Consider the following 114,905-nt stretch of genomic DNA (forward strand, 5'->3'; position numbering starts at 1 on the left):
TCACCACGAAACGGGGCAAACCCCAGCTGCTACCGCACTAGCCGTGACGAAGTACGGCATGGGCGGCACCGAGGCGCCGGGCTTCGTCGCGTTCGGAGTGGTCGCCCGATACGTCGTCGGCCCATTCGAGTAGCCGACGCAGGTGGACGCCGGCCGTGGTCGTGACGATGCGGGGGCTGCCGAGGGCGACCTCGCCACCGGTCCCGTCGATGGTGACGAGGGTGCCCTCACCGATGGTGCGCCCACCGGCTCTCACTGAGGCGATGTCAACGGTGAGGTCGCCGATCCCCACGACGGCGGGTTTTCCCATCGCTCGTGCGACGACCGCGGCGTGGCTGGCCGGCCCGCCACGGGCGGTGACGATTCCGGCGGCGACCGCCAGGCCGCGCATGTCGTGCGGGGAGGTCTCCGGCCGTACCAGGATGACCGGGCCGTCCGCGGCCATGCGCACTGCTCCGTCGGCCGTGGTCGCCACCCTGCCCACCGCGACACCGGGACAGGCACCCAGCCCTCGGGCCAGGATGTCGACCTGCTCGGTTGTCGCTATCCGGGGTGTGCGGACGTGCTGGAGCTGCCGCGGTGAGATCCTGAGCAGCGCTTCGTGACGTCCGATCACACGCTCGTCGGCGAGGTCGGTCGCCACGCGGACAGCGGCCCCCCCGACGAACCGGCCAGGCCGGACCTGCAGAATCCACAGCTCCCCGGCCTGGAAGGTGAACTCGACGTAGCACGCGTCGCGGTAGTGCCCCTCGACCCGGCTCAGGGCATCGAGGAGGCCGGTCCACACCGCCGGTTCCCGGTCGGCGAGTTCGCGCAGGGGCCGGGTCAACGATCTGCCGGAGACGACGTCTTCGCCCTGGTGCCCGAACAGGACTTCGCCGAACGGGACGTTCTCCCCGGTGTTGGGGTCGCGGCTGAACGCGACTCCGGTGCCGCTGTGCTCATCGCGGTTCCCGAACACCATCGTCTGTACGATCGCGGCCGTGCCGAGATCGTGCGGGACGTCATGCAGCTCGCGGTAGGTTCGTGCACGCGGTGTGTCCCATGACGAGAACACGGCCTTGACCGCCAGCTCCAACTGCCGGGTCGCGTCGTCCGGAATCGGCCGGCCACATCGTTGCCGGATGAGGTCCTCGATCGCTCCGATCCGTGCCTCCTCGTCGCCGGTCCCTCGCCCTCGGGCTCCGCCGCCGTCCACGTCCTGGTTGGTGATCGCAGCGGCGAAGCTGGACAGGAACCGCAGCCGCGAGTTCAGCGCGAACCGCGAGTCGCCCGTCTCGGCCGCCAACCCGGCCGTGGCTCCGGTCGTGAGGCCGAGGTTGAGGATCGTGTTCATCATGCCGGGCATCGACACGCCGGCCCCGGAGCGAACGGACACCGCCAACGGCAGCCGTGCTCCCCCGAAGTGGCGCCCGGTGGCGGCTTCGAGGTCGGTGACGGCCGCCGCGAGCTCGTCGTCGAGCCCGTCGGGAAGACGCCCGTCACGCAGGAACGCGCGACATGCCTCCGTGGTGACCACGAACCCGGCGGGCACCGGCAACCCCAGACGGCGGAGGACCAGGAGGCCGTGTGCCTTGCCGCCCAGCAGCTCCGCCGTCTCCTCGACCCGCGTGGAGAGCGGGCGAATCCATCTCATCCCCATCGGGGGATCCCGAGTGTGGCGAGCAGGTCTTCGTGCAGCTCGGCCCACACGGTGTGGTACGACGCGGTGCTGTCGGCCACGTACTCCAACGCGCCGGAGCCAGCGCGATCTAGGGCTTCGGTGAGGCGGGCTCGGTAGCGGCCGAATCGAGGCAACGCCGCGGACAGCTCGGCGCCGACGACGGCGGCACGCTGGTCGAACTCGGCGAATCGGGCGAGGACCCGGGCGTCGTAGGAGGGATCGCCGTGGTCGTTGGCGGTCATGACACCGTCGACGGACCGGATCTGCCATGCCGTGCAGAGGTCGAGCAGTTCCGGGTTGAGCACGAGAAAGCCGTCGAACGCCGCCGTCACGGCGGCACGGGCACCGGCTGACTCCAACTCGGCGGTGATCCGTTCTGCATCTACGACACGGCCGGTGTCCGTAAGACTCCACCCGCCGAAGTCGCCACCCGTATACGTGACGAGACCGGCGACCGCGAGATCGATCAGCTCGGACTCGACGTCGGATTCACCGAGACCCGTGGCACCGGCCAGGCGGGCGAGGCCGGCGGTGCCGCCGCAGCGCAGGGCGTGGAGCACCGACAGGCCGGTGTCGGTCGCGGGGGACTCAGATCGGGTCATGACGTGGCACCCCGCGGCCGCGTGCCGTTCGACGCGTCGGCGGTCGATGCCGCGTACGCGGCGCCTCGCCCGTGGGCTCGGGCGACGATCGCGCCGCCCTGGACGCGTACGGCGGACTCCGTCTCGTCGTCGAGGTCCGTCAGGCCGATCGCCGACGCGGTCAGGGCTTCGTCATCGAGGACCAGCCGAACGCGCTGCCAGGCCTCGGGAGCGAACACCCGCCGCAGGCAGCCGACGAGGTCGGTGATCCTGAGCCGTACCAGGCGGCCCATCTCGGCGGAGTCATTCGTGACGACGACCACCGTCACCTGCTCGCCGGGCCGGGCGGAACGGACGGCTTCCTCGGCGGCGGCGAGACGACCGGCACCCAGCACCGCGATCAGACCATCGGCGCCGAAGTCGACCTGACCCCCGCTGATCTGATTCACGAGTCCGGTGGGCGGATCCCATGCGTCCCCACACGGTCGCGCCGGAGCGACATAGGGCAAGTACGACGGCGTCCAGGTGTCGGCGAGATCGATCCCGGACAGATGCTCACACGCACGTGCCAGGTCGAAGGGGTCACCGAATCCCGGTGCGCTCTCAGCCAGGTGACCCGAACCGTCCAGCAGCGTCAGCACCAGCTCGGCCAGCCGTACGCGCCGCACCGGCGTCGCCTGGGCCGGCTCGCACGATTCCAGCGCGATGGCGAGCAGTAGCGCCTCCAGCCGGACAACCTGCGCCAGCACCGTGCGCCCGTGCTCGTCATCGAGGACGCCGACCAGCGAGCGCAGGTGCAGCCGCCCTCCCGAAGCCGTGTCGCCGACCAGGGGCAGCCGTTCAAGCCAGGTCCGGGCGAACACGCCCAGCACCTCGGCCGGCGACGTCGGCGACGTCGCCGGCTCACCCATGGCGGCGTTCTCCACCATGTCGATCAGCACCGCCAGATACAGCGCGCGTTTGCTCGGGAAGTTCGAGTACACCGCCCCGCGGGTCAGCTCGGCCCGCTCGGCGATCCGGTCGACCTTGACCAAGGCGTAGCCGTGTTCGGTGAACTCCTCCCTCGCCGCCGCCAGCACCGAGGTCCGGGTGCGCTCCTGCTGTTGCACCCGAGTCAGTCGAACCATCGCAGTTCCTTTCCCTAGATCGCCGGTATTAGGATACTCTCAAAATCCAGATGTTAGAAACATCTGAATCGCGAAGTGGCTGAGACGAGGGATGGTGACGGTGAGCGATCATGGGTTCGAGACCGAGGGGCTGGCCAAGAGATTCGGCAAGGTCACCGCGCTCGACGGGGTCGGTCTGGCCGTCCCGCGCGGGCAGGTGCTCGGCCTGCTAGGACCCAACGGTGCCGGCAAGACCACCGTGATCCGCATCCTTGCGACCCTGTTGCGTCCCGACAGCGGACGCGCATCCGTGGCCGGGTTCGACGTGGCACGCCGGCCGGGGCAGGTACGTCGGCGGATCGCACTGTCGGGCCAGCACACCAGCGTGGACGAGGAACTGACCGGGCTGGCGAACCTGGTCATGATCGGCCGGCTCCTCGACCTGCCCCGGCCGCAGGCTCTCCGGCGCGCCGCGGAGCTGCTGGCCCGTTTCGGTCTGGAGGACGCGGCGAAGAGGCCGGTGGCCGGCTACTCCGGTGGCATGCGCCGCCGCCTCGACCTGGCCGCGAGCATGGTCGGACACCCCGAGGTGGTCTTCCTCGACGAGCCCTCGGTGGGATTGGATCCCGGCAAGCGCGACGAGCTGTGGCAGATGATCCGCGGCCTGAGCGCCGACGGCGTCACCGTCCTGCTGACCACCCAGTACCTCGAAGAGGCCGACGCCCTCGCCGACGCCATCGCCGTCATCGACCAGGGACGGGTCATCGCCTCCGGCACTCCCGCGGACCTGAAACGAGAAGTCGGCGGGCACACCATCGCCGTGCGGCTGAACGACCCCGCCGACACCGACGCGGCCGCCGCCATCCTGGCCGATGTCACCGGCCGGACCCCGGATCGCTCGACACGCCACGAGTTGGTCGTGCCCGTCGCCGGTGACGAGGACTTCTTCGAGATCACCGCCCGGCTGCGCGAACACCGCATCGGCGTCTCCGAACTGTCGCTGCGTCTGCCCAGCCTCGACGAGGTCTTCCTCGCCCTGACCGGAACACCTACCGCCACCACCAACGAACCAACGAAGGCCGCCTGATGACCGCCATCGAACAACCGCGTACCCGGCCGCTCGCCTGGCTCCGGCACAGCCTCGTGCTCGCCCGCCGCAGCCTCGCCAAGACCACCCGCAACCCCGGCCCGATCATCAACGGGGTCGTCACACCCGCCCTGTTCATGGTGCTCTTCCTCTACCTCTTCGGCGGATCGGTGGCCGGCTCCACCGCCGGCTACCTCCAGTACCTCTTCCCCGGCATCCTCGTCATGGGCGCCGGCCTCGCCGGGATGGTCTCGACCGGCACCAACATCAACCTCGACCTCAAGAACGGCGTCACCGACCGGTTCCGCAGCCTGCCCATCAGCCGCCTCGCCCCCCTGCTCGGCTCCGTGCTGGCCGACATCGTCCGCTACCTGCTCGCCGTCGCCATCCTCTTCGCCATCGGCGCACTTCTCGGCTTCCGCGTCCACGGCGACCTCGCGGCCGCCCTTGCCGCCGCCGGCCTGGCCATCGGTTTCGGCTTCTGCCTCAGCTGGGTCACCGTGTTCGTCGGCGTCCTGGTCAAGAACGCCGACACCGTCCTGGCGATCAGCTTCATCAGCTTCCTGCCGTTGCAGCTCGGCACCAGCCTTGCCGCTCCGGTCGAGACCCTGCCCGGCTGGCTGCGAACCTGGGCCGAGATCAACCCCGTCACCCACGTCATGAACGCCTGCCGTGCCCTTCTCAACGGCACCCCGGTCGGCGGCACCGTCACCACCACGCTCATCTGGTGCGCGGCCCTCTTCGTGGTGTTCTGCCCCCTGGCCATCCGCGCCTACAGCCGCCAACAATGACCCGGCCGGTTTTCCGCTCCACAACGCGGCACGCGTGTCAGACGGTCAGGAGGCGGTTTCGGCCTGCGGGATGGTCGGTTCCGGGTAGACCTGCTCGACGCGGTCGCGCCGGGTGTACATGTCCCAGTAGCACTCGGCGATGTCGTCCGGGTCGACGACCGGGAACTCGATGCCCTCGAACGCCGTGAAGTCATCCGCGGTGTCGTGCTTGGCCGGGGCGTTCTCGCTGCGGGCGATGGCCGCCGCGACGGCGAGCGTTCCGGCGTAGACGCCGGTGCCCGCCAGTTCGCCATTGAGCGAGTACAGGTAGTTGCGGGCCGCGGCCATCACCGGGCCCGGGCCGCTGAAGTGGGCACTCGGCAGCACCGCGGAGAGGCCCTGCGTCAGCAGGAACGCGCCCTCGCCGCGCTCGGTCATCTCCGGCAGCACGGCCTGGACCACCTCGACCGGGGTGAGCAGGAACAGCGGGATCAGTGCTTTGAGCGTGGCCGCGTCCAGCTTGGTGGCCGAGGTGAAGCTCTGACCGGCGGGGACCGGGCCGTACTCGACCACGTCGATTCTGCCGAACCGCTCCCGAATGGCGTTGACCACCGCGGGGACCTGAGCGGGCTCGGTCAGATCGGCGGAGAAGGCGGTGGCTTCGATGCCCTCGTCGGCAAGCTCCGCGACGAGGGCGTCCAGCCGGTCCTTACGGCGGGCCACCAGGGCCACGCGGAAGCCTTCGCGCCCGAAACGGCGGGCCATCGAGACGCCAAGCCCGGTACCGGCACCGAAGACGGCGATCACTTTGGACATGAGGTTGCTCCTTGTTGCCTGAATTAACTTGACCAGTGGGTCAACTTGGCTTTTCGACGGTAGCATGAAACTTGACCCAAAGGTCAAGTTGAGTTCCGGCGGGATGCGACAATGAAGGTCGCCAGCCAGGACCAGGAGGAAAAACCGGATGCGGGCCGACGCGGAACGAAACGCGGGCAAGCTGCGAGCAGCCGCGGCCGAGCTCTTCCAGGAGCGCGGCCTTCAGGTGCCGCTGAAGGAGATCGCCCGCCGGGCAGGCGTTAGCCACGGCACCCTCTACAACCTCTTCGGCAGCCGTGAGGCGCTCATCGACGAGGTGGTGGCCGACCTCGCGGCGGACCGGCTCGACGAGGTCGCCAAGTATGCCCTGGCCTGCGAGGACGCCTGGGACGGGTTCGCGTACTACATCGAGAGGATCTGTGAACTGCAGGCCACCGATCCCGCGCTCGCCGACGTGCTGAGCGGCCGCTACCCGGGCGCCGAACGCCTGATGACCCTGTGCGGCAGGGCGAGCGACGCCGCCACGCGGATCATCGAGCGAGCCCAGCGGGCCGGAACTCTGCGCCCGGATTTCACCGGCGAGGACCTCGCATTCACTTTCGGTGCCATCGCCCTGCTCGCCCGCGCCGGCGCCGATGCCGCCCCCGACGCCTGGCGTCGCAGCATCGCGTTCCTACTCGACGGCCTGCGCACCGAAGCCGCCCGCCACCCGCTCCCCGTCGGCCCGGCGACACCGCAACAGGTCTACGAGGTGTTGGGCAGGCTCACCGGCACGCCATAGGTGCCGGCCTCGGGCCGTCCGAGCAGGTCGACATCGGTTGGCACACCTTCCTGATGTACACCTGCGAGTACCAGGACTTCTGCGCGAGGGTCGCCGGCCGGTTCATCCACCACACCCCTCCGGTGGATGCGGTGCCGCGGGCCGCAGCCCCGACGGTCTCGGCGGCCTTGACCGTCTGTGAGTCGATGCACTCCGCCGTCGGCAGCTCGCTCCGTCCGGCCATGACCCGCAGCCTGCCGCGCAGCCGCCCAGCGAGCCGTTCGGGCAGGCCACGCCCAGACCAGCGCAGGAAGAACGTGTACACCGCCTCATACGGCGGGAAGTCGACCGGCAGGGCCCACCACTCGATCCCGTGCCGGGTCACGTAGCCGATCGCGTCCAGTACCGCTCGCAGATCATGCACCATCGGCCTGCCGGTGGCTACGACCAGCTCGGCCATCACCGCCCGCGCCTCGCCTTCGAGCACCGCCCATTCGGCGTTGGTTAAGTCCGATGGATATGCCGGTTTCCGGCCGTGACATCGGCACCCCGGTGAGGCGCGATCACTGGCGTTCAAGAACGCGGACGTGTAGACGGACAACCACGGGCTCCTGGCCGCTGAGCTGCTTAGACAACACCTCGGCTACCGGGAGCCCGCTCCCGTTCACGGGTCAACGACCCGGAAATGACCACACCCCGGCGGTCTCCTGACTCGAACCTCGACGCCAAATCCCTTTGTCAGCAGGCTCTTAGGCTCAAGCGAGCATCGCGTGTGGCTTCCTAAGCCCAGCACACCCGGGACGCAGCTCGCCACCTGACTCGCCAGGCGCGCCTCAAGCGGGGGTGATCTCGAGGACCAGGTCCCCGCCGTCGACCTGCTGCGTGCCGCTGAGGGCGATGCGCCGTACGGTGCCGGAGAATGGCGCGGTGATGGAGGCTTCCATCTTCATCGCCTCGATGGTGGCAACGGTGTCGCCGGCGGCCACGACGTCGCCGACCTTGACGACCGGGGTGACCACGCCACCGAACGGTGCGCCGACGTGCCCGGGGTCGGCCGGATTGACCTTCTCCTGGGCGGGTGCCTCGGTGGAGACGGCCCGGTCACGGACGTTGATCGGGCGGAGCTGGCCGTTGATCGTGCACATGACGGTGCGGATGCCGCGTTCGTCGGGGTCGCTGATCGACCGCAGGCCGAGGATGAGGGTCTTGCCCTCGTCGATGACGACCTCGTGCTCCTCGCCGGGCCGGAGTCCGTAGAGGTAGGCGAACGTGGGGAGGGTGGAGACGTCGCCGTACTTCTCGCGGGACTCGAGGAAGTCCCGGGTGGGGCCGGGGAAGAGCAGCGTGTTGAGGGTGAGCCTGGCATCCTTCTCCAGGCCGTGGCGTTCGTCGGGGGTCAGGCCGACGGTGGGGGCCTTGTGGGTGCGGCCGGCCAGTGCCTTGGTGCGGAACGGCTCGGGCCAGCCTCCGGGCGGGTCGCCGAGCTCCCCGGCCAGGAACCCGATGACGGAGTCGGGGATGTCGTACGCGCCGGGGTTGTCGGCGAAGGCGGCGGGGTCCGCTCCCACGGCGACCAGGTGAAGGGCGAGGTCGCCGACGACCTTGCTCGACGGGGTGACCTTGACGATGTTGCCGAGGATGCCGTTCGCGGCGGCGTACATGCTCTCGACCTGCTCGAACTTCTCGCCCAGACCGAGCGCGATGGCTTGCTGTCGAAGGTTGGACAGCTGGCCTCCGGGGATCTCGTGGGTGTACACGCGGCCGGTGGGGGACGGCAGTCCGGACTCGAAGGGGGCGTAGAGGCGGCGGGTGGCCTCCCAGTAGGGCTCGAGGTCGCAGACCGCGGCGAGGGAGAGCCCGGTCTCGCGATCGGTGTGGTCCGTCGCGGCGACCAGCGAGGAGAGCGCCGGCTGGCTGGTGGTCCCCGCCATGGCGGCGCAGGCGGCGTCGACGGCGTCGACCCCGGCGTCGATGGCCGCGAGGAGGGTGGCGAGCTGGCCGCCGGGGGTGTCGTGGGTGTGCAGGTGGACCGGCAGGTCGAAGCGCTCGCGGAGGGCGGTCACCAGTGTGCGGGCGGCCGGGGCGCGGAGCAGACCGGCCATGTCCTTGATCGACAGGATGTGGGCGCCGGCGCCGACGATGCGTTCGGCCAGGCGCAGGTAGTAGTCCAGTGTGTAGAGCGTCTCGCTGGGGTCGGACAGGTTGCCGGTGTAGCAGAGGGCGACCTCGGCGACAGCGGTTCCGGTGTCGCGGACGGCCTGGATCGCGGGGGCCATCTGGGACACGTCGTTGAGGGCGTCGAAGATCCGGAAGATGTCGATGCCGGTGGCGGCGGCCTCGTGGACGAAGGCCTCGGTCACCTCGGTCGGGTACGGCGTGTAGCCGACGGTGTTGCGGCCGCGCAGCAGCATCTGCAGACAGATGTTGGGGACCGCTGCGCGGAGCGCTTCCAGTCGCTCCCAGGGGTCCTCGGACAGGAACCGCAGCGCCACATCGTACGTCGCTCCGCCCCAGGCCTCCAGGGACAGCAGCTGGGGCGTGGTGCGGGCCACGTGTTCGGCGACGTTGAGCAGGTCCTTGGTCCGTACCCGGGTGGCGAGCAGCGACTGGTGGGCGTCGCGGAAGGTGGTGTCGGTGACCGCCACGGGGGTCTGCTGCCGCAGCGCCCGGGCGAACCCGACGGGGCCGAGTTCGAGGAGCCGCTGACGGGAGCCGTCGGAGAGGGCGCCCGGCCCGGTGGGCAGCTTGGCCAGGGGGTCGATGGTCGTCGGTGCCGGGCCGTGGGGCTGATTCACGGTCACGTCGGCGAGGAAGGTCAGCAGCTTGGTGCCGCGGTCGGCACTGGACCGGGCGGTCAGCAGCTGCGGGTGGGTCTCGATGAAGCTGGTGGTGAGCCGGCCGGCCCGGAAGTCGGGGTCGTCCAGGACCGCCTGGAGGAATGGGATGTTGGTCGCGACGCCGCGGATGCGGAACTCCGCGACCGCGCGGCGGGCCCGGGCGACGGCAGTGGCGAAGTCGTGGCCCCGGCAGGTCAGCTTGGTCAGCATCGAGTCGAAGTGCGCCGACACCTCCGCGCCGGTGTACGTCGTACCCCCGTCGAGGCGGACCCCGGCCCCACCCGGCGAGCGGTACGTCGTGATCGTGCCCGTGTCGGGACGGAACCCGTTGGCCGGGTCCTCCGTGGTGATCCGGCACTGGAGGGCCGCGCCCCGCAGCCGCACCGAGTCCTGGGAGAGCCCGAGGTCGGCCAGGGTCGCACCCGAGGCGATCCGCAGCTGCGCCTGCACCAGGTCGACGTCGGTGACCTCCTCGGTCACGGTGTGCTCGACCTGGATCCGCGGGTTCATCTCGATGAACACATACGTGCCCGCCCGGTCGAGGAGGAACTCCACCGTGCCCGCGTTGACGTACCCGATCGCGCGCGCGAACCGCACCGCGTCGGCGCACATCCGGTCCCTCAAGTCCGGGTCGAGGCTCGGTGCCGGCGCGATCTCGACCACCTTCTGGTGCCGCCGCTGCACCGAGCAGTCCCGCTCGAACAGATGGATAACCTCGCCCGTGGCATCCGCCAGGATCTGCACCTCGATATGGCGGGGGTCGACCACCGCCTGCTCGATGAACACGGTCGGGTCCCCGAACGCAGCCTCGGCCTCACGCATGCACGTCTCCACCGCATCACGTAGACCAGTGGGCGAATCGACCCGGCGCATTCCCCGGCCACCACCGCCGGCGACCGCCTTGACGAACAGCGGATAGGGCATCGCAGTGGCAGCCTCGACCAGACCGTCCACGTCGGTCGACGGTGCGATGCTCGCCAGCGTCGGAACCCCGGCAGCCTTCGCCGCGGCGATGGCGCGCGCCTTGTTGCCCGTCAGGGTGAGCACATCGGCCGACGGGCCCACGAACGTGATGCCCGCCGCGGCACACGCCTCGGCGAGCTCAGGGTTCTCCGACAGGAAGCCGTAGCCCGGATACACCGCGTCCGCACCCGCGGACCGCGCCGTCTCCACGATCAGCCGCGGGTTCAGGTACGCCCGCACCGGGTGCCCACGCTCTCCGATCTGGTACGCCTCGTCCGCCTTCAGCCGGTGCTCCGAACCTCGGTCCTCGAACGGGAACACCGCCACCGTCTCGGCCCCCAGCTCGTACGCTGCGCGTAAGGCACGGATGGCGATCTCACCTCGGTTGGCGACGAGGACTTTGCTGAACATGGGGGGACCTAGCCTTCCTTGCGCTGGGAGGTCTCGGCCGGACATGCCAGACCCTGCAACAGACCATCGCACAGCCCGGTGGCCCCGGACCATGGCGGGGCCAGGCCGTAGCGCCGCCCGTCGAGCCAGGCAAGCACCGGCGCATGGTCTTGATCGCCTTGTCGAGGCTTACCTTGTGTCTGCCCGTGCCGTTGATCGCGAGGCGGGCCGCGTTGATCGCCTTGACCGACGCGATCGCGTTGCGTTCGATGCAGGGGATCTGCACCAGGCCGCCGACGGGGGCGCAGGTGAGCCCGAGGTTGTGCTCGATCCCGACCTCGGCGGCGTTCTCCTCGTTGACCGCGAGCGCGAACAGGTTCACCCAGTCCATCACCCGCAGCGGGTCGTCGGACCCGGCTCCGGACGCGAGATCGCGATGCAGCGCGGGCGCTCGGCGCGGGACCTTCAGCCCGCCCGGTCGTAGTCATCCACGACAATCGCTACCGAATCGCGCACAGGACGGCGCGGGAGGGGGCGAGGGCCTCGCTCCGGTCGCGCGTTCAGACCGTTTCGGCGCCGGCCACCCCGACCTGCCGCCACAGGTCATCGTCGAGTTGCTCGCCGATGACGACTGGCAAGTGGTGGAGGCGGCGGCCGCCAATCCGTCACTGCCGCTCGCGGTGATGTCGAAGCTGATGCCTTGACCGGTGACAAGGCGGATCGCAGGCTCCGGGCAGAGCACGCTGCTCGGCACCGCCCCCAGGGGCCGTTACCGCTGCGGGCGAAGCGTGCGAGGACCGCTCACACTGCCCCGAGCGAACCATCGCGGGTAGGCGCCCGCCACCCAGGCTCAGACGGACGGAAGCCGTCTCCCTTTGAGATGCGGGCGCTTACTACAGTACGGCGCGTGCCAGGGCGTTACCCTTGCCCGGCGCGACCGGCGCGGTCAGGAACACCGGCGTCTGGGCCATGAAACGCGGTCGCGTCCCCCGGTGCTCGTCGGCCGCGTGCACGGTCAGCGGGTGAACCAAGTACATGTCGCCCGGCTGCCCGGTCGCGTACGCCGTCGGCCTGTCCTTGGAAGCCGCATCCAGTAGCGGCCCAGCCTCGAACGGGTCGAGCACCTGCTCACCCAGCAGCCCGGCGGCGTCCCGATGCGAGCCCACCCTGATGCGGGTCGGCGCGTCGTCGTCCCCTGCCTCTGACAGCAACACCAGCAGCAACATCGTCTCCGGCCGTCCCGACACGGCCCACGAGCCGTCGGGCCGGGCCACAGAGGCGTCGATGTGCCAGCCCCGATCGTCGACCGGCGCCACACCGGGGAAGCGGATCGGCATGTTGCCGATGGCCCCAGGCGGCACCCACCCACCGGGGCCGGCCACCTCGTCCAACGCCTCACGCAGCCGCGGACTGCCCGCGAGCTCCCCGAAGGGCCCGTGGCCGGTCAGGTCGGCGGCCCATACCACGGGCTGTTGCCAGCCAGAGGGGTCGTCAGGCGATAGGCCGATCTGCTGCCATACCAGCGCCCTGGCCGCATCCCCGATCTCCCGGGGTACGGCCGCCTCCAGCTTGACGAACCCTTCGGCAATAAACCGGTCAACATCCACCATCGCCATACGAGCACCATAACGACGCCGTCCACCGATTTTCCGGACGCTACTCCTACCGATATGCAGGCATCAATCACTCATGCACCCTCAAAACGCCCACTCGGTTCAACTGACCGCAACGCGGAGACGCCGATGATGCGTATTGGTGTTACCGGCCATATGAGGAGTCGGTCGGCGCAGTGATCGACCGCGCCGCCCCGACCGCGACCGCGGCGATGAACACGCACACCGCGGCGATAGCCGGGTCGTAGACGGGGCTCAGGGACCACGAAACGTTGTAGGCGGCGTGGGCGAGTGTCGGGCCCGTCACCCCGGTTCCGGCCGCGTAGAGGTGGACCAAGACGATGCGGAATCCGACCGTGAACACGCATTGACCGACGATCCAGTCAAGCCCGTGCCCCTGCTGGACGTACGGGAGGACATGCCAGAGCGCCCAGATCACACCGATCACCGCACCGGCCCGTAGCGTGCCCAGCCGACGCAGCAACGGGCCGGTGGCATAGGCGCTCCAGCCCAGTTCCTCGGCCACGGCACTGATCAGGTAGAGCACGGCCAAACCGAAAACGGCGTCCCAGGTGACCACCGCACCCGGCGGCCCGGCCCCGGCCGCCACTGCGGCAGCGGCGACGACGAGCGGCATGAGCACGACCGACACCGCGTACCACGGCGCATCGGAAAGGCGCGGACGAGGCCACACTCCCCGCAGCCACGCGCGAACGCCTTCGCGACCGCGCACCAGAACGGCTGCGGCGATCACTGGGCAGACGAACATCAACGCCGAGACCGGCAGCTCGGCCAGCACCGTGCGCGACGGATCGTCCAGCAGCGGGCCCAGGACGTAGAACACCGCGCCGAAGCTGAAGACGAGCATCACGAACGGTCCGATCGGCTGGTCCGTCTCGTCGACCGACGGTCGAGCAGCCATGGTGAACCGCCTTCCTGCGCAGGGTCACCCTACTGGCGCGGCCCGGCGCCATGATCGGACAGGTTGTACACGCCCTGAGAGGGGGTCGGTAAGGAGTTCAAGCTCGATTCGGGATGAGCGAGGGGAAGACAAGCCCCCGCGCCGCCGTCAGTCGACGTAGCGCGGGAAGGGGTGTCGTAAGACTCGTGTCACCAGATACAGGCGTTCGCGTTGCGCCTGGTCAGAGCACCACCGGAATACGGAGGCAAGGGCCGCGCCGGATGGTTCTGAGCTCGAACAAGGCCGGATAAGTCCGGCACGATAACGCGATCATCGGTGTTTCCCCAGGTCGCGGTACTCGATGTCTATCTTTATGTCGACCTCGGACGCCGCGCCCCGCCCGTTTGGGCCTGGTGGCACGAGTCTTACCGACACCTCAATTCAACGAAGGTGTTGACGTTCACATGGGCAATGGTTATGTTCGCTAACGAGGCGCGGGTAGCGGCACCGCGAAGGCCACGGAATACGATGAGGAGTCATCGATGACTGAAACTCACACGTTGGTCACTCGGGAGTTAACCCCGGTCGTCGGCGCAGAGGTCCTGGATGTCGATGTCGACCGGCTCCGAAACGACGAAGATCTACCGCGTGCCGTTGCGGCGGCGCTCGAGAAGTTCCATGTGCTCTTGTTCCGCGAGTTGCACATCGACGACGAGACGCAGGTGGCGTTCTGTAAGAAGTGGGGTCCGGTGCAATCGCAGGCGGACTTCAGTAGGAGGTTGACTCCGGGGCAATCGGTTCCTGAAGACCTGCATCCAGAGATCTTCGAGGTGAGTTGGAATCCCGACAACCCATACGGGGATCAGCTCCGGGGTAACGTCTTCTGGCACCTTGACGGCATTCTCAATTCAGACCGTCCAACGAAGGCGGCGATGATGAGCGCCAAGGTGGTCACGCCTGCCGGCCAGGGCGGCGAAACAGAGTTCGCCAGCAGTTATGGCGCCTACGATCTGCTGTCCGACGAGGAGAAAGAACGCTACGCCGACCTCCGGGCCGTCTACAGTTTTGAAGCGACTCAACGCCGGGTTTTCCCGGACCCGACAGATGAGCAGGTCGCCGAGTGGCGGAACCGGGAAATCAGCACGCGAGAACATCCGCTCGTGTGGACGCACGCCGACGGTCGACGGTCGCTCGTGCTGGGCGGGCACCAGGACCACGTGGTTGGGATGGAGGTCGAGGAGGGACGAGCTCTGCTCGACGATCTGCTCGATCGAGCGACGTCGCCGGACCGGGTCTACAGCCACACATGGTCGGTGGGCGATACCGTCATCTGGAACAACTATGGCGTCTACCATCGCGCGAGGCCCTTCGATCCGAGCACACGCCGTAGAATGCACCGCACAACCATTCTTGGCAACGAGCCGATCCGCTGAGCCGAGCCTCGGTCGCGGGAGTGATGGACGGGTCGAATGATTGAGGGTTGTTCACCCGGCCTCGCCCGTCAGGGAACTGAGATAATCGGTGTCATGCTGCGCGGCGTGCCAATTCGATCGCATGCTGAGCACCGCGTCGAGGTGTCGGTAAGAATCGTGCCATCAGGCCCAAACGGGCGGGGCACGGCGTCCGAGGCTGACATGAAGACAGATATCGAGTACCGCGATCTGGGGAAAGCCGGTGATCGCGTTATCGTGCCGGACTTATCCGGCCTTGTTCGAGCTCGGAACCATCTGGCGTGGCCCTTTCCTCCGTATTCCGGTGGTGCTCTGACCGGGCGCAACGCGAACGCCTATATCTGGTGACACGAGTCTTACCGACCCCGAATTGCTTGGATGCCCGCGTGGCCGAGTCATTTCCTCTGCCCATGTGAACATCAACATCTTCGTTGAATTTGGGTGTCGGTAAGACTCGTGCCACCAGGCCCAAACGAGCGGGGCGCGGCGTCCGAGGCTGACATAAAGCCAGATATCGAGTACCGCGACCTGGGAAAACACCGGTGATCGCGTTATCATGCCGGACTTATCCGGCCTTGTCTGAGCTCGGAACCATCCGGCACGGCCCTTTCCTCCGTATCCCGGTGGTGCTCTGACCAGGCGCAACGCCCAGCACCGGCCCTCCGGGGTCGGTGAGGATCGCGACACGTAGGTGGCCGGTGAGAGCCGGCTTGGCGCCTCAGCGGGCGGAGTCGGTGGGGGTGCCCTGTGTCGCGTCGCGGATGGCTCGGGCGGCGTTGATCAGACCGATGTGGCTGAAGGCTTGCGGGAAGTTTCCGATGGGCTCTCCGGTGACGGAGTCGACCTCCTCGGCCAGTAGGCCCACGTCGTTGGCGTAGGAGGCCGCGGTCTGGAACACCCGCTTGGCGAGGGCGCCCTCGCCGGTGAGGGCCAGGGCGTGGGCGAGCCAGAAGGTGCACAGCAGGAACGTGCCCTCCCGGCCGGGGAGCCCGTCGGCGACGTTGTAGCGGTGCACCAGGCCCCTGACGTCGGTCAGGCGCACGGCGATGGCGTCCACGGTGGCCCGCACCCGGGGGTCGTCGCCGGGCAGGAACCCGACCAGGGGCATCATCAGCGCGGAGGCGTCCAGCTCGGTGCCGGTGAACGTCTGGGTGAAGACGCCCATCTGCTGGTTCCAGCCGTGGGTCAGGATCGCGGCGCGGATCTGCTCGCGGGTACGTGTCCAGTCGGCGACGCGGCCGGTGGCCCCCAGCAGTGGGGCGAGGGCGATGGCCCGGTCCATGCCCACCCAGCACATGAGCTTGGAGTGCAGGAAGTGCCGGCTGGGGCCCCGTATCTCCCAGAGGCTCTGGTCCGGTTCCCGCCAGCGGCGGGCGGCCGTCTCGGCCACTCCGACCAGGAAGGAACGGACGAGTGGGTCGAGGTGGCCGGCGTCGCGGTAGATCTGGTGGGCCGCGTCGAGCAACTCCCCGTAGACGTCGGTCTGGCGTTGCAGCCATGCGTCGTTGCCGACGCGCACGGGGGCGCTGCCCCGCCAGCCGGTCAGGTGTGGCAGCGGCCGTTCACTCAGGTCGCGCTCGCCGCCTATGCCGTACATGATCTGCAGATCCATGCCGAGGCCGAGCCGGGTGGCCGAGGCGCGGGCGAGGAAGGCGAAGAACGCGGTCTCCTCCATCTCGCACGCGGCCGTGGCGAGGGCCTGCAGGGTGAAACTGGTGTCGCGGATCCAGGTGTAGCGGTAGTCCCAGTTCCGCTCTCCACCGATGTTCTCGGGTAGCGAGGTGGTGGCCGCGGCGACGATGGCTCCGGTGGGGGCGAACGTCAGCGCCCGCAGCACCCGCCCGCTCTGGCCGACCTGATCCTGCCATGGACCTTGGTAGCGCGCGTGCAACCGGGACCAGGAACGCCAGCCCGCGACGGTGTCCTTGAGGCGGTGGTGGACGTGCCGCGGAGGCCGACGCGGGGGTTCGGGGCCCCAGGCCCAGCCGGCCTGCAGCGCCAGGCCGAGGCGTTCTCCGGCTCGCAGGGTGACCGTGGTGTCCGCGACCGAACCGCTCACCCGCAGTTCGAGGGGGGTCGACAGGGTGAGGACCAGGGCGCCGCCGTGTGCCACCAGGCCGCCGCGGATCGGTTGCATCAGCGGCTGGACGAGCCCGAACTCGGGCCGCGGCGCGTACACCACCTCCACGGGCACGCGTCCTTCGACACAGGTCACCTCGCGCAGCAGGATCCCGGGCGAGGAGGCGCCCATCGAGTGACCTCGTTCCCTGTTGCCCAGGGCCAGCGCATCGAGGAGCACCACGGTTCCGTCCGTGCCGCGGAAGGTGGTCTCCAGCACCAGGGTGTCGTTCAGGTATCTACGGGTGACCTCCGCGGGCCGGGTGGGGCGGATGGACCAGTATCCGGCATTCTCGTCGAGCAGCCGGGCGAAGATCGACGGGCTGTCGAAGCGCGGCATGCAGAGCCAGTCCACCGAGCCGTCGGAGGTGACCAGGGCCGCGGATCGGCAGTCCCCCAGCAGGGCGTGGTCGCTGATCGGCCGCGTGCTCAAGGAGGCATCCTGGGTCGCGGCGGCCGGAGGCGGGTTCGCGATCCGGAGGAGGACCTGTCCCGGCGCAGTCGAATCGCGTAGGCGAGTGCCGATCCGGCGAAGAGCACGCCGGTCACCAGCAGCCATCGGCCCAGGTACGGGCTGGTGTCCAGCCCCGATGCCTTCCTATAGTTGTGCTCGGCGAACCGGAGGATGAGGGGAAACCAGACGAGCAGCAGCAGTCCGGACAGCGCGGCCGGTACGCGCAGGTAGTTGACCAACGGTGGCCACTGGACGGGGCCGGACGGCGGCCTGCGGCGATGCCACGGCCGGCGCTGCACGACGATGTCGGCGAGGGAGTAGAGCGGGTACAGCAGGAGGTCGTGGATGATCGCGGCGCCGACGAACCACACCAGGAAACCGGCCAGGATGCCGGCGGCGACGACGCGGCCGGCGGCGTACCCGGCCAGCGCGAAGCAGGCGATCAGTGTCAGCAGGTGCAGCGGGTCGGCCCCGTAGCGGGTCGAGACCCACCGGTACACGCCACGGATTCTGGAAGGCATGGCCCGTCCCCTACGCCGCCGGGTGGAAGCTGAGCTTGCGGACCCACTTGGTGTTGTGCACGCCGGGGATGTTCGGGCCGATGACCCTGGCGGGAAAACCGTGATCGAGGGAGAGATCGGCGCCGTTGACCCGCAACGCCAGCAGGGAACGGGGGTCGGCCACCTGCCGGGCGCTCAGCGACGCCTGGCCGAAGGCGCCCCCGCGTTCGAGGGACTCGACGAACACCTCCACCGTGCCGGGCGGCATCCCCGCCAGCCGGGCCAGATCGGCCAGCCGTACGCCGGTCCAGGTCTGCTCGGTCGACCACCCCTCCACGCACGCGATCGGCAGCGCGTAGGTGTGCTGCGGCATCGCCAGCAGCTGCGCGCGGTCCAGGCGGACCGGGTGCGCTCCGGCCAGTTCCAGCCGCCAGCGCGGGCCGGTGCCGGCCGGATCGATGTCCGCGGCGGCCGCGGTCCTGTTCACCTGGAAATCGTTGGGGCCCGGGCCGTAAACCCGTCCGCGCGGGGCCAGCAGCGCGGTGCGGCGCATCGGCCCGTCCATGGTCTGGCCGACCGACAGGCCGAACATCGTCAGCGAGGCGCCACCGACGAAGGCGAGCGCGCCCCGCCGCGAGATGGTGGGTGCCGCCGGGCGCACGGGGACCAGGCCATCGGGATCGGGCGGTTCCGGCCGGGTGTCCCGCAGGCCGGTACGCAGCTCGCGGCGGATGCTCCGCGACCGCAGCGACCGGATCATCTTCGGCAGCTTGAAGGCGACGTGGACGACGAACGCCGCGAGGAAGATCCACGCGCCGTACAGGTGCGCCGGGTAGAAGGAGAACGGGAAGACGTAGAAGACCTGGACATTCAAGATGCCGGTGACGAATTCGAACACCGCGCCGCCGACCAGGAGCAGCAGGCTGGCCCGCTCCACCGCCTCGGCGAGGGATCGGGCCGGCGGCCAGAGGAACAGTTTGGGGATGACCGACCACAGCTTGGCCAGCAGCACCGGTACCAGCGTCAGCCCGAGGATGACGTGAGTTCCCTGGGTGAGCCGGTAGAGCCAGGACGGGTGCGTCGGCCAGTCGAAGAGGTAGAAGCCGAGCAGCCCTCGCTCGGGAGTCGTGTCGTTGACCGGCAGCCGCGGGTTGTAGGCGGCGTAGGAGATCAGTCCGGTGATCGCGACGATCGTGATCCCGACCAGCAGGACGAGGCCGAGCACCGACGTCAGCCACGGGCCGCGCAGCGGGCTGCGCCAGAACTCCGGCCGGAACGGGCCGGGTGGTGGGTGTGCTGTCAGCCACGCTCTCGGGCTCGTGGCTTTCGTGCCCGCTCCCGTGGCGGGCTCGCGGTCGTTCTGAGCGCCTCCCGGCGGTGGCCGATCCGACACCGATCACCCCCGAATCCGTGCCCCCGCAGCGAGACAGGTGTTTCGACCTCGGGGCGCCTAATATCGGAAATGTACCTTTCGAGCATTGTAGCGTACCGCTGTCGAATGATCACGGAGCGCGGTCGAATGTCTGGGGCTCGCGTGGGCGACGGCGGTCAGCCGAGCCGGCGTGCGGCCTCCGCGCAGGATCCTCGCCCCAGGGGCAGCCACAGGGTCATGGGCCGCAACGGTGACCCGCCGATCGGACCGAACGCTCCGTCCGGAACGTCCGCCATCAGCCTCTCGGGACAGGGGCGGTAGTACCGTGTCAGGTCGGGGGGAAATCCATCGAGGTCGGCGGGGTGCTCGACCACGATGGCGGCGAATCGCCGTCCGGCCACCGCGCGGGCGATGCTGCGCTCCAGTTCTCCTCGGGCGGCGCGGTCGGTACCCCGTAGAACGCGGTCGGTACCCCGTAGAACGTCGTGCACGGCCGCTCGGTGGGCCACGGGCGGCAGCCCCGCGGCCATGATCAGGCCCGGATCGGAGAAGACCGCCACCGGCCCGTCGAAACCCGCTGCCCACGCTCGGAGCCGATCACCGACGCGGCGTTCGGCGGCGCTCGGAACCGCCTGGCCCACGGCGAAGGTGGTCGTCGCGAGGACGGCGATCTGCAGCAGAACCAGCGCCCCGGCCACCGCCCCGCCCGCCCTCGAACCGCCCATCCCGATCCCGGCGAGCAACGCCACCGCCGCGTAGACAGGGAGCATGTTGTTCACCGCGCCGCCGGTGTGCAGCAGCCCGGCGTACCCCTCCACGGCGAGCGCGAGACAGCCCATGGCGAGAACCGGCGGGGTCCGCCGTAGCGCGAGCAGGGCGGCCCCGAGCGCGATGCCGAGGGTGGGAAGCAGGTACCACGTCCAAAATCCCGTCACCGCGGAGTGCTCAAGGGGGTGCTGGGCCAGCAGTTCGACGACATAGAACACGTACCAGCCGTGGCTGGTCACCTCCCACAGGAGGGTGGTCAGCCCGGCCACTGCCGCGAAGGTCACCGCCAGCACCCCGCCCAAGCGGCGCCGGGGGCCGAACAGCAGCGCCGCCGTGATCGCCGCCGCCTCGGCGAGCGCGCTCTGTTTGGTGAGGAAGGCCGCGGCGAGCAGCAGTCCGGCGGCCATCGCGCCGCGTGGCCGTCGCATCCACCGGGCGGCGTACAGCCCGGCGAGGCTGAAGGCGAGGAACAGCGAGTCCACCCGGGCGAAGTCGAACCAGGTCCCGGCGGCGAAGTAGGTCGCGGCGTACAGTCCCGCCGCGGCGACCCCGGCGGCCAGGTCTCCGGTCTCGCGCTGGACCAGCCGGGCCAGCAGGACGAAGCAGCCGAGGGCGGCGAGGAGCGAGACCAGACGGAGCGGGAGATAGGAGACCCCCAGCACGCGGGCCAGGCCCGCCGAGGCGGCGAAATACAGCGGGGGGTAGGCATCGGGCACGTAGTCGACCGTCGGAGCGGCGTACAGCGGCCGGCCGCCGAGCAGCCGGTCCATCTCGACCAGGGAGTTGCCTTCCAGCCACTCCAGAGCGTACGGGTGGCCCACCCGGCTCACGGCGGCACCCAGGTATACGGCGATCGCGACGAGTCCCGCCGCGGCGGAGAGGAGGATCGGAACCCGCGCGGCGCCACCCCCGAGACCGGAGGGCAGACGGGGTGTCCAGCGCGGAAGGCGGAGGCGGGGAGCCGGCGGGCCGAAGGTCCCAGCACTCACGGCGGGGCTTCGGCGTCGCCCCGGCAAACTGGGAACACATCCACGGCCACACCGTCACGCTAACGGCGAAGCCCCGCGAAGGCTCTCTCCCACGCCGACGTGGCGCACGTCCGCGCCCGCTCCGTTCCTCAAAGGCCGTCAGGGCGGCCCTCCCGGCCTCCTGGGCCGATGAGGAACGTCGCACTAACGTTGATCTGGTGAAAGTGCTGGTCACCGGCATGGCCGGGTTCATCGGAAGTCATGTGGCCGAGGCGCTGGAGGCCGCCGGCCACGAGGTCACCGGCCTCGACCGCCGGCCCGCGGGCGGCTGCCAGGCCGGTGACGTGCGCGACGCGGAGCCGCTCACCCGGTCGCTGCGCGGGGTGGACGCGGTGGTCCACCAAGCCGCGAAGGTGGGTCTCGGGGCCGGCGTCTCCGACCTGCCGGACTACGCGTCGGTCAATGTGTACGGCACCGCCGTACTTCTGGCCGCCATGGCGGAGCACGATGTGCGGCACCTGGTCCTGGCCTCGTCGATGGTCGTGTACGGCGAGGGCGCCTACGACTGCCCCGCGCACGGCCGGGTCCGGCCGGGTCCCCGCGCACGGGAGGATCTCGCCCGTGGCGTGTTCGAACCCCGCTGCCCGCGGTGCGGAGCGGAGCTGACCCCCGCCGCGATCGACGAGGACGCGCCCGCCGATCCCCGCAACGCCTACGCCACCACCAAGCTCGCGCAGGAGCACCTGGCCGCCAACTGGGCACGAGAGACCGGCGGCACCGCGGTCGCGCTGCGCTACCACAACGTCTACGGATCGAGAATGCCCAGGGACACCCCCTACTCCGGGGTGGCGGCCGTTTTCAGGTCCGCCCTGGAAGCCGGCAGGACACCCCGGGTGTTCGAGGACGGCCGCCAGCGGCGTGACTTCGTCCACGTCCGGGACGTCGCCCGCGCCAACCTCGCGGCCCTCGAAACGGACACCTCTCCGGGATCGCTGACGGTCTGCAACGTGGCGAGCGGCGAACCGCACACGATCGGGGAGATGGCCGCCGCGCTCGCGGCCGAGTACGGCGGTCCCGAGCCGGTCACCACAGGTGAGTACCGTCTCGGTGACGTGCGGCACATCGTCGCGACCTCCGATCGCGCCGCGCGTGACCTCGGATTCCGCGCGGAGATCGGGTTCGCCGAGGGAATGCGTGACCTCGCCGTGGCACCACTCGGATGAGGCGATTCCCTGCTGGGCTTCCGAATCTTCTCACTACGGGCCCGAACTGGTCATTTCTCGGAAGGACATCACCCTCCCATAAGGGGTGAGCGCGCCCCACGGCTTTACCGTCAGACCATGGGGGTCGACGTGGTGCTGCCCTGCCTGGACGAGGAGGCGGCTTTGCCGTGGGTGCTCGGACGCATGCCGGAGGGCTACCACCCGATCGTGGTCGACAACGGCTCGACCGACGAATCCGCGCGGGTCGCCGGCGAGTTCGGCGCGACGGTGGTGTACGAACCCAGGATCGGGTTCGGTGCCGCCTGCCACGCCGGGCTGACGGCCGCGACGGCGGACATCGTGTGCTTCATGGACGCCGACGCGTCGCTGGACCCCGGGCAACTGCCGCGGGTCGCCTCCCCGGTCATGACCGGGGAGGCGGACCTGATCCTTGGCCGCCGTACCCCGCGTCCGGGCGCGTCGTGGCCGCTGCACGCCCGGCTCGGCAACGCCGTACTGGCCGGTCGTCTCCGCCACCGGACCGGCGCCGCCCTGCACGACCTCGGGCCGATGCGAGCGTGCAGGCGCGCCGACCTGCTCGCCCTGAAGCTGGCCGACCGGCGCTCCGGCTACCCGCTGGAGATGGTGCTGCGCGCGGCCACCGCAGGCTGGCGGATCGGTGAGGCCGAGGTGGACTACCTGCCCCGGACAGGCCGATCGAAGGTGACCGGTACCCTGCGCGGCACGCTGCGGGCCATCGGCGACATGCGCCGGGTCCTCACCGGCCGAGGGGACGGGGCGTGAGCCGGGCCAGGGCCGCGCGGTACGGCGCCGGGCCACTCGGTCCCGGGCGGATGGGGCCGTCCGAGGCCCAGATCGTGGTGATCGCCAAGGAGCCGGTACCCGGGAGGGTCAAGACCCGCCTCACCCCGCCCTTCACCCCGTGTGAAGCCGCGGCACTGGCGGCCGCCGCGCTGGAGGACACGCTGCGGACGGTCTCCCGCGTACCGGCGGCCCGCCGGGTGCTCGCGCTCGACGGTACCGCGGGAGCCTGGCTCCCCGAGGGGTTCACCCTGCTGCCGCAGCGCGGCTCCGGGCTGGACGAGCGGCTGGCGGCGGCCTTCGACGACGCCCACCGGCTCCTTCCCGCGCCCGTCGTGCTCATCGGCATGGACACCCCGCAGGTCACCGTGGCCATGCTGGCCACCGCCCTGTCCCTGCTCGGCCCGTACGACGCGGTGTTCGGCCCGGCGACCGACGGTGGGTTCTGGCTGCTCGGCCTGCGTGTCCCCAATCCCGCGCTGCTGCTCGGCGTCCCGATGTCGGAGCCGACCACGGGTGAGATCCAGTTGCGGAGACTGAACGAGGCCGGGCTGAGCATCGCCACGATGCCGCGCCTGACCGACGTGGACACCCCGGCGGACGTGTTCGCCGTGGCCGCGCTGACTCCGCGCTCCCTGTTCGCCGCCGCTCTGGCCGGAACGGGCACGCCGTAGTGATCGGCCTGCTCTATGCGGAATCCCTCAAGGGCGCCGCGGTGGAGATCGAGCACGCCGACGGCACCCGCCGGCCGCTGGACTCCGCCCGCTGGCTCCGGCCGGCTCCGGGTGACGAGGCGATCCTCTCCCAGTGCCTCGCCCCCGTCCTCGACATCGGGTGCGGGCCCGGCCGGTTCACCGTCGAGCTGGCCCGCCGTGCGGTGCCCACACTCGGCATCGACATCACCCCGTACGCCGTTCACCTCACCCGCCGCGCGGGCGGCCTCGTCCTGTGCTGCGACGTGTTCGGCCCCGTCGTCGGCAGCGGGCACTGGGCCACCGTGCTCCTCGCCGACGGCAACATCGGCATCGGCGGCGACCCGCACGCACTTCTCCGCCGCGTCCGCGAACTCGTCCGGCCGGGCGGGCAGATCCTCACCGAGGTCGAGCCCCCCGGCGTCGTCAGCCGCGTTGACCGGCTCCGCCTGCGCGGCCTCGGCCTCACCGGCGACTGGTTCACCTGGGCCAGGGTCTCCGTGACCGACTTTCCGAGCATGGCCCGGTCCGCCGGATTCACCGAGGTCGACTCATGGCAGGCCGACGACCGGTGGTTCGCCCGCCTGCACTGAGCTGAGACGGGAACCCCGGCAACGCGGCGGCTCGCCGACCCTCACCGACGAATACCGAGAATCGGCGAACGGTCGGTGAGGATCGCAACTTACGGCGAAACCGCCGGGAGGTAGGTGCAGCCCCTGTATCTCCTGCTCCTCGTCTCCGTGGTTGATGGCGAAGAGCCAGTCGCCGCGGCGGACGAGTTCCACGGGGGCGGGTTCCAGGCCCAGCAGGCGGGCGTAGGCGTCGTCGGACAGGCGGGTGGAGATGTAGAGGGCGGTGCCGGAGCCGTACGGGTGGCGGGTGATCGCGGGCCGGCCGGACAGCGGGGTGCCCAGGGCGTGCGGGCCGGTGTAGACGGCCAGTGCCTCGGCGCCCTCCAGGTGCACGTGCTCGCTCCAGAACGTGCCGGTCTCCGGCCGGTCGCCGGGGAACGTCGTCCCGCCCTGGGGGGAGGCGATCCGGGGGACGAGGACATCAGGGGCGGACAGGGTGAGGGCGACCTCTGGGGGCAACGGGTGGAACTCCTCGACCCTGATGCCCAGGAGGTCGCGGAGGGCGCCGGGGTAGCCGCCGAGACGGACGCGGGCGTGTTCGTCGGCGACGCCGCTGAGGTAGGAGACCACCAGGGTGCCGCCGCCCGCGACGTAGCGGCGCAGGTTCTCGGCGTCGGCGTCACAGATGAGGTAGAGGCTCGGGACGAGGACGAGCGGGTACGCCGACAGGTCGGCGGAGGGGTGGACGAGGTCGGCGGTGACGCCGTGCCGGTAGAGCACCCGGTGCGCCTGGCGTACGGCCTCGGTGTAGTTCAGTTCGGTGGAGGGCAGGCCGGGGGCCTGGAGTGCCCAGTTCGCCTCGACGTCCCAGAGGATCGCGGCCCCGGCCTCGACGGGGGCCGCGCAGGCGTCCTCCAGGGTGGGCAGCAGCGCGCCCAGGTCGCAGATCTCGCGGAAGATCCGCGAGTCCGGTCCGGCGTGCGGCACCATGCCCGCGTGCCAGAGTTCGGCGCCGCCCCGGGAGGCCCGCCACTGGAAGAACATCGCCCCCCGCGAGCCCCGCGCGATGTGCGACAGGCTCAGCCTGGTGATCTCACCGGGCCGCTTGGCCAGCATCCGGGGGCCGGTGTAGGTGACCACCGCCTGCTCCATCAGCAGCCAGGGCTTCCCGGTGGCCGGGCGATGTGCCGGGTCGTCGGCCGAGTCGCGCGTCGGACCGGCTGAGCTGAGCGCTGGATGCGAGGCCGAGCCGTGAGCCAGGTCGGAGGCTGAGTCGTGTGTCGGACCGGCTGAGCCGTGCACCGGGTCGTCGGCCGAGCTGTGTGTCGGACCGGCTGAGCCGTGTGCCGGGTCGGAGGCTGAGCCATGCGTCGGAGTCGAGGCCCAGCCGCGGGCCAGGTCGGCGGCGAAGGCGGTCTCTGCGGGCGGGTCGGCGGACGGGTAGTGGTCGATGGCCACCAGGTCGACCTCGGCCGCCCAGTGCCGTTGGTTCACCGGGACCCAGTCGCCGAGGACGAAGTTCGTGGTGACCGGGACGTCCGGGGTGAGCTCGCGCAGCACCGCCTTCTGCTCGCGGAAGTGGTCGAGCATCGCGTCGGAGACGAACCGCCGGAAGTCCAGGACCTGGGCGGGGTTGGGCAGGTACTGGGTGGCGCGGGGCGGGGTGATCTGCTCCCAGGCGGAGTAGTGCTGGCTCCAGAACGAGGTGGTCCAGGCGTCGTTCAGCGCCTCCAGGGTGCCGTGCCGTGCCCGCAGCCAGATCCTGAAGGCGTCGGCGGCGTGGTCGCAGTGGCAGGTGGTGCCGTACTCGTTGTGCACGTGCCACATGGCCAGCGCCGGGTGGTCGCGGTAGCGCTCGGCGAGTGTACGGGCGATCCCGGCACAGGCGGCGCGGTAGGCGGGGGAGTGCACGCAGTAGGTGTCGCGGCTGCCGTGGGTGAGCCGGGTGCCGCCGGGGGTGACGGTGAGGGCGTCGGGGTGGGCGAGGCCGAACCAGGGGGGAGGGGAGGCGGTCGGGGTGGCCAGGTTGACCCCGACCCCGCCCTCGTGCAGCAGGTCGAGGACGTGGTCGAGCCAGCCGAAGTCGTAGGCGCCCGGTGTGGGCTCCAGCCGTGCCCAGGAGAACACCCCGACGCTGACCAGGTTGACCCCGGCCCGGCGCATCAGCTCGACGTCCTCCTTCCAGACCTCCTCCGGCCACTGCTCGGGGTTGTAGTCCCCGCCGTAACACAGCCCGCCGAACCCTCGGGGCCAGTCCACCGGCCACTCCCTTATTTGGATGGAATCTAAACTAATTATCCACAGGTGGGGAGTCTGACTCAAGCCATGGTCGTGGGCCGTCGATGGGTGCGAGCCGGATGCCTTTCTGCCTGGCTTTCGCGGGCCGTCGGTGGGTCGAGCCCGTTTCACGCTCGATCCTCGCGAGCCGCCCGGCTCCGTGGGCCGCCGGTGGGTCGGGCCCGTTCCGGGGTGGCCCGGCCTCCGGGGTCACCTCGGAATCGGCCGTTTCGAGGGCGCCCCTCCCGGACGGGGCTCGGCAGGTGGAGGCATTGACGTTTGTTGGTTTGGACGCAAAACTAATTCCGCTACAGGATGCCGAGAGCTGGAGTTCCCATGCCTTACCGTCCCCCGCTGGTCGCGCACGAGTACTTCGTCGCCGATCCGCCGGAGCTGCCCGTCCGGTCGCATGGCGAGGAGGGCCTGTCTGCGCTGATCTCGGCGGAACCGGTCGCCTCGGACGCGGCCGGGGTGATCCTGAAGGCGGTGACCTCCGCCGAGGAGACGCTCCTGGTCCAGGTGAGCGTGGCGGGTGAGGGGGTGATCCGGGTCCGGCTCGGGCAGGACGCGGACGCGCGGACCCGGTCGGCCGCCGCGATCTCCATGGTCACGCCGGGCGAGTTCGCCGGGGCGCGGGTGGAGAGCCTGGACGGGACGATCCTGCTGGACGCGGGCTCGCTCCGCGCGGAGATCACCCTGGCGCCCTGGCACCTGAGGTTCACCGACGCGAGCGGAGCGCCGCTGGTGGAGCAGGACCGGGGGCACACCGACATCAGTGGCCGGTTGCGCACGCTGCCGTTCGGCCGCTCCAGCTCGAACGGTGCGGTGGTCGGCTACCACGAGAGCTTCGCCGCCCCCGCCGACGAGGCGTTCAGTGGGTTCGGCGAGTCGTTCACCCGGCTGGACAAGCGCGGCCAGCGGCCGGTCATGTGGAACTTCGACGCGTTCGGCGCCGAGTCGCAGCGGGCGTACAAGAACGTTCCGTTCTACCTGTCCAGCAGGGGTTACGGCGTGCTGGTGGACAGCGGGACGCCGGTCGAGTTCGACGTCTGCCAGACCACGCACAGCTGCGTGCAGATCGTGGTCCCGGACGACCTGATCGACTACTACGTGATCGCCGGGCCCACCCCTTCCGAGGTGCTCGGCCGGTTCGACCTGCTGACCTGCGCGCCGCTGCTCCCGCCGAAGTGGGCGTTCGGCACCTGGATCTCCTCGGGGTTCTTCGTCGACACCCAGGAGCGGGTGATGGCCAGGGCGCGGACGATCCGCGAGCGCGGCATCCCGTGCGACGTGCTCCACCTGGACACCTACTGGCAGACCGACGGGCACTGGTCCGACCTGCGCTGGGATGCCGAGGGCTTCCCCGACCCGACCGGCATGCTGGCCGAGCTGGATGAGATGGGGTTCAAGGTCTGCCTGTGGATGAACCCGTACATCTCCCACCTCAGCCCGGCCTTCCCGGAAGCGGCTGAGAACGGATATTTCCTGAAAAAGCCTGATGGCGAGGTCTATGTGGCCGACTGCTGGCACGGCTCCTACCCGGCCTGCGGCATCGTCGACTTCACCAACCCGGCCGCCACCGAGTGGTTCCAGGGACTGCTCCGCCCGCTGCTCGAACAGGGCGTCCAGGTCTTCAAGACCGACTTCGCCGAGGGGGTGCCGCACGACGCGGTCGCGGCCAACGGGATGTCGGGCACCGACCTGCACAACGTCTACACGCTGCTCTTCAACGACGCGGTCTCCGAGGTGACCCGTGAGATCGCCGGGCACGGCATGGTCTGGGCGCGCTCGTCGTTCCTCGGCGGCCAGCGGCACTCGGCGCAGTGGAGCGGCGACACCTTCACCAGCTACCCGGCGATGGGCAGCACGCTCCGTGGTGGGCTGGCACACGGCCTGTCCGGCGTCCCGTTCTGGAGTCACGACGCGGGCGGGTTCACCGGCCGCCCCACCGACGACCTGTACGTCAGGTGGACCCAGTTCGGCGCGCTCTCCCCGCTGCTGCGGCTGCACGGCACCACCAGCCGGGAGCCGTGGGAGTTCCCCGAGGTGGAGGCGGAGGCGGTCGAGGCGCTGCGGCTGCGCTACCGGCTGATGCCGTACCTCTACACGGCGGCCGTCGAGGCCGCCGCGACCGGGGCGCCGATGATGCGGGCGCTCTGCGTCGACTATCCCGATGACCCGGTGGCCTGGCAGGCGGATCTGGAGTACCTCCTCGGCCGCGACCTGCTGGTGGCGCCGATGACCTCACCCGAGCAGGTCAGGAAGGTCTACCTGCCGGCCGGGCGGTGGATGGACCACTGGACCGGCGAGGTGCTGGCCGGCGGCAGGTACGTCACGGTCGCCACGCCGCTGGACCGCATCCCGCTGTTCGTCAGGTACGGCGCGATCATCCCCGTCCTCGCCGAGCCCGGCGTCGCCGTCGGGGACGGGCCGTTCGGGGAGATCACCCTGGTCGCCTACGGCGTGGGCGAGAGCAGCACCACGATCTCCGACCACGACGGGGACACCACGATCACCGCGATCCCCGAGGGCGAGGGCCTGCGGGTGACCGTCTCGGGAAGCGCGCGGATCGCGGGCGTCGAGCTGCTGGGGGCCGGCGTCCCGATCGTCATCACCACCATCTAGGAGAAGACCATGTTCAACCTGAGAGTCGGTGTCGCCACGGTGGCGGCGCTCGCGGCGCTCGCCGCCTGCGGCGGCACCGAGCAGGCGGCGGACAAGCCCGCCGCGGACGGCCCCCGCGTCCTGAAGCTCTGGCACTACGAGGGCGCCGACAGCGCGATGGGCAAGGCGTGGGCCGAGGCCGTCAAGCAGTTCGAGGCGACCCACCCGAACGTGACGGTCAAGTTCGAGGAGAAGGCGTTCGAGCAGATCCGCCAGTCCGCCGGCATGATCCTCAACTCGGACGAGGCCCCCGACGTCATGGAGTACAACAAGGGCAACGCCACGGCGGGGCTGCTCTCCAAGCAGGGGCTGCTCACCGACCTCACCTCCGAGGTGACCAAGCGCGGCTGGGACAAGCTGCTCAGCCCCTCGATCCAGACCACCGCCAGGTATGACGAGCGCGGTGTGATGGGCGCGGGCAAGTGGTACGGCGTCCCGAACTACGCCGAGTACGTGATGGTCTACTACAACAAGGACGCGTTCAAGAAGGCGGGCGTCGAGGTGCCCACCACCTACGAGGAGTTCACCGCCGCCCTCGACACGTTCGTCAAGGCGGGGACCACCCCCATCGCGGTCGGCGGCGCCGAGTATCCGGCGCAGCAGATCTTCTACCAGCTCGCGCTGAGCAAGGCGCAGCGCTCCTGGGTGGACGCCTTCCAGCTCTACAAGGGCAAGGTCGACTTCAAGGGGCCGGAGTTCAGGTACGCGGCCGACACCTTCGCCGACTGGGTCAAGAAGGGCTACGTCGACAAGGACTCCGCCGCCATCAAGGCCGAGGACATGGGCGTCTCCTTCATCGGCGGCAAGTACCCGATCCTGGTCTCCGGCAGCTGGTGGTACGGCCGCTTCGTCAGCGACGTCAAGGACTTCGAGTGGGGCTCGTTCCTCTGGCCGGGCAACACGATGAGCGCCGGGTCCAGCGGCAACGTCTGGGTCGTCCCGGAGAACGCCAAGAACAAGGACCTCGCCTACGACTTCATCGACATCACCATGAAGAAGGACATCCAGAACCTGCTCGGCAACTCCGGCGGCATCCCGGTGGCCGCCGACACGGCCGCGATCACCGATGAGAAGAGCAAGGAGCTGATCGAGAACTTCAACAAGCTCTCGGCCTCCGACGGGCTGGCCTTCTACCCCGACTGGCCGGCGCCCGGCTACTACGACGTGCTGGTGGCGGGCGTGCAGAACCTCATCAACGGCACCAAGACCCCCGACGCGGTCCTGGACGAGATCGCCGCTCCGTACGACGAGAACCTCGCCGACATCGGTAACTGACCCCTCCCGCGGCCCGCGCCGTGACGATCACGGTGTCCCGGCGCGGGGCGTACGCACAGCACAGAGAAAGGAGACCTCCGATGCCGAGGTCTCGTGACCGCGGGTACTGGGTGTTCCTGCTGCCGAGCGCCGTGCTCTTCACCGCGGTCATCGTCGTGCCGTTCCTGATGAACGTCGGCATCGGCTTCACCCGCTGGCAGGGGATCGGCGACCCGAGGTGGATCGGGCTGGAGAACTACACCCGGCTCCTCGCCGACGAGCGGTTCTGGTCCTCCTTCCGCAACAACGTCGCGCTCATCGTGGCGATGGCGATCGTCCCGACGCTCATCGGCCTCGTCCTGGCCGCCACGCTCTTCGACTACGTGGGCAAGAAGGTCGGCCCCCGCGCGGCCAGTGTGCTGCGGGCCGCGTACTACCTGCCGCAGGTGCTGCCGGTCGCGGTGGCCGGGATCGTCTGGGGCTGGATCATGCACCCCAGGTTCGGGGCGCTCAACGAGCTGCTCGGGCTGCTGGGGATGGAGCCGAGGAACTGGCTGGGGGACCCGGGCTGGGCGCTGCCGAGCGTCATGGTGATCATGGTCTGGTTCCAGATCGGCTACCCGGTGGTCATCTTCATGTCCGGGCTGCAGCGGGTCGACCCCGCGCTGTACGAGGCCGCCGAGATGGACGGCGCCTCGTGGTGGCGGCGGTTCTGGCACATCACGATCCCGCAGATCCGGCCGGAGATCTACGTGGTCCTGCTGACCTGCACGATCGCCGCGCTCAAGGTCTTCGGGCCGATCTTCGTGCTGACCAGGGGCGGCCCCGGCGGTGCCACGCTCGTGCCCTCCTACTTCAGCTACCAGAACTTCTTCGAGAAGGCCAACGTCGGCTACGGCGCGGCGATCGCCACCGTGCTCACCCTGGTGATCATCGCGGTGACGGTCTTCTTCCTGCGGGTTCAGGACAGGGAATCATGATCCGGAAGTACTCGGTCCTGGTCTCGCTGGTCGTGCTGGCCGTCGTGATGCTGGTGCCGTTCGTCATCGTCACGTTCAACGCGGTCAAGTCACCGGCCGACTACTCCTCGGGCGGGCCGCTGAGCCTGCCGAGCGAGCTGTACCTCGACGGGATCGTCGACTTCTGGAACCGGGTCGACTTCGGCGGCAAGCTCTGGAACAGCCTGCTGATCAGCGGCTCGGTGGCCGTGCTCGCGACGGTCCTGTCGGTGCTCAACGCCTACGCGCTCGGCATCGGCAGGGTGCGCGGGCGGGTGTGGATCCTGGTCGTCTTCCTGGTGGCCAACACGCTGCCGCAGGAGGCGCTGGTCTACCCGCTGTACTACCTGGCCAAGCAGGCCGGTCTCTACGACACCAGGCTCGGGGTGATCATCATCTTCACGGTGATCCAGAGCGCCTTCGGGACCTACCTGCTCTCCTCGGTGCTCGGCCGCTTCCCGCACGAGATCCTGGAGGCGGCGGCCCTGGACGGGGCGGGCAAGTGGCGGGCCCTGTGGCGGATCGTCGTGCCGATCAGCAGGCCCACACTGAGCGTGCTGCTCATCTTCTTCTTCATCTGGACCTGGAACGAGTTCTTCCTGCCCCTGGTCTTCCTCATCTCCAACGAGAACCAGACGGTTCCGGTCGCCCTCGGGGTGCTGCAGGGGGACAAGATGATGGACGCCACGATGTCCAGCGCCTCGGCGCTGCTCGGCATCCTGCCCGCGGTCGCCTTCTTCCTCATCTTCCAGCGGACCCTGACCCGCGGCGTGACCGTGGGCGCCGTCAAGTGAGCCGTCAAACGAACTCTCCGCCGAGCCCCGACGGGGCTCCCGACGCCGTACGCCGCTCGGGGGCGGACGGCGTCCCCAGACCCGCAGTTCTTCGACTCCCCCTGACCTGGAGGCGAGATGTCCTTATCGACCAAGGCCGCGACCAGGGCCGTCGCGGCCGTGGCCGCGACGGCCCTGACCCTGGGGTTGTGCGCGGCCCCGGCCCGCGCGGCCTACGAGTACCCCTTCCGTGATCCCTCGCTCCCGCTGAGCCAGCGCGTCGACGACCTGCTCGGCCGGCTCACCCAGGCCGAGAAGATCTCCTGGCTCCACCAGTACCAGCCCGCGGTGGACCGCCTGGGCATCGGGCTGTTCAAGACCGGCACCGAGGCGCTGCACGGCGTCGCCTGGTCCACCGACATCGACAACGGCGGCAGCGTGGTGACCGCCGAGGGGACCGTGTTCCCGCAGGCCGTCGGCCTGGCCAGCACCTGGAATCCCGACCTGATCAAGAAGGTCGGCGCCGTCGTCGGCGACGAGGCCAGGGGCTACCACGCGGAGAACCCCCGGCTGTGGGGCCTGCAGCTCTGGGCGCCGGTGGTCAACCTGCTCCGCGACCCCCGCTGGGGCCGCAACGAGGAGGGCTACTCCGAGGACCCGCTGCTCACCGGCGCGATCTCCACCGCGTACGGCTCGGGCATCCAGGGCGACGACCCGGACCACCTGCGGGCGGCCCCGGTGCTCAAGCACTTCCTGGCCAACAACAACGAGGTCCGCCGCGACACGACCTCCTCCAGCCTGCGCCCGCGCGTCCTCAACGAGTACGACGTCCCGGCGTTCAAGACCGCGCTGCAGGCGGGCGCGGCCACCGGCGTGATGACCGCCTACAACCTGATCAACGGGCGGCCCGCCACGGTCACCGACCTCAACTCCACGGTCAGGACCTGGACCGACAGGCCGCTGTTCAACGTCTCCGACGCCGGCGGGCCCAACAACCTCACCGGCTCCCAGGGCTACTTCGCCACCCAGGCCGAGGCCGCCGCCGCCATGCTCAAGGCGGGTGTGGAGAGCTTCACGGTGAACGACACCAACGCCGCCCCGACGGTGGCCGCGGTCAACGAGGCGCTGACGCGAGGGCTGCTGACCCAGGCCGACATCGACACCGCGGTACGCAACATCCTCGGCATCCGGTTCCGGCTCGGCGAGTTCGACCCGGACGGCGGGCCGTACGGGAAGATCACCAAGGACGTGGTCGACAGCCCCGCGCACCGCGCGCTGGCCCGGCGGACCGCGGCCGAGGCGGCGGTGCTGCTGAAGAACTCCGGGAAGACCCTGCCGCTCAGCCCCGCCAGGAAGGTCGCGGTGGTCGGCCCGCTGGCCGACACCCTCTACACCGACTGGTACTCCGGCAGGCTGCCCTACAAGGTCACCCCGCTCGCCGGGATCAGGGCGCGGTCCGCTGCCGCCGTCACCAGCGAGGGCGTCGACCGGATCGCGCTGAAGTCCGGCGGCAGGTACCTCACCGCGGGCACCGGGGCCGGTGCCGACCTGAAGCTCTCGGCGACCACCGCGGGCGCGACCGAGCAGTTCGACGTCTTCGACTGGGGCCAGGGGATCGTCACCCTGCGCAGCGTCGCCAACGGCAAGTACGTCAGCCGGGCGAACTGGTCCACCCTGGTCAACAACCAGGAGCAGCCCACCGGCTGGTTCGTCCAGGAGCAGTTCAAGCTGGAGGCGCAGGCCGACGGCACGACGCTGCTGCGCTACGCCGGCTACGAGACCGCCTACGACTGGTTCGGCCCGAACAAGTACGTCAAGGCCGCGGCCGACGGCACGCTCAGCCTGACCACAGCCGAGGATGCCACCCGCTTCGAGAAGGAGACCGTGCGCAGCGGGATCGCCGAGGCGGTCGCGGCGGCGAAGGGCGCCGAGGTGGCGGTGGTCGTGGTCGGCAGCATGCCGTTCATCAACGGCCGTGAGGACCACGACCGGACCGACCTCGGTCTCGCCGAGGGACAGCGGGCGCTGGTGGAGGCGGTGCACGCCGCCAACCCGAACACCGTGGTCGTGCTGGAGAACAGCTACCCGACCACGATCGACCGGCTGCAGGAGAAGGTCCCGGCGATCCTGTGGACCACGCACGCCGGAGCCGAGACCGGCAACGCGCTGGCCGACCTGCTGTACGGCGACGCCAACCCGGCCGGCCGCCTCACCCAGACCTGGCCCAGGGCCGGCGCCACCCTGCCGGACATCCTCGACTACGACATCGTCAAGACCGGTGCGACCTACCTGTACTCCAAGGCCAAGCCGCTGTACGCCTTCGGCCACGGCCTGAGCTACACCACGTTCGGCTACCAGGGCCTCAAGGCCACCGCCAGGAGCGATGGATACGAGGTGAGCGTCAAGGTGACCAACACCGGCTCGCGCGCGGGCGACGAGGTGGTCCAGCTCTACACCCACCAGCACGCCTCCCGGGTGGAGCAGCCGGTCAAGCAGCTGCGCGGCTTCCAGCGGGTGCGGCTGGCCCCGGGGGAGTCGAAGACGGTGCAGTTCTCGCTCAAGACCGCGGACCTGGCCCTGTGGGACGTGACCAGGGGGCGCTTCGCGGTGGAGCCGTCCACCCACGACGTCATGGTCGGCTCGTCCTCGGACGCCATCCGGCAGCGCGTGACCGTACGGGTGGACGGCGAGCGGATCGGTTCCCGCGATCTCACCCGGCCCACCCGCGCCGCCGACTTCGACGACTACGCGGGGGTCGAGCTGGTCGACGAGACCAAGGTCCGCGGTGACGCGGTCGGCGCCTCGGCGGGCGAGTGGATCACCTTCGAGGACGTGGACTTCCGGGCCGGGGTCACCGGCGTGCGGCTCGGGGTCGCGGCGGGTGCCGCCTCCTCGGTCGAGATCCGGCTCGGCTCCCCGACCGGCAGGCTCGCCGGGACCGTGCCGGTGGCCGCCACCGGCGGGATCTACTCCTGGGCCACGGCCGCTGCCCCCGTCACCGGCGTACGGGGCAAGCAGGACGTCTACCTGGTCTTCAGGGGCGCCCTGCGGGTGAAGGAGGTGACCTTCACCCGCTGACCCGGCTCCGACCCCGGCTACGGCCCGCTCCCCGAGGGGAGCGGGCCGTACGTGGTTGAAAGCGGTTTTCCGGGTACGGGCGCTGAAAAGGGAAGCATCGGCCCAGGTAGTGCGTTGTGGCCGTTTCGAACCGTGATTTCGATCAATTCTGAGGAGAACACCATGACGAGTACGGAACGTCCCGCCGAGGCGTCGGGCCAGTTCGCCATCGGAGGCGACCTCACGGTCAACCGCCTGGGGTACGGGGCGATGCAGCTCACCGGGAAGGGCGTGTGGGGGGAGCCGAGCGACCCCGAGGAGGCGGTCCGGGTGCTGCGCCGCGCCGTCGAGCTGGGCGTCAACTTCATCGACACCGCCGACTCCTACGGCCCGTTCGTCTCCGAGCTGCTGATCAAGAAGGCGCTGCACCCCTACCCCGAGGACCTGGTCATCGCGACCAAGGCGGGGCTCACCCGGTCGGGCCCCGACGACTGGCGCCCGGTCGGCCGCCCCGAGTACCTGCGCCAGCAGGCCGAGCTGAGCCTGCGCCACCTCGGCGTGGAGCGGATCGACCTGTTCCAGCTGCACCGCATCGACGCGAAGGTGCCCCTCGCCGACCAGGTCGGGGAGCTCGCCCTGCTGCAGCAGGAGGGCAAGATCCGGCACATCGGCCTCAGCGAGGTCAGCGTCGAGCAGGTCGAGGAGGCGGGCAGGTTCGCGAGGATCGTCTCGGTGCAGAACCTCTACAACCTCGCCCAGCGCGACGCCGAGCCGCTGCTGGAGTACTCCGAGGCCAACGGCATCGGCTTCATCCCGTGGTTCCCGCTCGCCACCGGCAAGCTGGCCGAGGAGGGCGGCCCGCTCGCCGAGGCGGCCAGGGCACACGGCGCCACCCCGTCCCAGCTCGCCCTGGCCTGGCTGCTGAAGCGCTCTCCGGTGATGCTCCCCATCCCCGGCACCTCGAAGGTCGCCCACCTGGAGGACAACATCGCCGCCGCAGGCGTCGAACTGACCGACGACGAGTTCGCGGCCCTGTCCAAGGGGGCCTGAGACGGATGCCGCCTGTCGTGGACCCACCACGACGGGCGGCTCCGTTCAGAAGCACGCGATGCGACGATCGCCTGATGCTCAGACGGCCAGGGCGCGGCGCCATGGTTGACGGCTCTCATGAATCAGCGTGGGGACGGGGCCGAGTGTGGCATGGCCCGCAGGAACATGTCACCGAAGCCGCATGCGCAGCCGTGCGAGGACCGTTCGGCGCACCGGGCCATTCCGTCGTTGACACCGCGCTACAAATGAAGCCGCAGAGATTTACAAGTGGGGACCAGTAGGTTCCCGGCATGAGAAAACGATCTTCCATCCTCGCCGTCCTGGCCGCCGCCGCCGTACTCGCCGCTCCCGCCACAGCCTCGGCCACAGCGGCAGGGGTCTCCTCCGGCTCGTCGGCTTCGGGGACCAATGCCTTCTCCTTCCAGGGCATGAACCTGAAGATCCCGGCCGGCTGGAAGGTGCACCGTAACCTGAACAGCGTCGTAGTGGTGACCGGACAGTGCAAGAGGCCAGAACCCTTCGCCCCGAACTGCCAAGGGTTCTGGGTGTTCGGCGCAAAGGCGATCACCAAGGTCCCGGTCGGGGGTGGTTTCCTTACGTACACCGGCAAGGAGCAGTTCTATCCCTTCAGTGGCATAGTGCCCTGTCCGTTCAACGCCAAGACCAGTTGGTTCCCTGGTGAGAAGGCCACCTCGGCAGGTCTGCACCAGGTCGGACGCGGCCACAAGGCGAAGTACACCGCCTGGCCCAACCAGTGCGTGACGAACAACGGTGGCCGGCGGACGGCGAGCTTCACTCAGCGGGAGTGGTTCCTGCCCTCGTCGAAGATTCTGGTGGTGGACGTCTGGAACACACCGGGGCTGTCGAACGTGCTCAAGAGCGCCACCTGGAGCTGACCGCGAATCAAGTGCCGGACCAGGGCGTCCGGCACTCCCAGTGCGCCGGGCCGTTCGACCGGTAGTGCTCTTCCCTGGTTTCCACGTCTGACGCGGTAAGGTCGGGCGCACGGACGACAGAAGGTCGCCTACCTGGAGGACGACCTCGCCGCCGGCGTCGAACCGACCGGCGAGGAGTTCGCGGCCCTGTCCAAGGGAGCCTGAGAGACGGATGCCGCCGGCGCTCCTGGCGGCGGCCGTCCTCGTACGTCGTGAAGCCGGGGTGCGACCAGGCCGGTGGTCGCCGCCCGGTGGAAAGGTCTCATCGTGACGATCCAGGTGGCCGTCTGCGGTCCGCGTGACTGCACCGGCGAGGACGAGTCCAACGCCCGCGAGGTCGGCCGGCTGCTGGCGGAGCGCGGCGCGGTGGTGATCTGCGGTGGTTACACGGGAGTCATGGCCGCCGTGGCGTCCGGCGCCCGCTCGGCGGGCGGGACGGTGGTCGGCATCCTGTCCCGAGCGGACCGGGAGCAGGCCGGCCCGGACCTTTCCATCGTGATCCCGACCGGCGTCGGGGAGGCGCGAAACAACATCATCGTCAACTCGGGTGATGCTGTGATCGTCGTCGGTGGATCGTGGGGCACCTTGTCGGAACTGGCGCTCGCGATGCGCCACGGCCGGGTCCCCGTGGTCCAGCTCGGCGGCTGGCGGCTGCTCGACGGTGCGGGGCGTCCGGTCGCCGGTGTCAGGTACGTCTCGTCCCCGCAGGAGGCGCTGGCGGCCACCGGGCTCTGGCCTGACCACTGACTCCTCCGGGCCGTTGCCCGGTGTGCTTTCGCGGGACTGCCGGTGGCAGGCTCCCACGCTGTGATCGTCAAGGCCGGCCGGTCTCCCCGCGCACCCGCCGACGGGAACCGAGAATTTTCGCGAAGGTACTTGCACATCGACCTGTCGGCAACCTATAACTTCACTAAGAGCTTTTCGAGAAGGCGGGCTTGAGGATACCTGCCTGTTCACATGGAGGTGGTTACCGATGCTGCTGACGTCGATCGACCCGTTCATCCAGGAGTTCGACCGGCAGTTCGACCGGATCGCGCGTCAGGCGTTCGGATCGAGTGATGGCGCCGCGCGCGGGGCCATGCCGCTGGACGGCGTCCGCCGCAAGGACGACGTCCTGCTGAAGTTCGACCTTCCGGGCATCGACCCCGACTCCATCGAGGTGACCGTCGACCGTGGAGTACTCTCGGTGAGCGCCGGCCGCGAGGAGGAGTACGGGCAGGACGACCGCCTGTTCGTCCGCGAGCGCCCGATGGGCACCTTCACCCGCCGCGTCTACCTGTCCGAGCACCTCGACAGCGACAAGATCGACGCCGCCTACTCCAACGGTGTCCTGGCGGTGCGCATCCCGGTCATCGAGCGGGCCAAGCCCCGCAAGGTCGAGATCCAGAAGGCCGAGCACACCTCGGACCAGAAGTCGATCAAGGCCTGAGAGGGCAGGGTCTGACCGTTTGACCTCCGCGGGGTGGGCGCCGGGTTCCGGTGCCCACCCCGCGCGTTTCACACACCTGTCGTCCCCCACAGGAAAGGAGCGGTGATGGTCAGGTTGCCCTTTGACGACGAGCACGCCCCGCTGTACTCCGTCGGTCAGGTCGCCGACATGCTCAATGTGGAGCAGGCGTTCCTGCGCCGGCTCGACGAGCACGACGTGGTCCGCCCCGCCCGTTCCACCGGCGGCCAGCGACGCTACACCCGCCACGAGATCGGCGACCTCCAGGACGCCATCCAGCTCATCGGCGAGGGCATGACCCTCGCCGCGGTACGCCGGATCTTCACCCTGCAGCAGGAGGTCAACGACCTACGGGAGGAGTTGGCCCAAGAGCGCGCCGCCCGCCGGGAGGACCGGTGATCCCGGGCGAACGGGACCGCTCAGCCCCCGAACGCGGGGAACAAGGGATGTTTTCGCGGGCTCGGGCCGCGTCGGGAAACCACGGACGGGGCTAGCCTCGGGCGCGGTTGACGGCGGTGGAGACCGCCAGCGGGATGGCCAGCAGGCCCAGCAGGGTGAGCTGGGTCGTCCTCAGTCCCAGACCTCTGCATTCCGTGGGGTCCGCACCGAACCAGGGGACCAGCGTCCCGATGGGCGGGCCACAGCTCCCGATCGGCCACAGGACCAGCGCCAGGATCAACGCGAAGAGCAGGACCAGCCATTGCTGCGCGCCGGACGACTCCAGTTCGGGCTCGAAGCGGCGGCGCCACTGGCCGTAGGCCCAGAAGTAGAACGCGAGCGCGAGCAGGTTGAAGATCGTCAGGGACGTGCCGGGATGCTCCCAGAGCAGCACGAAATGCGCCGCGGCCACCGCGACCAGGACGGCGGTGAACCACCAGGCCAGGTGCCAGGGCACCGTCCACGGGCCGATCCGCGCCCACCCGGTCGCCTTCTCACCGCCGCCGATCCTGTTCCGCATGGCGACGAGCATGGCTCATGCCGCTTGTGGGCGACTTGGAACCGGATAGGGCAGCGACCGACTCGCGGGCGAGACGGACTGGGAACCACGTCATCGCGATGTGCCGATCCGCCGCCGGTCCGGGCACCTGGTCGACGGTCCTGCTGAGGCCCGAACATCGCCCGGTGTGCTCTATCGGAGTACTAAGCCGATTCCAAAGCGCATACAAGTCAATTCCAAGAGTGCTGTCCAACTATGCGCTTGACGAGGAGAAAGCAGGCGGGAAGACGTTTTCCCGGCTCAGGGATCTTCTCGTGGGGGCCGACGTCATTCTTTCACGGAAAAGTCACCGGGAGAAACGAGAGGCAGCACGTACGGATCGGTGCGTAGTGGTCCCATTCGAAATCGAGATTCACTCCGACCATGAACCCAAATGGGCGCCCGAGCCGTCAGACGACCGGCTTTACCGGCCGTGCCCTGCTCCCCGAACGTGCCTGGCAGCGCAGCGGACGCGTACCGCGGCCTGGCCCCCTTCCGGAGTGCGGCGGAAAAGACACTCGCGGCCCATGCCACCGGGCAGCCGTCATGCACAGAAGTAAAGAGGACCAACGTGAGTGTTCATGCATTTGACATGCTGTGCCGCGCCGTGGAAGAAACGGACGCGGGCCGCACTGACACCGCCCGGCGCTGGCTGGACAAGCTACGCGGCCTGATCGCCCCCGAGAAAGTGGGCGATGACTTCCTCTATCTGCTCTACCACGACGCCTTGGCCCGTCGGCTCGGCACTCGCCAGGATGAGCGGGACAATCTGTATCTGTGCCGTTTCGAGCGGCCGCAAATCGAGTTGTTCGACCTGGTGGCCGAACACCTGCCGGTGGTGATTCTGGCCGGTCGTATCGGCGGTGCGCTGCTCGCCGGTCACCTCGCCGGGCGGGACACGGCCACCCTGATGTCGGTGGGCATCGGCTCGGGAGGCCAGGAGGCGGCGGTGCTCGCCGCGCTCGCGAGTCGCGGCCAGGCACCCGGGCGGCTGACGGTGATCGGGGTGGACCCCGCAGTGGGCAGCCTCCACCAGGCCGAACGATCCATCCGCGACACTCGTGTCCCGCTGGACTTCCATCAGGTGCCCCGCTTCGCCGAGCACATGACCGACGAGGACTGGGAGCTGGTGCGCCGAGCACCACGCCCGCTGGTGGTGAACGCCGCATTCGCGCTGCACCACCTGCGGGACACCGCGTCCGGCACCGACGAGAGGAACACGTTCCTGGCGAAACTGCGCGATGCGGAGCCGGACGGCGTAGTACTGTGCGAGCCGGACTCCGATCATCATCGGGTGGCCCTGCCCGAGCGGTTCCACAACTCGTGGCGGCACTTCCACGCCGTCTTCCAGCTGATAGACGCGCTGGACGTCTCGGTCGCCGACCGTAACGCGATGAAGCTGTTCTTCCGGCGTGAGGTGGTCGACATCGTCGGCACGGCGGACGACGAGGAGCGCTACGAACGTCACGAGCCGACCGAGACATGGCTCGCGCGACTGCGCGAGGCCGGTTTCCGGCCGATGCCCACGCCCGCGGAGTCAGTGTCGGAACCGATCCCTCCCGCTTTCGTCCGCCAGGATCCGGACAGTGTGCGCATCGGATTCGACGGCGAGTCGCTCCTGTCCGTCATCCACGCGGTGCCGGCGCACGGGTAGGTGATGGCCGACCGGCACGGGCCGGCAGGTCCGTGCCGGTCGCGGGCGATGTGCGGCCTACTGCCGGGCCTGGCTACGGGCCGGGATCCGGTCACGGCGGCGATCCCGACCGGCGTCCGCGGCCGGTGACGACCTGGTCCGTGACCCGCTCCTGGGCGCCCAGGCGGCGGGACACCACACCGAGCAGCCACCCCCCGGAGAAGTAACCGAACCTCCGGGAGTCGACGCTGGCGGCCGGGTTGTCACCCAGCAGCACCAGGCAGCCCGCCGGGACCCGTGCGCCGGGGGCGGCCCGTGCGGCAGCCGCCACCTCCCCGGGCACCGGGTCGCCGGGCACGGCGGCCGCGCGCTTGATGATCCACTGCCCGGGGGGCACCGGATCCGCCATCACCACGACCTGCCCCGGGCGGACCGCGGCCAGGGACGCCCGGCGGATCAGGAGCCGCTCGCCCTCCCGGTAGGTGGGTTCCATGCTCACCCCGTGTACCGTCACCACGAGGAAGCGTCGCCGGGTCCAGAGCAGGCCCGCCAGGACCGCCGCGGCGAGGACGCCCAGGAGCGGCCCGGTCACGGCTCCGCCCCGATGACGGCGACCTCGTCCCGGTAGCCGTCCGCCTGGAGACGGAACAGCCGTGCGTACGGGCCGTCCGCCCGGTACAGCTCGTGGTGGTCGCCCCGCTCGGCGATCCGCCCGTCCTCCAGCACCACGATCAGGTCCGCGTCGCGAACCGCGCCGAGCCGGTGGGAGATGAGCAGGCTCGTCCGGCCCGCCCGCAGCAGCCGCAGCCGGCGGTGGATCTCGTGTTCGGCCTGGGCGTCCAGCCCTGCACTCGGCTCGTCGAGGATCATCATGTCGCAGTCGTCCCGGAGCAGCGCCCGGGCCAGTGCCAGGCGCTGCCACTGCCCGCCGGACAGGACCACCCCGGTGACCGGGTCGTCCCTGTCCGCCTCCATGAAGAAGGTGCGGCTCAGCATGGTGTCGTACCCGTGCGGCAGCCGCCGCACGATGTCGTCGACACCCGCCCGCTCCGCGGCGGCCACGATCCGCTCCCGATCCTCGATCGCGGTCAGGTCGCCGAGCCCGATGTTCTCCGCGGCGGTGAAGTCGTAGGACATGTAGTCCTGGAAGACCACTCCCAGCCGTTTCCTGAGATCGACGGCGGGTACGTCCCGCAGATCGATCCCGCCCCAGTGAATCGAGCCGGATGTCGGCTCGTAGAAACGGCATAGGAGTTTCACCAGCGTGCTCTTCCCCGCCCCGTTCAGGCCGACCAGGGCCACGGTCGACCCGTGGGGAATGGTCAGGTCCACCCCGCGCAGGATCCACGGATGGTCCTCGCTGTAACGGAACCAGACATCACGCAGTTCGATGTCACCGGCCGGGGGGAGCCGTCGGGGCCGGGCCGGCGGCGGTAGGTCGGGCTCCAGCCGCTCGACGGCCAGGTAGTGGCCGAACATCAGCAGCTCCTGGTGGGTGTAGGCCGCCTGCTCGGCCAGGGAGGTCAGCGACGCCTGCACGGAGGCCACCGCCACCACGAACATGGAGATGTCCCCCGCGGTGCCCGAGCCGTTCAGCGCCGTACCGATCGCCATGACCAGCCCGGCCCCCGCCGTGCCCGCGCTCACCAGGCTCAGCGCCGCCTGCGTGATCAGCTCGCGGCGGTCCAGTCGCCGGTGCTGCCCGTTCGCGCGCACCCGCTCGGCCCGCATCCGCCCGCGGAGGAAGTCGCCGAGCCCGAAGAGCCGGATCTCCTTGGCCGCCTGCACGTCGCCGAGCAGCCGGCCGTAGAAGATCTCCCTGCGTTCGACGGGGCTGATGTTCCACATCAGCCGGGCACGGCGGCGGCTGAGGGAGATCTCCGCGATCAGCGTGGGCACGGCGGCGCCCAGCACGGCCACGGTGATGATCGGGCTGATCACCGCGAGCGAGGCGACGAAGCCAAGCACCGTGATCACGCTCTGGGCGATGCCGAGCGTGCCCTCGACGATCTGGCCCGGCGTGTGCCGGGCGGCCTGCTCCGCCAGGCGCAACCGGTCCAGGAAGGCGGGATCCTCGAACCGCGACAGCCCGGTGAAGCCGTTCACCGTCGTGTACAGCCGGTCCTGGGTGCGGAGCGCGATCGAGCGGCCCAGCTCCGCCCGGAGGTAACGGCGCGCGTGCGGTATCGCGAGCGTCAGCGCCCCGACGGCGACCAGGATGATCGCCGCGGTCATGACGCGGTCGTTCTCGCCGGTCAGCCCGTCCAGCACGACCTTGGTCAACCAGGCGGTCGCGACCGGCGCGGCCGCGGTGACCACGGTGAGCGCCGTGTACCCCAGCAGCAGCCGGGGCGCTGCCTGCCACCCCAGGCGCAGCGCCGCGCCGAGCTCCCCCAGCCGCGACCGCCGGTCCTCCCCCCGTGCCGTCATGCCGTGACCGGGTTCGGCAGCGCCGAGAGGTCGAATCCCGCCGCGGTGATGACGCTCTCGCCGTCCAGGACGCAGAACGTGGGAAAGGCGCTCACCCCGAAGGCGGCGGCCACCGGCCCCCCGTGCGCCTCCACGACCACCCGGGAGACCCGGGCCAGCGCGACCTGCATGTCCTCGGAGTCGTCGGTGCCGGCGATCACCGCGAGTACCCGGCCCCGGCCACCGGGCAGCGCCGCGGCGTACGCCGTGAACTTCGGCAGGTTCTCCGTGCACGGCCCGCAGCCGGGTGAGAAGAAACCGACGAGGGTGCCCGGTTCGAGCGCGTGGCGGGACACCGCCTCGCCGTCGGTGCTCAGCGCGTCGAAGTGCCCGACCGCCGATCCGGCCTCGGGCAGGCGCGCGTCGCCCGCCCCGGACAGCCCGGCCAGCGTGCGGGCGTGTTCCTTCAGTCTCCGGACCACCGCGAGCAGCAGCATGAGGTTCAGCCCGCAGAGCACGCCCAGCATGACGACGGCGGCGGTCAGATAGGGCATCGTGTTCGTTCCTCTCCACTGGTGGCCCGCCGGCCGGCGGGAGTACCGGCCGGCGGGAGCGAAATCCGGGTTAGGGCCGGTAGACGCAGCTGCCGCAGACGGTCACGCCGTCGTCGGGGTAGTAGCAGCAGTACCTGGAGTGCCGGGCGCCACATTGCTGGTAGTAGCAGGACGCGGCGTCCGCGTGCCCGGCGGGGACCAGCCGGCTCAGCAGCCGGTCGGCCAGGGCGCTGATCGATCGCACCATAGCTCTTCCTTTCTGTGCGTTCCGGAAACGCAGATCCGATCTTTGGTGGTCACTGGAATCATTGGCCTACGCCGTAGAAATGCCGTAGAAATGGCGTAGAGATTCTGTTCAGGCCGCGGCTGAGTGGAGATCGGTTGACATCGACGAGGTTCCGCTGCCTAGGGCCTCTGGAGGTGTGGGACGGCGACCGCTGGGTGTCACCCGGCGGGAGCAAGGTCCGCGGCGTGCTGGCCGCGCTGCTCGTACGGGCCGGGCAGAACGTGTCGGTGGACCACCTGGTCCACGAGCTGTGGGGGGAGGAGCCTCCCGCCTCGTGCCGGACGCTGGTGCGCGGCTACGTCATGTCGCTGCGGCGGCTGCTGGACGACCGCGGGGCAGAGGTCATCCAGTCCCGCCACGGCGGTTACCGGCTGAACGTCGAGCGCGACGCCGTCGACGCGACCTGTTTCGAGGATCTCTGCGACGAGGGGATCCGGCTGCGCGCGCGGGGTGACCCGGATGGGGCCTCCCCGCTGGTGCGCCGGGCGCTCTCGCTCTGGCGCGGGCCGGTGCTGGCGGACGTGCCGGTGACGCCCTCGGTGGCCGCCTACGCCGGCGGGCTCGACGAGCGCAGGCTGGCGGCGCTCGTCTGGCGGATGGAGGGCGATCTCGAACGGGGACGGCCGGAGGAGCTCGTACAGGAGCTCATGAGCCTGGTGGCGGAGCACCCGTACCGGGAGGACCTCGCCGTCCTGCTCATCCGGGCCCTGCACCTGGCGGGAAGGCGCCCGGAGGCGCTCAAGTTCTTCGCCGACCACCGGCGGCTGCTGCGGGAGGACCTCGGCGTCGACCCCGGACCCGAGCTGTGCGGGGTGCACCAGCAGGTCCTGCTCGACGAGCGCCGCCCGGTGTGGCAGGGGCGGATCCCGGCGCAGACCCCGCCCTGCCTGCCCGACTTCACCGGCCGGGAGAAGGAGATCGAGCACTGGACGGCGGTGCTGGCCGCGGACGACAGCGGGGCGCTCCGCACGATCGCGATCTCCGGCCGCGCGGGGGTGGGGAAGACCACGCTGGCCGTCCAGCTGGCGCACCGGCTCAGGAAGAACTACCCCGACGGCCAGTTGTACGCCGACTTCACCGGCCAGACCACGCCCGGCGCGGTGCTGGGGCAGTTCCTGCGTGCCCTCGGGGTGCCCGGCCCCGCCGTCCCCGAACCGCTCACCGAGCGGATCCAGCTCTACCGCAGCCTGCTCGCGGACCGGCGGGTCCTGGTGCTCGCCGACAACGCCGAGGCAGAGGCCCAGGTCAGAGCGGTCCAGCCGGGGGCGGGCGGCTGCGCGGTGCTGGTGACCAGCCGCAAGCGGCTGCTCGGCCTGGAGTCCGCCCACTTCGCGGATCTCGACGTACTGGAGCCCGGTGCGGCCCTCGATCTGTTCGCCAGGATCGTGACGGCCGGACGGGCCCGGGAGGAGCCCGGCGCCGCGCTGGAGATCGTCGGGCTGTGCGGTCAGCTGCCGCTGGCCGTGCGGATCGCCGGGGCGCGCGCGGCGACGCGACCGGGATGGCGGCTGTCCGCCGTCGCGGAGGAACTCCGTGACGAGACGTCGCGGCTCGACCGGCTGCGGGCCGGCGACCTCGATGTGCGGGCCGCCATCGGCACCTCCTACGCGGGCCTGGACCGGCCGCAGCGCCGGTTGTTCCGGCTGCTCGGGCTGCTCGACGTCCCTGATTTCCCGGCCTGGACCGCCGCCGCGCTGACCGGTGCGCCGGAGCGGGTCGCGGATGACTGGTTGCTCTCCCTGGTGGACGCGCGCCTCGTCGACGAGGTCGGCCCCGACCTCGGGGGGCGGCCGCGGTTCCGGCTGCACGACCTGATCCGGATCTTCGCCCGGCACCGCGCGGAGCGGGAGGACGACGCGGACACCCGGGGGGCGGCCCTGTCCCGGGTGTTCGGTGGGTGGCTGCTGCTCGCCGAGAGGGCCGACGAGCTGCTTCCCGCGCGTACCGTGGCGGCGTTGCGCTCCGCCGTGCCCCGCTGGCGTCCTGCCGCGGCCGAGAGCGTGGTGAGCGACCCGTTCGCCTGGTTCGAGGTGGAACGGCAGGCGCTCGCCGCCCTGGTGCGGCAGTCGGCCGCGATGGGGGAGACGGGGTACGCGTGGGGACTGGCCGCCGCCGCCCAGACCTTCTACGAGCTGCGCGACGCCTCCGAGGGGATCCGCACGCATCGGCTGGCGCTGGCCGCCTGCCGGGTGGCCGGCGACCGCCGGGGCGAGGCGGTCATCTTGCGCAACCTGGCCGATCTGCACTCCGGTAAGTCCGGAGCGGTGCTCGACGACAAGATCGAGTGGGCTGACGCGTCCCTCCGGATCTTCCGCGAGCTCGGTGAGCCGCGCGGTGCGGCGGACGCGCTGTACCTCTGCGGCGACACGTACCGGTTGCGGGGGGACTACGAGCGGGCCCTGTCCCGGCTCCAGGAGAGCGTCGAGATCGCCCGGAGCTGCGGCTACCCGCTCGGCGAGCTCCACGTGCTGCAGCAGTTCAGCAGCATCGACAGCGAGCGGGGGCGCTACGACGAGGCGCTCGGCCATGCCCGGCAGGCCATGGTGATCGTCGAGGAACTGGCCAGCCCGCGCGACGAGTGCGTGGTGCGCGCCCTGCTCGGCATGATCTGCAAGCGGCTCGGCCGGTTCGACGAGGGCGCCGAACAGCTCCGCCGAGCCGTGGAGAGGGCCCGCTCCTCCGCCGACCCCCTGATGGAGGCGCAGATGCTCGCCCATCTCGGGCAGCTCTACGCCGACCGCGGCCACCCCGACGCCCGCCGGACGCTGGAGCGGGGGCTGGCCGCCAGCTCCGCCTGCCACTACGAGCACGGCCAGGCGGTCGCGCTGCACGGGCTCGGCCTGCTGGAGAGCGAGGAGGGACGGCACGGGCAGAGCGTCGCCCGCCTGCTCGCCGCCGCGGCCCTGTGGGAGCGGCTGCAGAACGCCTACGGCAGGGCGCGCACCCTCGGGGCGCTCGGCGAGGTCTACGCGCGCAGCGGCGACCTCGCGGCCGCCCGCCGCACCCTGGCGGAGGCCCGCCGGGAGTACCGGCAGCTGGACAACGAGGCCGAGGTCGCCCGCCTGGACGCGCTGTCGCGGTCGCTCGGGGATCCGGCGGACGGCCGGTGAGTCCATCGGGTCACAGGGGCGGCCCCGGCACACCGCGCCGCTACCCCTTGATGGCGCCGATGATGACCCCCTTGGTGAAGTGGCGCTGGACGAACGGGTAGACGAAGAGCACCGGCAGCAGGGCGATGACGACGATGGCCATCTGGATGGCCAGGCTCGGCGGCAGGCTCTGGCCGGGGAGGGTGCCGACGCCGCTCTGGCCGACGATCAGGGACTGGCCCTGGAGGACGTACTGCCGGAGCACCACCTGCAGTGGCCACTTGGCGTTGTCGTTGAGGTAGAGGACGGCGTTGAAGAACGAGTTCCAGTAGCCGACCGCGTAGAACAGGCCGATGACCGCCGTGACGCCCTTGGACATGGGCAGCACGATGGTGCGCAGGATGCGGAACTCATTCGCGCCGTCGATGCGGGCACTGTCGGTCACCTCATCCGGGATGTTCATGAAGAACGCCCGCATCACCACCAGGTTGAACGCGGTGACCGCGCCGGGCAGGATCAGCGACCAGTAGGTGTCGATCAGCCCCAGCGAGCTGACCAGCAGGTAGTTGGGGATCAGCCCGGGGCCGAACAGGAAGGTCAGCAGGATCAGGAAGAGCATCGGCCGGTGCAGCAGCGAGCCGGGCCGGGACAGTCCGTAGGCGGCCAGCACGGTGACGGTCAGGCTGATCGCGGTGCCGACCAGGGTCACGCCGAGGCTGACCAGGACCGACCGGGTCACCACGCCGCCTGCGAACAGCTCCTGGTACGCGGCGAAGGAGAGCCCGCTCGGCACGGTGACCAGGCCGCCGGCCTCGGTCACCGCCTCCTGGGTGGACAGGCTGGTCAGCACGACCATGTAGATCGGGAACAGCACGCCCACCACGATGAGCGTCAGCAGGAGCCCCTTGAGGAGCGCGCCGACGCGGCTGGGCCGCTCGGCCCAGGGGGGAAGAGTCGTCATGATCGTTTGTAGATTCCCTGCTCGCCGAATCGGTGGGCGACCTTGTTGGCCACCAGGATCAGCACCAGTCCCACCAGGCCCTTCACCAGACCGGCCGCGGCGCCGTAGCTCCACTCGCCGGTGAGCAGCGTGCGCCAGTACACGAAGGTGTCCAGCACCTCGGCGGCGTCCCTGCCGACCGCGTCGCGCTGCAGGAAGAACTGCTCGAAGCCGACGTTCAGCGCCTCGCCGAGGCGCAGGATCAGCAGCAGCACGATGACCGGGCGCAGGCCGGGCAGGGTGATGTGCCAGAGCCGCCGCCAGCGGCTCGCGCCGTCGACGGCGGCGGCCTCGTAGAGGTTCTGGTTGATGGCCGCCAGCGCGGCCAGGAAGATGATCGTTCCCCAGCCGGCGTCCTTCCAGACCGTCTCCGCGGTGACCAGCACGATGAACGTGTCCGGATTCGTCATGAGATCGATGCCGCTGTAGCCGTGGTCCCTGAGCGTCTGCGAGAGCAGGCCGGCGCCGCCGAACATCTGCTGGAACAGCGTGACCACCAGCACCCACGAGAAGAAGTGCGGCATGTAGACGATGCCCTGGATGAACAGGCGCAGCCGGGGCCGTACCACGCTGTCCAGCAGCACGGCCAGCAGGATCGGCACCGGGAAGTAGAAGACCAGCTGGAACGCGGTGATCGTCAGGGTGTTGAGCGTCGCGTCCCAGAAGCTCTCGTCGAACATCAGCCACTGGAAGTTGGCGAACCCCACCCACGGGCTGTCCGCGATGCCCACGTACGGCGAGTAGTCCTGGAACGCGATCACGTTGCCGAGCAGCGGGACATAGTGGAACACGATGAGCAGCCCGATCGCCGGCAGCGCCATCAGCAGCAGCTGCCAGTCACGTTTCAGTCGTGATCCGAAGGGTTGCGGGCGCGCCCGCCTTGTCCTCGAGCCCCTTTTACGGACATCCTTGGAGGTGCCGGTGCCGGCGGGTGAGGTCAGGTCACCCGCCGGCCCGGTCTTCGCGTGGTCGCTAAGCACGGCCGTTGTCCCGCAGGACCTTCAGGTAGAAGTCGCGGGCCTCGTCCCCGCCGTCCCGCCGCCACTCGTTGGCGATCTGCTTGGCGTCGCTCACCGGGCGACGGCCGCGCATGATGTCGGTGAACTTGTCCTCGGTGGGCACCTGCAGCCCGGAGTACTTCGACGGCCGCTGGATCCTGATCCCGTCGAAGGGACCCTTCTCGATGTAGGGGAAGGACGCGTTCTGCCAATCCACGTTGAGCTTGACCGCGTCGGGGTAGGGCCAGTCCACATAGAGCGGGCGCCCGCCGAGGAAGCCGTAGGTGTAGGCGACCTCCTTGCGGCCGAGGTCGTTCGCCTCCGGGATGCCGTTCGCGCCCCGGGTGAAGTGCTTGCCCTCCACGCCGAAGTTGGCGAGCTCGTACTCCTTGGTCCCGTACGGCGCCGCGCACCAGTTGAGGATGGCGAGGATCTCCTCCACCTGCTCCTTGGGCAGCCCCTTCTTGACGAAGGTGAAGATGCCCGCCGCGGTGTTGTGGTACATGATCGGCGTGCCGCCGTCGTGGGCGAAGAGCGGGAAGGCACCCAGGCTGAAGTCGGGGTTCTTGCCCCGGTGCTGCTGGAGCAGCTCCTTCCAGCCGCCCAGGCCGTCGCGGTAGACGAGGATCTGCCCGGCCCCGATCAGGTCCTTCTCGTTGGCGCCCTTGCTGCTGACCACGTTCGGGTGGACCAGCTCCTCCTTGAAGACCTTCCGCATGAACTCCAGCATCAGCTCGAACTCGGGGGTCTCGTACTTGTGGACGAGCTTGCCGCTCTCGTACCGCCAGTCCTGCGGGATCCGGAAGGTCGGCCACATCACCTCGTGGATGCTGCCGAACGCCCAGCGCTTGGCCTTGGGGTCGGTGATCTCCTTGCCGAGCTGGAACAGCTCGTCGGCGGTCTTGGGGTTGGCGTTCCAGCCGTTCTTGTCGAACAGGTCCTTGCGGTAGAGCAGCGCGAAGGGGTACGGCTCGGTCGGGAACGGCACCGCCATGAGCTTGTCGTTCCAGACCGACCACTGCCAGGCGGCGGTCGGCAGGTTGGCCAGCAGCGGGTAGGGCGCGACCTTGTCGCCCTGCAGGTAGGGGGTGAGGTCCTCGAACGCCTTGTCGACGGCGGTGTTGAAGTCCGCCATCTTGTCGATCTCCCAGCTCGGGATGACCATGATCTCCGGGATGTCCCCCGCGGCGAGCCTGGCGATCGCCTTGTCGCCGTAGACGTTACCGTCGGTGATCTGGAACTCCACGGTGGCGCCGATGTCGGCGTTGACCGCCTGGAAGTAGGAGTTGCTCGCCAGACCGGGCGGCGGCGGGCCCCAGAGCGGGGTCATGGCCTTGTAGGTGCCGCCCTTGCCGGCCTTCTGGGTGAGCGCCGCGGTGGGGGCGGCCGGGTAGGAGGTGAAGCCGCCGCTGACGTCGGGAACTCCGGGCAGCGTGGAGACCGTGCCGGGAAGGTCGGGCTTGACGCCGGGGAAGGCGGTGTAGGTGGGGGTGAGGGACGTCAGCTTGTCCGCCGCGGCGGCCGTGGCGCCGCCGCTGCCCGGCCGGGGGCCGCTGGGCGCGGAACACGCGGCCAGCAGGCCGCCGCCGGCGACCGCGGCCGCGCTGAGCCCCACCAGGCCGAGGAAGCCTCGGCGGCTGGTCATCGCGCCCTGGGGAAGATCTTTCACGGGGCGCTCCCTTCATTGGTTCGAGACGGATCGGGGGGTGTCGTGGAGCATGGCTCCGGGGTAGAATTAGTTCGTCTTTCGACCAAACAAATTAGTCGAGGGTGACCGTCGCCACAAGGGACCGCCGATCGCGGGCCGCCGGGGGGGCGGTCACAGATTGGTGAACGATGGGGCATGATGGGGCCAGCCTGGCCGAGCGGGAGCGGGACTCACCTTGATCACATCTACGACTGACCCGCGTCCGGCCGATTTCGCCGACGTGCGGGCCACCAACCTCGCCGTCGTGCTGAGGTTCGTGCGCGAGCACGCGCCGTGCTCGCGGGCCGACATCGCGGCGTCCACCGGGTTGAACAAGGCGACCGTGTCGAGCCTGGTCGCCGATCTGATCGACCGTCGCCTGGTCAGGGAGACCGGCCTGACGGAGAACCGGGTCGGCCGCCCCGCCACGATGCTGGTACTCGACGGCTCGCCGTACGCGGCGATCGGCATCGAGGTCAACGTCGACTACGTCACCGCGGTCGCGGTGGACCTGTCGGGGGAGAAACTGCTGTCCTGGCGGAGGTCCTTCCCCGGCGCCGCCGGCACGGCGGGGCAGGCGATGGCCACCGTCGCCGGGATCGTCCGCCGGGTGGTGAACCGGATGACCAAGCAGGAGCGCCAGGTCCTGGGGCTGACCGTGGGCGTGCCCGGACTGATCGGCACCGACGGCACCGTGCGCATCGCGCCCAACCTCGGCTGGCGCGACGCCGACCTCTGCGGCGACCTCACCAAGGCCCTGCGTGACCCGGGCTTCCCGGTCCAGGTCGACAACGACGCCAACCTGGCGGCCCTGGCCGAGCACCGCTTCGGCCCGCATGCCGGAACGGCCAACCTGGTCTACCTCACCGGCGAGATCGGGGTCGGGGCCGGGATCATCCTCGACGGCCGGCTGCGCAGGGGAGGCCAGGGGTACGGCGGTGAGATCGGCCACATCCAGCTCGACCCGCTCGGCGCCGAGTGCCGGTGCGGGCGTCTGGGCTGCCTGGAGGCCGTCGCCGGGATCGGCGCCGTGCTGGAGCACGCCACGATCTCGCCCGCCGAGGTCGAGCTCGAACTCGACGAGGTGGTGCGGCTGGCCCGCGGGGGTGACCCGCGCACGCTCGGGGTCCTCGACACCGTGGGCCGCAACCTCGGCAAGGGCGTGGCGGTGCTGGCCAACCTGCTCAACCCCGAGGTGGTCATCCTGGGCGGTTACTACGTGCCGCTCGCGCCGTGGCTGCTGCCCGCGGTGGAGACCGAGACGCGGGGGCGCGTGATCGCGCCGGACGCCGGGGGCTGCCGGGTCGTCGCCTCCACGCTCGGTTACGGCGCGGGGGCGCTGGGTGGTGCCGCGCGAGTGCTCGACTCGGTGGATTCGGGCCGTTTGCCGCGGATCTCTTGACCTGGGCCGCACGGGAGTGCACCCTTCAGGGAAGCTCCGCTCGAAACACGCGCGTAACGCACGGGTGACGACCGGAGTTTTCCCGGACCGATTATCGAAGCGCTTCGACAGAGGCGTTTTTCCAGGACAGAAAATCGAAGCGCTTCGACGCTCTCAAAGGGATGGTCCCCGATGAACGAACCGTTCCGTGACCCGGAACTTCCCCTCGCGCAGCGGATCGCGGACCTGCGGGGCAGGCTCACGCTGGAGGAGAAGGTCGGGCTGCTGCACCAGTATCAGCGGCCGGTGGAGCGGCTCGGGCTCGGCCCCTTCCGTACCGGCACCGAGGCGCTGCACGGCCTGGCCTGGCTCGGCCCCGCGACGGTGTTCCCCCAGGCGATCGGGCTGGCCAGCACCTGGGACCCCGACCTGGTACGGCGGGTCGGCGAGGCCACCAGCGACGAGGTGCTGGCCTTCCACCACAAGGATCCGGCGGGGGCCGGGCTCAACGTCTGGGCGCCGGTGGTCAACCCGCTGCGCGACCCCCGCTGGGGCCGCAACGAGGAGGGCTACTCCGAGGACCCGTGGCTGACCGGTGTGATGGCGACGGCGTACGCCTCCGGCCTTCGTGGGAGCGATCCCACGGTGCTGAAGACCGCTCCCACCCTCAAGCACTTCCTCGGGTACAACAACGAGACCGACCGCTGCGTCACCTCCAGCGACCTGCCACCCCGGGTGCTGCGCGAGTACGAGCTCCCGGCCTACCGGTCCGCGCTGACCAGCGGCGCCGCGGTCGCCGTGATGCCCTCCTACAACCTGGTCAACGGCCGCCCGGCCCACCTCAGCCCGCTGATCGGCGAGGTGCTGCGGGCCTGGGCGCCCGACGATCTCCTCGTGGTCAGCGACGCCTACGCGCCCGCCAACCTCACCGGCCTGCAGGCCTACCACGACGATCTCCCCGAGGCCTACGCGCACGCGATCAAGGCAGGGCTCGACAGCTTCACCCAGGACGACGACCGCACCGGGGCCACCCTCGGTCACATCCACGCCGCGCTGGAGCGCGGCCTGCTCGCCGAGGCCGACGTCGACCTCGCGGTCCGGCACGCGCTCTCCATCCGCTTCCGGCTGGGCGAGTTCGACCCCACCACCCCGTACGACGACATCACCGAGGCGGTGGTCAACTGCCCCGAGCACCAGGAACTGGCCCGCGAGGCCGCCCGGCGCTCGATCGTGCTGCTGCGCAACGACGGAGTCCTGCCGCTGACCTCGGTACGCAGGATCGCGGTCATCGGCCAGCTCGGTGACACCCTCATGGAGGACTGGTACTCCGGGACGCTCCCCTACGCGGTCACCGCCCGCGCCGGGCTCGCCGAGCGGTGCGAGACCGTCTTCTGCGAGGCGGTGGACCGGATCACGCTCTCGGTGGACGGCGGCCACATCGTCGCCGACCTCGACGGCGGGCCGCTCGGCATCGGTGCCGAACCCGGCCTGTTCGACCTGTTCGACTGGGGCGGCGGCTGCTACGCGCTGCGGGCTGTGGCGACCGGGCGCCACCTGTCGGTCGGCGACGACGGCGTGCTGGTCAACGACCAGCCGGGGCCCAACGGCTGGGAGGTGCGCCAGACCTTCCGCACCGAGGAGCGCCCGCGCGGCACGCTGGCGCTCCGGCACATCTCCACGGGCCGCTACGTCGCGCTGGACGGCGAGGTCCTCCGCCTGGTCGACGACGCCGACGCCGCCGCCTGGCTCACCGTGGAGCGGGTGGTCAGCGGCGCCGAGGCCGCCGCAGCGCTCGCCGCGACCGCGGACGTGGCCGTGGTGGTCGTCGGGGACCATCCGCTGGTCAACGGCAGGGAGACCGAGGACCGCCTGGACCTGGCGCTGCCCGCCGGGCAGCAGGCGGTGGTCGAGGCGGTACGCGCGGTCAACCCGAGGACCGTCATGGTGATCAGCAGCGGCTACCCGGTGACCTGGGACGGCGACGACCCGCCCGCGGTGCTGTGGTCCTCGCACGGCGGGCAGGAGTACGGGCACGCGCTGGCCGAGGTGCTGTTCGGCGACGCCGACCCCGAGGGGCGGCTCACCCAGACCTGGTACGGCTCCGCGTGCGAGCTTCCCGACCTGCTCGACTACGACATCATCGCCGCCGACGCGACCTACCAGTACTTCCGGGGCACCCCGCTCTACCCCTTCGGCCACGGCCTCAGCTACACCACCTTCGACTACACCGACCTGGCCGTCTCGGTGCGGGACGGCCGGCTCACCGCCTCGGCCACCGTCACCAACACCGGTGGCCGGGCCGGAGTGGAGGTCGTCCAGATCTACACCCGTCAGCGGAGCTCCCGGGTCAAGCAGGCGCTGCGCCGCCTGCGAGGCTTCGTCAAGGTGCGGCTCGCCCCCGGCGAGAGCACCCGGGTCGACTGGGACCTCGACGTTCGGGAACTGGCCTTCTGGGACGTCACCAGGGGCCGGTTCGTCGTCGAGGACGCGTCCCACAAGATCATGATCGGTGGCTCCGCGCGCGACATCCGGCTCTGTGCCTCCTTCCACGTCGACGGCGAGCGCATCCCGCCGCGCGACGCCTTCGCGGGCCCGATCGCCGCGGTGGACCACGACGAGTACGACTCGGTGGCGTTCGTGGACGCGGCCAGGGTCTCCGGCGACGCCGTGCGCTCCACCGCCGAGGGGGCGTGGATCGTGTTCCGCTCGGTCGATCTGGGAAAGGGGGCCGCCTCCTGCTCGGTCAGCGCCACCAGTGCCGAGGGCGGCGTGATCACCCTGCGCCTGGACGACCCCCTCTACGGCCCCGTGGTCGGCGACCTCCCCGTCCCCCGCGCCGGCCGCCACGACCTCACCGAGGTGCGCGCCGGGCTTGCGGAGCAGGGGGGAGTCCACGATCTTTATGTGGTGTTCGAGAACATGGGGATCACCGTGGCCGCCCTGAGCTTCGACGAGACCGCATGAGCGAGCGGGCGGTGACCATCAGCGAGGTCGCCAGGCACGCGGGGGTGGCGGTCAGCACCGTGTCGTACGTGCTCAGCGGGAAGCGCGCGATCTCGGCCGACACCCGGCGCAGGGTGCTCGACAGCGTGCGGGTCCTGGGATACCACCCCAACGCCGGGGCGAGGGCGCTGGCCAGCAAGCGGGCCAACGTCATCGCGCTGGTGCTGCCCCTGCGGGTGGGGATGCACGTCCCGGTGCTGATGCAGTTCGCCACCTCGGTGGTCACCGCCGCGCGGCAGTACGACCACGACGTGCTGCTGCTGACCGCCGACGAGGGGTCGGACGGGCTGCGCAGGGCGGCGGCGAGCGCGCTGGTCGACGGGCTGGTCCTGATGGACGTGGAGCTGCACGACAGCCGGGTGCCGCTGCTCAGGGAGCTCGCCGAGCCCAGCGTGCTGATCGGTTTCCCCGCCGACTCGGCCGGGCTGACCTGCGTCGACCTCGACTTCGCGAGGGCGGGCGCGCTCTGCGTGGAGCACCTGGCCGAGCGCGGGCACACCGAGGTCGCGCTGCTCGGTGCCCCCTCGGTCGTCTACGACCGGGGCACCGGTTTCGCCCGCCGCACCCGAGAGGGCTTCGCCGCGGCCGTGGCCGACACCGGCCTGAAGGGGGTGGCCCTGTCGTGCGAGGAGAACTTCGACCAGGTGTCCGCCGTGATCGCCGAGCTGCTGGACACCAGGCCGGGCCTGTCCGGGCTGGTCGTGCACAACGAGGCCGCGGTCAACCACGTGCTGGGAGCGCTGCGCCAGCACGGCAGGCGGGTGCCCGACGACGTCGCCGTGGTGGCGATCTGCCCCGACGACATCGCGGAACGCTCCAGTCCGCCGCTGACCTCGGTGCTGATCCCGGCCGAGGAGGTGGGCCGCCAGGCGGTCCGGCTGCTCATGGAGAAGCTTGAGGGCCATGTCGTCCCCGAGGACACCCTGCTCCAGCCGCGGCTCACCGTGCGCGACAGCACCTGAGAGCCTCCGTACGGCGGGATGGCGTCACCCGGAGCCCGGCGCGGGGAGTCCGGCGGCGGGCTCCGGGGTAACGACGCGTAGAAGGACGAAGGGCGCGCTCCCCCAAAGGGGAAGCGCGCCCGGCGTCGTTCTACGCGGGTGGGACTACCAGTCGCCGCCGCCGAAGTCTCCGCCGCCGAAGTCGCCTCCGCCGCCGAAGTCACCCCAGCCGCCGCCGCCGAAGTCGCCGCCACCGCCGAAGTCGGTGCCGCTGTCGGCGACCCCCTGCTCGTAGCCGGCGCCGTAGCTGCCGTAGCCGCCGCCGAAGCCGCCGCTCAGCATGCTGCCCATCATCGTGCCGACGAGCATGCCGGTCATGACGTCGCCGAAGCCGCCGTAGTAGCCGTAGGCGTACGGCTGGTAGGCCGGTCCCGCGTCGTAGTACGGGCGGCGCTCGCCGTTGACCATGACCTCGCGCGTCTGGGGCTCGAAGCCGCGCTCGACGGCCTCGGCGTCGGCCGCGCAGGCGGGCACGTCGCGCAGCGCGCCGCCGGGCGGGGCCCAGCGCACGTCGCGGACGGAGGGTCCGTGCTGCGGGTTGAAGAAGCACGGGGAGCGCCGCTCGGGCAGCGGCTGGTGGTTGACGCGCGCCTTCACGCAGGCGAGGGCGTAGCGGCCCTCCTCCAGCGCGGTGGTCACGCCGCGGAGCTCGTCGGGGCGCTTGACCGCCGCGAGCTCCACCTTGGCCCGCTCGTAGGAGTCCAGGGCGCGCTGCCAGTCCTGCAGGTGGTCGGCGCTGTCGCCGAGCAGCTTGACGTCGGTGTCGAGGTCGGTGATCTCCTCGCCGAACTTGGTGACGTCCTCGTCCACGGTCTGCTTGACCGCGGCCAGCTCGGCGGCCTCACGGATCTCGCGATCCTTCTTCTTCTTGCGGGAGTAGAAGAAGATGCCCGCGCCACCGGCCGCGGCCAGCACCAGGATGCCGACCAGCACGCCGGTGCTGGAGCCGCTTGAGGAGCTGGAGCTGGAGGAGTCGGAGGAGTTGGCGGGGGCGCCGCCGCCGATCCCCGCGTCGTTCGCCAGCTTGGTGAAGTTGATCACGCTGTCGGTCGGGCTGTTGGCCTTGGCCCGTCCGAGCAGCTCGTCGACGTCGATGCCCTTGATGTTCGTGACGCCGAACGGGGTCCTGCCGCTCATCACCAGGACCGTCGACTTGGGACCGACGCCCTTAAGGACCGAGCTCAGCAGCGTCTTCGCCTGGGACTGGCTGCTGATCGAGCCTTCGGGCAGCAGCGCCACGTAGACGGAGGAAGTCTTCTCGGTGGCGCTGCGCATGGCGTCGACGGCATTGGCGGGCAGGCCCGCCGCGGGATCGGCGTAGAAGCGGTCCCCGTCCTTCAGCTCCGAGACGATCGCGCTGGGGTCTGGCGCCGCGGCGTGGGCCGCCGGGGCGAGCATGAAAACGGCCAGCAGCCCGGCGAACAGTGCCATGAGCATGGCACCGAAACGGCCTGGCGCGGTTCTAATCGTGGTCACGGCAGAAAGCCTCCTTCGTCCTGAAGACGAATGAGTGGACGGCAGAGTTCCTACATCCCGACCGTATCCTTTTCCGAACCGCGTCAGACGTCTACCCGGGCATCCGGTGTGTGATCGTCGTGCCACGGTCCGTGCGGGTCCGCGCACGCGAAGGCTTCAGCGAGGGTGGCCGGGGCTCCGGAGCCTGGCCTCGGCGCGATGTCCATGAATCCCCGCCGGATCTCCGGGGCGACCGGAACGGCATGCCGAAGCCGGTGAACGTGGGCGGACACCGCGCCGGGCGGGACCTCAGACGTCCTTGATCTCGCAGATCGTGGCGCCCGAGGTGACGGTCTGGCCGACCTGTGCCGCCAGTCCGGTGATGGTGCCGGCCTTGTGCGCGGCGAGTGGCTGCTCCATCTTCATCGCCTCCAGCACGACGATCGTGTCACCGGCCGCGACGGTGTCACCGTCGGCGGCGACGACCTTGACGATCGTGCCCTGCATCGGGCTGACCAGCGAGTCGCCGCTCGCGGCCTTCTTGGCCACCCCGCCGCCGCCCCGGCGCGGCGCCTTCGACGCCACGCCGCCCGAGCCGGGGTTCCCGGCGGCGAACCCCGCGGGGAGCACCACCTCCAGCCGCTTGCCGGCCACCTCGACGGTGATCCGCTGCCGCTCGCCCGGCTCCTCGGCCGCGCCGTGCTCTCCTGCGTACGGCGCGACCGTGTTGTCGAACTCGGTCTCGATCCATCGGGTGTGCACCGAGAACGGCTCACCGGTGAACGCGGGATCGGCCACCACGGCACGGTGGAAGGGCAGCACGGTCGGCATGCCGTCGATCTCGAACTCGGCCAGCGCCCGGCGCGAGCGCTCCAGGGCCTGTGCCCTGCTGGCTCCGGTCACGATCAGCTTGGCGACCAGGGAGTCGAAGGACTGCGGGACGGTCATGCCGGCCTCGTAGCCGGCGTCCAGGCGCACCCCGGGGCCGGAGGGGGCGCTCATCCGCGTGATCGTGCCGGGGGCGGGCAGGAAGCCGCGCCCGGCGTCCTCGGCGTTGATCCGGAACTCGATCGAGTGGCCGCGCAGCACCGGGTCGCCGTAGCCCAGCTCCTCGCCGTCGGCGATGCGGAACATCTCCCGTACCAGGTCGACGCCGGCGACCTCCTCGGTCACCGGGTGCTCGACCTGCAGCCGGGTGTTGACCTCCAGGAAGGAGATCGTGCCGTCCTGGCCCACCAGGAACTCGCAGGTGCCGGCCCCGACGTAGCCCGCCTCGCGCAGGATCGCCTTGGAACTGGTGTAGAGCAGGTCGAGCTGCTCGGAGGTCAGGAAGGGGGCGGGTGCCTCCTCGACCAGCTTCTGGTGGCGGCGCTGCAGCGAGCAGTCACGGGTGGACACCACGACCACGTTGCCGTGGGTGTCGGCCAGGCACTGGGTCTCCACGTGCCGGGGACGGTCCAGGTAGCGCTCGACGAAGCACTCGCCCCTGCCGAACGCGGTGACCGCCTCGCGGACCGCGCTGTCGTACAGTTCGGGGATCTCCTCCGCGGTGCGCGCCACCTTCAGCCCGCGCCCGCCGCCTCCGTAGGCGGCCTTGATCGCGATCGGCAGGCCGTGCTCGGCGGCGAAGGCGACGACCTCCTCGCTCCCGGAGACCGGATCCTTGGTGCCGGCCACGAGCGGCGCGCCGACCTTCTGCGCGATGTGGCGGGCCTGCACCTTGTCGCCGAGCGCGGTGATCGCGGCCGGCGGCGGGCCGATCCAGGTCAGGCCGGCGTCGATGACCGCCTGGGCGAAGTCGGCGTTCTCGGCCAGGAAGCCGTAGCCGGGGTGTACGGCGTCCGCCCCGGTCTCCGCGGCGACCCGCAGCAGCTTGGTGATGTCGAGATAGGTTTCCGCGGGCGTCTGGCCACCAAGGGCGTGCGCCTCGTCCGCGACCCGGACATGGAGTGCGTCCAGGTCCTGGTCGGAGTAGACGGCGACGCTGGCCAACCCGGCGTCCTTGCACGCGCGGGCGATTCGCACCGCGATCTCACCACGGTTGGCGATCAAGACCTTATGCACCGACGTCGTTCCCTTCAGGCGTGCGAACAGGGGGCTGGCGGGCCTCCAACGGAGTGTAAGCGGCGCTTGATGGCGAAACCGAGGGGGGTCCTACCTGCCCAGGTACGCGCCGCCGTTGACGTGCAGAACCTGCCCGGTCACGTGGCGTGCCTCAGCGGAGGCGACGAACCTCACGGTCTCGGCGACGTCGTCCGGGGTCCCGGCCCTGCCGTTTCTGGTGCCCTCGACCCTGCGGCGCACCCCCTCTGAGGTGAGACGGCCCCGGAAGAACTCGGTGTCCACGATCAGACCGGGGGAGACCACGTTGGCGGTGACGCCCCGCGGCCCCAGCTCGGCGGCCAGGTCGGCGGTCCACGCCTCCACGGCCGCCTTGGCCGCGCCGTAGGACCCGGAGCCGGTGCCCCTGGCCGCGATGGAACCGATCGTGATGATCCGGCCGCCCTCGGCGAGGCGCGGGATGAGCGCGCTGGTGACCAGTACGGCCGACATCAGGTTGGCGTTGAGGTTGGCCCACCAGCCCTCCGCCACGTCCATCAGGTCGTCGCCGGACGGCACGCGGTCCAGGTTGGTGTTCCCGCCCGCGTTGTTGACCAGCACGTCCACCCGCGCCGGCAGCCGTTCCAGCGCCTCGCCCACCGCCACCGGGTTGGCCGCGTTGAACGCCACGTACGAGACGCCCAGCCGGTCGGCCGCCTCCTTGAGCACCTGCTCGCGCCGCCCGGTGACGGTCACCCGGTCGCCCTGCGCGGCGAACGCCGTCGCGATGGCGTAGCCGATCCCGGTGCCTCCGCCCGTCACCACAATCTCACGCACTGCCCATATCTCCTTGAATCACTAAAAATCAAGACAATGAAGAACGTTAGCCTCTCAGTGGGGAAGGGAACGTCCATAGCCGCTCGGTATATCCCGGATACCCCTGTGATCCGTACGCCTATCGTGATTTCGTTTGGTGACCAACCCCCGACACCGATCCGAAGGAGACTGGCATGAGCCAGAACTTGCTCGGCGGCAACCCCGCGGAAATGCAGCAGATGGCCACCCAGTTCACCCAGCAGGCCGACCAGGTCAGAGCCACCGTGGCCGCCCTTGACAGGGAGGCGGCGAAGGTCGGAACGGCCTGGACGGGGCCCGGCGCCCAGCGTTTCAGCGAGGCCTGGCAGAACTACCGCGCCGCTTTCCAGCGCATGTCCGAGGAGCTTGGCGAGGCTTCTCGGGTGATCAACACCTACCGCGGCAATATCGAGTCCGCCACGCGATAGGAAACGGCCCGCCGAAATGCCCCGGTTCTGGAAAGACCGGGGCATTTTCAGGTGATGGCCGCCTGGACGGGAGTCACCGAGCCCAGGGTCACCAGCAGGCCGCGTCCCGGGGGGCCGCCGACCGCGCCGCGGGGCAGCCGGACCGTGAACAGGTCGCCGTCGGCGGGGCTCTGGACCGAGAGCAGCAGGCCGGTGCGCCCCTTGCGGGTCTCGGCCGCGAAACCTCGGTAGGCGGTGGTCAGGTCGCCCGTGGTACCGCCGATGATCATGCCGTGCTCGCCGTCCCTGCCGCTCCGGAGCACCTGTTCGAGCGCGGTGCCCAGGGGGGAGTCCGGGGAGATCAGCTCGGCGTCGTCGACGATCACGACGTAGCGGTCCTGCCCCGCGACGGCCTCGTGCAGGTCACCGTTCGCGTCCAGCACGGCCAGCACGCCCGGGGTGTCCACCAGCGTGCACAGCGGGCTGCGCCGGGGAGTCACCAGGACCGTGGGGGTGCCCTGGGAGAGCAGGGAGTGGGTGGCGGTCAGCAGTGCCGTGGACCTGCCGGACCTGGGCGGCCCCGCGACGACCGCGCCGGGGCCGTGGGCGAGCAGGTCGACGCCGAGCGGGGCCAGCGAGTCGCCCCCGGCACCGAACAGCGCCCACAACGGCGACGGCGGCCGGAAGGAGGGCACCAGATCCAGGACCTGCGCCGCGGTGACGCGCATCGGCAGCGCGTCCACCCGCATCGGCGGGTCGGCGGTGATCTCCGGTGCCGACCGGGCCAGCGCCTGGAGCGCGGCGACCTGCGCCGGTCCCGAGGGGTCGTCGCAGAGCAGCGCGATCTGGCTCTCGGTCGTGCCGTACTCGCCGACGGACAGCGCGCGGCCCGGCGCGAGGGTCGTGGGCAGGTCCTTGACCGGCAGCCCGGCCAGGCCGTAGTCGGACGGGTCGGCCAGCCGCAGGATCAGCCGGTCGTCGAAGACCGTGGAGATCTGCCCGAGCAGCACGGACCTGTCACCGGTCACCACGGCCCGCAGCCCGACCGCGGGTCCCTCCCGCAGCAGCTGCATCAGCGAATCGATCAGCCGCCCGTAGTCGTAGCCCTCGAACGCGGCGACGAATCCCTCCCACCGGTCGAGCATCAGGACCAGCCACGGCAGCCGGGGGCCGTCCGTGCCGGCGCGCAGCTCGGCCAGCGAGGCGTACCCGGCCTCGGCGAGGAGTTGCTGGCGCCGCCCCACCTCCGCGCGGAGCCGGGCCAGCAGCCGATCCACCCGGTCGAGCTGGTCGCGCGTCACCACGGCACCGCAGTGCGGCATCGCCATCAGGGGCAGCAGCGCCCCCGAGCCGCAGTCGATCGCGTGCACGTGCACGTCGTCGGGGGAGGTCCGGCCGGCGATCGCCCCCGCGAGCGTGCGCAGCGCAGTGGACCGCCCGCTCCGCGAGGCGCCCGCGACGAGCAGGTGCCCTCCTCCCGCGAGGTCGAGCGCCAGTGCTCGCCGGTCCTGCGCCCAGGGCATGTCGGTGACCCCGAAGGCCAGCGGCGGCACCTCCTCGGCCCCCGCCCGGTAGGGCAGACCGGTGGACGGTGTGGAGAGGCCGGGGACGACCATGAGCTCGGGGAGCGGTTCGAGCCAGGGGCTCGGCTGCTCCGCGACTCCGGCGACGCGGGCCGCCTCGACGAGGGCGTCGGTGAGTACGGACAGGTCGGTGACGTGGCCTCCCTCGACTCCCGCGCGCGCCGGCCTGGGGCGTCCCAGCGCCTGCCAGCCGACCTCCGTCACCCGCACCCTGGCCTCGCCGCCCGAGACGCCGGGGCTCCGTCCGCCGATCCGCGCGGTCTGCACCGCCGTCGCCGCGCCCGCGCCCGACTTCACATAACACCGGCCGGGAGCGGACTTGGGGATGTACGAGGCGTCCGGACGGTCGATGACGTCGGTGGACTCGGTGGCCTCGGTGACCCGCAGCGCGATCCGCAGGGACGTGTTGGCCTGGATGTCGGCGGTCACCACCCCGCCGGGGCGCTGGGTGGCGAGGATGAGGTGGATGCCGAGTGAGCGCCCCCGCCTGGCGATGTCGACCAGTCCGGTCATGAAGTCGGGCAGCTCGCTGACCATGGCCGCGAACTCGTCGATGACCAGCACCAGCCGGGGCAGCGGGGCCGGAGGCTCGGCGCGCCCGCGCAGCGGCCTGACCGGCGCGCCGCCCCCGGCGACGAGCAGGTCGCGGGAGGCGCGGGCGGTGCGGGCGTCGCGCAGCTCGTGGTAGTCCTCGATGTCCTTCGCTCCCACGGCCAGCAGCAGGCGCTCACGGCGGCGGATCTCGGCGGCCAGTGAGGCCAGGGCCCGCTGGGTCAGGTGGCCGTCGAGGTCGCTGACCATGCCCACCGTGTGCGGCAGCCGCACGCACTCCTTGAACGCGGCGCCGCCCTTGTAGTCGATCAGCACGAACGTCATCTCGTCCGGCCTGTTGGCCACCGCCAGCGAGCAGATCAGGGTCTGCAGCAGCTCCGACTTGCCCGCGCCGGTGGTGCCCGCGATGAGCGCGTGCGGTCCGTCCCTGCGCAGGTCGACCGAGAAAGATCCCTCGGAGCCCACCCCCACCACGGCCTCGGTCGCCCGGCCCCAGCGCTCGGCCAGGGCCGCACCGGAGACGGAGGGCAGCTCCAGCAGGTCGAGCAGCCGCGCGGAGCCCGGCAGGGCGAGGCCGGCGTCGTCGCGGCTGACGTCGCGGATCGGCGCCAGCGAGCGGGCCAGCCGGTCACACCAGGCGGCCGTCACCTGGTCGGCCAGGATCTCGCCGAGGTCGTCCAGGCCGCCGCCGCGCAGCCGCACGGTGCCGTCGGCCTGCATGGCGGCGACGGTGGCGCACTCCTCGGGCAGCAGCCGCTGGTCGCCGTCCACCGCCAGGGTGTAGACGCCCGCGCGGGGTCCCTGGCGCAGCACCTGGGGCATGCCCGGCAGCGCGCGCAGCACCTGCGCGCCGTCGAGCACCACCAGCACGTCGTAGGGGCGCTCGTCGTAGACGGGGGCGGCGTACGGCTGCTCGGACCCGCCACCCCCCAGATCGCCCCAGCCGGCCGGTACGCGGCCGAGCCTGGCCGCGGGCCCCGCGGCGGCGTCGTCGCCGAGGCGCTCGTCGATCAGCGCGGCCAGCTCGCTCACCCTGCGGGCCGCGGCCTCGGGGTCGGCGCCGACCAGGACCACGCAGTCCTCGCCGCCGCGCGGGGCGCAGTGCGGCAGCCACCGTACCCAGCTCCAGTGCTCCTCGCCGTCACCGTGCGCGGAGAGCACGACGATCGCCAGGTCGCGCGGGCTGTGCAGGGCGGCGGCTTGGCCGACCAGCCAGCGCGCCAGCCCGGCCGTCGTCTCCCTGGGCCCGGTCAGACCGGCGACGCCCAGGCGGCGCATGGCAAGTGCCACCGGTACCGCCTGGCAGGTGGGCGGGGCGGGCATCGGGGCGTCGGCCGGCGCGGAGCGCTCGGGGGTGAACTCCAGGTCGGCGGGGAGGTCGGCGAGGCCGACCCGGAGCCGCAGCGCGTCGGGGTCGTGGTCGCGCCGCTCCCAGAGTCGCCGCCGGGGGCCCGTCACGGTGAGCAGCACCTCGGCGGGGTCGGGCGCGGCGGCGCGGCGGGCGGTCTCGTCGTCGGCACAGGCGCGCTCCACGGCCGCCTCGAAGACCTTCAGCCGCTCCCGGTACTCCTTGAGCTGCCGGCGGTACTGCTTGCGGCCGTGCCGCCGGTCGCTCCACCACTGGCCGATCATGATCAGCGGTGTCATGAGCGCGAACAGCAGGAAGTACCACGTCTGGAGCGCCCAGGCCATGCCGAACCCCAGCGCCGCGGGCAGGAACGCGGTCAGCAGCTGCAGCCGCATGGTCTCGGCCCGCCTGGGCTCGGCCGGGACCTCGAAACGCCGCGCGCCGCCCGGCGGGCGGAACCTGGGCGGCCGGTTGTAGGCCAGGCCGCCGTCCGGCTGCGCGTCCAGGTGCGCGTCGGGCGGCTCCACCGCCTTGAGGGTCAGCACGCTGCCGCCGCAGCTCAGCAGGGCGTGCTCGGGCCAGGGCAGCGGACCTGCCAGCCGCTCGCGGTCGAGCAGGGCCCCGGCCCTGTCCCCAGGGCCCCCCGGGTCCCCCGGCTCCACGGTGATGGCGTCCGGGGTGAGTCGCACCACGGCGGCCAGCGCGGGCAGCCGGGGGTCGGACACGGCCACCGAGCAGGCGGGGTCGGAGCCGATGGTGTGCACGCCCAGGCTGAGGCGGTGCACCGACCCGGCGGCGGGCCCGCCGACCACCCGGATCTCCACGATCCCGCCGGGCTCCTCGGCGAGGGTGGCCATGGCGAGCGAGCGGTCGAGGGTGACCAGGTCGCCGTCGCGGAGCAGGCCGAGCGCGGGGGCGGCGGGGTCGAGGGGGCGGCCGTCCAGCCAGAGCGCCGGGGGCTCGGCCCCGGCCGAGTCGCGGCCCAGCCCGTACGGGGCCTTGCTGCGTGTCAGCCGCACCACGTTGCTCGGACGTTCGCCGCCCTGGCCCGCGAGTGACTCCGCGAGCCGTGCCACCGTGGTCGTCTCGTCGCCCTCGACCACGACATCGCGGTCGGCGTGCTCGCTGAGCACGGTGAGCATGATCCGCATCGACGCTCTCCTCGGGTCAGGCCCCGGATCCACCGTACAGAGTGGAAACGGGGTCCGAGAGGGTGTTCGCGGCAATCTCATGGCGCGCGACCCGGTATGTGGAAAACATCCCAGCCTGTGGATAACTCTCCGTAGGCGGCGGCTGTTTATACCGCTTTATGGGGATATTTGGTGATTTATCACCTCCTGGGGGCCGGCCTGCCCGCGGTATGGAGCTGTGGAAAACCTGTTCGGAGAACCGGCGGAACGGCGGGCCGCGGTCCGGGCCCGAAGCTCGCCCGTCTTCTCCTCGAGCAGCCCGGCGTACGCGCTGACCTCGGAGGTCACCTCGGCCAGCCCGACGGCCGCGCGGTGCAGCCTCTCGATCATTCGCTCCGTCGCGGGGGCGGCGGTGAGGCGTTCGACCCCGCGACGGCGCATTCGCCCGGCCGCCGAGCGGAAAAGGAGCCTGACCCGTCCCCCGCCCGAGGCGTCACGCCCGGATGATGTGGCCATCTTTCCAGGGTGCCACATTTTGAACAGGTTCAGGGTTAAGGAGGGCGCACATCCCGTGAGCGATGGAGTGAAGGAGGAGATGGGGTGCCGTAATGATGGAGGTAAATGCTGGGACGATTGGTGCAGGAGTTAATTACCGTCCTTATCACCCAGATAAGTGTCCCGTCATCTAGCGAAACCGCCACTTTCTTCTGAAGCGGCGTTGACAGACGTGTTCCTATCAAACGAGCATGGGTTCTGGTTTTTGTCCGGCAGCCCGTCGGCATGGTGCGCATAATGGCGTAAATTCGACCAGTAGTCCCCATATTTATGATCACTCTGGGAGTCCCCCTACCCATGAGGACCAGTGAGAAGCCAACGGGCCGTGTCCCGGTGAACGCCGAGCGCCAGTCGTCGGCGGGCACCCTGTCCGGGCCGGCGTCGCGCAAGCTTCCCGTGCCCCCACGCGAGCGCAAACCAGCCCTCGCCGCCCTCGCCGTCCTTCTCATCCTGGGCGGCGCCCTCGCCACCACCCTGCTCGTCCTGCGCAGCGGCGACCGCGTCTCGGCGATCGCCGTCTCCCAGCAGATCGGCGCCGGCCAGCAGTTCACCGAGGCGATGCTCAAGGAGGTCCAGATCGCCGACACCGGCATCGGCTACGTGGCCTGGTCCCAGCGCGCCCGCGTCGCGGAGAACTTCGCCCGCGTCACCCTCATCCCCGGAACGCTCCTGACCCGCGAGATGGTGGTCTCCACCAGCAGGGAGCTGGGCCCCGGCAAGGCCCAGGTCGGTCTCGCCCTCAAACCCGGCCAGTCACCGGGCACCCTGGAGCGCGGAGACCGGGTCCAGGTCGTCTACGTGCCGAGCAGGGGCGGCGGCGCCGGCCAGGAGCGGCGGGTGCTGGCGCAGAGCGCCCTGGTCCACCAGGTCGGCACGCCCGGCAGGAGCGGTGCGAACGGCCTGGTCACCATCATCGTGGACAGTTCCATCTCACCGGAGGTCGTCGCGTACGCCTCCACCGGTGAGATCGCGCTCGCCGAGTTGCCGGGAGCACGCTGACGTGGCGCTCATCGTGCTGGCCGCGGACAAGGGCGCACCCGGAGTGACCACGGCGGCCACCGCGCTCGGCGCGATCTGGCCGCGCCCGGTGCTGCTCGCCGAGTGCGACCCGGCGGGCGGAGATCTCGCCTACCGCCTGCCCGCGGCCGACGGCGGCGTGCTCAACCCGGCCAGGGGCCTGCTCACCCTGGGGGCCACGGCCCGGCGCGGCCTGCACCCGGAACAGATCCACGAGCACACCCAGAAGATCATCGGTGGTCTGGACATACTGGCGGGGCTGACCCACGGCGAACAGGCGGCCGGACTGACCTGGCTCTGGGGTCCGCTCGGCCGGGCACTGGCCACGATGCCCGGCGCCGACGTGCTGGCCGACTGCGGACGCCTCGGCGGCCACCCCCAGCTGGCCGAGCTGACCGCGGAGGCCTCGCTGGTGGTGCTGTTCACCAGGGCGAGCCTGGACCACGTCGCCCACCTGCGGGAACGCCTGCAGATCATGCCTCGCGAGCCGCAGGTGGGCGTGGTCGTGATCGCCGATCCCCGGCAGTACCGCACGACGATCGAGGAGGTCCGCCGGATCGTCGTGGGCACCGGCAGGAACCTCGCCTTCGTGAGCGGGCTCGCGCACGACCCCAAGGGCGCGGAGCTGCTGCGCGGCCAGTGGGGCGGGCGCCTGGACCGCTCCCTGCTGATCCGCACCGCCCGGGAGCTGGGCGGCCGCCTCGCCGCACAGGTCAGCGCTCCCGAGCCGGTCATGGGCGTGCCCGTCGAGCCGTCGAGCGGAGCCAGGCCGTGACCATCGACCACACGCTGGTGAAGCGCTTCCGGCAGGACGTCGGAGACAGGCTGGCCCACCAGCGCCGCCTGGACCAGGCCAGCGGCCTGCAGCCGATGACCGGTGAGGACGAACGCCAGTTCGCCCGCGCGCTGATCGCCCAGATCCTGGAGGAGTTCGCCCGCGGCGAGATCGGTGTCGGCAGGACCCCGCCCACCGCCGAGGAGGAGGAGGCGCTGGCCGCGGGGATCCACGCGGCCCTGTTCGGCGTCGGCCGCCTCCAACCCCTGCTGGACGACCCCGAGGTCGAGAACATCGACATCAACGGCTGCGACCGGGTGTTCGTCGGCTACGCCGACGGCCAGGAGATCATGCGTGAGCCCGTGGCCGAGTCCGACGAGGAACTGGTCGAGCTGGTCCAGATCCTCGCCGCCTACAGCGGCCTGTCCAGCAGGCCGTTCGACACCGCCAACCCCCAGCTCGACCTGCGCCTTCCCGACGGCTCCCGGCTCTCGGCCGTGATGGACGTGACGGTCCGCCCGTCCATCTCCATCCGCCGCTCCCGGCTGGGCAAGGTCTTCCTCAGCGACCTGGTGGGAAACGGCAGCCTGACCCCGGAGCTGGGGCGTTTTCTGGCGGCGGCGGTGGCGGCCAGGAAGAACATCATGATTTCCGGTTCGACCAACGCCGGGAAAACGACACTGCTGCGCGCCCTGGCCAATGAGATTCCGCCCTCCGAGCGGCTCATCACCGTCGAGCGCGCCCTCGAACTCGGCCTCGACCAATTCCCGGAACTCCATCCCAACGTGGTCGCCTTCGAGCAGCGGCTGCCCAATTCCGAGGGCCAGGGCGAGATCACCATGGCGGAACTGGTCCGCCGCTCCCTGCGCATGAACCCGTCCAGGGTGATCGTCGGAGAGGTCCTCGGCGACGAGATCGTCACCATGCTCAACGCGATGACCCAGGGCAACGACGGCTCGCTGTCGACGATTCACGCCAACTCCTCGATGGAGGTCTTCAACCGCATCGCGACCTACGCGCTCCAGGCCACGGAGCGCCTGCCGATCGAGGCCACCCACATGCTCATCGCGGGCGCGATCGACTTCGTGGTGTTCATCGAGAAGCGCAACGACTACGCGGTGGGAGGCAGGCTGCGGCGCTTCGTGTCGAGCGTGCGCGAGGTGGCCGGAGTGGACGGCAGGGTGCTCTCCTCGGAGGTGTTCGCCATGACGCCCGACGGCCGGGTCGCGCCACACGCGCCGCTGTCGTGCCTGGAGGAGCTCGCCCACTTCGGCTACGACCCGGGAGGCTGGACATGACCTCCCTGCCTCCGGGCCTGTTCGACCCGCTGGTGCTGCTGGCCGGCATCGCGATCGGCGCGGGGCTGTTCCTGCTCGTCGTCGCGCTGTACGGGGTGCGCCCCCGCCCGTCGTCCCCCGGCAGGCAGGCGGGCAGGCGCGAGTTCGTCCGCACGCTGTCCACCCGTACCGCGGTGGGGGTCATCGTCGGGGTGGTCGTGCTCGTGGTGACCGGGTGGCCGGTCATGGCGGTCGGAGCCGTGCTCCTCGCCCTGGCCTGGCGGGGCCTGTCCGGCGGAGCCGCCGAGGAGCGGACCGCGATGCGCAGGCTGGAGGCACTGGCCGCCTGGACCGAGTCGCTCCGCGACACCATCGCCGGGGCGGCCGGGCTGGAGCAGGCGATCCCGTCCTCGATCCGGGCGGCGGCCCCCACGCTCCGCCCGCACCTGCGGTCGATGGTCGACCGCCTGCACACCAGGATGGCGCTGCCCGACGCGCTCAGGCGCTTCGCCGACGAGCTCGACGACCCCTCCGCCGACCTGGTCGTGGCCGCCCTCATCCTCAACTCCAAGCTGCGCGGCCCCGGCCTGCGTGACGTGCTCGGCGCGCTGGCCGTCTCCGCCCGCGAGGAGCTCGACATGCGCCGCCGGGTCGAGGCCGAGCGCCGCTCCACCCGGCGGAGCGTGCAGATCGTGGTCGGCACGGCCATCGCCTTCGCCGTCATGCTCGTGGTGTTCAACCCCTCCTACGTCGAGGAGTACGACAACGCGCTCGGCCAGGCCGTGCTCGTGGTGGTCGCCGGGCTGTTCGGCGCGGGGTTCGCCTGGATGCGCCGCCTGGCTCGCTTCGACAAACCCGCCCGCCTGCTGGGCCTGCCCTCCGGGGGTGAGGTGTCCGATGACTGAGGCGCTGCTGGCGGGCTCCGTGCTCGGGATGGGCCTGTTCCTGCTGTTCCGGGCGCTGTTCCCGGCCCGCCCAGGGCTGGTGACGCGGCTGCTGGCGCTCGACGCGGCCCGCGAGGGCACCGACGCGCCTCGCGCCCGGCTCATCCTGCCCGACGAGGAGGTCAGCGTCTTCCGGCGCGGCCTGGGGGAGCGGATGGCCCGCTTCTACGCGGCCAGGGGCTGGGAGGCGCGCTCCGCCAGGGCCGACCTGGCGCTGCTCGGCAGGTCGTTCGAGGGCTTCCTGGCCACCAAGGTGCTGCTGGCGGTCTCCGGGCTGCTGGCCTTCCCGCTGCTGGTCGGCTGGCTGGTGCTGATGGACTGGGGCGTCTCCCTCACCGTCCCGCTCTGGGCGGCACTCGTGGTCGCCGGGGTCTTCTTCGTCCTGCCGGACCTGCAGGTCAAGCGGGACGCCGCGCGGATGCGCCGCGACTTCCGGCACGTCGTCGGCTCCTTCCTGGACCTCGTCGCGATGAACCTGGCGGGCGGGCGCGGGGTGCCCGAGGCGCTGATGATGGCGGTCTCGGTGGGCAGTCCCGGCCCCGACGAGGAAGGCGCCAACTGGGCGATGTCCCGTATCCGCGAGGCGCTCGGCAACGCCAGGATCGTCGGCATCACCCCCTGGCAGGCCCTCGGCCAGCTCGGTGACGAGATCAACGTCGACGAGTTGCGCGACCTGTCCGCGGCGCTCGGCCTGGTCGCCGACGACGGCGCCAAGGTCCGCTCGTCCCTCACCGCCCGTGCCGCGACCATGCGCCGCCGCGAGCTGGCCGAGATCGAGGGGCAGGCGGGCGAGCGCTCCCAGTCGATGCTCGTCGCCCAGCTCCTGCTCTGCGCGGGTTTCGTGATCTTTCTAAGTTTTCCGGCCGCTATGAAGATGTTGGGGTCCTGACCATGCTGAGCCATCCGTGGATCACTTACGCGACCGCCGTTCTGAGCGTCCGGATCACCAGGGCGCGCAACGCCCCCACCCGGGGGGCCTCCGCCGTCGAATGGGTCATCATCACGGCCATCATCGCCGGGGTGGCGCTCGGCCTCGCCACGCTCATCAAGACCCTCGTCGAGGGGAAGCAGGCGGAGATCTCCAGTCAGTTCGGCGGCGGGGGCGGCGGGGGCGGGGGCGGCGACCTTGGAGACCCGTGACCGTGAGCGGGGCCGCTCCGGGAACGGGGGGGCCAAGCCCGGCCGGGACGGCAGCCGGAGTGGTGAACGCGGCGCCACGGGACGCGGTGCGCGTTCGGCCGCGCGCCGACGGGGCCGGAGCGGTGAACGCGGCGCCACCGTGATCGAGTTGGCGATCATCATGCCGGTGGTGCTGGTCGTCATCCTGCTCATCGTGCAGTCCGCCCTCTGGTTCCACGGGCGCCAGATCGCCGACGCCGCGGCCAGGGAGGGGGCGCGGCTGGCCCGGGTCGACACCGAGTCCTGGCAGCAGGACGCCGAGTCCCGCGCCCAGGAGGTGATCCGGACCGTCGGCCCGAAGCTCCTGGAGGGCGCCACGGTCACCGCCTGGGCGGAGGGCGACCAGCGGGGTGTCGAGGTGACCGCCTCGGCGGTCCAGGTCGTCCCGCTGCTGCCCTCCACCACGTTCACGGTCACCGCGCGCTTCGGCGGTCCCATCGAGTGTTTCCGGCCCGACGACGGAAGTGAAGGATGCGAGTGAGCCGGCTGATTCCCGTGGCCGGGGACGATCGAGGGTCGCTCAGCGCCGAGACGGTGCTGCTGGCCCCGGTCTTCCTGCTCTTCCTGCTGTTCCTGGTCGGCGCGGGAAGGGTGGTGGAGGCCCAGGGCGAGGTCAACGGCGCCGCCAGGGACGCCGCCAGGGCCGCCTCCGTCGAGCGCACGCTGGCCGACGCCGAGGACGCCGCAGCCGAGGTGGCCCGCGCCGCGCTGTCGGGCGAGTGCGAGCCCGAGGTCAGCCTGGCCGGTACCGACTGGAAGGAGGGCGGCCGGGTCCACGCCCAGGTGACCTGCTCCCTGGATCTGGAGTTCCTCGGCTTCGGCGCCGCCAAGGAGATGAAGGGCGACTCGGTGGTCCCGCTGGAGCAGTTCCGGAGAGTCGAGTGAATCTCGTGAACCCACCCTCGCGGCACCGGGGCCTCCCCCGTCCAACGACGGTGTGCCGGACGTCCGGGCACTCGCCCGCTCCGTGTCGCCTCGCACCCCTGCCCGTGGCATGCCGGACGTCCGGGCGTCCGGCGGGTTCGGGCGCCGGGAGAGGACGCCACGGCGAGCGAGGGTCGATGTCGATCTTCACGGTGATCTTCTCGGTGGTGGTGTTCCTGCTGGCCGGGCTGCTCGTGGACGGCGGGGCCGCCATCAACGCCCGGCTGCGGGCCGCCGACATCGCCGAGCAGGCCGCCAGGGCCGCCGCGGACCAGATCGACGTCGAGCACCTGCGCGCCACCGGCCAGGCCCGGCTGCTGGGAGAGGGGGAGGTCTGCGCGAAGGCCGAGGAGATCGTCTCGGCGCACGGCGCCGGCGACGTCCGGCTCACCCAGTGCGCGCTCGGTGGCGCCCAGGCCGAGGTCACCGTGAACGTCTCCGTCACCTGGAAGGCGTTCTTCCTGGCCGCGTTCGGTTTCCCCGGCTCGGACATGGAGGCCCTGGCCGCGGCGGGGCCGGACATCGGGGCAGACCAATTGCCGTGAATCGCTGGCCCACCGGTTGACCGACGACGAATCTGGACGGGGAGGGAGACGAATGCCCACGCGACAGCCCGTGCGTATCAAGGACAGGCGCACACCGGGAGACCTGCTGGCGGGCCTCGGCGCGCTGGCCGTCCTGGTCGCGCTCATCGCGGGGGTCCCCTACGCCCTGTTCCGGCTGGCTGGGCCGCCGCTCCCGCCGGAGCTGCGCGACCTCGACCTGCTGACCAGCCAGGTGGGCACGAGCACGATCGTCGCGATCCTCGTGCTGCTGGTCTGGCTCGCCTGGCTGCAGATGGTGGTCTGCGTACTGGTCGAGATCTACGCCGGAGTGCGCCGGGTCGGGATGCCGGCCCGGGTGCCGTTCTCCGGGGGCACCCAGATGTTCGCCAACCGGCTGGTCTCGGCGGCCATGCTGCTGTTCACCGTCTCGGCGGTGGCCCTGCCGATCGCGAAGCTGACCAGCCTGCCGCCCGCGACCTCCGCCATCGTCTCGACCGGGCTGTCGGCGGCGTCGGCCCCGGCCGGCGCCGAGCGGGTGGAGCTGGCGCCGGTGCAGAAGGCCAAGAAGGTCTACGTGGTGCAGCCGCCGCACGGCCGCCACCACGAGAGCCTGTGGGAGATCGCGGAGAAGTGCCTCGGTGACGGGCGGCGGTATCCGGAGATCTACCGGCTCAACCAGCACCGGGAGCAGCCGGACGGCAGTCGCCTGCGGATGGCCGACCTGATCAGGCCGGGCTGGGTGCTGGACATGCCGGACGACGCGCGCAACGTGCACATCGTCCCGGCGTCCCAGCCGCGCGACGACACCCTCAAGGAGCACCCCGGCAAGCCCGCCGAGCTGGACGGCCGTACCCAGACCTTCACCCCGGGCGGTGCGGACCTCCCGGCGGAGCCCGCACCCGGCGAGGGCGCGGGCCAGGCACGGGAGACCGGCCGGGGACAGAACGGGCGCCACGATGCGGCCGGGCACCGTCCCGACACCGCCGCCGAGCGCGGCGCCTCGCACGACCCGCGCCAGGTGCCCGTCCCCAAGGCGACCGCCGAGCGCGGTCCGGACACGGCGGCCACCGGCGCGCCCGCCACCACCGCGCCCGGGCGGCAGGATCCCGGCGCGGCGGACCCGGGAGCGGCGGTGGCGGGGCCCGCGGAGAACGGGCAGCACACCGGGCTGGAGATGCTCGACTACCTGGCCGGGGCCTCGCTGGCCGCGGCCGGGTTGCTGGTGGCGCTCGGCCGCAGGCGCAGGCGGCAGCTCTGGCACCGGGCGTTCGGGCGCCGGATCACCCGGCCGAGGGACGACGCCGCCCAGGCCGAGCTGGCGCTCAGACTCGGCGCGGACGCCCCGGGCAGCCGGATGCTCGACGTCGGGCTCCGGCTGCTGGGCAGGTCCCTCGCCGCCCAGAACCGCGTCCCGCCCACGGTCTACGCGGCCCACCTGTCACCGCAGACCCTCGACCTGTGGATCCATCCGCCGGACTCCGACGCGCCCGCGCCCTGGAGTGCCCACGACGGAGGCCAGGTCTGGCGGCTTCCCGCGCACGAGGGCCGGATGCTCGACGAGCAGGCACTCGCCGACGCGCCCGCGCCGTACCCGGGGCTGGTCTCGCTCGGTTCCAGCGGTGAGGGCCGGGTGCTCGTCGACCTGGAGGCCGCCCACGGTCCGATCAGCATCGGGGGCGCGCAGGCCACCGCTGCGCTGGCGGCGCTCGCCGTGGAGCTGGCGACCAACCGCTGGTCGGACCGGATGCGCGTCACGCTGGTCGGCTTCGGCGAGGAGCTGACCGTGATCGCCTCCGAGCGGATCAGGTACGTGGGCAGCCTGGCGGAGATCCTGCCCGAGCTGGAGGCGTCGGGCAAAGACGGCGGTAACCGAGGCGAGGTGCTCACCGGCAGGATCCACGGACGCGTCGCCGACCCGGTCTGCACCCCGCACTACCTGCTGTCCGCGATCGCCCCCACCGAGGAGGAAGGCCGCCGCCTGGCGCTGCTCGCCAGGAAGGGCGTCAGGACCGCCGCCGGGTACGTCATCGCGGGCGACGTGCCGCACGCCACCTGGAACTGGACGATCACCGAGGAGGGCCGTGCCAGGGTGGACGCGCTCGGGTTCGACGTGGCCGCGCAGCTGCTGCCACGGCGGCAGTACCGGGCACTGATCGATCTGTTCCTGGCGACCGAACGGCTGGAGGGCGAGCCGCTGGCCGACGAGCCGGAACCGGTCACCCAGACACCCTCGGTCGAGGTGCGGATCCTCGGCCCCGCCGAGGTCGTCGGTCCCTCGCCGATGGAGGAGGGGCGGGTCGTGATCGCGGTCGAGCTCGTCGTCTACCTGGCGACGCACCCCGGCGGCGTCCACCCCGTCGTGCTCGGCGGCATCCTCTGGCCACGTGGCGTGCAGGCGGTCGTCAGGGACGCCACGATCGCCAGGGTCGTCGCGTGGCTGGGCACCGACAGCCAGGGGCGGCCCAACCTCTACGCCGACACCTCGGGGCGCCTGCGGCTCGGCCCCGAGGTGCGCACCGACTGGATGCTCTTCCGCGACCTCGTCCGGCAGTCGCACGCCAACCCCGGCGGGCGTCCCGAGCTCCTCGATCGGGCACTGGGCCTGGTACGGGGTCCGCTGCTGAACGGCCGCCCGCGTGGCCGCTACGCCTGGCTGGCAGCCGACGACCTGGAGTACAACGTGACCGCGGGTGTCGCGGACGCCGCGCACCGGCTCTGCGAGGTACGGCTGGCCCGCGGTGAGACCGACCAGGCGGTGGCGGCGGTGCGGGCCGGGCTGCTGCTGGCCGCCGACGACGAGGGGCTCTGGCGCGACCTGCTGCGGGCCACGCATCTCACCGACGACCCCGTCCGCCTGCGTGCCGTGGCCGACGCCCTGCACCGGCGGGCCGCCTCCCACCCCTACGGCGGTGGGATGGCACCGGAGACCGAGGCCCTCATCGACGAGCTGCTGCCCTCGTGGCGGATGCGCTCGGCCCCGACGGCATGACAGGCCCGGCGGGCCCGGTCCGCGCGCCGGGGGTCATGCGGGGTCGCGGCGGGTCGGATGCCGCGCAGGACGGCCCGTCATGTCGTCGGGCACGGAATGAGGTGATGGGCCGTGGTGCGGGAGATCGCGTGGCGGGCGAGGCTGAGGGAAGAGTCATGCCGAATCGTGCATATCGATGGTTGCGGCGGCCGGGCGCTTCTAGCGTGATCGGTGTGCGTGTCGTGGTCGCGCTGTTCGTGCTCCTGTCGGCGGCCTGTGCCCCGTCGGAGGCCGAGCCGTTCAGTCCCGTCGATCTTCCCGCCGAGACCTCCACGCCGGGTGCCGCGCAGCCCTCTCCCAGCGGCTCCACGCGGACGGGGCCGAGGGTGGAGACGGTCCAGGTCGCACCGGGGGTGCGGGTGGTGGTCGAGTGGCCCGCCGAGCCCGACGCGGACACGACCGCGATGATCGAGCTCCTCCGTGACTACTTCGTCGGGGTCTTCAGGGCGGTCACGAGCGGGGGCGGCGACACCGACTACCTCGGTCTGGTCGAGCGCGACGCGAGCCCGGACGCCTACGCCTGGGTGCAGGCGTTCCTCGACCAGCGCAGGTCGGTGCGGGGAACCGCCCGGCTGTACGCGCTGAACGTCAGCTCGACCTACGGCGCGGGGGCGGAGCTGGAGGCCTGCGTCGACGAGTCGAAGATGCGCCTGATCGACTCCTCCACCGGCAAGCAGGTCCCCGAGCAGCCCGTATGGACCAAGAAGCCCTTCCTGCAGGCCGCCACGATGAGACACCACGACGACGGGAGCCGGCGCATCGTGCTCTTCCGCAACGCGGAACTCCCCCACGAGCGCGCGAAGGGCTGTCTCCGATGACTCTCTCCCCACCGCCGGGCTCCGGCGCCGAAACCGGAGGTGTTCGATGATCGGAAAAGTGATCGTCGCGGGGTTGCTGCTGTTCGCGCCCCCCGACCTCGGAGGCAGCACCGGTACCGGTTACCAGGACGGCCGCACCGCCGGGGTCCGCCTGGAGAACTCCCAGATCGTCATCACCGGTACCGGGCTCACCGGCAAGAGCGACGGCTACCGGATCAAGCGCCCGTGCTGGTACGAACCCGGAAACAACGCCGCGGACATGCTGTCGAGCCAGCAGGGTGTGCGGGACCACTGGTTCCGCTACACGAAGAACCCCACCGAGGAGAAGTACCAGGAGTTCCTCAAGCAGTTCCAGGACAAGATCGGCAAGGAGGGGCGCTGGTGGGCGCCCGCGTACAACGGCGCCGATCCGGACGGTCAGTCCTGCTGGAGCGAACTGGAGCCGTTCGTGTGGGTGCCGCCCGGCACCACGCCGCCCGCCGGGATCACCATCGCCGAACTCGTCGAGATCGCCCGCGCCGCGCTGACCGTGCCCGAGCCGAAGGTCGAGCTCAACCCGGACGCCAAGAGCTACGTCAACCTGCCGACCTGGGTCTGGCTGAGCGGTATCGGCGAGACCACCAGGTCCGTGACGGCGACGCTGCCCGGGGTGATGAGCGCCACCGTGACCGCCACCCTTGAGGACATCCGGATCGACGCGGGCACCACCGCAGACCGGGCGGAGGTCAAGGAGGAGTGCGGCCCCGGCGGCAAGCCGTACGCGAAGGGCGCCGCGTTCACCTGCGGCGTGCGCTACCTGCGGGCCTCGATCGACCAGCCGCGTGACGCCTACGTGCTGACGGTCACCTCGGTCTGGCCCATCGAGGTCGAGGGCGACGTGGTGCCCTTCGCCTACGACCCGGTCGAGGTCGGGGTCACCCGCGACGTCCCGGTGGGCGAGGTACAGAGCACCGTCAGGAAGACCGGATAGGTGCGCCACCCATGGACGTCGGTGATGGCGACCCGGTCGAATGATCTCGAAATGGGCGAGGGCCTCGTGACGTGGTGTGAGTCGACCAGGATTCACATCTGCCGGAGGCCCTCATGCCGCACCGTGACGCCCCGCTGACCGAGCCGGGCGCGCCTCATGGTCGAAGACGGCAGGCGTCACTCGCCGGTGATCGCCTTCTCGTGGATGAGCAGCCACCGCTTGACCGGCGTGCCGTAGTAGTAGCCGCCGAACCCGCCGGTGGACGGCAGGATGCGGTGGCAGGGAACGAACGGCGCGATCAGGTTCTGCGCGCACGCGCCCCCGGCCGCCCTGGCCGCCGTCCTCGGCAGGCCCGCCCGCTCGGCGAGCTCGGCGTAGCTGATCGTGACGCCCGGCGGGACCTCACGCAGGGCGGTGAGCAGCCGCTGCCGCTTGGGGGTGCCCGGCTGTTCCAGCGCCACGGAGTCGAGGGCCTTCAAGTCGCCGTCCAGGTAGTCGCGTACGGCACGCGCCGGGTGGCCCAGGTCGGCGGTCAGGACCAGGCCCTCCGACCGGAGGCCGGGGGAGAGCCGCGCGAACATCTCGTCCGGGGCGTCGGTGAAGCCCGCCGCGACCAAGACGCCCTCGCGGGCGAGCAGCGCCAGCGGACCGGTCGGGGTGGTGAGTACCTGTGCTTCTATCATTCGGAACTCCAAAGATGCAGTGCGGCGTACGCCCGCCATGGACGCCACCGCTCGATGTGGTCTTCCGGGATGCCCAGGCAGGCCATGGCCCGCCGCAGGCCGAGGTCTCCGCCAGGCCAGGCGTCCGGGTCGCGCAGCGCCCGCAACGCGATGTAACCCGAGGTCCACGGCCCGATCCCGGGGACCTCGAGCAGCCCGGCCACCGCCTGGGCGGGCTGCTGTGCCCCGTCCAGGTCGATCTCGCCGTCCGCCACCCGGGCGGCGAGCGCCTTCAGCGTGGCCACCCGCCGCCCGGTCAGGCCCAGCCCGCCCAGATCGGCCTCGTGGAGCTCGGCCGCGGTCGGGAACAGGTGGGTCAACCCCTCGTCGCCGCCCGTCCCGGGCTGCGGGCGCCCGGCTCGGGCGGTGACGCGCCCGAGGATGGTGCGGGCACCCGCGACGGAGATCTGCTGGCCGATCACGGCGCGGACGGCCACCTCGAAGCCGTCCCAGGCGCCGGGCACCCGCAGCCCGGGACGGGCGGCGACGAGCGGTTCCAGCGAGGTCTCGCCAAGGGCGGCGGAGATGGCCTCGGGGTCCGCGTCGAGGTCGAGGAGGCGGCGGCAGCGGGCGACGATCCTGGCCAGGTGGCTGGTGTCGTCGACGCTCACGTCCAGCCGGACGTGGTCCGCCTCGGGGGTCAGGGTGACCGTGCCACCGGGGACGGCGCGGCGGTAGGAGGTGCCGTCCGCGTGCTCCAGACCGGGGATCGCCCGCGCGGCCAGGAACCGCATCAGGGCCGCGGCGTCGTACGGCTCCCTGCGGTGTAGCCGCAGGGTCAGCGCGTCGCCCGAGACGTCGGTGCTGCGTCGCGTGGTCGCCCGCAGCTCGCCCGGGGTGAACCCGTAGGTGTCCTTCATGGTCGCGTTGAACTGCCGGACGCTGCCGAAACCCGACGCGAACGCCACGTCGACGATCGGCAGCCCGGTCTCGGTCAGCAGTTGCTTGGCCAGCAGCAGGCGCTTGGTCCTGGCCACGGCCAGCGGCCCCACGCCGATCTCCGTGGTGAACAGCCGGTGCAGGTGCCGCCCGGTGATGTGCAGCCGCCCGGCCAGCCGGGCCATCCCGCCGTCGTCCGCCACCCCCTCGTCGATCAGCCGGAGCGCCCTGCCGACCAGGTCGCCCCGGTGGTCCCAGCCGGGATCGCCGGGGCTCAGCTCGGGCCGGCACCGCTTGCACGGCCGGAACCCGGCGGCCTCGGCGGCGGCCGCGTGGCGGTAGAACCGCACGTTGCGGCTGGCAGGGGTGCGTGCCGGGCAGATCGGCCGGCAGTAGATACGGGTGGAGGTGACCGCCGTGTAGAAGCGCCCGTCGAACCGGGCGTCCCTCGCGGCCACCGCGCGGTAACAGGCGTCGAAGTCGAGCTCTCTCACGGACATGCTGATGACGCTACTCGCAGCCCACTTCGTACGGCTGGCGGGAATCGGACATGGTCGTGGCGGTCGTCGCGGGGAGGGCGGTGATCCGCTGAGGCGTGCCTCGCGGGCGCGTCACTTGGAGGAGACGCCGACCCCGATCTCGAACTCCCGGTAGACGCGGGCCCAGAATCCGTCGCGTAGCCAGACGCGTGCCTCGGGGTAGGGACGGAGGGAGTGCCCCAGCTCCTTCTCCGCCTCGATGAGCAGCTCGGTGTCGATGACCGTGGGCAGGATCGGCCCCGGGAGCAGGTCGCGGATGTTGTCGCGGCCGCGGGTGAGGATCCACTTCTGGGCCACGTGCTCACCGACCTCCTCGACGCGCGGGCGGCTCGGGCCCAGCTTGGTGACCTGGCCCGCGGGGGCCTTGGGCTTGGCGGTGGCGGTGGCGGCGGCGGTGCGCCCGGCGAAGACCTGGGCGGGGGAGGGGGCGCTCGGGGCGGCCGGCACCGGGACCGGCGCGGGGGCCCGGCTGAAGAAGGAGCGCAGGAAGTCGGCACTGATGATCTCGACGGTGTCGGACTCCCAGACCAGGCGCTCGGCCTGGTTGGTGCCGTACGGCGGCTCCACCCCCCACAGGTGGATCCGCACCCCGTAGGCCTGGGCGGCCTCGACGGCGGGGACCATGTCCTCGTCCCCGGCCAGCAGTATGGTGTCGCTCACCGCGTGGTGCCTGGCCAGCGCCTCCAGGTCGCTCCTGATCTGCGCGTCCACGCCCTTCTGCTGGCCCCTCGCGTTGAGGTTGCCCAGGCGGACCTTGACCCAGGGGAGCTGCGCGATGACCCGCTGGTCGACGGTCGGCACCCGGTCGCGGGCGGCGTCGTACCAGTAGATCCTCAGCAGCTCGCCGTGGATTCGCTCCTCCGCGTGCTTCTGCAACGCCTGGATCAGTTCGTCCGCCGCGACCCGGTACTCCTTGCGCTCCTTGGCGCTCAGAAGCACCTCCCCCGCCGCGGCGTACAGGTACCCGACGTCGACCAGGACGGCGTACTTCGCGGCGATGGGGTGTGACGTGAGGTCCAGGATGGTCATGTCGTCCTCCAGGCCTCGTAACTAGCTGATCGGCTGACTATATGCGCCCATTTCTTAGATGGTCCCAACTCTCGTGCAAGTTGACACCCCGTTCTGAGGATCTATCTCGGCAGTGCGCTCGATCTCCACGCACCTTGTCCGGTAGGAAGATGTTTTCGCATGCCATGTGAGTGATTGCTCCAGGATTTTGGCGTCTGCAGGGCTTTCGGGCCCGAAGTCGCGGCCGCGGTGTGCGCAGAGATGGCGATCACCACCGCGGCGATCTCCTCGGGGGTCGCATCCCCTTTAATGATCTTCAGGTGTCTCACAGCGGGATGTTCCCATGCTTCTTCGGCGGCAGGGTCGCGCGCTTGTTGCGCAGGGTCCTGAGCGCCTTGACGATCTGGACTCGGGTGTCGGAGGGGCGGATCACCGCGTCCACATACCCACGTTCGGCCGCGAGATACGGGTTGGCGAGCGTGTCCTCGTATTCAGCGATGAACCGGGCCCGCTGGGCGTCCGGATCGGCGGCCGAGGCGAGCTCGCGCCGGTAGAGGACGTTGACCGCGCCCTGCGCTCCCATCACCGCGATCTGCGCGGTCGGCCAGGCCAGGTTGATGTCGGCGCCCAGGTGCTTGGAACCCATCACGTCGTAGGCTCCACCGTACGCCTTACGGGTGATGACCGTGACCAGCGGCACCGTCGCCTCGGCGTAGGCGTAGAGCAACTTGGCGCCGCGGCGGATGATCCCGTTCCATTCCTGGTCGGTGCCGGGAAGGAATCCGGGGACATCGACAAATGTCAGTACCGGAATGTTAAAGGCATCGCATGTACGTACGAATCTCGCGGCCTTCTCCGAGGCCGCGATGTCCAGCGTGCCCGCGAAACTCATCGGCTGGTTGGCGACGATCCCCACGGAGCGCCCTTCGACCCGGCCGAAACCCACCAGGATGTTCGGCGCGAACTGCGCGTGCACCTCAAGGAATTCGCCGTCGTCCAGGACGTGTTCGAGAACCGTGTGCATGTCGTAGGGCTGGTTCGCCGAGTCGGGGACCAGCGTGTCGAGCTCCCGATCGGAGTCGGTGGTCTCCAGCACCACCTCGGCGTCGAACACCGGGGTCTCGTCCATGTTGTTGGACGGCAGGTAGGAGAGCAGCGCCCTGGCGAACTCCAGGCAGTCGGCCTCGTCGGAGGCCTCGTAGTGGGCGACACCCGAGCGGGAGTTGTGCGTGTGCGCGCCGCCGAGCTCCTCGAACGTCACCTCCTCGCCGGTGACCGTCTTGATCACGTCGGGGCCGGTGATGAACATGTGCGACTTCTCCGACACCATCAGCACGAAGTCGGTGAGGGCCGGCGAGTAGACGGCGCCGCCCGCGCACGGGCCCATGATCAGCGAGATCTGCGGGATCACTCCCGAGGAGTGCACGTTCCGCTTGAAGATCTCGGCGTACAGGCCCAGCGAGACGACGCCCTCCTGGATGCGCGCCCCGCCGGAGTCGTTGATGCCGATCACCGGGCAGCCGGTCTTCAGCGCGTGGTCCATGACCTTGACGATCTTCTCTCCGAAGACCTCGCCCAGAGAACCGCCGAAGACCGTGAAGTCCTGGGAGAACACCGCCACGGGGCGGCCGTCGACGGTGCCGTGTCCGGTCACGACCCCGTCGCCGTACGGACGCTCGCGCTCCATGCCGAAGCTGGTGGACCGGTGCCTGGCGAGTTCGTCGAACTCCACGAAGCTGCCCTCGTCCAGAAAGGCGAGGACCCGCTCCCTGGCGGTCATCTTGCCCTTCGCATGCTGTTTCTCGATGGCGCGCGCGGAACCCGCGTGGGCGGCCTCGTCCAGACGGCGTTCCAGATCGGCCAGTTTCCCGGCCGTCGTACGGATATCGGGTTCGGCGGCCGTGGTCTCGGCGCTCAAGGGCTCGCTCATGCCAGCAGGGTAAACCGCTCTCTGACAGTGCGAACTATCGGGGGCGACCGTTCGTTTTCCGGATGAGTCGGCTGATCGCCGGAGCCGTGATCCTGGAAGGGGGGAACATGCCGGACGCCATCGAGGCGGTGCGAACGCAGGGGTTGTTCAAGAGATTCGGGCAGCAGGTGGCCGTGGGAGGTGTCGACCTCGTGGTGCCCGCCGGCAGTTTCGCCGGGCTGGTCGGTCCCAACGGGGCGGGAAAGACCACCACGCTCAGCATGGTCACCGGCCTGCTGCGTCCCGACGGGGGCTCGATCCACATCGGTGGTGTCGACGTCTGGCGCGACCAGGTCGCGGTCAAGAGCCGCATCGGCGTGCTCCCCGAGGGGCTGCGCCTGTTCGAGCGGCTCTCCGGCAGGGAGTTGCTGTCCTACAACGGCCAGCTCCGAGGCATCCCCAGGGCCGAGGTGGAGCAGCGGGCGGAGGGGCTGCTGAAGGTCATGGGCCTGACCGAGTCGGCGGACAAACTCGTCGTCGACTACTCGACGGGTATGCGCAAGAAGATCGGCCTGGCCGCCGCGCTGCTGCACAACCCCGGTGTGCTCTTTCTCGACGAGCCGTTCGAGGGCGTCGACCCGGTCAGCGCCAACACGCTCGTCGAGGTGCTCAGGCGCTACACCGACTCCGGCTCGACCGTCGTCTTCTCCAGCCACGTCATGGAGCTCGTCGAGCGCCTGTGCGACTGGGTCTCGGTGATGGACGGCGGGCGGATCGTCGCCCAGGGGCCGCTGGACGAGGTCAGGGCGGGCCGCAGCCTCAACGAGGCGTTCCTGGGGCTGGTCGGCGCCCGGGGTGACGGCACGAGCGGGCAGGAGGGCCTGTCATGGCTGGGCGCGACCCCGGCATGAGCGCGCCGGATCGGCAGCGGGCGGTGCCCGGGACCGTGCGGGTGGGGCCCTCGGTGTTCGTACGGCTCAAGCTCCGGCTCGTCGCCGGCAACCTGCGCGGCAGCGTCCAGCACCTGCTGGGGTTCGTCTTCACGACGATCGCCGCGATCGTCTTCGCCGCCCTGGGCTTTTTCGCCATGACCACGCTGCGTCTCGCGTCCGCCGAGGTCGCAGGCGACGTCGTCACCGTGCTGTTCGCCGCCTTCCTGGTGGGCTGGGCGGTCGTGCCGCTGCTCGCGTTCGGGCTGGACGACACGCTCGACCCGTCGCGGCTGGCGCTCTTCCCGCTGCGGACCGGCCAGCTCGCCACCGGCATGTTCGCCGCCTCGATCACCGGCGTCTGGCCGGCCGCCACGCTGGTCGTCATGATCGGGGCCGTGGCCGGGCTGGCCACGGGGGCCGGCGGGGTGCTCCTGGGCACGGTGGCGGTGCTGCTCCACTTCGCGCTCTGCATCGTCCTCTCCCGGCTGGTCACCACGGCGCTCTCCGGCGTGCTGCGCACCCGCAGGGGCCGTGACGTGCTGGCCGTCTCAGTGATCTTCGTCGTGCTGGCGGCACAGCTGCCCAACCTGCTGCTCAACGGCGGTCTGTCGGCCGACCCGGGGGCGATGCTGCGCGGTACCGCCTCGGTGCTGCGCTGGACCCCGTCAGGTATGGCGGCGCACGCCGTCGCCGACGGAGGAGCGGCGGCCCTTCTGGCGATCGTCGTGCTCGCCGCCCTGGTCGCCGGGGTGGGGTGGCTGTGGATCGCGGCGCTGCGCCGCGCCCTGGTCTCCCCTGACGCCTCCACCCAGAGCTCCTCGGTGCGCAACTCCCGGGGCCTGCTGGCCAGGGTCCTGCCCGACGGCCCGCTCGCCGCGGTCGTGGGCAAGGAGTTCAGGTACGCCCGCCGTGATCCGCGGGGCAGGGTCGGCTGGTTCGCCGCCGTCGCGGTCGCGGGCATCATGGCCTTCTCGCTGAACGGGCAGGGCGGTCCGGCCGGGGTCGCCCTGGCGGTCGCTCCCGCCTGCATCGGCGCGGGGCTGATCAGCATGCAGTGGTGCAACGCCTTCGGCATCGACGGCCGCTCGCTGTGGATGAACGCCGTCGCCTACGGCACCGACCGCGACTGGCGCACCGACATCGCGGGGCGGCACCTGGCCGTGGCGACGATCGGGGTTCCGGTGCTGCTGGTGCTCTCCCTGGTCGCGGCCCTGCTGGCCGGAGACGTCGGCTGGGCGGTCCCGGCCACCCTGACCGCCTGGGGCGTCCTCGGGGTCGGGCTCGGGGTGGGCGCGCTGACCAGCGTGCATATGCCCTACAGCGTGCCGGAGCGCCTGAACGCCTTCACAGGTGCGGCTCCGGGGCAGGGCGGCATCGCCTTCGCGGCCTCGCTCGGCGCGTTGATCGGCACCGGCCTGCTCGTGCTGCCGATCGTGCTGCCGGTGCTGTTCGGCCTCACCTGGGTCGCCGCGCTGGCGGTGCCGTACGGACTGCTGCTCTCCGCCGGCGGCCGGAGAATCGCGGGTAAAGCCGCTTTCGCCAGGTATCCAGCGCTGCTGCAGGCGATCTCCAAGGCCGTCTGAGTGGTCTAGTCCAATGGGTGAGACCGGTCTCCGCCGGAGAAAACGGACTGGGTACGCTGACGAACATGCCAGCCACCGTGTCTCATCAGGTAGAGCGTTCCTCCGCTGTCACCGAGATGCCCGACGAGCTGCGTGCGGACGTGCGACTGCTCGGCGAGCTTCTGGGGCAGGTCATCGCCGAGCATGGTGGCGATGACCTGCTCGCCGATGTCGAACGGCTGCGCAAGGCAGTCATCGGTGCCCGCCGCAGGCAGGTGTCGGTCGACGAGATCACCGCGATGGTGGCCGAGTGGCCCGTCGATCGCGCGGTACAGATCGCCCGCGCGTTCACGTGCTACTTCCACCTGGCGAACCTGGCCGAGGAGCACTTCAGAATCCGTACGCTCAGGGTCCGCGACACCGGCGAGGAGCCGCTGCCGGAGTCCTTGGCCCAGGCGGTCCAGGAACTCGGCGGCGAGAAGGTCGCCGGCCTGGTCGAGGAGTTGCGCCTGCACCCGGTGCTGACCGCGCACCCCACCGAGGCCCGCAGGCGCGCCGTGGTCACCGCGATCCAGCGCATCAGCGGCCAGCTCGCCCTGTACAACAGCCCCGAGCGGGGTGCCGCCGAGCGGGCGGAGACCCGCCGGCGGCTGCTGGAGGAGATCGACCTGCTCTGGCGGACCGCCCAGCTCAGATCCACCAAGCTCGACCCGCGAGACGAGGTCCGCACCGCCATGGCGGCCTTCGACGAGACCCTCTTCCGGGTGGTCCCGCAGGTCTACCGCGCCCTGGACGCCGCGCTCGGCGGGGGCGGCGGCACCGAGAGGCCCCGGGCCCGCGCCTTCATCAGGTACGGCAGCTGGATCGGCGGCGACCGCGACGGCAACCCGAACGTCACGGCCAAGGTGACCAGGGACGCCGTGCTCATCCAGGCCGAGCATGTGCTGATCGCCCTGGAGACCGCCGCCGGCCGGATCGGCCGCTCGCTGACCCTCGCCGCCGGCTACGCCCCCGCCTCGCCCGAGCTGCGGGCCGCGCTGTCCGCCGCGGTGAACGACCACCCCGACCTGGTCTCGGAGATGGCCACCCGCTCCCCGCAGGAGCCGCACCGGCAGTGGCTGATGTTCGTCGCCGCCCGCATCGCGGCCACCAGGCAGCGCGGTCTCGACCTGGCCTACCGCTCGCCCGAGGAGCTCCTGGGCGATCTGCGGATCGCCCAGGAGTCGCTGGTCGCGGCCGGGGCGAGGAGGCAGGCGTACGGGGAGCTGCAGCACCTCATCTGGCAGGTGGAGACGTTCGGCTTCCACCTGGCCGAGCTGGAGGTCCGCCAGCACTCGCAGGTCCACGCCGCCGCGCTGGAGGAGATCGCCGCCGGGCGCACCTCCGAGCGGACCGAGGAGGTCCTGGCCACGATCCGTACGATCGCCTGGATCCAGGAGCGGTTCGGGGTGAGTGCCTGCTCCCGCTACGTCGTCTCCTTCACCCGCTCGGCCGGCGACATCGCCGCCGTGCACGCGCTGGCCGCGCACGCGCTGGGCGAGCGGGCCCCCCGGCTCGACGTGGTCCCGCTCTTCGAGTCGGGCGCCGACCTGGCGGCCGCCCCCACCGTGCTGTCGGGGATGCTGGAGATCCCCGAGGTCCAGGCCAGGCTGGCCGACGACCGGCGCCTGGAGGTCATGCTCGGCTACTCCGACTCCGCCAAGGAGCTCGGCCCGGCCGCGGCGACGCTGAAGCTGTACGAGGCCCAGGAGGCGCTGGCCGCCTGGTCGGCCGAGCACGACGTGCCGCTGACGCTCTTCCACGGCCGGGGCGGCGCCCTGGGCCGGGGCGGCGGTCCCGCCAACCGGGCGGTGCTCGCGCAGGCTCCGGGGTCGGTGGGCGGCAGGTTCAAGGTCACCGAGCAGGGCGAGGTCATCTTCGCCCGCTACGGCCACGACGCCATCGCCCGCCGTCACATGGAGCAGGTCACCTCCGCGGTGCTGCTCGCCTCCACCCCGTCCATCGAGGCGCGCACGGCCGAGGCCGCGGGACGCTTCCGGGCGGTGGCCGAGCAGGTCGCCTCCGCCTCGGAGAAGGCGTACCGGCTGCTGACCGAGGCGCCCGGCTTCCCCGAGTGGTTCTCCCTGGTCAGCCCGCTGGAGGAGATCGGCTCGCTCCGCCTGGGCTCCCGTCCGGCCCGGCGCGGCCTCGGCGCGCCCCGGTCCCTGGACGACCTGCGGGCCATCCCGTGGGTCTTCGCCTGGGCTCAGACCAGGGTCAACCTGCCCGGCTGGTACGGCCTGGGCAGCGGCCTGGAGGCGGTCATCTCCGAGGCGGGCCTGGACGAGCTGCGCGCCGCCTACCGGGAGTGGCCGCTGTTCGCCTCGCTGCTGGACAACGTGGAGATGTCGCTGGCCAAGACCGACCGCGACATCGCCGCCCGCTACCTCGCGCTCGGCGCCAGGGACGACTTCGTCGAGCAGGTCCTGGCCGAGTACGACCTGACCCGCCGCCTGGTCCTGGAGATCACCGGCCACACCCGCCTGCTGGAGGACCGCAAGGTGCTGTCCCGCGCGGTGCAGCTCCGCGACCCGTACGTCGACGCGCTCTCCCACCTGCAGCTCCGCGCCCTGTCCACGCTCCGCGCGGACGAGGGGCTGTCGGAGGAGGATCGCGAGCGCCTGTCCACCCTGCTGCTGCTCTCGGTCAACGGCGTCGCCGCCGGTCTGCAGAACACGGGCTGATCTTCTCGCCACCGCCCGCGGGCCCCGCACCGGGCCGGCGGGCGGCGCTCACCGGCCGACGCGGTGCGCCCCCGCGTAGAGGTTGAAGCGCTCCTCGCGCAGGAAGCCGACCAGCGTCATGCCGAACTCCCTGGCCAGATCGACGGCCAGGGAGGAGGGCGCGGAGACCGCGCAGACGACGGGCAGGCCCGCGGTGAGGGCCTTCTGCATGATCTCGTAGCTGGTCCGCCCGCTGACCATGAGCACGTGCCCGCCCAGCGGCAGCCTCCCGGTCATCATGGCCCAGCCGACCAGCTTGTCCACCGCGTTGTGCCGCCCCACGTCCTCGCGGACCGCGAGCGGCTCGCCTTCCGCGGTGAACAGCCCGGCCGCGTGCAGCCCCCCGGTCTTGCCGAAGACCCCCTGGGCCTGCCTCAGCCGGCCAGGAAGGCCGTACAGGACCTCAGGGGAGACGCGCAGCGGGTCATCGGCGGCGGGCAGCGGTGAGCAGCGGCCACGCAGGGCGTCGAGGCTGGCGGTGCCGCAGACGCCGCACGCGCTCGACGTCATGAAATGCCGGTCGAGCGACGGCAGATCAGGCAGGGCGTCGCCGCGCAGCCGCACGGTCACCGTGTTGTAGCGGGCCTCGGGCGGCACGTCGTCGTCCGTGCAGTAGGCGATGGACGCCACGTCGGCGGGTGCCGCGACGCCCTCGCCGTACAGGAACCCGGCGGCCAGTTCGAAGTCGTGCCCCGGGGTGCGCATGGTGATCGCGACGGTGCGGCGCTCCTCGCCCGCCTGGATCCGGATCTCCAGCGGCTCCTCGGTGGCCAGGTCGTCCCGGCGCTCGTGGAGCGTCCCCGAGCGCATCTGCCCGACCCGTGCCCGCGTGGTGGGCCCCGGCCTCCGCACGGCCTCCACCTCGATGCCGTCCCGCGGGTCAAGGTCTCTGCTCATGCGGTCATTTTCTCTTTTCGCTGCCGTCCGAACGGTTTCATCCCCGTTTGGAAAGCTGGGCTTCGCCTGCGCACCCAGACTTCGTTAACAGTATTCCCTGGTCATTGCCCTAATTCGGTAACAGGGGGTCGTTAGGGGAGGCAAGATGGCTAAGTGCTCGACTCGCCCTTCACTGATCTCGACCGTCCGCCGCTCTCCCAGGCGGCGCTCACCCGCGCGCTGGTCCGTCCCGGCGGCCTCTGGTCCGACATCGCCGTCGTCGCCAGGACCGGATCGACCAACGCCGACCTCGCGCAGGCCGTCCGCGACGGTGCGCGGCAGGGAGCTGTCGTCGTCGCGGAGGCCCAGTTCGCCGGGCGCGGCAGGCTCGGCAGGGCCTGGAGTGTTCCGCCGCGCTCCGGCCTGACCTTCTCGGTGCTCCTGCGCCCCGACCCGCCCCCGGACAGGCAGAGCTGGCTGTCCCTGCTCGTCGCCCTCGCGGTCGCGTCGGCCGTGCGGAAGGTCGCCGAGGTCGACGTCCGGCTCAAGTGGCCCAACGACCTGCTGATCGGCGGGCGCAAGGTCGCCGGGGTGCTCGCCGAGCGGATCGACAACGCGGTGATCGTGGGTGTCGGGCTCAACGTGAGCGTGCGCGCCGAGGAACTGCCGGTGGAGACCGCCACCTCCCTGGCCATCGAGAAGGCCGTCTGCGTCGACCGCGACCCGATCCTGCGGGCGGCGCTGCGGGAGATCGAGCTCCACTACCGGGAGTGGTCGGAGGCGGACGGCGACGCCGAGGCGTGCGGCCTGCGGGCCGCCTATCTCGCGATCAGCGCCACGGTCGGCCAGGAGGTCCGGGTGGAGCTGCCGGGTGAGCGGGTGCTCACCGGCACGGCCACCGGTGTCGACGGCGCCGGCCACCTGCTCGTCAGCTCCAAGGGGCAGGAACACGCGCTCAGCGCGGGAGACGTCGTGCATGTTCGTCCGCACAGCTCATGACGTGGGGCATGAAGGCGTGCCACGATTTGCCCCATGGGTCTACCCGATCACCACATGACGGAGGGGGAGCGGCGAATCCGGTCGTTCCACCCGCACTGGAAGCGCCTCATAGGCCCGTTCCTCGCGTTGATTCTGATCATCGCGGGGTCCGGTGCCGCCGTTTTCTTCATGCCCGCCTTCGAATACGACTCCTACGCGCGCATCGCGGTGGCCGTGGTCGCCGTCGGTCTGCTGACCGTGTGGTCGTTCGTGCCGTACCTGAGGTGGAAGAACACCTCGTACGTGCTCACCTCGCACCGGTTCACCATCAGTACGGGGGTGCTGAACAAATCCATAGACGACATCCCGATGGCGAAGGTCAACACGGTCAGCGCCGACCAGACCCTGATGGAGAGGGTCCTCGGCTGCGGCACGCTCGTCGTCGAGTCGGCGGGCGACCACGGCCGGATCACGCTGCGGGACATCCCGCGGATCCAGGATGTGCGGGCCGAGGTGTTCCGCGCGCTCGACGACGCGATCGACGGGGAGCCATCGGAACACGGCGGGCGGTGACCGGTGGGGCGTAACCCCCTGGGCCCCGGGGAAGGCGCGGGCGGAGAGGAGGAGATCTTCGCGGGACGTCCCACGGCCGAGCAGATCGAGCACCTGTTCGTCGGCACCTCTCCCGGCTACACCCGGATCCAGGTGGCGAGCCTCGCCGAGCTCCCGCAGGAGCTCACCGAGCGGATCTGGCGCGCGCTGGGGTTCGCCACGCTCCCCGACGACGAGGTGGCCTTCACCGACGCGGACGTGACGGCGCTCAAGCGGGTCCGGATGATGATGGAGAGCGGCCTGCTGGACGACCGGACCGTCATCCGGATGGCCAGGGCGCTCGGCCAGACGACGGCCAGGCTCGCGCAGTGGCAGGCCGAGATCATGATCGGTGCCATGCTCGACCCCGGCCGGCGTCCCACCGACGAGGACCTGGCGGGGGTCATGGAGACCGCGCGCCGGCTGCTCCCCGACTTCGAGCAGGTCCTGATCCACGTCTGGCGAGCCCAGCTCGCCGCCGCGGGGACCCGCCTGCTGACGATCGCCGATATCACCGACGAGATCATGCCGACCCGGCTCACCCTCGCGGTGGGCTTCGCCGACATGGTCTCCTTCACCCGGCTCTCCCGCGAGCTGGACGAGCGGGGCCTGGCCGAGCTCGTCGAGCGCTTCGAGGCGCGGGCCTCGGACGTGGTCGCCGGGCACGGGGGACGGCTGGTCAAGACGCTCGGCGACGAGGTGCTCTTCACGGCGGCCGACCCGCGGACCGCCGCCGTGATCGCCCTGGACCTGGTCGACGTCATCCGCAGAGGCGGGCCCGACGTGCGGATCGGACTGGCGTACGGCCCGGTGGTGCCCATCATGGGCGACGTCTTCGGGACCACGGTCAACCTGGCGGCCAGGCTCACGGCCATCGCCCGCTCCGGCACCATCGTCGTCGACAGCGAGCTGGCCGAGGCGCTGGAGGGAGCGCCGGGCGTCGAGGTCGGCCGCATCCGGCGGCGGCCGGCCCGGGGTCTGGGGGTGGTGCAGCCATACGTGCTGCGCAGGGCTGGTAAGTAATGATTGAGGCGGGGGCTTCTCCAAGGCCGTCCAACCGGTAAGCGAGCCCCGTGGGGCTCGGTGAGTTTCGCAACAGATGAGGTGCAGGACATGCCGTACACCGTCCAAGGCGTGGTCGCGCGTGGCAAGGGCGAGCCCGTCTCGCTGGAGACCGTTATCGTGCCCGATCCGGGGCCGGGCGAGGCCGTGGTGACGGTGCAGGCCTGTGGTGTCTGTCACACGGACCTGCACTATCGCGAGGGCGGCATCAACGACGAATTCCCGTTCCTGCTCGGCCACGAGGCCGCCGGAGTGGTCGAGGCCGTCGGTGCGGGCGTCACGGAGGTGGCGCCCGGTGACTTCGTGATCCTGAACTGGCGGGCCGTCTGCGGCAACTGCCGGGCATGCCTGCGCGGCCGTCCCTGGTACTGCTTCAACACGCACAACGCCACCCAGAAGATGACCCTGGAGGACGGCACGCCGCTCAGCCCCGCCCTGGGCATCGGCGCCTTCATCGAGAAGACCCTGGTCGCGGCCGGGCAGTGCACCAAGGTCGACGCGTCCGCGCCGGCGCAGGTGGCCGGGCTGCTCGGCTGCGGCGTGATGGCGGGCCTGGGCGCCGCGATCAACACCGGCGGGGTGACCCGCGGCGACAGCGTGGCGGTCATCGGGTGCGGCGGCGTCGGTGACGCGGCCATCCTCGGCGCCAGGCTGGCGGGCGCCTCGAAGATCATCGCGGTGGACGTGGACGACCGCAAGCTGGAGTGGGCCAAGGAGTTCGGCGCCACCCACACGGTCAACTCCCGCACCTCGGACATGGTCGAGTCGGTCAGGGAGCTCACCGGCGGCAACGGCGCGGACGTGGTCATCGAGGCGGTCGGCCGCCCGGAGACCTACAAGCAGGCGTTCTACGCCCGTGACCTGGCCGGGACCGTGGTCCTGGTCGGGGTGCCGACTCCGGAGATGACGCTGGAGCTGCCGCTGCTCGACGTCTTCGGCCGCGGCGGCGCGCTGAAGTCCTCCTGGTACGGCGACTGCCTGCCCAGCCGCGACTTCCCCATGCTCATCGACCTCTACCTGCAGGGACGGCTCGACCTGGACCGCTTCGTCTCCGAGACGATCGGCCTCGGCGACGTCGAGGACGCCTTCGCGAAGATGCACCGCGGCGAGGTGCTGCGCTCGGTGGTGGTCCTGTGATCGACAAGGTGGTCACCTCCGGCACCTTCTCGCTGGACGGCGGGACGTGGGAGGTCGACAACAACGTCTGGATCGTCGGTTCGGCCGACGAGGTGGTCGTCATCGACGCCGCGCACGACGCCGCGGCGATCGCCGAGCGGGTCGGTGACCGCGAGGTGAAGGCCATCGTCTGCACCCACGCGCACAACGACCACATCGACGCGGCGGCCGACCTCGCCACGCGGGTGGGCGCGCCGATCCTGCTCCACCCGGCCGACCAGGTGCTGTGGGAGATGGTCTACGCCGACCTGCCGTACACCCCGCTGAAGGACGGTCAGGTGATCTCGGCCGGAGGTGTGGATCTGACCGTGCTGCACACGCCGGGTCACGCTCCGGGCGCGGTCTGCCTGTACGGGGCGGAGATCGGCGCGCTCTTCAGCGGCGACACCCTGTTCCGCGGTGGTCCCGGCGCGACCGGGAGGTCCTTCTCCTCCTTCGACACGATCATCGAGTCGATCAAGGGGAGGCTGCTGACCCTGCCGCCGGAGACGACCGTGTACACCGGCCACGGCGACTCCACCTCGATCGGCGAGGAGGCCGGGCACCTGGAGGAATGGCTGGCCAGGGGACACTGACCGGTAAGTCCGCCGCGACGCGCCCCGGCCCGCGCCGGGGCGCGTTCGCGTGTCCGGCGCCGTGCGGGATGGAGGCTTCGCGGCGATGACGGGTAGGTTAGGGGTGTGTGTCGTAGCTCACGTAGGCAAGCCTAACCAAATGAGTTACTTTAGGTGTGCCTAACCTATGGTACTCTCATGAGAGGTCGCACCCCCGTGTATGTATGCGTCTGCCGCGCGGTCACCGAAAACGAGGTGCACGACTGCATCTCGGCAGGGGCGAAGAGCGCGCGCCAGATTCGCGACGCTACGGGTGCCGGTGGCGACTGTGCTTCTTGCGTGCGCAAGATCTGTGCGATCCTGAAGCGGTCTGAGGATCTGATTCCGACCGCATAGCACGAGGAGCCCGCCATGCAGGGCGACAAGAAAATCATCGAGCTGCTCAACGAGCAGTTGACCGCGGAGCTGACCGCGATCAACCAGTACTTCCTGCACGCCAAGATGCAGGAGAACTGGGGATACACCAAGCTTGCGAAATACACTCGCGAAGAGTCCATGGACGAGATGCGGCATGCGGAGAAGCTCACCGACCGCATCCTCTTCCTTGAAGGACTGCCCAACTACCAGAAGCTGGGCATCCTGCATATCGGCCAGACCGTCGCGGAGCAGCTCCGCGCAGACCTGGACGTCGAGCTTGAGGTGGTCAGCCGGCTGAGGCCCGCCATCATCCTGATGCGTGAGAAGGGCGACGTCACCTCGGCCCGCATCTTCGAGGAGATCCTTGAGGACGAGGAGCACCACATCGACTACCTGGAGACCGAACTGGGTCTGATGGAGAGTCTTGGAGAGCAGCTCTACCTCGCCCGCTACGCCGAGCCGCCGTCACCGTCTTGAGGTGAATTAAGTAGAACACGCCCACCGGATCCCCTCTGGTAGGGCGTGTTCTGCTTTGCCGGTCAATCCTTTGGTGCGCCTGTGCTTTCGAGGAACTTCCAAGGTGGGAGACCTACTCCGAAACCCTCGGCCGTTGCGGGATGACTATCCGGGATTTATCAGTGTTTGCCCAGGTCAATGGATAGGTCAACGACGAGTCAAACCGCGCGCTGTACCCGGGAAACGATCCTCTAAGGTCCTACGATCGCAACATGACCTGTGTACTACTCGCCGAGGATGACACCTCGATTTCCGAGCCACTGGCGCGAGCTCTGCGCCGCGAGGGTTATCAAGTAGAGGTGAGCCCTGACGGCCCGCAGGCTCTGGAGCGGGCTCTGTCGGGTGGCATCGACCTGATCGTTCTCGACCTGGGACTGCCCGAGATGGACGGCCTGGAGGTGGCCAGGCGCATCCGCGCCGAAGGCCATGGAACTCCGGTGTTGATCCTCACCGCCCGCGTCGACGAGGTCGACACCGTGGTGGGCCTCGACGCCGGGGCCGACGACTACGTCACCAAGCCGTTCCGCCTCGCCGAGCTGCTGGCGCGCGTCCGCGCCCTGCTGCGGCGCGGCACGTCCGAGACGCCCGTGGTCCAGGGCGTGCGCATCGACGCCGACTCCCGTCGGGCGTGGATGGGCGACAAGGAGCTGCATCTGACCACCAAGGAGTTCGACCTGCTGAGGGTCCTGGTCCGCGACGCCGGAAAGGTGGTCACCCGCGAGCAGATCATGCGCGAGGTGTGGGACACCAACTGGTGGGGCTCGACCAAGACCCTGGACATGCACATCTCGTGGCTACGCCGGAAACTCGGTGACGACGCCGCCAAGCCCCGATACATCACAACCGTTCGAGGGGTCGGCTTCAGGTTCGAGCGCGAGTAGGAAATGCGCCGACGCCTGCTCTCCTCAACCCTCCTTGTCGCGGTCATCGGGGTGCTGCTGCTTGGCATTCCCCTCGCTGTGGCGGTCAACAGGCTCATCGAGGAGGAGGCGATCCAGCAGCTCACCTCCCATGCCAAGAGCCTGCTGGGGGAGGTCGAGTACGCCCGGATCCAGGATCAGCCCATCGACGAGCAGCAGCTGGAGCGTAAGTATTCCCAGCTCTACATCCAGATCTATGCAAAAGGCACGCCTCCCCAGGTGATAACGGTGGGCACCGAGCCCCCCGAGAGCCAGAGGATGACCGCGGACGCACAGTCGGAGAACGGCGTGTACGTCGCGGTCAGCCGGGACAAGACGGGGGTGGAGCGTGAGGTCCGCGCATGGCTCTTCCTCATCCTGGGGCTCGCCGCGGCTGCTCTCGCGGTCGCGGTCGGGCTTGCCATCGTGCAGTCGCGCCGCCTGACGTTACCGCTCAGCGACCTTGCGATGATCGCTGAGCGGCTCGGCTCCGGTGACGCGAGGCCGAGCAAGCACCGCTACGGCATCCAGGAACTCGACCGGGTGGCCGAGGTGCTCGACCGTAGCGCGACCCGCATCTCCGACCTCCTGGCCAGGGAGCGGGAGTTCGCGACCGACGCCTCCCACCAACTCCGCACCCCGCTCACCGGCCTGACCATGAGGCTTGAGGAGATCGTCGCCGCCGCGGACGAGCCGGGGATCGTCAAGGAGGAGGGCGAGGCCGCCATCGTGCAGGCCGAGCGGCTCACCGCGGTGATCGACGAGTTGCTGGCCACCGCCAGACGACAGCGTCAGGCGCAGGCCGAGAGCGTCAGACTCGACACGCTGCTCGACCAGCAGTTCATCGAGTGGGGCCCGGCGTTCCGCAGGGTCGGGCGGCAGCTGAGGCTGGCCGGTACGCGTGAGCTCCAGGCGCTGGGCACCGGCGGCGGCATCAGCCAGGTGATCTCCACCCTGCTGGAGAACTCGCTGGAGCACGGCGGCGGCACGGTGACCGTGACCACCAGCGCCAAGGACAGGTCCATCGTGATCGAGGTGGTGGACCAGGGCAAGGGCATACCAGACGACCTTGCCCCGAGGATCTTCGAGCGGAACGTGAGCGGGGCCGGCGGTACGGGTCTCGGCCTGCCCCTCGCGAGGGCGCTGGCCGCCGCCGACGGGGGGCGCCTGGAGCTGATAAGGCCGCGTCCCGCGGCGTTCGCGTTCTTCCTGCGCCCGGTGGGCGACACGGGCAGGAACCGGATCGTCCGGGGGCCCGCCTGAGCGTGCCCTAGCGAGGCAGGGTCGGCGGCGAGTTCTCCTCCGAGCTCTTGTTCAGCAGGTACACGTGGCCGTTGACCTGGCTCTTCGACGCCGCCGGCGGACTCGCGTCGACACCGGGCAGGAAGACCCACTTCTTGTACGACCAGAACCTGAACAGGGTCCCCAGGGCGGTGCCGGTGAGCATGGCGATGTTGTAGCTCAGGGCGTCTTCCAGGCCCAGGGTGTAGGTCACGAAGCCGATCACCAGCAGCGAGATCAGCAGGCCGATGGCGTTGAGTATGAAGAACAGGGTGTACTCGCGGGCCAGGCCGCTCTGCTCCCGGTGCCTGAAGGTCCAGTAGCGGTTGCCGAGGTAGGCGAAGGTGGCCGCGATGATCGTGGCGATGACCTTGGAGGTGAGCGGCCCCCAGCCGATGCCGAACCGGAGCAGGTTGGTGCCGCCCGTGTCGATCACGAAGGCGACCGCACCGATCGTGCCGAACTTGGCCAGTTCTCGCGCCAGTTCGGCGAGCCGCCGGTAGGCGTGTCGGAGAAACTCCACGTTTCCTGCACGGTCCTTTCGGGGGTCGGCCACTGATCCGCCACGTTGGAGGACCTGGAACACTGTCGAGCCAGGTTACCGGTGCTCGGCCACGGTCCGCGCGACATCGCTCCGCCGGTGCACATAGCCGTCATCAACTGCTATTTCAATAAATATCGCATAACGCCGGTTAAATCGGCTCGTCCGACGTTACGCTAATCCGGTAGATCGCGGAATGCCGTTGGAGAACCGTGATCGGTCCTGACGGACTGCCGTACGCGACGGCCACTACCCCGGGGATCAACCCTTGCGCCGCCGACTCCTCGCTCTGATCCTCGGTCTGTCGATGATGACCGGTTGTGGCGCGCGGAGAGACGAGCAAGGCGCCGTCCCCGAGGCCGGACCGTCGCGCGAGACGTCCGCCGGGGTGGAGCTCGCGGAGGCGATCCAGGCCTTCACGCTGCTGAGAAAGCTTGACGACGCCTGGCGCGACCGGGACTGCGCGGCCGTCGGCAGGCTCACCACCTGGGCGGAGAATGCGCTGGGCGGTCGTGCCTGTGAGGCGACCCGGAACGGCCGCCCAGCCCCCGCCAGGAAGTCCTACACCGAGGCGGAGTTCTACCTGCCCGGCACGGCCGGCGGCGACCGCTGGTTCGTCGCCCTGGCCCGAGAGCCCGACCCGGCCTACTTCCTGTTCGTCCATGAGGGGGGCGAGTGGCGGCTGGGCGCGGGCCCCATCCCGATACGGGGCGAGGTCCGCGAGCCGACCGAGGGGGCGGTGCCCACCGACGACCCCGCCATGGGGGTCAGAGCCCGTCTCGTCCCGCAGCGCTATCTGACCTACCTGACCGACCCCGCGGGGGTGAGCGGGGTGACCTTCCCCAAGGACGACCCCGTACGCGACCTCTTCGGCGAGCTGGTCGGGCGCCCGCAGAAGGTGCGGCCCGACCGGCTCACCGCGGACGTCCGCCTGCTCGTCGGCCCGCAGCGCGCGCTGCGACTGCCCGACGGCGGCGCGCTGGTCATCCACGCCCTGGAGATCGAATACCGGCAGCGGGCCCGTTCCGGCCGATCCTCCCTGGCCCACCCGATCTACGGCAAGGCCGACCTGCGCGGCTTCACCGGCCGTGCCAGGGCGGCCGAGCTGACCGGGACCGAGATCGTGCTCGTCGCCACCGAGATCGCCGGCACGGGTGCCGAACTCACCACGGCCGGCCTCCGCCGCGGCCTCGCCACCCTCACGACGGGCTGAGAGCCCCGGAACGGGCTCGGGGACGGGGCCCCCGACGGACTTCGGCGGTCTCCCTCGTACGACCCTGCTGGGGGTCTCCTGGCGGGCGAGCCGCCTGCACGGCGGCCTGCCGCCTCGCCGGGAGCGGCTGTCAGGATCGGCCGGGCGCCTCCCACCAGCCGCCCCCGTACCGCGTGCCGGTAAACTTAACCCCCGTGAGCAGCCCTTCCTTGGCCAGTCCCATCGGACCCGTCGTCGGCGTGATCGGAGCGGGCCAGCTGGCCCGGATGACCCAGCAGGCGGCCATCGCCCTCGGCGTCGAGCTTCGGGTCCTGGCCAACTCGTCAGACGAGAGCGCCGCCCGCGTGATCGCCGACGTACGCCTGGGCGACTACCGGTCCCTGGCGGACCTGCGCGACTTCGTCAAGGGGTGCGACGCGGTCACCTTCGACCACGAGCACGTGCCCACCGAGCACATCCGTGCCCTGGTCGAGGACGGCTTCGCCGTGCACCCCGGCGCCGACGCGCTCGTACACGCCCAGGACAAGGCGGTGATGCGCGAGCGGCTGACCGGGATCGGCGCCCCGTGCCCGCCGTGGCGACGGATCGAGACGGCCGCCGACATCGAGGAGTTCGCCGCGGAGAACGGCTGGCCGGTGGTGCTCAAGGCGATCAGGGGCGGTTACGACGGGCGTGGCGTCTGGATCTGCCGCTCCGCGGATGACGCGGCCGAGCCCCTGGCCTCCGGGGTGCCGCTGATGGCCGAGGGGTTCGTGCCGTTCGAGCGGGAGCTCGCCGTGCTGGTCGCCAGGTCGCCGCACGGCCAGGGAGTCAGCTACCCGGTGGTGGAGACCGTCCAGCGTGACGGCATCTGCGTCGAGGTCCTCGCCCCCGCACCCGGCCTCGATCCCGAGCAGGCCGCGGTGGCCCAGCGGATCGCCCTGAACATCGCCAAGGAACTGGGCGTGACCGGGCTGCTGGCCGTGGAGATGTTCGCCACCTCCTCGGGCCTGGTGGTCAACGAGCTGGCCATGCGCCCGCACAACAGCGGCCACTGGACGATCGAGGGGGCCCGCACCTCCCAGTACGAGCAGCACCTGCGCGCGGTCCTCGACCTCCCGCTCGGCTCACCCGCGCCGGCCGCCCCCGTCGTGGTGATGGCCAACCTCCTGGGCGGTGACGACTCCGACATCTTCTCCCGGTACGAGCACGTGATGGCGCACGACCCGGGGATCAAGATTCACTTCTACGGCAAGGAGGTGCGACCGGGGCGCAAGATCGGCCATGTCACCGCGCTCGGCACCGACCTGGAAGAGGTACGCGCGCGCGCCCGGCACGCCGCCGTCTACCTCACCGAGGGAAGATACACCTGAGCCCAGCGGGTCTCATCGGGGGGAAACGCGTCCGAGCCCGCAGGCCGGTCGCCCACCCATCCGGGGCACCGCCGCACCGTCACGGCCCCGACAGCACGGAGCGCCACCGCACCCGCGGGGGCCACGCAACCACAGCGAACGCGCGCGGCCCCGGGCCGTGAGGCAAGGAGAGAGCATGACCACCGTCGGCATCGTCATGGGCAGCGACTCCGACTGGCCGGTGATGAGGCTCGCCGCCGAGGCGCTGGCCGAGTTCGGGGTGGAGTTCGAGGCCGACGTGGTCTCCGCGCACCGGATGCCCGAGGAGATGATCGCTTATGGCGCGCAGGCGGCCGGGCGCGGGCTGAAGGTGATCATCGCGGGTGCCGGGGGAGCCGCCCACCTGCCGGGCATGCTCGCCTCGGTGACCCCGCTGCCGGTGATCGGTGTCCCGGTCCCGCTGAAATACCTCGACGGCATGGACTCCCTGCTCTCGATAGTCCAGATGCCCGCCGGGGTCCCGGTCGCGACGGTCGCCGTCGGCGGCGCCCGCAACGCGGGCCTGCTGGCCGTCCGGATCCTCGCCGCCGCCGACGAGGGACTACGGGCGAAGATGGAGGCGTTCCAGCTTGCTCTCAAGGAACAGGCTCACGCCAAGGGCGCCAGGCTCCGCGCCGAGGCCGCCCAGCTCGGTGCCTGATATCGCCATCTTTGACCGATGGCTTGGTGACATCACGGATATACGAGGACTCATCGGGAAGGGGGAGGCCGACAGAGACTTTGGAGGTTGAGAATCATGAGGAACGCGATCCGCGCCCTCCTCGGGATCACGACGGCCGTACTGGCGGTGTTCGGCAGCTTCGGCGCCGGTGAGAGCCATCGGCCCGCCGACTCCGGCGTCAGCTCCGTATCCGCGCATTAGTGCTCCGTTCCGCAACGAAGATCGCGAGCGCCCGGCCGGGAGTCTGAGATCGTCGGGGCGACCTTCCCCGCCCTTGGTGTCATGGGCCGACGGGAATCCGTGTTTCCGGCGGGGAACGCCACGCCGGACGCGGCGGAGGGCGCCCTGGTTGGACATCAGGCGCCGCCTGCCCGGATCCGGGCCGGGTGGGACTGCGCGGACCTGGCTTCGATCACCGTAGCGGGAGGTCTGGCAGGCCGTCGGCGGGCGGTGCGTGCGATCGGGCCGAGACGGGCTCCCTGGGGGCGATGTGCGACCGGTCCTGGTACTGGTTCAGCGCCCACAGCCCCACGATGTCGGCGATCGTGAGGACGAGCACCACGAGGATGACCAGGATGAGCCGGCGTCTGCGCTCGCGCCGTCGCCATTCGCCCTGGACCCGGCGGTAGGCGTCCGGGGCCGGCTGGACGCCGTTGGCGAGTTTGTCGAGAACCTCGCGTAGCTGGTCCTCGGTGCTGGCGGGGCCGGTCGTCATCGTCGCTCCTGCATGATCTTGGTGAGAGTGGCCATGCCGCGGCTGGTGTGCGCCTTGACCGCACCGCAGGAGATGCTCATGGCCTCGGCTATGTCGCTTTCGCGTAGACCAAGCCAGTAGCGCAGGACAAGGGCCTCTCGCTGCCGGGCCGAGAGCCGCTGCAGGGCCTCGGTGAGCGCCTTCTGGTCGTCGTGGAGCAGGGCGACGCTTTCAGCCGACCGTTCCAGGCCCGTGGTCCAATCCGTGTGCTTGCGGATGACCTGCAGGTGGCGAAGTCTCATGCGGGTCAGGTTGCAGACCACCGAGCGCAGGTACGGCAGGGCGGCCTCGGCCGAGCGCAGCCGGTTCCAGCGGCGGTGCAGCTGACAGAACGCCTCGGCGACGATGTCCTCCGCGTCGTCGGCGCCGAGCAACACGGCCAGCCGGAGCAGGCCGGTGTAGTGCGTCTCGAACAGCTGGGTCAGCGCGGCCTCACGTCCGGTGTCCGGCGGGCCGGGTACCGGCGGTCCCTCGGCGGACGGCCCGCCGGTCCGTGCCGGGGGTGGCATGTCGACCGATACGGAGCCGGATTCGACGAACGTCGGTAATGGTGCGGGTGGCCGGATTCCGGTCATATGATCGTCTCCGCTTCGGGGGGTATGGGGACCGGAGAGCTCGGTTTCGGAACGTGTGATCTGCCCACTCGGTTGAAGAGCGGGGTCAGCGTCACGACGACGGCGAGATTCAGTGTCATGGCGACCACCGCGGCGTATGCCTGCACCTCCTGGCCGCCCACGCCCAGGGGCACCAACGAGGAGAATCCGCTGTGCACCACCAGGAGGGTGCCCGCGGCCATGCCGCTCATCCACCCGACCAGTAACGCCCGGGGGTGCAGGCGGCGGGTGAACACCCCGAGGGCCACGGCGGGGAAGGTCTGCAGGATCCAGACGCCGCCCAGCAGCTGAAGATTGATGGCGTCCTGGTTGCGCAGTCCGAACACGAAGACGACCGCCCCGACCTTGGTGCTGAGCGAGACCATCTGGGCGATCCGTGTCTGGTGCTTGGGCGTGGCGGTCGGATGGAAGTACTCGACGTAGATGTTGCGGACGAACGAGGTCGCCACCGCGATCGACATGACCGCCGCCGGTACGAGCGCGCCCACGGCGAGAGCGCCGAAGACCAGACCGGTGAGGGCGGCGGGCATCAGATCCTTGACGAGCAGGGGGACGGCGGTCTCCGCGCCGGTGGACGGGGGCTGGATGCCCGCCGCGAGCGCCGCGACGCCGAGCATGGCGAACAGCCCGAGCACCGCCGTCCACAGGGGCAGCGCCACCACCGCGCGGCGCAGCGTGTCCGGGCCGGACGCGGCGAAGGCGGCCGTCAGCACGTGGGGGTACATCAGCAGGGCGAGGGCCGAGCCGAGAGCCAGGGTGGCGTAGACGGGGAACTGGCTCGGATCGAGCGTCAACGACGCCTGAGTCGCCTCCCCGCCGGACAGCGCGCGCTCCGCGCTGTCGAACATCGGCCCGGGTCCGCCGAACCGGTCGAGGACGAGGAAGGAGACGGCCAGGATCGAGCAGAAGACGGCCGCGCCCTTCATCAGCGAGATGATCGCCGGCGCGCGCAGCCCGTGCCGGTAGGTCGACACGGCGAGGACCGCGAACACGGCGACCAGCGCGAGGTCGCCGAGCACCCCCCTCGGATACAGCCCGACGGCGGACAGGATCGAACGGATGCCCACCAGTTGCAGCGCGATGTAGGGCATGGTCGCCAGCACGCCGGTCGCCGCGACGACCAGTGCGAGGGCGGGGGAGCCATAGCGTCCCCGGACGAAGTCGGCAGGGGTGATGTACCCGTGCCGGCGCGCCGCCGACCAGAGCCGGGGGAGCAGCACGAACGCCAGCGGGCACATGATCACGGTGTACTGCAGGGCGAAGAACCCGAGCGCGCCCGTGCCGTACACCAGGCCCGGTACGGCGGCGAACGTGTAGGCCGTGTATATCGTCCCGCCGAGCAGGAACCACGTCGTCGGGGTGCCGAACTGGCGGTGCGCCAGCGCCCAGTCCTCCAGGGTGGGCAGCTCGGGAGACGGCCGGAACCAGCGCGCGGCGACCGCGAGCAGAGAGGTGCTGCCGAGCACGGCGAGGAACGTCGCCGTACTCATCGGATCGATCATCGGCCACCGTCCACTACGCCCTGGCAGTACCCCTAGGTTGCGTAATCCGCACGGTTGGTTGACACGAAACATCCCCGAAATCTGTGTAAACCAGACCGGACCCGCCGGCAACCCTTGCAACAAGAACGCGGGAACATTCCGGAGGACGACGATGGTGAAGCCGACGCGGCGGGCGCGACGTTTCGCGGCCGGTATCTGTCTGGCCCTGCCCATCGTGGCGCTCCTGTGGGTGCCCTGGTATTCCTACGACGCGCCACATCTGGCCGGAATGAAATTCTTCTTCTGGTACCAGCTCATCTGGGTGCCGGGGAGCGTGGTGTTCATGGCCATCGCCTACGTCCTGAGACGTAGCGCGGAACGCCCGCCTCGCGATCGTCATCTCACCCACGACCGGCGTCGCCGGTAACACCGACCACATCACCCTGCTCGGATCTCCGGGCGACTTTTCCCTCGTAGTACCGCGCTGTTCTGCCATGCCCTGAGTTCAGGAGAATCAGCCATGCCCGAAAACGGCATCACGAAATCGAGATCAACCCCCAAGCAGATCCTCATATGGACGGCGGTCGCCCTGGTGGGCGCGGTCGCCTGGGGGGCCATCGCCCTGTCCCAAGGAGAGGAGATCTCGGCGGTCTGGCTGGTGGCCGCCGCCCTCGGTTCGTACGCGATCGCCTACCGGTTCTACTCCCGGTTCATCGCCCGCCGGGTGCTCGGCGTCGACGACCGTCGCGCGACTCCCGCCGAACGGCTGGACAACGGGGTCGACTACCATCCGACCGACCGGCGGGTGCTGTTCGGCCACCACTTCGCCGCCATCGCCGGTGCCGGGCCGCTGGTGGGCCCGATCCTCGCCGCGCAGATGGGATACCTGCCGGGGACCATATGGATCATCGTCGGGGTCATCATGGCCGGGGCGGTCCAGGACATGGTCACCCTGTTCTTCTCGATGCGCCGCGACGGCAAGAGCCTGGGCCAGATGGTGCGCGAGGAGATCGGCCCGGTGGGCGGGACCGCCGCGCTGGTCGCGGTGTTCGCCATCATGATCATCTTGCTCGCGGTGCTCTCCCTGGTGGTGGTGAACGCGCTCGCGCACTCGCCGTGGGGCACCTTCTCCATCGCGATGACCATCCCCATCGCCCTTTTCATGGGCTTCTACCAGCGCGTTCTGCGGCCGGGGCGGGTCATGGAGACCACGGTGATCGGGGTCGTGCTCCTGCTGCTGGCCATCGCGGGCGGCGGCTGGGTCCAGAACTCGGCCTGGGCCGACGCCTTCACGCTGAGCCCGGAGACGCTGGTCATCTGCCTGGTGGTCTACGGCTTCCTGGCCTCCGTCCTGCCGGTGTGGATGCTGCTGACGCCGCGCGACTACCTGTCGACGTTCATGAAGATCGGCACGATCGGGCTGCTCGCGGTCGGCGTGGTCATCGCGGCGCCGCACCTGCAGAACGAGGCGATCACCAAGTTCGCGCTCAGCGGCACCGGGCCGGTCTTCGCCGGGTCGCTGTTCCCGTTCCTGTTCATCACCATCACCTGCGGCGCGATGTCAGGCTTCCACTCGCTCATCGCCTCCGGCACCACCCCGAAGATGATCCAGAAGGAGTCGCAGGTCCGTCTGGTCGGCTACGGCGCGATGCTCATGGAGTCGTTCGTCGCCATCATGGCGCTGATCGCCGCGTGCGCGCTCGAACCCGGCCTCTACTACGCGATGAACTCGCCCATCGCCCTGCTCGGCACCACCCCCGAGAGCGCGGCGGCCGCCGTCACGAAGCTGGGCTTCGTCATCACCCCGGACGACCTGCGCGCCGCTGCGGCGGCGGTCCAGGAGCAGACCGTGATCGCCCGCACCGGCGGTGCCCCCACCCTCGCCGTCGGCATCTCTGAGATCCTGTCCGGGATCTTCGGCGGCGCCGCGTTCAAGGCGTTCTGGTACCACTTCGCGATCATGTTCGAGGCGCTGTTCATCCTGACCACCGTGGACGCCGGCACCCGCGTCGCCCGCTTCATGCTTCAGGACACGCTCGGCAACGTCTGGAAGCCGATCGGGCGGGTGAGCTGGAAGCCCGGCCTGTGGGGCGCCAGCGCCGCGGTCGTGCTGGCCTGGGGCTACTTCCTGTACACCGGCGTCACCAACCCGCTGGGCGGCATCAACCAGCTCTACCCGCTGTTCGGCCTCTCCAACCAGCTCCTGATCGCCATCGCGCTGACCCTCGGCACCACGATCCTGATCAAGTCGGGCAAGCTCAAGTGGGCGTGGGTCACCGGCATACCGCTGGTCTGGGACTTGGCGGTGACGATGACCGCCAGCTGGCAGAAGGTCTTCCACGATGACCCCAAGATCGGCTTCTTCGCCCAGCGGGAACGGTACGCCGACGCGCTGGCCGCGGGGAAGGTGATCGCGCCCGCCAAGAACCTCGACGACATGCAGGCGGTCGTCGTCAACTCCACGGTCGACGGCGTGCTGGCGGCGATGTTCGCGCTGCTGGTCATCATCGTCGTCTGCAACGCCGTGGTCGTGTGCCGGCGCGCCATACTGTCCCGTAACCCCCTGCCGACGGCAGAGGCGCCCTATGTCGAATCCAGCATCGTGGCACCCGCGGGGTTGTTCGCCACCGCGGCGGAACGGCGCGAGCTGGCCGAGGTGGGGGCGGGGAGCAACGGAGCGGACAGCGAGCGATCATGACCGCGGCCTCCCTGCTGCGCTTCGCCCGCTGGTACCTGCGCGAACTCACCGGTTCCGGTGAATACGACCGGTACCTCGCCCAGCACCGATCCCATCCGCACTCACCTCCGCTGTCACGGCGGGAGTTCGAGCGGCACCGATCCGACCTGCGGGAGAAGAGTCCCGGCATCCGGTGCTGCTGAGGCGGGATCCGTCACCCTATCCACCATCCCCGCCGGCCCCTCCCGCTCGTTCGCCCACCACCCTCGGGCGAGCGGGTGGGAGGGGGCCGGCGCCCTGTCCTCACCTCGGGGGAGACGACGACACTTCAGGAGACGACGTGGCAACTCCATCGTCACCACCGGCCCGGCCGGTCAGGTCCAGGACCTCCGGCCCCTGGGCGAAGCTGAGCACCGTGGCGCTGTGGATGCCCTTCCCGGCGCTGCTCTGGGTCGGAGGTTACGCGGGTGCGGAGCCACGGTTGTTCGGCCTCCCGTTCTTCTACTGGTACCAGTTCCTGTGGATTTTCCTGTCCTCCGGCCTCACCTGGTGCGCCTACCTCCACACGACCTCCCGCCCGGTGCGCACCGGCGCGCACCGGCCCGCCGATCGCGGAGAGGGAATCCGATGAACCGAGACGGCATCGACTGGACCGCTCTCACGATCCTCGTGATCTTCTTTCTGATCGTCACGGTCATGGGGTTCGCCGCGGTCCAGGGCAGGAAGGGCCGCCACATCACGGGCACCGTGAACGCGCTGGACCAGTGGGGGCTGGCCGACCGGGGCTTCGGCACCCTCTCCTCGTGGCTGCTCCTGGGCGGCAACATCTACACGGCCTACACGTTCATCGCGATACCGGCGGCGATGTTCGCCTCGGGCGCGGTGAGCGGCTTCTTCGCCGTCCCCTACACCATCATCGTGTATCCGTTGATCTTCACTGTCATGCCGCGCCTGTGGTCGGTGGCCCATCGGCACGGCTATGTCACTCCCGCCGACTTCGTGCGCGGACGCTACCGGAGCAGGGGGCTCGCACTGGCGGTGGCCCTGACCGGACTGCTGGCCACCCTGCCCTACATCGCGTTGCAACTGGTGGGGATCCAGGCCGTGTTCGAGGTGCTCGGCCTGGGGAGCAGCAACCCCCTCGTCAACGATCTGCCTCTCGCCGTCGCCTTTGCCGTGCTGGCCGCCTTCACCTACGTCAGCGGGCTCCGGGCACCCGCGCTCATCGCCGTCCTGAAGGCCTTTCTGCTGTGCCTCGTCGTGACGGTCGCGTTCGTCGTCCTGCTCCCACGGCTGGGCGGCTTTGAGACGATCTTCGCCTCGGCCCAGGGGAGGATGGCGGCGCCCGACCCGAAGACGGGGCGACCGACCGGGGTCTTCATCCCGGGAGCGAGCGGTTTCTGGCCGTACGCCACGCTGGCCCTCGGGTCGGCGATGGCACTGGTGGTGTATCCGCACACGGTCACCACCGTGCTCGCGACCAGAAGCCGGGACGTCGTGCGCCGCAGTGCCGCACTTCTGCCGGCCTTCACGCTGGTTCTCGGCCTGTTCGCGCTGCTCGGCTTCTTCGCGATCGCGGCCGGTACGCGCCCTGTCGGCATGGACGGTCAGCCCAACCCCCAGCTCGCGATCCCGCGGCTCTTCGTGGACCTGTTCCCGAGCTGGTTCAGCGGTATCGCCCTGGCCACCATAGCCATCAGCGCGCTTGTACCCGCCGCGATCATGTCCATCGCCGCCGCCAACCTCTTCAGCCGTAACGTCTATCGCGAGTTCATCAGGCCGGACGCGAGTTCCCAGGACGAGCTGCGCGTCTCCAAGGCGGCCTCCCTTCTCGTCAAGTTCGGAGCGCTGGCCTTCGTGCTGTTCCTCGACAGGAAGTTCGCGCTGGACTTCCAGCTCCTCGGCGGAATCTGGATCCTGCAGACCTTCCCGGCGATCGTGGTCGGGCTCTACACCCGCTGGTTCCACCCCGGAGCGCTGCTCGTCGGCTGGGCGTTCGGCATGGTGTACGGCACCGTCACCGCGTACGGCATCGTCAACCCCGGAACCGGCAGGCACTTCGGCGGATCGCTCGCGGAGATCCCGATCATCGGCGACGGCCGTCTCGGCTACGTCGCCCTGACCGCCTGCGTGCTGAACGCGGCCGTCAGCGTGGCCGCCACCCTCGCGTTCCGGGCGGCGAAACGGCCGGCGGGCCGCGACCAGACCTCGGCCGACGACTACCACGCGGACATCGACGACCCACGCGTCGAACCCATCCGGGAGCTCATCCGGTGAGAAGGACTCCCGACCACCGGCAGCCCGTTCGAAGGCCCGCCGGCCGCCCCGTTCCGTACGAGATCTGGGAGCGGTGCCGATACCGGGGACCTGCCGGGGCGGTCCGGATACTGTGTATGTGGACCGCGCCGTCGAAGGGCATGTCACCGACCGTTCCCGAGACGTCGCCTGGATCTGCACCCGTTTCGAAGAGCTCCGCACGGAGGCCTCGCCCCCGCGAGCGAGCATCGACCTCAAGACGAAGGTGATGGACACATGGACGCGGACCTGAGCAACGCCGTCTGGCGCAAGGCGGCTCCGGGTGGCGACACCGGTGAAGACTGTGTCGAGGTGGCCGTGATCGACGACCTCGACGAGGGGCACAAGGCCGGAGCCGGTCCCCTCTACGTGCTGCGCGACTCCAAGAACCCGGACGGCCCGAAGCTGTTCTTCACCCGTTCGGAGTGGGACGCCTTCGTCGGCGGCGTGAAACTCGGCGAGTTCGACAACTGACGGAGCCAGGCCCGAAGACCCCCGTCCGAGACGGGGGTCTTTTCGTTCGGCGGTCCAGGTAGCCGGTCTCGGTCCGGTCTTTCCGGTCCGGGTGGCCGGGCCTGTAGCTCTTCCTCGCCGGCTTCGCCCGTATGGCGGCCCGTCCGGCCTTCCGGGTCTGTGCGGCCGGGTCCTGCCCGGCTCCCCGGCGCGATTCCTTTCCCTGGCTTTGAAGGGGGCGGAGCTCCCACGACCGGTGCCTTCCGGAATCCGGGTTACCCACCCTGACCTGGGTGAACGTCCGATCGGCCAGGAAAGCCGAGGCTGAGGGGCCGGCCGCGCGGGTGAGATCGGCCGCGCGTTTTTGAAAATACAATATTCCCCAAAAGCATTCTTATACTAAATTATGGGTTTTTTTGTGAGTTTATATGGATATTGCGAATATTGTGATTACTGGTGGATTCGAAGGATTGACATGAGGAGGGCTTATGAACTTCAACATGATCTTTCCTGCAGGGGGGCGGGTCGAATGCTGCGGCTGGAGGCGCCGCCGCTTCCATCGCCGCCACTGGCGCAGGCGTCACTGGGGCTGGTGGTGGTGAGCGACGAGGCTCTCGAACGGTCAACACGCATTCGAACGGGTTCCCGGCACATGCCGGGAACCCGTAGCCGTGTTCGAAGACGGTTCGCGCCGTCCTCCCACTCCGAGGATCCTCTGTCGTTCCGGCCCCGCGCGGTGCTCGTCGGCTGATCGCACTCGTTCACCTGTGGCATCGGAGACCCTCGGCGCCAATGCACACCTCCATGTATATTTGATTCAGATCGATGCATACACGGGAGGTGCTTCATGAGCCGGACAATGATCGACCTGGATGACGATCTGCTGGCCGAGGTCGCCAAGGCGTTGGGGACCGGCACGAAGAAGGAGACGGTCAACGCCGCGCTGCGTGAGGTGCTGGAGAACCGGCGCCGGGCATTGGCCTTGGCCCGGCTGCGTGGCGCGGCTTCCGAAGGCGCCTTCGACCTGGAGATCTTCGACGAGAAAGGGAACTACCGGCGGTGAGCGCCGCGCAGTTCCTCATGGACACCAGCGCGTTGGCCCGGCTCATGCGTGGTGAGGCCGAGACCTACGGCTGGGATCAGGCAGTCGCGGCAGGGCTGGTCGCCGTATGTCCGATCACCGAACTGGAGTTCTTCTACAGTGCGCGATCTCTGGCGGATCGTGAGCGGGGGATCGAGGACATGCGCCAGTTGTTCGGCTGGGTGCCCGTTGACGACCGCGCGTACGACCGGGCATGGCGGGTTCAGGGCCTGCTCACGGAGAGAGGGTGGCATCGCAGCGCGGGCCCCGTGGATCTCGTGCTGGCGGCGACCGCCGAGCTGCGAGGGCTCACGTTGCTACACCGTGATCACGACTTCGAGCGCATAGCCGCGGTCACCGGTCAGGCACTCCAGTGGTACGGCCCGGAAGCGGGGAAGTAGTCGCCCGGACGGTGACCGGTGCCAGGGTGTGGGGAGTGCGTCCCGCAAGGTGCTCCGGCCGGACGCCGGGATGTCGCCACGGCCCGCTCCCGCGCATCGCGGGAGCGGGCCGTGGCGGGAGAAGGCGTGACGACGAGTCGCGGCCAGAGGGCCGAGCGAGGGGCTGAAAGAGGAGCGGCGCGGTCAGGGGCGGCCGAGGGCGCGGTAGTGCCAGCCTGAGGCGCGCCAGGTCTCGGCGTCGAGGGCGTTGCGGCCGTCGACGATCTTGCGGGAGGCCACCACGGAACCCAGCTCCTCGGGGTCCATGGTGATGAACTCCTGCCACTCGGTCAGCAGCAGCACCACATGGGCGTCCCTGGCCGCCTCCAGGGCGGAGGCGCCGTAGGAGAGCCGGGGGTGGGCCCGGCGGGCGTTCTCCTGGGCGACGGGGTCGTAGACGGTGACCCGGCCACCCTGCTCGCTGATCTTGACGGCGACGTCCAGGGCGGGGGAGTCGCGGATGTCGTCGGAGTTGGGTTTGAACGCGGCGCCGAGCACGGCGACGGTGCAGTTGTGGAAAGAGCCTCCGGCCAGCTCGCGGGCCAGGTCGACCATGCGGGCCCGGCGGCGCATGTTGATCGCGTCCACCTCGCGCAGGAAGGTCAGCGCCTGGTCGGCGCCGAGCTCTCCGGCGCGGGCCATGAAGGCGCGGATGTCCTTGGGCAGGCAGCCGCCGCCGAAGCCGAGCCCGGGGTTGAGGAACTTGCCGCCGATGCGGTCGTCGAAGGAGAGCGCCAGGGAGAGTTGCTTGACGTCGGCGTGCGCGGCCTCGCAGACCTCGGCCATCGCGTTGATGAAGGAGATCTTCGTGGCGAGGAAGGCGTTGGCGGCCACCTTGACCAGCTCGGCCGTGGGGTAGTCGGTGATCACCATCGGGGTGCCCATCTCCAGCATGGAGGCGTACACCTCCCGCATGACCTTCTCCGCCCTGTCGGAGGCGACGCCGAGCACGATCCGGTCGGGGTGCAGGGTGTCCTTCACCGCGAAGCCCTCACGGAGGAACTCGGGGTTCCACGCCAGCTCGGCGCCCGCGCCGATGGGGGCCAGCCGCGCCAGCTTGTCGGCCAGGCGCTGGGCGGTGCCGACCGGGACCGTGGACTTGCCGACGACCAGGCACTCGCGCGTCAGGTGAGGGGCCAGCGACTCGATCGCGGCGTCCAGGTAGGACACGTCCGCCGCGTACTCTCCCGGCTTCTGGGGGGTGCCCAGGCACAGGAAGTGCACGTCTCCGAAGGCCGCGGCCTCCTCGTACGAGGTGGTGAAGCGCAGCCGCCCGTTGGCCAGGTTACGTCGCAGCACCTCTTGCAGGCCCGGTTCGTAGATGGGCAGGTCACCGGCCTGTAGGCGGCCGATCTTCTCCGCGTCCACGTCGAGGCTGAGGACTTCGAAGCCCAGCTCGGCCATGCAGGCGGACGTCGTCGCACCGAGGTATCCGGTTCCCACCATCGTCAGGCGGTAGGCCACTGGTGCTCCTTTCGGTTCTGCCCAATTATTTGCCGTCAGAGTATCGGCATCTGACACTTCCACTTTGCCACCTGCGTAAACGCGGAAGGACATACCACATGGGGTGGAGCGCTCCAGTGTTTGTTGGACGTCCTACTATTTCCCTATGAGCTACCCTCTCTACGCACTGCCCGAGGAGCACCAGATGCTCCGCGAGACGGTCCGCGCCCTCGCCGACGAGAAGATCGCCCCTCGTGCCGCGGAGGTCGACGAGACCGGGGAGTTTCCCTCGGACGTCTACAAGGCGCTCGTCGCGGCGGACCTGCACGCCGTGCACGTTCCCGAGGAGTACGGCGGCGCCGGTGCCGACGCGCTCGCGACGGTCATCGTCATCGAGGAGGTGGCGCGGGCCTGCGCCTCGTCCTCGCTGATCCCCGCCGTCAACAAGCTCGGGACCGTCCCGCTGCTGCTGTCGGCCTCCGAGGAGCTCAAGCAGCAGTATCTTCCGGCGGTCGCGCGGGGCGACGGGATGTTCTCGTACGCCCTGTCGGAGGCGGAGGCGGGCAGCGACGCCGCCGCCATGAAGACCCGCGCGGTCGCGGACGGCGACCACTACGTGCTCAACGGCGCCAAGATGTGGATCACCAACGCCGGGGTGTCGGAGTACTACACGGTGATGGCCGTCACCGAGCCGGGCGTCGGAGCCAGGGGCATCTCCGCGTTCGTCGTGGAGAAGGCCGACGAGGGCGTCAGTTTCGGGGCCAAGGAGCGCAAGCTCGGTATCAAGGGCTCCCCGACCCGCCAGGTCATCCTGGAGAACGTGCGGATTCCCGCTTCCCGGATGATCGGCGCCCCCGGCACCGGTTTCAAGACCGCCCTGGCCACCCTGGACCACACCCGCATCACCATCGCCGCCCAGGCGCTCGGCATCGCCCAGGGCGCGCTGGACTACGCGATCGGCTACATCAAGGAGCGCAAGCAGTTCGGCAAGGCCGTCGCCGACTTCCAGGGCGTCCAGTTCATGGTCGCCGACATGGCCATGAAGCTGGAGGCCGCCCGCCAGCTCACCTACGTCGCCGCGGCCAAGTCCGAGCGTGCCATGCACGGCGAGCCCCAGGCCGACCTCACCTTCATCTCCAGCGCGGCCAAGTGCGCCGCCTCGGACGCCGCCATGGAGATCACCACCGACGCGGTCCAGCTCCTCGGCGGGTACGGCTACACCAGCGACTACCCGGTCGAGCGCATGATGCGCGATGCCAAGATCACCCAGATCTACGAGGGCACCAACCAGATCCAGCGCCTGGTGATGGCCCGCCAGCTCCTCAAGTAACCCCTGAAGTGCACGAACCCCGCCCCCATCTCTTCAGGGGCGGGGCTCGCTGTCTCCTGATTTCGACGCTAAACGATCACTGTTCCGTCCCTGTTCCGTGAGAGACGGCGCGCGGCCGGAACATGCGCTCGTCGATGGCCTTCCGGGCACGGTCGTGGGAGCCGGGCATCATGTGGGCGTAGACACGGAGAGTGAAACCGGGGTCCGCGTGGCCGAGGTACTCGGCGAGCTCTCTAATAGAGACGGCCCCGGCGAGCATGACACTCGCGTAGTAGTGCCGCAGTTGGTGAAGCCCTTCCTTACGGGAGGTTGCGAACCGCTTCCGGGCGCGGGTGTCCTTCTCAGGGGCCGGGATGACGCCGCCGGCTACGAGGGCGGGTTTCCAGATGAGTTCGCTGTAGCTGCGTGCCCTGATGAACTTGTTGTCCGTCCAGCGGAACAGCAGGTTGTGTGTCCGGAGCTTGCCGCTTGGCTTCTCCCAGGGCAGCGAGCAGACGAGCGGAGGATACGCCTTCACGTGCTGCCGGATCGCCTCAGCGGCCCATTGGGGGAGCGGAACAACACGCTCGCGGTCGTTCTTGGGCAGCGCGTAGACGTGGTCAGCGCCCAGCTTCTTGATCTGCCGCCTGACCCGGATCAGCTCCTCGTCGAAGTCGACGTCCTCTAGGGCGAGGCCGAAGATCTCACCTTGCCGGAGCCCACAGGAAGTGGCAATGATCGGGATCAGGCGGAAGAGATCGGGATGGGCATGGATCACCGCGTGGACTCGCTCGTCAGCCCAGGCGATCAGCTCTTCCCCGCTGTGCTTGGGCACCTGGACGACTGGCGATCGGGCTGGATTCTTTTTGATCGCCTCGTCTGCGATGGCTAGTTCCAGGACTCCTTGCAGGACGAGGAACGATGTCTTGATGGTCGATGGCCCGTAGCGCTCGTTCAGGTCACTGATCCATGCCTGAACGAGCGAGGGGAGGATGCTCTTCACCTGCCGCCGGTCGAAGGTGGGGGCGACATGGAGGCGATAGATGTACTCGTATCGGACCTTGGTTGACGGGTCGACGATGCGGGAGTCCAGCCAGCGTGCAGCGAAGTCGGCGAAGAGCGTCTTACCGGCATTCGGATCGATGTACTCACCGCGGCTGACGTCAGTCTCCATGGACGACGCCTTCTTCTCCGCGTCGGCTTTCCGCCCGAACACGGTCGATACTTCTTTCCCATCGGGATCAAGCCAGACCGCGAGCCAGCGCTTGCCGATGCCGTATCGCGCGGTCTTAACCTTCTCCGTCTTGCCGTCCGGGCGGCGGATGGTCTTAGTCCACAGGTCCTTGACGAAGGCCACGGCCTACTCCTGTTCCCGGACCCAGGACACGACGTCCTCTGGCACGTAGCGCAGGTAACGGCCGATCCGACGGCTCTTCGGACCAGTGCCCAGGTGCCGCCACTGGTAGAGCGTGGCCACGGGGATGCGGAGATAGAGCGAGACGTCCTCGACATCCCAGAGATTGTCAATGGAGGCCATTAGCGTTCCCCTCGTGCCATGAAGGAGGTAGGGGAGTGCCGGTGAGAGCAGCGGTGAGAAGCGCGTCACCGG

Annotated in this window: 101 protein-coding genes and 2 pseudogenes (1 of these 103 running past the window's edge); 63 read left to right on the forward strand and 40 right to left on the reverse strand. The window is 70.3% G+C overall.

Features of this window, described 5'->3' with window-relative positions:
* Positions 1-37: 37 nt before the first annotated feature.
* From ABT061_RS02240 to ABT061_RS02250, 3 genes are read right to left on the reverse strand one after another with little or no spacing between them, the layout of a single operon-like run.
* Positions 38-1,636: a pyruvate, phosphate dikinase gene (locus tag ABT061_RS02240; protein WP_350911724.1), complete on the reverse strand. Its 1,599-nt coding sequence runs from the start codon at positions 1,634-1,636 to the stop codon at positions 38-40.
* Positions 1,633-2,265: a transcriptional regulator gene (locus ABT061_RS02245; protein ID WP_350911726.1), complete on the reverse strand. Its 633-nt coding sequence runs from the start codon at positions 2,263-2,265 to the stop codon at positions 1,633-1,635. The genes ABT061_RS02240 and ABT061_RS02245 overlap by 4 nt, the downstream gene beginning before the upstream one ends.
* Positions 2,262-3,371, reverse strand: a complete 1,110-nt coding sequence (locus tag ABT061_RS02250) for a TetR/AcrR family transcriptional regulator (protein ID WP_350911728.1) — start codon at positions 3,369-3,371, stop codon at positions 2,262-2,264. The genes ABT061_RS02245 and ABT061_RS02250 overlap by 4 nt, the downstream gene beginning before the upstream one ends.
* A 91-nt stretch (positions 3,372-3,462) precedes the next feature.
* Here ABT061_RS02250 and ABT061_RS02255 point away from each other — a divergent pair, with 91 nt between their 5' ends.
* Positions 3,463-4,437: an ATP-binding cassette domain-containing protein gene (locus ABT061_RS02255; RefSeq protein WP_502991321.1), complete on the forward strand. Its 975-nt coding sequence runs from the start codon at positions 3,463-3,465 to the stop codon at positions 4,435-4,437.
* On the forward strand, positions 4,437-5,228 hold the full coding sequence (locus ABT061_RS02260) for an ABC transporter permease (protein ID WP_350911732.1): 792 nt from the start codon (positions 4,437-4,439) through the stop codon (positions 5,226-5,228). Before ABT061_RS02255 ends, ABT061_RS02260 begins: the two co-directional genes overlap by 1 nt.
* A 45-nt stretch (positions 5,229-5,273) precedes the next feature.
* Here ABT061_RS02260 and ABT061_RS02265 read toward each other — a convergent pair whose 3' ends face one another.
* The gene (locus tag ABT061_RS02265) at positions 5,274-6,023 is read right to left on the reverse strand and encodes an SDR family NAD(P)-dependent oxidoreductase (protein ID WP_350911734.1); all 750 of its coding nucleotides are present in this window, start codon (positions 6,021-6,023) and stop codon (positions 5,274-5,276) included.
* Positions 6,024-6,171: 148 nt separating this feature from the next.
* Here ABT061_RS02265 and ABT061_RS02270 point away from each other — a divergent pair, with 148 nt between their 5' ends.
* A complete protein-coding gene (locus ABT061_RS02270) occupies positions 6,172-6,804 on the forward strand; it encodes a TetR/AcrR family transcriptional regulator (protein WP_350911736.1) in 633 nt (210 codons plus the stop codon).
* Between the two features lie 53 nt (positions 6,805-6,857).
* Positions 6,858-7,172 carry a hypothetical protein gene (locus tag ABT061_RS48305; protein ID WP_502991326.1) on the forward strand — a complete coding sequence of 105 codons (315 nt, stop codon included), beginning with the start codon at positions 6,858-6,860 and terminating at the stop codon, positions 7,170-7,172.
* On the opposite strand, the pseudogene ABT061_RS48310 reads toward ABT061_RS48305, so the two are convergent.
* The 5 genes and pseudogenes from ABT061_RS48310 to ABT061_RS02295 all read right to left on the reverse strand — a co-directional run.
* Positions 7,070-7,384, reverse strand: a pseudogene (locus tag ABT061_RS48310) (transposase); the annotation flags it as partial. The gene ABT061_RS48305 and the pseudogene ABT061_RS48310 overlap by 103 nt on opposite strands.
* Positions 7,385-7,616: 232 nt before the next feature.
* The gene (locus tag ABT061_RS02280; protein ID WP_350911740.1) at positions 7,617-10,994 is read right to left on the reverse strand and encodes a pyruvate carboxylase; all 3,378 of its coding nucleotides are present in this window, start codon (positions 10,992-10,994) and stop codon (positions 7,617-7,619) included.
* Positions 10,995-11,133: 139 nt separating this feature from the next.
* Positions 11,134-11,325, reverse strand: a pseudogene (locus ABT061_RS48315) (L-serine ammonia-lyase, iron-sulfur-dependent, subunit alpha); the annotation flags it as partial.
* A 541-nt stretch (positions 11,326-11,866) separates the two neighbouring features.
* On the reverse strand, positions 11,867-12,589 hold the full coding sequence (locus ABT061_RS02290) for a phytanoyl-CoA dioxygenase family protein (RefSeq protein ID WP_350911742.1): 723 nt from the start codon (positions 12,587-12,589) through the stop codon (positions 11,867-11,869).
* Positions 12,590-12,731: 142 nt separating this feature from the next.
* Positions 12,732-13,508, reverse strand: a complete 777-nt coding sequence (locus tag ABT061_RS02295) for a CPBP family intramembrane glutamic endopeptidase (protein ID WP_350911744.1) — start codon at positions 13,506-13,508, stop codon at positions 12,732-12,734.
* 521 nt (positions 13,509-14,029) lie between these two features.
* Here ABT061_RS02295 and ABT061_RS02300 point away from each other — a divergent pair.
* Both ABT061_RS02300 and ABT061_RS02305 read left to right on the forward strand, forming a co-directional pair.
* Positions 14,030-14,920 (forward strand): TauD/TfdA dioxygenase family protein, encoded by an 891-nt coding sequence (locus ABT061_RS02300; RefSeq protein ID WP_350911746.1) that lies wholly within the window; start codon positions 14,030-14,032, stop codon positions 14,918-14,920.
* A 93-nt stretch (positions 14,921-15,013) separates the two neighbouring features.
* Entirely contained in the window at positions 15,014-15,286 is a 273-nt protein-coding gene (locus ABT061_RS02305; RefSeq protein WP_350911747.1) for a hypothetical protein, read from the forward strand.
* 370 nt (positions 15,287-15,656) lie between these two features.
* Here ABT061_RS02305 and ABT061_RS02310 read toward each other — a convergent pair whose 3' ends face one another.
* From ABT061_RS02310 to ABT061_RS02325, 4 genes are all read right to left on the reverse strand, one after another.
* Positions 15,657-17,489: a glycoside hydrolase family 15 protein gene (locus ABT061_RS02310; protein ID WP_350911749.1), complete on the reverse strand. Its 1,833-nt coding sequence runs from the start codon at positions 17,487-17,489 to the stop codon at positions 15,657-15,659.
* The gene (locus ABT061_RS02315; RefSeq protein ID WP_350911751.1) at positions 17,486-18,031 is read right to left on the reverse strand and encodes a hypothetical protein; all 546 of its coding nucleotides are present in this window, start codon (positions 18,029-18,031) and stop codon (positions 17,486-17,488) included. The genes ABT061_RS02310 and ABT061_RS02315 overlap by 4 nt, the downstream gene beginning before the upstream one ends.
* Before the next feature lie 10 nt (positions 18,032-18,041).
* A complete protein-coding gene (locus ABT061_RS02320; RefSeq protein ID WP_350911753.1) occupies positions 18,042-19,403 on the reverse strand; it encodes a molybdopterin-dependent oxidoreductase in 1,362 nt (453 codons plus the stop codon).
* A 155-nt stretch (positions 19,404-19,558) separates the two neighbouring features.
* Entirely contained in the window at positions 19,559-21,139 is a 1,581-nt protein-coding gene (locus tag ABT061_RS02325; RefSeq protein WP_350911755.1) for a glycosyltransferase family 39 protein, read from the reverse strand.
* A gap of 197 nt (positions 21,140-21,336) precedes the next feature.
* Here ABT061_RS02325 and ABT061_RS02330 point away from each other — a divergent pair, with 197 nt between their 5' ends.
* The 4 genes from ABT061_RS02330 to ABT061_RS02345 all read left to right on the forward strand — a co-directional run bounded on the left by ABT061_RS02330 (position 21,337) and on the right by ABT061_RS02345 (position 24,427).
* Positions 21,337-22,341 carry an NAD-dependent epimerase/dehydratase family protein gene (locus ABT061_RS02330; protein ID WP_350911757.1) on the forward strand — a complete coding sequence of 335 codons (1,005 nt, stop codon included), beginning with the start codon at positions 21,337-21,339 and terminating at the stop codon, positions 22,339-22,341.
* A gap of 117 nt (positions 22,342-22,458) precedes the next feature.
* Positions 22,459-23,124: a glycosyltransferase family 2 protein gene (locus ABT061_RS02335; RefSeq protein WP_350911759.1), complete on the forward strand. Its 666-nt coding sequence runs from the start codon at positions 22,459-22,461 to the stop codon at positions 23,122-23,124.
* On the forward strand, positions 23,121-23,816 hold the full coding sequence (locus ABT061_RS02340) for a TIGR04282 family arsenosugar biosynthesis glycosyltransferase (RefSeq protein WP_350911761.1): 696 nt from the start codon (positions 23,121-23,123) through the stop codon (positions 23,814-23,816). The genes ABT061_RS02335 and ABT061_RS02340 overlap by 4 nt, the downstream gene beginning before the upstream one ends.
* Positions 23,816-24,427 (forward strand): methyltransferase domain-containing protein, encoded by a 612-nt coding sequence (locus ABT061_RS02345; protein ID WP_350911763.1) that lies wholly within the window; start codon positions 23,816-23,818, stop codon positions 24,425-24,427. Before ABT061_RS02340 ends, ABT061_RS02345 begins: the two co-directional genes overlap by 1 nt.
* Here ABT061_RS02345 and ABT061_RS02350 read toward each other — a convergent pair.
* Positions 24,386-26,665 (reverse strand): beta-galactosidase, encoded by a 2,280-nt coding sequence (locus tag ABT061_RS02350; RefSeq protein ID WP_350911765.1) that lies wholly within the window; start codon positions 26,663-26,665, stop codon positions 24,386-24,388. The two genes, ABT061_RS02345 and ABT061_RS02350, sit on opposite strands and share 42 nt — an antisense overlap.
* Before the next feature lie 354 nt (positions 26,666-27,019).
* Between ABT061_RS02350 and ABT061_RS02355 the strand changes: the two genes are divergently transcribed.
* From ABT061_RS02355 to ABT061_RS02400, 10 genes are all read left to right on the forward strand, one after another.
* Positions 27,020-29,308, forward strand: coding sequence for a TIM-barrel domain-containing protein (locus ABT061_RS02355; protein ID WP_350911767.1), 2,289 nt, complete (start codon positions 27,020-27,022; stop codon positions 29,306-29,308).
* A 9-nt stretch (positions 29,309-29,317) separates the two neighbouring features.
* On the forward strand, positions 29,318-30,622 hold the full coding sequence (locus ABT061_RS02360) for an ABC transporter substrate-binding protein (RefSeq protein ID WP_350911769.1): 1,305 nt from the start codon (positions 29,318-29,320) through the stop codon (positions 30,620-30,622).
* Positions 30,623-30,702: 80 nt separating this feature from the next.
* The gene (locus ABT061_RS02365) at positions 30,703-31,581 is read left to right on the forward strand and encodes a carbohydrate ABC transporter permease (protein ID WP_350911771.1); all 879 of its coding nucleotides are present in this window, start codon (positions 30,703-30,705) and stop codon (positions 31,579-31,581) included.
* Complete coding sequence (locus ABT061_RS02370) at positions 31,578-32,393, forward strand: carbohydrate ABC transporter permease (protein ID WP_350911773.1); 816 nt, start codon at positions 31,578-31,580, stop codon at positions 32,391-32,393. The genes ABT061_RS02365 and ABT061_RS02370 overlap by 4 nt, the downstream gene beginning before the upstream one ends.
* Before the next feature lie 117 nt (positions 32,394-32,510).
* On the forward strand, positions 32,511-35,450 hold the full coding sequence (locus tag ABT061_RS02375; RefSeq protein WP_350911775.1) for a glycoside hydrolase family 3 protein: 2,940 nt from the start codon (positions 32,511-32,513) through the stop codon (positions 35,448-35,450).
* Positions 35,451-35,612: 162 nt separating this feature from the next.
* On the forward strand, positions 35,613-36,479 hold the full coding sequence (locus tag ABT061_RS02380; protein ID WP_350911777.1) for an aldo/keto reductase: 867 nt from the start codon (positions 35,613-35,615) through the stop codon (positions 36,477-36,479).
* A 290-nt stretch (positions 36,480-36,769) separates the two neighbouring features.
* Positions 36,770-37,375, forward strand: a complete 606-nt coding sequence (locus ABT061_RS02385) for a hypothetical protein (protein ID WP_350911779.1) — start codon at positions 36,770-36,772, stop codon at positions 37,373-37,375.
* A 306-nt stretch (positions 37,376-37,681) separates the two neighbouring features.
* A complete protein-coding gene (locus tag ABT061_RS02390; RefSeq protein ID WP_350911781.1) occupies positions 37,682-38,161 on the forward strand; it encodes a TIGR00725 family protein in 480 nt (159 codons plus the stop codon).
* A 226-nt stretch (positions 38,162-38,387) separates the two neighbouring features.
* A complete protein-coding gene (locus ABT061_RS02395) occupies positions 38,388-38,843 on the forward strand; it encodes an Hsp20/alpha crystallin family protein (RefSeq protein ID WP_350911783.1) in 456 nt (151 codons plus the stop codon).
* 105 nt (positions 38,844-38,948) lie between these two features.
* Positions 38,949-39,260, forward strand: coding sequence for a MerR family transcriptional regulator (locus ABT061_RS02400; protein ID WP_350911785.1), 312 nt, complete (start codon positions 38,949-38,951; stop codon positions 39,258-39,260).
* A 91-nt stretch (positions 39,261-39,351) separates the two neighbouring features.
* On the opposite strand, the gene ABT061_RS02405 is transcribed toward ABT061_RS02400, so the two are convergent.
* A complete protein-coding gene (locus ABT061_RS02405; RefSeq protein WP_350911787.1) occupies positions 39,352-39,819 on the reverse strand; it encodes a hypothetical protein in 468 nt (155 codons plus the stop codon).
* Positions 39,820-40,444: 625 nt separating this feature from the next.
* Here ABT061_RS02405 and ABT061_RS02410 point away from each other — a divergent pair.
* Complete coding sequence (locus tag ABT061_RS02410; RefSeq protein ID WP_350911789.1) at positions 40,445-41,491, forward strand: GRAS family protein; 1,047 nt, start codon at positions 40,445-40,447, stop codon at positions 41,489-41,491.
* A 91-nt stretch (positions 41,492-41,582) separates the two neighbouring features.
* On the opposite strand, the gene ABT061_RS02415 is transcribed toward ABT061_RS02410, so the two are convergent.
* From ABT061_RS02415 to ABT061_RS02430, 4 genes are all read right to left on the reverse strand, one after another.
* On the reverse strand, positions 41,583-42,062 hold the full coding sequence (locus ABT061_RS02415) for a S26 family signal peptidase (protein WP_350911791.1): 480 nt from the start codon (positions 42,060-42,062) through the stop codon (positions 41,583-41,585).
* A complete protein-coding gene (locus ABT061_RS02420) occupies positions 42,059-43,900 on the reverse strand; it encodes an ABC transporter ATP-binding protein (protein ID WP_350911793.1) in 1,842 nt (613 codons plus the stop codon). The genes ABT061_RS02415 and ABT061_RS02420 overlap by 4 nt, the downstream gene beginning before the upstream one ends.
* Positions 43,897-44,433 carry a TlpA disulfide reductase family protein gene (locus ABT061_RS02425; RefSeq protein ID WP_350911795.1) on the reverse strand — a complete coding sequence of 179 codons (537 nt, stop codon included), beginning with the start codon at positions 44,431-44,433 and terminating at the stop codon, positions 43,897-43,899. Before ABT061_RS02425 ends, ABT061_RS02420 begins: the two co-directional genes overlap by 4 nt.
* A gap of 70 nt (positions 44,434-44,503) precedes the next feature.
* Entirely contained in the window at positions 44,504-44,680 is a 177-nt protein-coding gene (locus ABT061_RS02430; protein WP_350911797.1) for a hypothetical protein, read from the reverse strand.
* A 134-nt stretch (positions 44,681-44,814) separates the two neighbouring features.
* On the opposite strand from ABT061_RS02430, the gene ABT061_RS02435 reads away from it, so the two are divergent.
* On the forward strand, positions 44,815-47,829 hold the full coding sequence (locus ABT061_RS02435; RefSeq protein ID WP_350911799.1) for an AfsR/SARP family transcriptional regulator: 3,015 nt from the start codon (positions 44,815-44,817) through the stop codon (positions 47,827-47,829).
* Between the two features lie 40 nt (positions 47,830-47,869).
* Here the strand turns inward: ABT061_RS02435 and ABT061_RS02440 are convergent, their stop codons facing one another.
* From ABT061_RS02440 to ABT061_RS02450, 3 genes are read right to left on the reverse strand one after another with little or no spacing between them, the layout of a single operon-like run.
* Positions 47,870-48,769: a carbohydrate ABC transporter permease gene (locus ABT061_RS02440; protein WP_350911801.1), complete on the reverse strand. Its 900-nt coding sequence runs from the start codon at positions 48,767-48,769 to the stop codon at positions 47,870-47,872.
* The gene (locus ABT061_RS02445) at positions 48,766-49,788 is read right to left on the reverse strand and encodes an ABC transporter permease (protein WP_350911803.1); all 1,023 of its coding nucleotides are present in this window, start codon (positions 49,786-49,788) and stop codon (positions 48,766-48,768) included. The genes ABT061_RS02440 and ABT061_RS02445 overlap by 4 nt, the downstream gene beginning before the upstream one ends.
* Entirely contained in the window at positions 49,781-51,475 is a 1,695-nt protein-coding gene (locus ABT061_RS02450) for an extracellular solute-binding protein (RefSeq protein WP_350911805.1), read from the reverse strand. Before ABT061_RS02450 ends, ABT061_RS02445 begins: the two co-directional genes overlap by 8 nt.
* Before the next feature lie 214 nt (positions 51,476-51,689).
* Between ABT061_RS02450 and ABT061_RS02455 the strand changes: the two genes are divergently transcribed.
* The 3 genes from ABT061_RS02455 to ABT061_RS02465 all read left to right on the forward strand — a co-directional run bounded on the left by ABT061_RS02455 (position 51,690) and on the right by ABT061_RS02465 (position 56,839).
* Positions 51,690-52,895: an ROK family protein gene (locus ABT061_RS02455; RefSeq protein WP_350911807.1), complete on the forward strand. Its 1,206-nt coding sequence runs from the start codon at positions 51,690-51,692 to the stop codon at positions 52,893-52,895.
* A 171-nt stretch (positions 52,896-53,066) separates the two neighbouring features.
* On the forward strand, positions 53,067-55,838 hold the full coding sequence (locus tag ABT061_RS02460) for a glycoside hydrolase family 3 C-terminal domain-containing protein (RefSeq protein ID WP_350911809.1): 2,772 nt from the start codon (positions 53,067-53,069) through the stop codon (positions 55,836-55,838).
* Entirely contained in the window at positions 55,835-56,839 is a 1,005-nt protein-coding gene (locus ABT061_RS02465) for a LacI family DNA-binding transcriptional regulator (protein WP_350911811.1), read from the forward strand. Before ABT061_RS02460 ends, ABT061_RS02465 begins: the two co-directional genes overlap by 4 nt.
* Before the next feature lie 144 nt (positions 56,840-56,983).
* On the opposite strand, the gene ABT061_RS02470 is transcribed toward ABT061_RS02465, so the two are convergent.
* From ABT061_RS02470 to ABT061_RS02480, 3 genes are all read right to left on the reverse strand, one after another.
* The gene (locus ABT061_RS02470) at positions 56,984-58,354 is read right to left on the reverse strand and encodes a hypothetical protein (RefSeq protein WP_350911813.1); all 1,371 of its coding nucleotides are present in this window, start codon (positions 58,352-58,354) and stop codon (positions 56,984-56,986) included.
* Between the two features lie 288 nt (positions 58,355-58,642).
* Positions 58,643-60,397, reverse strand: a complete 1,755-nt coding sequence (locus tag ABT061_RS02475) for an acetyl/propionyl/methylcrotonyl-CoA carboxylase subunit alpha (protein WP_350911815.1) — start codon at positions 60,395-60,397, stop codon at positions 58,643-58,645.
* Between the two features lie 90 nt (positions 60,398-60,487).
* A complete protein-coding gene (locus ABT061_RS02480; protein ID WP_350911817.1) occupies positions 60,488-61,210 on the reverse strand; it encodes an SDR family NAD(P)-dependent oxidoreductase in 723 nt (240 codons plus the stop codon).
* A 173-nt stretch (positions 61,211-61,383) separates the two neighbouring features.
* Here ABT061_RS02480 and ABT061_RS02485 point away from each other — a divergent pair, with 173 nt between their 5' ends.
* A complete protein-coding gene (locus ABT061_RS02485) occupies positions 61,384-61,656 on the forward strand; it encodes a WXG100 family type VII secretion target (protein WP_030907662.1) in 273 nt (90 codons plus the stop codon).
* A 47-nt stretch (positions 61,657-61,703) separates the two neighbouring features.
* On the opposite strand, the gene ABT061_RS02490 is transcribed toward ABT061_RS02485, so the two are convergent.
* Positions 61,704-66,269 (reverse strand): type VII secretion EssC family protein, encoded by a 4,566-nt coding sequence (locus tag ABT061_RS02490; protein ID WP_350911819.1) that lies wholly within the window; start codon positions 66,267-66,269, stop codon positions 61,704-61,706.
* 831 nt (positions 66,270-67,100) lie between these two features.
* Between ABT061_RS02490 and ABT061_RS02495 the strand changes: the two genes are divergently transcribed.
* From ABT061_RS02495 to ABT061_RS02550, 12 genes are all read left to right on the forward strand, one after another.
* Positions 67,101-67,802, forward strand: coding sequence for a CpaB family protein (locus ABT061_RS02495; protein WP_350911821.1), 702 nt, complete (start codon positions 67,101-67,103; stop codon positions 67,800-67,802).
* Position 67,803: 1 nt separating this feature from the next.
* Positions 67,804-68,595, forward strand: a complete 792-nt coding sequence (locus ABT061_RS02500) for a hypothetical protein (protein WP_030907648.1) — start codon at positions 67,804-67,806, stop codon at positions 68,593-68,595.
* A complete protein-coding gene (locus ABT061_RS02505; protein WP_350911823.1) occupies positions 68,592-69,893 on the forward strand; it encodes a TadA family conjugal transfer-associated ATPase in 1,302 nt (433 codons plus the stop codon). The genes ABT061_RS02500 and ABT061_RS02505 overlap by 4 nt, the downstream gene beginning before the upstream one ends.
* The gene (locus tag ABT061_RS02510; protein WP_350911825.1) at positions 69,890-70,777 is read left to right on the forward strand and encodes a type II secretion system F family protein; all 888 of its coding nucleotides are present in this window, start codon (positions 69,890-69,892) and stop codon (positions 70,775-70,777) included. The genes ABT061_RS02505 and ABT061_RS02510 overlap by 4 nt, the downstream gene beginning before the upstream one ends.
* Positions 70,770-71,705, forward strand: a complete 936-nt coding sequence (locus tag ABT061_RS02515) for a type II secretion system F family protein (protein WP_350911827.1) — start codon at positions 70,770-70,772, stop codon at positions 71,703-71,705. Before ABT061_RS02510 ends, ABT061_RS02515 begins: the two co-directional genes overlap by 8 nt.
* 2 nt (positions 71,706-71,707) lie before the next feature.
* On the forward strand, positions 71,708-71,956 hold the full coding sequence (locus ABT061_RS02520) for a hypothetical protein (protein WP_350911829.1): 249 nt from the start codon (positions 71,708-71,710) through the stop codon (positions 71,954-71,956).
* Between the two features lie 139 nt (positions 71,957-72,095).
* Positions 72,096-72,476 carry a TadE/TadG family type IV pilus assembly protein gene (locus ABT061_RS02525; RefSeq protein WP_350911831.1) on the forward strand — a complete coding sequence of 127 codons (381 nt, stop codon included), beginning with the start codon at positions 72,096-72,098 and terminating at the stop codon, positions 72,474-72,476.
* Positions 72,473-72,880: a TadE/TadG family type IV pilus assembly protein gene (locus ABT061_RS02530; protein ID WP_350911833.1), complete on the forward strand. Its 408-nt coding sequence runs from the start codon at positions 72,473-72,475 to the stop codon at positions 72,878-72,880. The genes ABT061_RS02525 and ABT061_RS02530 overlap by 4 nt, the downstream gene beginning before the upstream one ends.
* A 176-nt stretch (positions 72,881-73,056) precedes the next feature.
* Complete coding sequence (locus tag ABT061_RS02535) at positions 73,057-73,464, forward strand: pilus assembly protein TadG-related protein (protein ID WP_350911835.1); 408 nt, start codon at positions 73,057-73,059, stop codon at positions 73,462-73,464.
* A gap of 52 nt (positions 73,465-73,516) precedes the next feature.
* Positions 73,517-76,453: a hypothetical protein gene (locus tag ABT061_RS02540; protein WP_350911836.1), complete on the forward strand. Its 2,937-nt coding sequence runs from the start codon at positions 73,517-73,519 to the stop codon at positions 76,451-76,453.
* Positions 76,454-76,665: 212 nt separating this feature from the next.
* A complete protein-coding gene (locus ABT061_RS02545; protein WP_350911838.1) occupies positions 76,666-77,310 on the forward strand; it encodes a hypothetical protein in 645 nt (214 codons plus the stop codon).
* Positions 77,311-77,356: 46 nt separating this feature from the next.
* The gene (locus tag ABT061_RS02550; RefSeq protein WP_350911840.1) at positions 77,357-78,280 is read left to right on the forward strand and encodes a hypothetical protein; all 924 of its coding nucleotides are present in this window, start codon (positions 77,357-77,359) and stop codon (positions 78,278-78,280) included.
* Positions 78,281-78,456: 176 nt separating this feature from the next.
* Here ABT061_RS02550 and ABT061_RS02555 read toward each other — a convergent pair whose 3' ends face one another.
* From ABT061_RS02555 to ABT061_RS02575, 5 genes are all read right to left on the reverse strand, one after another.
* A complete protein-coding gene (locus tag ABT061_RS02555; RefSeq protein ID WP_350911842.1) occupies positions 78,457-78,963 on the reverse strand; it encodes a methylated-DNA--[protein]-cysteine S-methyltransferase in 507 nt (168 codons plus the stop codon).
* The gene (locus tag ABT061_RS02560) at positions 78,960-80,381 is read right to left on the reverse strand and encodes an AlkA N-terminal domain-containing protein (RefSeq protein ID WP_350911844.1); all 1,422 of its coding nucleotides are present in this window, start codon (positions 80,379-80,381) and stop codon (positions 78,960-78,962) included. Before ABT061_RS02560 ends, ABT061_RS02555 begins: the two co-directional genes overlap by 4 nt.
* Positions 80,382-80,492: 111 nt before the next feature.
* Positions 80,493-81,449 (reverse strand): NYN domain-containing protein, encoded by a 957-nt coding sequence (locus ABT061_RS02565; protein WP_350911846.1) that lies wholly within the window; start codon positions 81,447-81,449, stop codon positions 80,493-80,495.
* A 101-nt stretch (positions 81,450-81,550) separates the two neighbouring features.
* Positions 81,551-81,757, reverse strand: a complete 207-nt coding sequence (locus ABT061_RS02570; RefSeq protein WP_350911848.1) for an acyl-CoA carboxylase subunit epsilon — start codon at positions 81,755-81,757, stop codon at positions 81,551-81,553.
* Positions 81,754-83,358, reverse strand: a complete 1,605-nt coding sequence (locus ABT061_RS02575; protein WP_350911850.1) for an acyl-CoA carboxylase subunit beta — start codon at positions 83,356-83,358, stop codon at positions 81,754-81,756. The genes ABT061_RS02570 and ABT061_RS02575 overlap by 4 nt, the downstream gene beginning before the upstream one ends.
* A 107-nt stretch (positions 83,359-83,465) precedes the next feature.
* Between ABT061_RS02575 and ABT061_RS02580 the strand changes: the two genes are divergently transcribed.
* The 3 genes from ABT061_RS02580 to ABT061_RS02590 all read left to right on the forward strand — a co-directional run bounded on the left by ABT061_RS02580 (position 83,466) and on the right by ABT061_RS02590 (position 88,554).
* Complete coding sequence (locus ABT061_RS02580) at positions 83,466-84,248, forward strand: ABC transporter ATP-binding protein (protein ID WP_350911970.1); 783 nt, start codon at positions 83,466-83,468, stop codon at positions 84,246-84,248.
* Positions 84,224-85,852 (forward strand): hypothetical protein, encoded by a 1,629-nt coding sequence (locus ABT061_RS02585; RefSeq protein ID WP_350911852.1) that lies wholly within the window; start codon positions 84,224-84,226, stop codon positions 85,850-85,852. The genes ABT061_RS02580 and ABT061_RS02585 overlap by 25 nt, the downstream gene beginning before the upstream one ends.
* Positions 85,853-85,917: 65 nt before the next feature.
* Positions 85,918-88,554, forward strand: coding sequence for a phosphoenolpyruvate carboxylase (locus ABT061_RS02590; protein WP_350911854.1), 2,637 nt, complete (start codon positions 85,918-85,920; stop codon positions 88,552-88,554).
* A gap of 48 nt (positions 88,555-88,602) precedes the next feature.
* Here ABT061_RS02590 and fdhD read toward each other — a convergent pair whose 3' ends face one another.
* The gene (gene fdhD, locus ABT061_RS02595; RefSeq protein WP_350911856.1) at positions 88,603-89,490 is read right to left on the reverse strand and encodes a formate dehydrogenase accessory sulfurtransferase FdhD; all 888 of its coding nucleotides are present in this window, start codon (positions 89,488-89,490) and stop codon (positions 88,603-88,605) included.
* Positions 89,491-89,643: 153 nt separating this feature from the next.
* Here fdhD and ABT061_RS02600 point away from each other — a divergent pair, with 153 nt between their 5' ends.
* The 9 genes from ABT061_RS02600 (at position 89,644) to ABT061_RS02640 (ending at position 96,925) form a co-directional block, all read left to right on the forward strand.
* A complete protein-coding gene (locus ABT061_RS02600) occupies positions 89,644-90,468 on the forward strand; it encodes a biotin--[acetyl-CoA-carboxylase] ligase (protein WP_350911858.1) in 825 nt (274 codons plus the stop codon).
* A 33-nt stretch (positions 90,469-90,501) separates the two neighbouring features.
* Positions 90,502-91,020 carry a PH domain-containing protein gene (locus ABT061_RS02605; RefSeq protein WP_350911860.1) on the forward strand — a complete coding sequence of 173 codons (519 nt, stop codon included), beginning with the start codon at positions 90,502-90,504 and terminating at the stop codon, positions 91,018-91,020.
* A 3-nt stretch (positions 91,021-91,023) separates the two neighbouring features.
* Complete coding sequence (locus tag ABT061_RS02610; protein WP_350911862.1) at positions 91,024-92,061, forward strand: adenylate/guanylate cyclase domain-containing protein; 1,038 nt, start codon at positions 91,024-91,026, stop codon at positions 92,059-92,061.
* A 90-nt stretch (positions 92,062-92,151) separates the two neighbouring features.
* A complete protein-coding gene (locus ABT061_RS02615; protein ID WP_350911864.1) occupies positions 92,152-93,237 on the forward strand; it encodes an S-(hydroxymethyl)mycothiol dehydrogenase in 1,086 nt (361 codons plus the stop codon).
* Positions 93,234-93,851 carry an MBL fold metallo-hydrolase gene (locus tag ABT061_RS02620; RefSeq protein WP_350911866.1) on the forward strand — a complete coding sequence of 206 codons (618 nt, stop codon included), beginning with the start codon at positions 93,234-93,236 and terminating at the stop codon, positions 93,849-93,851. The genes ABT061_RS02615 and ABT061_RS02620 overlap by 4 nt, the downstream gene beginning before the upstream one ends.
* A gap of 177 nt (positions 93,852-94,028) precedes the next feature.
* Positions 94,029-94,226, forward strand: coding sequence for a (2Fe-2S)-binding protein (locus ABT061_RS02625; RefSeq protein ID WP_350911868.1), 198 nt, complete (start codon positions 94,029-94,031; stop codon positions 94,224-94,226).
* Positions 94,227-94,241: 15 nt separating this feature from the next.
* On the forward strand, positions 94,242-94,724 hold the full coding sequence (gene bfr, locus ABT061_RS02630; RefSeq protein WP_350911870.1) for a bacterioferritin: 483 nt from the start codon (positions 94,242-94,244) through the stop codon (positions 94,722-94,724).
* Between the two features lie 251 nt (positions 94,725-94,975).
* Entirely contained in the window at positions 94,976-95,644 is a 669-nt protein-coding gene (locus ABT061_RS02635; RefSeq protein WP_012888073.1) for a response regulator transcription factor, read from the forward strand.
* Positions 95,645-95,647: 3 nt separating this feature from the next.
* Entirely contained in the window at positions 95,648-96,925 is a 1,278-nt protein-coding gene (locus ABT061_RS02640) for an ATP-binding protein (RefSeq protein ID WP_350911872.1), read from the forward strand.
* Positions 96,926-96,932: 7 nt separating this feature from the next.
* Here the strand turns inward: ABT061_RS02640 and ABT061_RS02645 are convergent, their stop codons facing one another.
* Complete coding sequence (locus tag ABT061_RS02645; protein WP_350911874.1) at positions 96,933-97,466, reverse strand: GtrA family protein; 534 nt, start codon at positions 97,464-97,466, stop codon at positions 96,933-96,935.
* A 286-nt stretch (positions 97,467-97,752) separates the two neighbouring features.
* Between ABT061_RS02645 and ABT061_RS02650 the strand changes: the two genes are divergently transcribed.
* From ABT061_RS02650 to ABT061_RS02665, 4 genes are all read left to right on the forward strand, one after another.
* Positions 97,753-98,697 carry a DUF8094 domain-containing protein gene (locus ABT061_RS02650; RefSeq protein ID WP_350911876.1) on the forward strand — a complete coding sequence of 315 codons (945 nt, stop codon included), beginning with the start codon at positions 97,753-97,755 and terminating at the stop codon, positions 98,695-98,697.
* 194 nt (positions 98,698-98,891) lie between these two features.
* Positions 98,892-100,049, forward strand: coding sequence for a 5-(carboxyamino)imidazole ribonucleotide synthase (locus ABT061_RS02655; protein WP_350911878.1), 1,158 nt, complete (start codon positions 98,892-98,894; stop codon positions 100,047-100,049).
* Positions 100,050-100,224: 175 nt separating this feature from the next.
* Positions 100,225-100,728, forward strand: coding sequence for a 5-(carboxyamino)imidazole ribonucleotide mutase (gene purE / locus ABT061_RS02660; RefSeq protein ID WP_350911880.1), 504 nt, complete (start codon positions 100,225-100,227; stop codon positions 100,726-100,728).
* Positions 100,729-100,824: 96 nt separating this feature from the next.
* A complete protein-coding gene (locus ABT061_RS02665) occupies positions 100,825-100,950 on the forward strand; it encodes a hypothetical protein (RefSeq protein WP_350911882.1) in 126 nt (41 codons plus the stop codon).
* 211 nt (positions 100,951-101,161) lie between these two features.
* On the opposite strand, the gene ABT061_RS02670 is transcribed toward ABT061_RS02665, so the two are convergent.
* From ABT061_RS02670 to ABT061_RS02680, 3 genes are all read right to left on the reverse strand, one after another.
* Complete coding sequence (locus tag ABT061_RS02670; RefSeq protein WP_350911884.1) at positions 101,162-101,464, reverse strand: hypothetical protein; 303 nt, start codon at positions 101,462-101,464, stop codon at positions 101,162-101,164.
* Positions 101,461-102,012, reverse strand: coding sequence for a SigE family RNA polymerase sigma factor (locus ABT061_RS02675; protein WP_350911886.1), 552 nt, complete (start codon positions 102,010-102,012; stop codon positions 101,461-101,463). The genes ABT061_RS02670 and ABT061_RS02675 overlap by 4 nt, the downstream gene beginning before the upstream one ends.
* A 62-nt stretch (positions 102,013-102,074) precedes the next feature.
* Positions 102,075-103,607 carry a sodium:solute symporter family protein gene (locus ABT061_RS02680; RefSeq protein WP_350911888.1) on the reverse strand — a complete coding sequence of 511 codons (1,533 nt, stop codon included), beginning with the start codon at positions 103,605-103,607 and terminating at the stop codon, positions 102,075-102,077.
* A gap of 163 nt (positions 103,608-103,770) precedes the next feature.
* Between ABT061_RS02680 and ABT061_RS02685 the strand changes: the two genes are divergently transcribed.
* From ABT061_RS02685 to ABT061_RS02720, 8 genes are all read left to right on the forward strand, one after another.
* Positions 103,771-104,025 (forward strand): DUF3311 domain-containing protein, encoded by a 255-nt coding sequence (locus ABT061_RS02685; protein WP_350911890.1) that lies wholly within the window; start codon positions 103,771-103,773, stop codon positions 104,023-104,025.
* 93 nt (positions 104,026-104,118) lie between these two features.
* Positions 104,119-106,296 carry a carbon starvation CstA family protein gene (locus tag ABT061_RS02690; RefSeq protein WP_350911892.1) on the forward strand — a complete coding sequence of 726 codons (2,178 nt, stop codon included), beginning with the start codon at positions 104,119-104,121 and terminating at the stop codon, positions 106,294-106,296.
* Positions 106,293-106,478 carry a YbdD/YjiX family protein gene (locus ABT061_RS02695; protein WP_350911894.1) on the forward strand — a complete coding sequence of 62 codons (186 nt, stop codon included), beginning with the start codon at positions 106,293-106,295 and terminating at the stop codon, positions 106,476-106,478. The genes ABT061_RS02690 and ABT061_RS02695 overlap by 4 nt, the downstream gene beginning before the upstream one ends.
* Before the next feature lie 137 nt (positions 106,479-106,615).
* Positions 106,616-106,906 (forward strand): DUF3311 domain-containing protein, encoded by a 291-nt coding sequence (locus ABT061_RS02700; RefSeq protein WP_350911896.1) that lies wholly within the window; start codon positions 106,616-106,618, stop codon positions 106,904-106,906.
* Complete coding sequence (mctP, locus tag ABT061_RS02705) at positions 106,903-108,552, forward strand: monocarboxylate uptake permease MctP (protein ID WP_350911898.1); 1,650 nt, start codon at positions 106,903-106,905, stop codon at positions 108,550-108,552. The genes ABT061_RS02700 and mctP overlap by 4 nt, the downstream gene beginning before the upstream one ends.
* Before the next feature lie 255 nt (positions 108,553-108,807).
* The gene (locus ABT061_RS02710; RefSeq protein ID WP_350911900.1) at positions 108,808-109,044 is read left to right on the forward strand and encodes a DUF397 domain-containing protein; all 237 of its coding nucleotides are present in this window, start codon (positions 108,808-108,810) and stop codon (positions 109,042-109,044) included.
* An 826-nt stretch (positions 109,045-109,870) separates the two neighbouring features.
* The gene (locus ABT061_RS02715) at positions 109,871-110,086 is read left to right on the forward strand and encodes a type II toxin-antitoxin system VapB family antitoxin (RefSeq protein ID WP_350911902.1); all 216 of its coding nucleotides are present in this window, start codon (positions 109,871-109,873) and stop codon (positions 110,084-110,086) included.
* Positions 110,083-110,505: a PIN domain nuclease gene (locus tag ABT061_RS02720; RefSeq protein ID WP_350911904.1), complete on the forward strand. Its 423-nt coding sequence runs from the start codon at positions 110,083-110,085 to the stop codon at positions 110,503-110,505. The genes ABT061_RS02715 and ABT061_RS02720 overlap by 4 nt, the downstream gene beginning before the upstream one ends.
* 183 nt (positions 110,506-110,688) lie before the next feature.
* On the opposite strand, the gene ABT061_RS02725 is transcribed toward ABT061_RS02720, so the two are convergent.
* On the reverse strand, positions 110,689-111,990 hold the full coding sequence (locus ABT061_RS02725) for a UDP-glucose dehydrogenase family protein (RefSeq protein ID WP_350911972.1): 1,302 nt from the start codon (positions 111,988-111,990) through the stop codon (positions 110,689-110,691).
* A 163-nt stretch (positions 111,991-112,153) separates the two neighbouring features.
* Here ABT061_RS02725 and ABT061_RS02730 point away from each other — a divergent pair, with 163 nt between their 5' ends.
* Entirely contained in the window at positions 112,154-113,317 is a 1,164-nt protein-coding gene (locus ABT061_RS02730) for an acyl-CoA dehydrogenase family protein (RefSeq protein ID WP_350911906.1), read from the forward strand.
* A 76-nt stretch (positions 113,318-113,393) separates the two neighbouring features.
* On the opposite strand, the gene ABT061_RS02735 is transcribed toward ABT061_RS02730, so the two are convergent.
* The 3 genes in view from ABT061_RS02735 to ABT061_RS02745 are tightly spaced (at most 3 nt apart) and all read right to left on the reverse strand, a layout consistent with a single transcriptional unit that may run on beyond the window.
* On the reverse strand, positions 113,394-114,653 hold the full coding sequence (locus ABT061_RS02735) for a tyrosine-type recombinase/integrase (RefSeq protein ID WP_350911908.1): 1,260 nt from the start codon (positions 114,651-114,653) through the stop codon (positions 113,394-113,396).
* Positions 114,654-114,656: 3 nt separating this feature from the next.
* Positions 114,657-114,833, reverse strand: a complete 177-nt coding sequence (locus ABT061_RS02740) for a helix-turn-helix transcriptional regulator (RefSeq protein ID WP_350911910.1) — start codon at positions 114,831-114,833, stop codon at positions 114,657-114,659.
* Positions 114,820-114,905, reverse strand: the final stretch of a protein-coding gene (locus tag ABT061_RS02745) for a replication initiator (RefSeq protein WP_350911912.1). It continues 1,300 nt past the right edge of the window; the window shows 86 of its 1,386 coding nt (coding positions 1,301-1,386); its start codon lies off the right edge, out of view; it ends in the stop codon at positions 114,820-114,822. Before ABT061_RS02745 ends, ABT061_RS02740 begins: the two co-directional genes overlap by 14 nt.

Source organism: Streptosporangium sp. NPDC002544 (genome assembly GCF_040295965.1).
Taxonomy (GTDB): Bacteria; Actinomycetota; Actinomycetes; order Streptosporangiales; family Streptosporangiaceae; genus Streptosporangium.

Bases quoted from the DNA above. Each gene is read 5' to 3' on its own strand.
- ABT061_RS02240 (WP_350911724.1), bottom strand. From the start codon at position 1,636: ATGAGATGGATTCGCCCGCTCTCCACGCGGGTCGAGGAGACGGCGGAG.
- ABT061_RS02245 (WP_350911726.1), bottom strand. From the start codon at position 2,265: ATGACCCGATCTGAGTCCCCCGCGACCGACACCGGCCTGTCGGTGCTC.
- ABT061_RS02250 (WP_350911728.1), bottom strand. From the start codon at position 3,371: ATGGTTCGACTGACTCGGGTGCAACAGCAGGAGCGCACCCGGACCTCG.
- ABT061_RS02255 (WP_502991321.1), top strand. From the start codon at position 3,463: ATGGTGACGGTGAGCGATCATGGGTTCGAGACCGAGGGGCTGGCCAAG.
- ABT061_RS02260 (WP_350911732.1), top strand. From the start codon at position 4,437: ATGACCGCCATCGAACAACCGCGTACCCGGCCGCTCGCCTGGCTCCGG.
- ABT061_RS02265 (WP_350911734.1), bottom strand. From the start codon at position 6,023: ATGTCCAAAGTGATCGCCGTCTTCGGTGCCGGTACCGGGCTTGGCGTC.
- ABT061_RS02270 (WP_350911736.1), top strand. From the start codon at position 6,172: ATGCGGGCCGACGCGGAACGAAACGCGGGCAAGCTGCGAGCAGCCGCG.
- ABT061_RS48305 (WP_502991326.1), top strand. From the start codon at position 6,858: ATGTACACCTGCGAGTACCAGGACTTCTGCGCGAGGGTCGCCGGCCGG.
- ABT061_RS02280 (WP_350911740.1), bottom strand. From the start codon at position 10,994: ATGTTCAGCAAAGTCCTCGTCGCCAACCGAGGTGAGATCGCCATCCGT.
- ABT061_RS02290 (WP_350911742.1), bottom strand. From the start codon at position 12,589: ATGGCGATGGTGGATGTTGACCGGTTTATTGCCGAAGGGTTCGTCAAG.
- ABT061_RS02295 (WP_350911744.1), bottom strand. From the start codon at position 13,508: ATGGCTGCTCGACCGTCGGTCGACGAGACGGACCAGCCGATCGGACCG.
- ABT061_RS02300 (WP_350911746.1), top strand. From the start codon at position 14,030: ATGACTGAAACTCACACGTTGGTCACTCGGGAGTTAACCCCGGTCGTC.
- ABT061_RS02305 (WP_350911747.1), top strand. From the start codon at position 15,014: ATGCTGCGCGGCGTGCCAATTCGATCGCATGCTGAGCACCGCGTCGAG.
- ABT061_RS02315 (WP_350911751.1), bottom strand. From the start codon at position 18,031: ATGCCTTCCAGAATCCGTGGCGTGTACCGGTGGGTCTCGACCCGCTAC.
- ABT061_RS02335 (WP_350911759.1), top strand. From the start codon at position 22,459: ATGGGGGTCGACGTGGTGCTGCCCTGCCTGGACGAGGAGGCGGCTTTG.
- ABT061_RS02355 (WP_350911767.1), top strand. From the start codon at position 27,020: ATGCCTTACCGTCCCCCGCTGGTCGCGCACGAGTACTTCGTCGCCGAT.
- ABT061_RS02360 (WP_350911769.1), top strand. From the start codon at position 29,318: ATGTTCAACCTGAGAGTCGGTGTCGCCACGGTGGCGGCGCTCGCGGCG.
- ABT061_RS02365 (WP_350911771.1), top strand. From the start codon at position 30,703: ATGCCGAGGTCTCGTGACCGCGGGTACTGGGTGTTCCTGCTGCCGAGC.
- ABT061_RS02370 (WP_350911773.1), top strand. From the start codon at position 31,578: ATGATCCGGAAGTACTCGGTCCTGGTCTCGCTGGTCGTGCTGGCCGTC.
- ABT061_RS02375 (WP_350911775.1), top strand. From the start codon at position 32,511: ATGTCCTTATCGACCAAGGCCGCGACCAGGGCCGTCGCGGCCGTGGCC.
- ABT061_RS02380 (WP_350911777.1), top strand. From the start codon at position 35,613: ATGACGAGTACGGAACGTCCCGCCGAGGCGTCGGGCCAGTTCGCCATC.
- ABT061_RS02385 (WP_350911779.1), top strand. From the start codon at position 36,770: ATGAGAAAACGATCTTCCATCCTCGCCGTCCTGGCCGCCGCCGCCGTA.
- ABT061_RS02395 (WP_350911783.1), top strand. From the start codon at position 38,388: ATGCTGCTGACGTCGATCGACCCGTTCATCCAGGAGTTCGACCGGCAG.
- ABT061_RS02400 (WP_350911785.1), top strand. From the start codon at position 38,949: ATGGTCAGGTTGCCCTTTGACGACGAGCACGCCCCGCTGTACTCCGTC.
- ABT061_RS02405 (WP_350911787.1), bottom strand. From the start codon at position 39,819: ATGCGGAACAGGATCGGCGGCGGTGAGAAGGCGACCGGGTGGGCGCGG.
- ABT061_RS02420 (WP_350911793.1), bottom strand. From the start codon at position 43,900: ATGACGGCACGGGGGGAGGACCGGCGGTCGCGGCTGGGGGAGCTCGGC.
- ABT061_RS02425 (WP_350911795.1), bottom strand. From the start codon at position 44,433: ATGCCCTATCTGACCGCCGCCGTCGTCATGCTGGGCGTGCTCTGCGGG.
- ABT061_RS02430 (WP_350911797.1), bottom strand. From the start codon at position 44,680: ATGGTGCGATCGATCAGCGCCCTGGCCGACCGGCTGCTGAGCCGGCTG.
- ABT061_RS02440 (WP_350911801.1), bottom strand. From the start codon at position 48,769: ATGACGACTCTTCCCCCCTGGGCCGAGCGGCCCAGCCGCGTCGGCGCG.
- ABT061_RS02460 (WP_350911809.1), top strand. From the start codon at position 53,067: ATGAACGAACCGTTCCGTGACCCGGAACTTCCCCTCGCGCAGCGGATC.
- ABT061_RS02465 (WP_350911811.1), top strand. From the start codon at position 55,835: ATGAGCGAGCGGGCGGTGACCATCAGCGAGGTCGCCAGGCACGCGGGG.
- ABT061_RS02485 (WP_030907662.1), top strand. From the start codon at position 61,384: ATGAGCCAGAACTTGCTCGGCGGCAACCCCGCGGAAATGCAGCAGATG.
- ABT061_RS02490 (WP_350911819.1), bottom strand. From the start codon at position 66,269: ATGCGGATCATGCTCACCGTGCTCAGCGAGCACGCCGACCGCGATGTC.
- ABT061_RS02495 (WP_350911821.1), top strand. From the start codon at position 67,101: ATGAGGACCAGTGAGAAGCCAACGGGCCGTGTCCCGGTGAACGCCGAG.
- ABT061_RS02510 (WP_350911825.1), top strand. From the start codon at position 69,890: ATGACCTCCCTGCCTCCGGGCCTGTTCGACCCGCTGGTGCTGCTGGCC.
- ABT061_RS02515 (WP_350911827.1), top strand. From the start codon at position 70,770: ATGACTGAGGCGCTGCTGGCGGGCTCCGTGCTCGGGATGGGCCTGTTC.
- ABT061_RS02520 (WP_350911829.1), top strand. From the start codon at position 71,708: ATGCTGAGCCATCCGTGGATCACTTACGCGACCGCCGTTCTGAGCGTC.
- ABT061_RS02535 (WP_350911835.1), top strand. From the start codon at position 73,057: ATGTCGATCTTCACGGTGATCTTCTCGGTGGTGGTGTTCCTGCTGGCC.
- ABT061_RS02540 (WP_350911836.1), top strand. From the start codon at position 73,517: ATGCCCACGCGACAGCCCGTGCGTATCAAGGACAGGCGCACACCGGGA.
- ABT061_RS02550 (WP_350911840.1), top strand. From the start codon at position 77,357: ATGATCGGAAAAGTGATCGTCGCGGGGTTGCTGCTGTTCGCGCCCCCC.
- ABT061_RS02555 (WP_350911842.1), bottom strand. From the start codon at position 78,963: ATGATAGAAGCACAGGTACTCACCACCCCGACCGGTCCGCTGGCGCTG.
- ABT061_RS02560 (WP_350911844.1), bottom strand. From the start codon at position 80,381: ATGTCCGTGAGAGAGCTCGACTTCGACGCCTGTTACCGCGCGGTGGCC.
- ABT061_RS02565 (WP_350911846.1), bottom strand. From the start codon at position 81,449: ATGACCATCCTGGACCTCACGTCACACCCCATCGCCGCGAAGTACGCC.
- ABT061_RS02575 (WP_350911850.1), bottom strand. From the start codon at position 83,358: ATGAGCGAGCCCTTGAGCGCCGAGACCACGGCCGCCGAACCCGATATC.
- ABT061_RS02580 (WP_350911970.1), top strand. From the start codon at position 83,466: ATGCCGGACGCCATCGAGGCGGTGCGAACGCAGGGGTTGTTCAAGAGA.
- ABT061_RS02585 (WP_350911852.1), top strand. From the start codon at position 84,224: ATGGCTGGGCGCGACCCCGGCATGAGCGCGCCGGATCGGCAGCGGGCG.
- ABT061_RS02590 (WP_350911854.1), top strand. From the start codon at position 85,918: ATGCCAGCCACCGTGTCTCATCAGGTAGAGCGTTCCTCCGCTGTCACC.
- fdhD (WP_350911856.1), bottom strand. From the start codon at position 89,490: ATGAGCAGAGACCTTGACCCGCGGGACGGCATCGAGGTGGAGGCCGTG.
- ABT061_RS02605 (WP_350911860.1), top strand. From the start codon at position 90,502: ATGGGTCTACCCGATCACCACATGACGGAGGGGGAGCGGCGAATCCGG.
- ABT061_RS02615 (WP_350911864.1), top strand. From the start codon at position 92,152: ATGCCGTACACCGTCCAAGGCGTGGTCGCGCGTGGCAAGGGCGAGCCC.
- ABT061_RS02625 (WP_350911868.1), top strand. From the start codon at position 94,029: ATGAGAGGTCGCACCCCCGTGTATGTATGCGTCTGCCGCGCGGTCACC.
- bfr (WP_350911870.1), top strand. From the start codon at position 94,242: ATGCAGGGCGACAAGAAAATCATCGAGCTGCTCAACGAGCAGTTGACC.
- ABT061_RS02635 (WP_012888073.1), top strand. From the start codon at position 94,976: ATGACCTGTGTACTACTCGCCGAGGATGACACCTCGATTTCCGAGCCA.
- ABT061_RS02640 (WP_350911872.1), top strand. From the start codon at position 95,648: ATGCGCCGACGCCTGCTCTCCTCAACCCTCCTTGTCGCGGTCATCGGG.
- purE (WP_350911880.1), top strand. From the start codon at position 100,225: ATGACCACCGTCGGCATCGTCATGGGCAGCGACTCCGACTGGCCGGTG.
- ABT061_RS02665 (WP_350911882.1), top strand. From the start codon at position 100,825: ATGAGGAACGCGATCCGCGCCCTCCTCGGGATCACGACGGCCGTACTG.
- ABT061_RS02670 (WP_350911884.1), bottom strand. From the start codon at position 101,464: ATGACGACCGGCCCCGCCAGCACCGAGGACCAGCTACGCGAGGTTCTC.
- ABT061_RS02675 (WP_350911886.1), bottom strand. From the start codon at position 102,012: ATGCCACCCCCGGCACGGACCGGCGGGCCGTCCGCCGAGGGACCGCCG.
- ABT061_RS02680 (WP_350911888.1), bottom strand. From the start codon at position 103,607: ATGAGTACGGCGACGTTCCTCGCCGTGCTCGGCAGCACCTCTCTGCTC.
- ABT061_RS02685 (WP_350911890.1), top strand. From the start codon at position 103,771: ATGGTGAAGCCGACGCGGCGGGCGCGACGTTTCGCGGCCGGTATCTGT.
- ABT061_RS02690 (WP_350911892.1), top strand. From the start codon at position 104,119: ATGCCCGAAAACGGCATCACGAAATCGAGATCAACCCCCAAGCAGATC.
- ABT061_RS02695 (WP_350911894.1), top strand. From the start codon at position 106,293: ATGACCGCGGCCTCCCTGCTGCGCTTCGCCCGCTGGTACCTGCGCGAA.
- mctP (WP_350911898.1), top strand. From the start codon at position 106,903: ATGAACCGAGACGGCATCGACTGGACCGCTCTCACGATCCTCGTGATC.
- ABT061_RS02710 (WP_350911900.1), top strand. From the start codon at position 108,808: ATGGACGCGGACCTGAGCAACGCCGTCTGGCGCAAGGCGGCTCCGGGT.
- ABT061_RS02715 (WP_350911902.1), top strand. From the start codon at position 109,871: ATGAGCCGGACAATGATCGACCTGGATGACGATCTGCTGGCCGAGGTC.
- ABT061_RS02725 (WP_350911972.1), bottom strand. From the start codon at position 111,990: ATGGTGGGAACCGGATACCTCGGTGCGACGACGTCCGCCTGCATGGCC.
- ABT061_RS02730 (WP_350911906.1), top strand. From the start codon at position 112,154: ATGAGCTACCCTCTCTACGCACTGCCCGAGGAGCACCAGATGCTCCGC.
- ABT061_RS02740 (WP_350911910.1), bottom strand. From the start codon at position 114,833: ATGGCCTCCATTGACAATCTCTGGGATGTCGAGGACGTCTCGCTCTAT.